The organism is Pseudomonas sp. GD04015 (assembly GCF_029837675.1).
GTDB lineage: Bacteria > Pseudomonadota > Gammaproteobacteria > Pseudomonadales > Pseudomonadaceae > Aquipseudomonas > Aquipseudomonas paralcaligenes.
The window spans coordinates 1-81,506 of the sequence record NZ_JAOEEE010000021.1 but is presented as its reverse complement, the minus strand read 5'-3'; the positions used below and the strand labels follow the sequence as shown (position 1 = coordinate 81,506).

Here is an 81,506-nt window from a genome sequence, read left to right as displayed (position 1 = left end):
CTCTTCGCCCTCCTGGCGCTGCTGGCGTTGCCGGCCTGGGGCGCGCCGCTGCCGAGCTACGAGCTGAGTATCAGCGACGGGCACTTCACGCCCCCCAACCTGACGGTACCGGCGGGCCAGCGCTTCAAGATCGTCGTGCGCAACGTCGGCCAGGGGCCGGTCGAGTTCGAGAGCCTGCCCCTGCGGGTGGAGAAGGTGCTCGGCCCCGGCGTCACCTCGTTCGTCGTGATCCACCCGCTCAAGCCGGGGCGCTACACCTTCTTCGACGAATTCCACCTCGACCTGCCGGGCGGCTACATCGAGGCGCAGTAGGAGCGGACATGGAACAGGCACTTCTGATCGTCTGGCGCGAAAGCATCGAGGCCCTGCTGGTCATCGGGCTGCTCCATGCCTGGCTGAGGCGCCAGCACGACGGGCACCGGCACGTCCACCTGCTGTGGCTGGGCGTGCTCGGCGGCGGCGCCCTGGCGGCGGTGCTGGCGGCCCTGATGATCCTGGCGGGAAACTGGATGAGCGGCCCGGCGGGCGAGTGGTTCCAGGCGGCCATGAGCGCCCTGGCCAGCGTGCTGATCCTGCAGATGGTGATGTGGATGCGGCACAACGGCCGGCAGTTGCGCGGCAGCCTGGAGAGCCGCGCCGAGCATGCCCTGACCCAGGGCCGGCGCAGCGGCCTGATGCTTCTCGCGGCGATCGCCGTGGCCCGCGAGGGCAGCGAGATCGCCATCTTCCTCTACGGCGCCGCCGGCGCGGCCAGCGCCTCGTCGATGCTGCTCGGCGCCGGGCTCGGCGTGCTGCTCGGGGCCCTCAGTTTCGCCCTGCTCCAGGCCGGCAGCCACCTGCTGGACTGGCGGCGCTTCTTCGCCATCAGCGAGCTGCTGATGATCTCGCTGGGCGGCGCCATGCTGATGAACGCCCTCGACCGCGCCACGGGGCAATGGATGGGCATGGACCTGCCCGAACGGTTCTACGGCTGGCTGGGCGACCCGCTCTGGGACAGCTCGGCCTGGCTCGACGATGGCTCGCGCCTGGGCGGCATGATCGCCGGGTTGACCGGCTACCGGGCCATGCCCTCCCTCGTCGCGGTGCTGACCCTGGCCGGCTTCTGGCTGCTCGCCTACCGCTGGCGGCGCGCGCCGCGCCAACCCGCCGAGGAGACACCCCGGAGCGCCGCATGAACGTCGCGCTGAATCGCCGGCTCGCCGCCCTGGGCGACGGCATGCGCCGGCATGCCGGCCTGATCCGCCGGCTGCAATGGGCGGTGGTGCTGGTCTACGCCGCGCTGCTGGTGGTGCCGGCCGCCCTGCCGCTGCCGGATACCCACGCGCGCATCCTGGACAACCTCGCGCTGCTGGCCCAGTTCGTCTTCTGGGGCATCTGGTGGCCCTTCGTGCTGCTCTCGGTGGTGCTGTTCGGCCGCCTGTGGTGCGGCCTGCTGTGTCCCGAAGGCGCGCTCAGCGAGTGGGCCAGCCAGCGCGGCCTGGGGCGCGGCGTGCCACGCTGGATGCGCTGGGCCGGCTGGCCCACGGTCGGTTTCCTGCTGACCACGCTCTACGGCCAGCTGATCAGCGTCTACGACTATGCCCAGGCGGCCCTGCTGATCCTCGGCGGCTCCACCCTCGCGGCGATGCTGGTGGGCTTTCTCTACGGGCGCGGCAAGCGCGTGTGGTGCCGCTACCTGTGCCCGGTCAGCGGCGTGTTCGCCCTGCTGGCGAAGCTGGCGCCGGTGCATTTCCGGGTGGACGAGCAGCGCTGGCGGGCCAATCTGCCGCCGCATCGCCCGCCGCCCAACTGCGCGCCGCTGCTGGATATCCGCCGCATGCAGGGCGCGTCCGCCTGCCATGCCTGCGGCCGTTGCAGCGGGCAGCGCGACGCCGTGCGCCTGATCGCCCGCTCCGGCAGCGCGGAGATCGTCGACCTGGGCGGCGAGGCGGACGGCTGGGAGTCGTGCCTGCTGCTGTACGGGGTGATCGGCCTGGCCATGGGCGCCTTCCAGTGGACGGTCAGCCCCTGGTTCATCGCCCTGAAGCAGGCCATGGCCGAATGGCTGGTCGGGCACGACATCTTCTGGCCGCTGCAGGCCTCGGCCCCCTGGTGGCTACTGACCCACTACCCGTCGAACAACGATGCGTTCACCTGGCTCGACGGCCTGGCGATCTGCCTCTACCTCGCCGCCAGCAGCCTCTTGCTGGGCGGATCGCTGCGGTTCCTGCTCGGGCTCGGTGGGCGCATGGCCGGACAGTCGGCGGCCTTCGCCCGCCACTTGGCGCTGTGCCTGGTGCCGCCCGGCGCCGCGGGGCTGTTCCTCGGCCTGTCCTCCACCACGGTGAAGCTGCTGCGCTACGAAGGCCTGGTCCTGCCCTGGGTGCCCTCCGCGCGAGGCGTCCTGCTGCTGGGCGCTGCCTGCTGGAGCCTGTGGCTGGGCTGGCGCGTCTGCCAGCGGCTGCAGGCGCGGCAACGGCTGGCGCCGATGACCGGCCTGCTGCTGGCCAACGCCCTGCTCGGCTACTGCTGGTGGCTGCAGTTCTGGGGCTGGTGAAGCGATTCGCAGGGCCGTAGGGTGCGCCATGCGCACCAGCGGAGTCAGTGGCCGCGAGCGAAACAGGCTTTCAGATATCGCGCAGCTCGAAGCGAGCGAACAACTGTCGCAGATAAGGCCACAGCTCGGCGGCCCCGGCCGGGGTCGGAGCGTTGCCCAGCGTGGGGTCCAGCATGCGTCCGGGGCGCGCCAGTTGCACGGCGAAGCGCTGCACGCCGACGGCGGCCAGGCGCTCGGCCAGGCGTTGCAGGCGCTGGCAGTCGAACAAGTGCCAGTGCACCGTGGTGCGACACTCGAAGTCCACGCCGCTGGCGATGAGCAGCTCCAGGCTTTCCCAGTTGACCCGCCCGCTGCTGGAGACGCCGGTGATCAGCGCCGCGTCCTCTTCCAGCGCCTTGATATCGAAGCCGACCCAATCGCACAGCGGCAGCACGCGGCGCAGTGCGTTCGGCTTGATGCCGGCGCTGTGCAGGCCGATCTTGAAGCCCAGCTGGCGCACCCGGCGCATGGCAGCCGGCAAGGCAGGCTGCAGGGTGGCCTCGCCGCCGCTGAACACCACTGCCTGGAGCAACCCCTGGCGCTTGCGCAGGAACGCGACGACCTCGTGCCAGGCGACCGCGCCCTCCGCCTGCGCCCTGATCAGCTCCGGGTTGTGGCAGTAGCGACAGCGCCAGGCGCAGCCCTGGCAGAACAGCACGCAGGCGATGTGGTCGGGGTAGTCGATGGTGGTCAGCGGCAACAGCCCGCCAACCTTCAGCGAGAATTCGCGCAGGTGCTCCGACCGGCTGCAGGAGGCATTCATCAGAGACTCCGGAGGAAGCCGCCCGAAAGATCCGGGCGGGGTGGGTAATGCCGTTCACCTGGGCCATGTCCCGATTGGGTGTTGCTGGCGAGTGCCCGTGGGAGCGGCTGGGCGTCCGTGAACGGAACTGGCAGCGAAGATTCGCGGACAAGTCCGCTCCCACAGGGTTCGTTCATGGCCTTCACCCGCTGCAGCGAAAGGACTGTGCGCATCGATCAGCCCTCAGGTGAGCAGCATTGCGGGTGGGATGGCGCTATCGCGGCTCGCTGAAATGCCGGCGCTCGCGATGTTCGGACTGCTTGCCCGGGTTGAAGGCGGATACCGGACGGTGGTAGCCCATCACCCGGGTCCAGACTTCGCAGCGCTGGCGTTGGGCTTCGGGCAGTTGCATGGCTTGTTTCATGGGATGTTGCTCCTTGCGGTGGGTGGACTCTGGTTCAGCCGCAGGCGCCGCAGCACGACTGCTTGTGCAGCAGTGCCTCGTCGCATTTCGGGCAGAACTCGTGTTCGCCTGCCAGGTAGCCGTGCACCGGGCAGATGGAGAAGGTGGGCGTCACGGTCAGGTACGGCAGGCGGAACCGACCGAGCGCCGTGCGCACCAGCTGCTTGCAGGCCTGCGCCGACGAGATGCGCTCGGCCATGTACAGGTGCAGCACGGTACCGCCGGTGTACTTGCACTGCAGCGCGTCCTGCAGCTCCAGCGCCTCGAACGGGTCTTCGGTGAAGCCCACCGGCAGCTGCGAGGAGTTGGTGTAGTAAGGCGCCTCGGGGGTGCCGGCCTGGACGATATCGGGATAGCGCTTCTGGTCTTCCTTGGCGAAGCGGTAGGTGGTGCCCTCGGCCGGCGTCGCCTCCAGGTTGTAGAGGTGGCCGCTGTCCTCCTGGAAGCGCACCAGCCGCTCGCGCACATGGTCCAGCAGTTGCAGCGCCAGGCGCCGGCCGGCCTCGGTGTGCAGGCCTTCGGTGTCGCCCGAGAAGTTGCGCAGCATCTCGTGCAGGCCGTTCACGCCGATGGTGGAGAAGTGGTTGCGCAGGGTGCCCAGGTAGCGCCTGGTGTAGGGATAGAGGCCGGCGTCCATGTGGTGCTGGATCACCTTGCGCTTGACCTCCAGGCTCTCGTAGGCCATCTGCAGCAGTTCGTCCAGGCGCCGCAGCAGGCCGTTCAGGTCCTGCCGGTAGAGGTGGCCGAGGCGCGCGCAGTTGATGGTCACCACGCCCAGCGAGCCGGTCTGCTCGGCCGAGCCGAACAGGCCGTTGCCGCGCTTGAGCAGCTCGCGCACGTCCAGCTGCAGGCGGCAGCACATGGAGCGCACCTGGTTGGGCTGCATGTCCGAGTTGAGGAAGTTCTGGAAGTACGGCAGGCCGTAGCGCGCGGTCATGTCGAACAGGCGCGTGGCGTTGTCGCTGTCCCAGGGGAAGTCGTGGGTGATGTTGTAGGTCGGGATCGGGAAGGTGAACACCCGGCCCATGGCGTCGCCGGCCATCATCACCTCGATGTAGGCACGGTTGATCAGGTCCATCTCCGCCTGCAGTTCGCCGTAGCAGAACGGCATCTCCGCCCCGCCGATCACCGGCACCTGCTCGCGCAGGTCCTCGGGGCAGACCCAGTCGAAGGTCAGGTTGGTGAAGGGCGTCTGGGTGCCCCAGCGCGACGGCACGTTGAGGTTGTAGATGAACTCCTGCAGCGCCTGGCGCACCTGCTCGTAGTCCAGCCGGTCGTTGCGCACGTAGGGCGCCAGGTAGGTGTCGAAGGAGCTGAACGCCTGGGCGCCGGCCCACTCGTTCTGCAGCGTGCCGAGGAAGTTGACCATCTGCCCCAGGGCGCTCGACAGGTGTCTGGGCGGCCCCGCCTCGACCCGTCCCGGGATGCCGTTGAGACCCTCGTGCAGCAGGGTGCGCAGGGACCAGCCGGCGCAGTAGCCGGCGAGCATGTCCAGGTCGTGGATGTGCAGGTCGGCCTCGCGGTGGGCGCGGCCGATCTCCGGGCTGTAGACCTCGTCCAGCCAGTAGTTGGCGGTGACCTTGCCGGAGACGTTGAGGATCAGCCCGCCCAGGGAATAGCCCTGGTTGGCGTTGGCCTGCACGCGCCAGTCCTCGCGGCGCAGGTATTCGTTCATCGACGCGGCCACGTCGACCAGGGTCTTGTGCTCGCGGCGCAGGCGGCCGTGGCGCTCGCGATAGACGATGTAGGCCCTGGCGGTGTCGTAGTAGCCGGCCTCCATCAACACCAGCTCGACCTTGTCCTGCACCTGCTCCACGCCCAGGCTGCGGAATTCCAGCAGCCGGGACAGCACCGCGTCGGCCAGCGCCTTCGCTTCGTAGGACCCGAACTGGCCGGTGGCCTGGCCCGCGGCGGCGATCGCGCGCTCGATCTTGCCGAGGTCGAACGACACCTCGCTGCCGTCGCGCTTGAGCAGCGTGCGGGGCCGGTAAGGCGGTTGCTGCGGATTCATTCACTACCCCCTGAACACATCATCTAGTTATGAATTTATCTTCAACACACAAGATGATGGGAATCTACGCCAGGAGGCGGTGATCAGAAATTGATCACGATCAAGTCGGGAGCGATGGCATCCGTGACCCGCTTCACTTCGTCGCCCTCGCGCATGGACGCGACTGGGTGTCGGGAAACGGTCGAAAAAGGCTATGTGCCCATTGGGCGAAGGCCTGTGATTCGTAGGGTGCGCTGCGCGCACCGATAAATCGGCAACTACGATGCCCGGCTGTTTATCCAGTTGCATGAAAGTTCTGGTTTCGCCCTCCTGGGCGAGTCACTTTCTCTTGTTTGGCCAAGAGAAAGTAACCAAAGAGAAGGCCACCCCGGCATCCGGCCCCGCCTGCGGCGGGGTTCCCTCCCTCCGGTGCTGCTCCGGGGGCACGGCATACACGGGCCATCCATGGCCCGTTATGCCTCTCGCCGCATCCCTGCGGCTCGTCCCCCTGCGCAACACCTCCGCTCGGCCTCCTGACGGGGACTCCAGCTCCGAGTTGCTTGACGGCTTTACCTGCCGCGACCGCGGACTGGGCTCTTGCTTCTATGGCTACGGCTACGTGCAACACATCACGAGAACATAGCCCCAAAAAAGCCACGCCCGCGACAGACGACCCTATCCGCCGGCAAGCGTGGCAACCCGCCTGGCGACCAGGCTGGAGGGAGGAACGGGGATGTCAGCCGCCGGTGGCGTTCATAAAGCGCAGGATCTGCACGTCGCCGACGGCGAATTCATGGCGCAGCGGCTTGCGCGGCAACGCCGCGCGGATGGCCGCCAGCACCGGTTCGTCGTTGCCCGGATGGCGGCGCAGCAGCGCGCGCAGGTCCACCGAATGCTCGTGGCCGAGGCACAGCAGCAGGCGCCCCTCGGTGGTCAGCCGCACGCGGTTGCAGGTGGCGCAGAAGTTGTGGCTGTGCGGCGAGATGAGGCCGATGCGCGTGCTGGGGAAGTCGACCAGGCGCAGGTAGCGCGCCGGCCCGCCGCTCTGTTCGGCGCTGTCGAGCAGGGCGAAACGCTCGCCGATGCGTTCGCGCACCCAGTCGCTGGAGCAGTAGCTCTCGCCGCGCTCGCGGCCGACCTGGCCCAGCGGCATCTCCTCGATGAAGCTGATGTCCAGGCCACGCCGGGCGGCGAATTCGACCAGGTCCAGCACCTCGTCGGCGTTGCGCCCGTGCATCACTACGGTGTTCAGCTTGATGTTGGCGAAGCCGGCCGCCTGCGCCGCCGCGATGCCATCCAGCACCCGGGCCAGCTCGCCGGTACGGGTGATGGCGCGGAAACGCTCGGGACGCAGGCTGTCCAGGCTGATGTTGAGGCGGCGCACGCCGGCCTCGGCCAGGGGCCGTGCCAGTTTGTCCAGCTGCGAGCCGTTGGTGGTCATCACCAGCTCGCGCAGCCCCGGCAGCGCGGCGATGCGCTCGCACAGGCCGACCACGCCGGGGCGCACCAGCGGCTCGCCGCCGGTCAGGCGGATCTTCTTCGTGCCGTGGGCTACGAACAGCCGCGCCACCCGCTCCAGCTCCTCTAGGGTCAGCACCTGCTGGCGCGGCAGGAAGGTCATGTCCTCGGCCATGCAGTAGATGCAGCGGAAGTCGCAGCGGTCGGTGACCGACAGGCGCAGGTAGTCGATGGTGCGACCGAAACCGTCCCGCAGTTGTGCGTCCATCATCATCCCGTCCAGTTCACGTAGCCCGGATTGCATCCGGGCTACTGCAGCAACGGTGAGTCGGCGCCTTCCAGGACGATGCCCTGGATGTCCGCCTCGCCCACCAGGTTCTTCAAGTACTGGGCCACCGCCACCTGCCAGACCCGCTGGTCCAGTTCGGCGCGGATCGCCCCGACCACCGTCTCGAACGGCAGTTGCCGGCCCTCGATGCGCAGGTCCACCTGCACCACGTGGAAGCCGTAGCGGCTCTCCAGCGGTTGCACGGCCAGGCCCAGCGGCAGGCGCAGCAGCTGGCGCTCAAACTCGGGCACGGTCTGGCCCTGGCTGATCTGCCCCAGCGAGCCGCCCTGCTCCTTCGACGGGCAGGCCGAATGGGCCAGCGCCAGCTCGGCGAAGCGCCCGGGTTCGCCACGCAGCTCGGCGATCAGCGCCTCGGCACGCTCCCGTGCCAGGCTGCGTGCCTCGACGTCGTCGGCCGGGCAGCCCAGCAGGATGTGCCGCGCCGCCAGCAGCGGCGCGCTGGCGAAGCGCGCCAGGTTGCGCTCGTAGTAGCGCCGGCAGGTGTCCTCGTCGGCCCGCGGCAGCGGCACTTCGAGTTCGATCAGGGTGCGGGTCAGCGCCTCCTCCTCGCTCTCGCCGCCGGCGGCGCGCACCTGCAGGCCCAGCGCGGCCGCCCGCTGCTGCAGCAGCTCGCGGATCACCAGCGCCTGGCCGGCGAGGAACACCGCCTCGCGGCGGCTCGCCGCCGGGTGGTACTGCAGCTCCTGGGCGATCGCCTCCACCGCGATGGGCAGGCCGTTGACCTTGATCCGCGGCCATTCCTGCTCGCTGCTGGCGATCAGCTCGGGGGCTGGCTCGCCCTCTTCGCTCTCATCGGCCTCCGGCTCGTCGGCGCCGGGCCGCGAGTCGGGCATCACTTCCTGCACCACCGGCGCATTAGCCGGGATTTCCACTCTCGGTTGGCCACCGCTGCAACCGCCACCGTTTCCGTTACCACCGCATCCACAACCCATGATGGGATCTCCTCGATCAGTCGTTGATAAATCCATTGGCTCTTGGGCAGCACTCAGCTATCCCCGGCAACCACCGTGGGAGCGGCCTTGGCCGCGAGTTTTGCCTTCCGCCTACGGGTAATTCCGGGTGAAAAGCTCGCGGACAAGTCCGCTCCCACAAGTCCATTCCCACAGGTCAGCGCCCACATGGACACGTCTGCAGGTCTGGTCTCAGGCCTTCTGCCGCACGATCTGGTAGCGCCGGCCCAGGTACCAGACCGGCGCGCTGACGATGTGCACCAGGCGGGTGAAGGGGAACAGCACGAACAGGCTCAGGCCGAGGAACACGTGCAGCTTGTACACGGCGCCGACCGGCTCGATGGCGGCGGCGGCCTTCATCGGCTGCAGGGTCACGGTGTACTGCGCCCAGTCGGCCAGCATCACCATCACCGAGCCGTCCATGTGGTGGGTGGAGGCGTAGATGGTGCCCAGGCCGAGCAGCAGCTGTACCAGCAGCACCAGCAGCACCAACACGTCCGAACAGCTGGAACTGGCGCGCACCCGCGCGTCGCTCAGGCGCCGGTAGAGCAGCATCAGCAGGCCGATCAGGCACAGGCCGCCGAAGAAACCGCCGGAGACCATCGCCAGCAGCTGCTTGTTTTCGGTGGAGATCGCATGGTGGTAGATCGACGCGGGCGTCAGCAGGCCGACGAAGTGGCCGGCCAGGACGAATAGCACGCCGACGTGGAACAGGTTGCTGGCGATGCGCATGTAGCGGTGCTCGGCCGGCGTGCGGTTGAAGATCTGGCTCGATCCGGCCTTCCAGCTGTACTGCGACAGGTCGAAACGCGCCCAGCTGCCGATCACGCAGACCGCCAGGGCGATGTAGGGATACACGCCGAAGGCGAGTAGATTCAGGTTAGCCATTGCGCACCTCCCGGGCCGGCGCGGCGGCCGGTCCATCCTGCTTGAAATCGATCCAGTGCACCGGCACCGGCACTTCTTCGCGAGCCTTGCCCGGCCGCGCGGCCTGGCTCGGGCAGCGCTCCTGCTGCTCGGCCTTGAGGAAGGCCACGGCCTCCTCCTCCCACAGCTTGTCGAGCGCCTCCAGGCTGTCGTCGCGCGGCTCGCCGGCCACCTGTTCGCGCACCTCGGCCACCGCGCTCGCCGGCTGCTCGCCGGCGATCTGCAGCAGCGCGCGGAAGCACGCCGCATAGGGGCTCTCGCGCTCCTCCAGGCGCGCCGCCAGCAGGGCCAGCAGGTGCGCCACGTCGGCCAGGCCCTCGCGCGCCTCGATCGGCTCGCGGCTGGCCAGGTATTCCAGGTACAGCGGGATGTAGTCGGGCAGCTCGCGCACACCAATGGCGAAGCCCGCCGCCTCGTACTGGGCCATCAGGTCGACCATGGCCTGGCCACGGTCGCGGGATTCGCCATGCACGTGCTCGAACAGCAGCAGCGACAGCGCGCGGCCCCGGTCGAACAGTTCGGTGTAGCGTTCCTGGGCGTCCATCAGCTCTTCCCGGGCCAGCTCGTCGAGCAGGCGCAGCAGCGCGCCCCGCTGGTCGGGGCTGATCTCGCGGGCGCCACCGAGGGCAGCCTCCAGCTCCGCGTGGGCGCCCTGCAGCGCCTCGTCGGGATAGTCCAGCAACAGGGAGATCACCTTGAGAATCCGCATGGTTCAGTCCTCCCAGATCTGCACGGTCTTGAGCACATCGCGGCGATTGGCCTTCTTCGCCCCGAACATGTTGGTGTCCGAGGCGCCGCTGCAGCCGCTACCGAAGCTGAAGCCGCACCCGGAACGCTCGGCGAAGGCATCGCTCATCGCCTCCTCGCGGTGCGCGGAAGGAATGACGAAGCGGTCCTCGTAGTTGGCGATGGCCAGGTAGCGGTACATGTCCTCGCACTGGGCCACCGACAGCCCCACCGATGCCAGGACCTGCAGGTCCTGCACGCCATCGACCTGTTCCGCGCGCTTGTAGGCGCGCATCGCCAGCAGACGCTTGAGCGCCAGCTTGACCGGCTGCTCGTCGCCGGCGGTGAGCAGGTTGGCCAGGTAGCGCACGGGAATGCGTAGGCTGTCGACGTCCGGCAGCACGCCGTCCATGCTCACGGCGCCCTTGGCGGCGGCGTTCTGGATCGGCGACAGCGGCGGCACGTACCAGACCATCGGCAGGGTGCGGTATTCCGGGTGCAGCGGCAGGGCCAGCTGCCAGTCCACCGCCAGCTTGTACACCGGCGACTTCTGCGCGGACTCGATCACCGACATCGGCACGCCGTCGGCCAGCGCCTGTTCGATCACCTTCGGGTCGTTGGGGTCGAGGAAGATTTCCAGCTGTTTCTGGTACAGGTCCTGCTCGCTCGGCGTACTGGCCACCTCGTGGATGCGGTCGGCGTCATACAGCAGTACGCCCAGGTAGCGGATGCGCCCGACGCAGGTTTCCGAGCACACGGTGGGCAGGCCGGCCTCGATGCGCGGGTAGCAGAAGATGCACTTCTCGGATTTGCCGCTCTTCCAGTTGAAGTAGATCTTCTTGTACGGGCAGCCGCTGATGCACATGCGCCAGCCGCGGCATTTTTCCTGGTCGATGAGGACGATGCCGTCCTCCTCGCGCTTGTAGATCGCGCCGCTCGGGCAGGAGGCCGCGCACGCCGGGTTGAGGCAGTGCTCGCACAGGCGCGGCAGGTACATCATGAAGGTGTTCTCGTACTCGCCGTAGATGTCGGCCTGCACCTTGTCGAAGTTCTTGTCCTTGCGCCGCTTGGCGAACTCGGTGCCGAGGATTTCCTCCCAGTTGGGGCCCCATTCGATCTTCTCCATGCGCTTGCCGGAGATGGCCGAGCGTGGCCGCGCCACCGGCTGGTGCTCGCCCAGCGGCGCGGTGTGCAGGTGCTGGTAGTCGAAGTCGAACGGCTCGTAGTAGTCGTCGATGCTCGGCAGGTCGGGGTTGGAGAAGATGTTCGCCAGCACGCGGAACTTGCCGCCGATGCGCGGGTTGATCGAGCCGTCCGGGTTGCGCACCCAGCCGCCCTTCCATTTGTCCTGGTTCTCCCACTCCTTGGGGTAGCCGATGCCGGGCTTGGTCTCGACGTTGTTGAACCAGGCGTATTCCATGCCTTCGCGGCTGGTCCAGACGTTCTTGCAGGTGATCGAGCAGGTGTGGCAACCGATGCACTTGTCCAGGTTCAGCACCATGCCCACTTGTGAACGAATTTTCATGGCAGTAATCCTCAAATGTCCTGCGGCAGCGGTTGCGGCAAGTCGTTGCCATTGGGGCCGTCCAGCCAGTCCACCTTGCTCATTTTTCGCACCACCACGAATTCGTCGCGGTTGCAGCCCACGGTGCCGTAGTAGTTGAAGCCGTAGGCCAGCTGGGCGTAGCCGCCGATCATGTGGGTGGGCTTGAGCACCACGCGGGTCACCGAGTTGTGGTGGCCGCCACGGGTCCCGGTGCTCTCCGCGCCGGGCACGTTCACGATGCGTTCCTGGGCGTGGTACATCATCACCATGCCCTCCTTGACCCGCTGGCTGACCACCGCGCGGGCGGTCAGCGCGCCGTTGGCGTTGAAGCACTCGATCCAGTCGTTGTCCTCGATGCCGACCTTCCTGGCGTCGATCTCGCTCATCCACACGATCGGCCCGCCACGGCTCAGGGTGAGCATGATCAGGTTGTCGGTGTAGGTGCTGTGGATGCCCCACTTCTGGTGCGGGGTGATCCAGTTCAGGCAGATCTCCGGGTTGCCGTTGGGCATCTTGCCCTGCACGTAGCCGGTCGAACGGGTGTTGATCGGCGGCCGGTAGCTCATCAGGCCCTCGCCGAAGGCGAGCATCCAGGGGTGGTCCTGGTAGAACTGCTGGCGGCCGGTCAGGGTGCGCCACGGGATCAGCTCATGGACGTTGGTGTAGCCGGCGTTGTAGCTGACGTGCTCGTCTTCCAGGCCGGACCAGGTCGGGCTGGAGATGATCTTGCGCGGCTGCGCCTGGATGTCGCGGAAGCGGATCGCCTCGTGCTCCTTGGGCAGCGCCAGGTGGCTGTGGTCGCGGCCGGTGAATTCCGACAGCGCGGCCCAGGCCTTCACAGCGACATGGCCGTTGGTTTCCGGCGCCAGGCTGAGGATGACCTCGGCGGCGTCGATGGCCGACTCGATCTTCGGCCGGCCCTGGCTGATGCCCTCCTCGCGCACGGTGTAGTTCAGTTCGCCGAGGAACTCGACCTCGTGCTTGGTGCTCCAGTTGATGCCCTTGCCGCCGTTGCCCAGCGTGTCCAGCAGCGGGCCGAGCGAGGTGAATTTCTTGTAGGTGTTCGGGTAGTCGCGCTCGACCACCGTGATGTTCGGGCAGTTGAGGCCCGGCTGGGGCGTCTGCCCCGCCGTCTTCCAGTCGCTGCCGCCGAACGGCTGCGCCAGCTCGCCGGGGGTGTCGTGCAGCAGCGGCACGGTGACCAGGTCCTTCTCCACGCCCAGGTGCCCTTCGGCCATCTCGGAGAAGGCCTTGGCGATGCCCTTGTAGATTTCCCAGTCGGAGCGCGCTTCCCAGGCCGGGTCGATGGCCGCCGACAGCGGGTGGATGAAGGGGTGCATGTCCGAGGTGTTCATGTCGTCCTTCTCGTACCAGGTGGCGGTCGGCAGGACGATGTCGGAGTACACGCAGGTCGAGGACATGCGGAAGTCGAGGGTGGTGACCAGGTCGAGCTTGCCGATGGCGCCCTCGTCCTGCCATTCGGCTTCCTGCGGCTTGAAGCCGCCACGCTGGCCCAGATCGGGGCTCATCACGCCGTTGCGGGTGCCGAGCAGGTACTTGAGCATGTACTCGTGGCCCTTGCCCGAGCTGCCCAGCAGGTTGGAACGCCAGATGAACATGTTGCGCGGGAAGTTGACCGGGTTGTCCGGCTGCTCGCAGGCGAAGCGCAGCGTGCCTTCGGCCAGCGACCTGACCACGTAGTCCTTCGGCTCCAGCCCCGCCACCGCCGCGTCACGGGTGATCTGCAGCGGGTTGCGGTTGAGCTGCGGCGCGCTCGGCAGCCAGCCGGCGCGCTCGGCGCGGATGTTGTAGTCGAGCATGTGCTCGGGGTACGCGGATTTGTCCGCCAGCGGCGACAGCACCTCGTGGATGCTCATCTTCTCGTGGCGCCACTGCGAGCTGTGGTTGTAGAAGAAGCTGGTGCCGTTCATCTGCCGCGACGGGCGATGCCAGTCGAGGCCGAAGGCCAGCGGCAGCCAGCCACACTGCGGACGCAGCTTCTCCTGGCCGACGTAGTGCGCCCAGCCGCCACCGGTCTGGCCCACGCAACCGCACAACATCAGCATGTTGATCAGGCCGCGGTAGTTCATGTCCATGTGGTACCAGTGGTTCATCGCCGCGCCGACGATGATCATGCTGCGCCCCTTGGTCTTGTCGGCGTTGTCGGCGAACTCGCGGGCGATCTGGATCGCCTTCTCGCGGCTGACGCCGGTGATCTTCTCCTGCCAGGCCGGCGTGCCCGGCACGCGATCGTCGTCATAGTGGCTGGCGACGTTGGCGCCGCCGAGGCCACGGTCGATGCCCAGGTTGGCGGCCATCAGGTCGAATACGCTGGCGACCCTGGCCTGGCTGCCGTCGGCCAGCACCAGGGTGCGCACCGGCACGCGGCGCAGCTGGATTTCCTCGCCCGGCGCATGGGCGAAGTGCTCGTGGGCCTGGCCGCCGAAGTACGGGAAGGCCACCTCGGCGACTTCGCCGCTGTCCAGCTGGCTCAGCTTGAGGTCGACCGCGCGTCCCTCGCCGCCCTCGCGGGCCTCGATGTTCCACTTGCCCTTCTCGCCCCAGCGGTAGCCGATCGAGCCCAGGGGCGAGACCAATTCGCCACCCGCGTCGACGGCGATGGTCTTCCACTCGGGGTTGTTGTCCTGGCCGAGTTCGCCATCCAGGTCGGAGGCCCGCAGGAAGCGGTCGGCGCGGTAGCTGCCGTCCTTCTCGTCGAGCAGCACCAGCATCGGCAGGTCGGTGTAGCGCTTGGCATAGTCGGTGAAGTAGGCGCTGGGGTTCTCCAGGTGGAATTCCTTGAAGATGACGTGGGCGAAGGCCTGCGCCAGCGCCGCGTCGGTACCCTGCTTGGGGTTGAGCCAGAGGTCGGTGAGCTTGGCCACCTCGGCGTAGTCCGGGGTGATGGCCACGGTCTTGGTGCCCTTGTAGCGCACCTCGGTGAAGAAGTGCGCGTCGGGAGTGCGGGTCTGCGGGACGTTGGAACCCCAGGCGATGATGTAGTTGGAGTTGTACCAGTCGGCCGACTCCGGCACGTCGGTCTGCTCGCCCCACACCTGGGGTGACGCGGGAGGCAGGTCGCAGTACCAGTCGTAGAAGCTCAGGCACACCCCGCCGATCAGCGACAGGTAGCGGCTGCCGGCGGCGTAGCTGACCATCGACATGGCCGGGATCGGCGAGAAGCCGACCACCCGGTCGGGCCCGTACTGCTTGACCGTGTAGACGTTGGCCGCGGCGATGATCTCGTTGACCTCGCGCCAGCTGGAGCGGATGAAGCCGCCCATGCCGCGCTTGCTCTTGTAGCTCTGCGCCTTGGCCGGGTCCTCGACGATGCTGGCCCAGGCCTCGACCGGTGCCAGGGTCCGCCGCGCATCGCGCCAGAGTTTCAGCAGGGGCTTGCGCACCTTGGGATATTTCAGGCGGTTGGCGCTGTAGATGTACCAGCTGTAGCTGGCGCCGCGCGGGCAGCCGCGCGGCTCGTGGTTGGGCAGGTCGTTGCGGGTGCGCGGGTAGTCGGTCTGCTGGGTTTCCCAGGTGATCAGGCCGTTCTTCACGTAGATCTTCCAGGAGCACGACCCGGTGCAGTTCACCCCGTGGGTGGAGCGCACGATCTTGTCGTACTGCCAGCGGGCACGGTAGACGTTCTCCCAGTCGCGCGACTCCTTGCGGGTCTCGCCATGACCGTCGGCGAACTCTCCTTGCTTGCGATTGAAGAAGCGCAGCTGGTCGAGTATGTGGCTCATTTTTCTTTCCTCTCAGGCTGAGCGCGGGCGGTTACCCCGCGCTCGTCATTTCTTGGGCGATGGCTGTCTAGCAGGGCGTTTCGGCGCCCTTGCGCGAGTACCACCACCAGGTGGCCAGGATGCAGCTGGCGTAGTAGCCGACGAAGACGTACAGGGCGATCTCCGGCCCGCCGGTGAGGGCGATGGAGCTGCCGAAGCTCTTGGGAATGAAGAAGGCGCCGAAGGCACCGATCGCGGAGCTGAAGCCGAGCACCGCGGCCGACTCCTTGCCGGCCTCGCGCAGCGACTGCTCCTTGACCGCGGCCCCCTTGCCGGCGCTGAGGCGCTCATGCAGGGTGCGGAAGATCACCGGGATCATGCGGAAGGTGGAACCGTTGCCGATGCCGGTGGTGACGAACAGCAGCATGAACATGGCGAGGAAGCCGTAGAAGTTGCCGCCCTGCCCGTTCTGCGGCAGGAAGGCGATGACGCCGAAGACCGCGGCGATCATCACCACGAAGTTCCACAGGGTCACCCGCGCGCCGCCCAGCTTGTCCGCCACCCAGCCGCCCAGCGGGCGCACCAGGGCGCCGACCAGCGGGCCGAGGAAGGCGAACTTGAGCGCGGTGACTTCCGGGAACGAGGTCTTGATCAGCAGCGGGAAGGCCGCGGCGAAGCCGATGAAGGAGCCGAAGGTGGCCAGGTACAGCCAGCACATGAGCCAGTTGTGCTTGCGCTTGAAGATCACCGCCTGCTCGGAGAACGAGGCCTTGGCGCTGGCCAGGTCGTTCATCCCGAACCAGGCCGCCACGGTCACCGCCGCGATCAGCGGCACCCAGATCAGGCCGGCGTTCTGCAGCCACAGCTGGCTGCCATCGGCCAGTTCCTGGGGCTTGCCGCCCACCGCTCCGAACAGGCCGAAGCCGATCACCAGCGGCACCAGGAACTGCATGGCCGAGACGCCCAGGTTGCCCAGCCCGGCGTTCAGGCCCAGCGCGGTGCCCTGCTGGGCCTTGGGGTAGAAGAAGCTGATGTTGGACATCGACGAGGCGAAGTTGCCGCCGCCGAAGCCGCACAGCAGGGCGATGATCACGAACACGCTGTACGAGGTGTCCGGGTCCTGCACCGCGAAGCCCATCCACAGCGACGGGACCAGCAGCGACGCCGTGCTCAGGGCCGTCCAGCGCCGCCCGCCGAACACCGGCACCATGAACGAGTAGAAGATGCGGAACGTCGCTCCAGACAGCCCCGGCAGCGCCGCCAGCCAGAACAGCTGGTCGGTGCTGAAGGCAAAGCCGATGGCGTTCAGGCGCACGATCACCGTGCTCCACACCATCCACACGGCGAACGCCAGGAACAGCGCGGGAATCGAGATCCACAGGTTGCGGGTGGCGATGGCCTTGCCGGTGGAACCCCAGAAGTGCGGGTCCTCGGGGCGCCAGTCCTCGATCACCGGCCCCTGCCGGGGCGGCTGCCCCATGGCCGGATTCTTGGTTGCGGACATGCTCGGTCTCCTCAAGCGTCAGGAAGCGGAATTCATGGGGCCGGTGGAACCCGCCCCCATCACCGGGGTTTTGCGGACTTCGCTGAGGTACATCCAGATCAGGGAGACCCAGACCACGCCGTACATCAGCATGAAGCAGGAGCTGCGCACGCCGGTGAGGTCCACCAGGGCGCCGAACATGATCGGCAGGACGAAGCCGCCCAGGCCGCCGGCCAGCCCGACGATGCCGGACACGGCCCCCATGCGATCGGGAAACTCGTCGGAGATGTACTTGAACACCGAGGCTTTGCCGAAGGCCCAGGCGATGCCCATGACGAACATCAGCGCGGTGAACACCCAGACGTTGAGGCCGACATGGAACGTGCGCGGCCCATCGACGGTATGCACGGTGAAGTCGGTCTGCGGGTAGGACAGGACGAACAGGCAGATCCAGCTCACCCACATCACCCACCAGGTCACGCCGTGCGCGCCCCAGCGGTCGCTCATCCAGCCGCCGATGGCGCGCAGCACGCCGCCCGGCAGGGAGAAGCAGGCGGCCAGCAGCGCCGCGCTCTGCAGGCTGAAGCCGTACTCCTGCACGTAGTACTTGGTCATCCACAGGGCCAGCGCCACGTAGCCGCCGAAGACGATCGAGTAGTACTGGCAGTAGCGCCACACCCGTGGATCACGGAGGGTCTTGAGCTGCTCGGCGAAGGACACGCTGCTGGGCGTGCGGTGGCTCTTGTCGTCGTAGCTGAAGAACCAGAACAGCAGCGCGGTGATGAACATGATCGCCGAATAGATCTTCGGCACCATCTGCCAGCTGGCCGCGGCGATGATCGCCGGGGCGAGGAACTTGGTCAGCGCCGAACCCGCGTTGCCCGCGCCGAAGATGCCCATGGCCAGGCCCTGGCTGGACTTCTCGAACCACTTGGCGACGTAGGCGATACCCACCGAGAAGGAGCCGCCGGCCAGGCCGACGAACAGCCCCAGCACGAGAAACTGCCAATACTCGGTGGCCTCGCCGATCAGGTAGATCGGCAGCACGCAGACCAGCATCAGCACGAAGAACACGATGCGCCCGCCGAAGCGGTCGGTGAGCATGCCCAGCGGCAGGCGGATCAGCGACCCGGTCAGCACCGGGGTGGACGCCAGCAGGCCGAACTGGGTCTCGTTGAGCTGCAGCAGCTCCTTGATGGGCACGCCGAGCACCGCGAACATCATCCACACCATGAAGCAGATGGTGAACGCGGCGGTGCTCATCCCCAGCACCAGCCCCTGTTGCACTTTCCGACTCGCCATGACCGCTCTCCCAAGCGACTCTCATGGCTCGCAGGCTATGCACCGGCCCCCTCCCGCCCTTGATCCAAATCAAGGAAGCCAGGCCGCTCCAACTCCTACCATGGGGCCGGATACCTCCAAAGGGATAGCCTGGAAATACGAAAAATATCCCTTGTAGATCATCGACTTATAACAACAAGCAAGCTCACCCGCCGGGCCTGGACGGGCGCCGGAACTCTTTGGAGGTAGCCGCCATGCTGGACTGGTTGAAAGGCTCCCTGCCCGCTCGCGCCGGTCTGGCCGTCATCCTCATCGCCACCCTCACCTTCTTCAGCGCGTTCAGCGCCGTGCTGATCGCCTGGGTCAGCGAAGACGACGCCGCGGCCATCAACACCGCCGGCTCCCTGCGCATGGCCGTCTACCGTCTCAACTGGCAGCTGGAGGCGAACGCGTCGCCGCAGGCGATAGGCCATCTGCGCGACGACATGCAGCGGCGCCTGGACAGCAGCGCACTCAAGCACATGGTCGACGGCGACCGGCAGAGCCCGGTGGCCCAGGCCTTCGCCAACATCCGCGACCGGTGGCTGGGGCAGCTGCGGCCGGCCCTGGAACGCGGCGACCGGGTCATGTTCCAGCAGCAGTCGGAAATCTTCGTTGGCCAGCTCGAACACTTCGTGCTGTTGCTGCAGAAGCAGAGCGAGAAGCGCCAGGGCTGGCAGCAGAGCATCCAGGGCGCGGCACTGCTGATGACCGTGATCATCCTGCTGGTGGGCATGTTCGAGCTGCAGAGCAGCGTGATCACACCGCTGCAGGAGCTGGTCGGTGCCACCGAGCGCTTCCGCGCCGGCGACCTCAATGCGCGGATCGAGCACAGGTCCAGCGACGAACTGGGGCAGATGGCCGACAGCTTCAATGCCATGGCGGATGCCATCGAGGAATCCCACCTGACCCTGGCCTCGCGGGTGGCCGAGAAGACCCAGCAACTGGCGAAGAGCAATGCCGCGCTGGAACTGCTGTACCAGAGCAGTCGCAGCATCGCCAGCAGCCCGGCGAGCGCCGGCCAGCTCGACGCGCTGATCGACAGCTTCCAGCAGCGCCTGCCCGGCCTGCGCCTGAGCCTGTGCCTGAAGGGCGACATGCGCGAGCCGGTCGAGCACCTGATCGCCCTGCATGGCAGCGCCTCGCGCGACATCTGCTCGCGCAACGAATGCGCCAGCTGCGAGCGGCACGGGGGCAGCGACAGCCTGCTCTACCCGATCAGTTCCCAGGGCAACAACCTCGGCGAGCTGCGCGCCCACTACATCGACCGCCATACGCCGCATCCCTGGGAGCGCGAGCTGATCCAGGCGCTGGCGCACCTGATCGGCACCTCGCTGTCGCTGGAGCGCCAGCGCGAGCAGGACGACCGCCTGCTGCTGCTCGACGAGCGCACCACCATCGCCCGCGAGCTGCACGACTCCCTGGCCCAGGCCCTGTCCTACATGAAGCTGCAGGTGAGCCGCCTGCAGACGCTGATCCGCCGCGGCGAGCAAGGCGAACGCCTGCTGGAGGTCAGCGACGAGCTGCGCGACGGCCTGAACAACGCCTACCGCCAGCTGCGCGAGCTACTCACCACCTTCCGCCTGCAGATCCAGGACGGCGGCATCGAGCAGGCGCTGGACGACACCGCCCGCGAGTTCGCCGAGCGCGGCGGCATCCGGGTGCTGCTGGAAAGCTCGCCGCTGGCCTTCAGCCTGTCGGCCACGGAACAGATACACCTGCTGCAGATCGCCCGCGAGGCGCTCTCCAACTGCGCCCGCCACGCCCAGGCGGAACAGGCCTGGGTGCAGTTGCGGCAATCCGGCGAGGAAGTCGAGCTGCTCGTCGAGGACGACGGCGTCGGCATCACCCCGGGCTTCGACACCCGCCTGCACCACGGCCTGAACATCATGCACGAGCGCGCCCGCAGCCTGGGCGGCAAGCTCTCCATCACCCGTCGCACGCAGCGGGGCACACGCGTGGAACTGCGCTTCTGCCCCGGCTTCCTGCGTCAACCGAGCCACGAGGCCTCGCTATGAACGCCCACACCCTGCTGCTGGTCGACGACCACCCCATGATGCGTCGCGGCATCCGCCAACTGATCGAACTGGAGGGCGACCTGGTGGTGGTCGGCGAAGCGAACAACGGCGCGGAGGCCTGCGAGCAGGTCGCGCGGCTGGCCCCCGACCTGGTGCTGCTGGACAACAACATGCCACAGCTCAACGGCGTGGAGACCCTCAAGCGCCTGCGCGAACAGGGCTTCGCCGGCAAGGTGCTGCTGTTCACCGTGTCCGATGCCGAGAACGACGTGCGCGACGCCATGCGCTTCGGCGCCGACGGCTACCTGCTCAAGGATATGGAGCCGGAACACCTGATCGCCCGCCTGCGCGACGTGCTGCACGGCACCCTGGTGGTCAGCCCGTCCCTGACCACCGTGCTGGCCCAGGCCCTGCGCACGCCGCAGGGCGCCAGCTCGCTGGACCTCACCGACCGCGAGCGCCAGGTGCTGAAGATGATCGCCTCCGGCCTGAGCAACAAGATGATCGGCAACAAGCTCGGCATCACCGAGGGCACGGTGAAGGTCCACGTGAAGAACCTGCTGCACAAGCTCGGCCTGCGCTCGCGGGTGGAGGCCGCCGTGTGGGCCCTGGAGAACCTGCGCTGAGGCTCCAGGTTGTGTGGGAGCGGCCTTGGCCGCGAACCGGGGCGGCACGGTAAAAGCTTCGCGGCCAAGGCCGCTCCCACGGCATGTTTTTCCGCACACGACAGACGTCATGCGTGACACGCCGATCGGCGGTGCGGGGGAAGCGTTGCGGGCGGCCGAGCCTGGTTATACCATTCGTTATAACCAACCCCGGAGGCACCATGAAACTCAAGATCAGCGCCATCGGCAATTCCGCCGGCGTCATCCTGCCCAAGGAAATCCTCGCCCGCCTGCGCCTGGAGAAAGGCGACGAACTGTATGTGCTGGAGACACCGGACGGCATCAAGCTCACCGTGTTCGATCCAACCCTGGCCGAGCAGATGGATGTGGCGGAGCAGATCATGCGCGAAGACCGCCAGGTACTGCACAAGCTGGCCCAGTGAGGATCGCCCGATGATCGTCTGGATCAGCAAGACCCTGGCACTGGCCATCCACGACCGCCAGTTGTCCGAACATGGTGGCGGCAGCGGCGTGCGCGACGAGGCCCTGCTCGACTCCGCCCTGGCGCGTCCGCAGCAGCGCCATGCCTATGGCGAGCCGCCGCCGGACATGGCCGATCTGGCCGCCAGCCTGGCCTACGGCCTGGCGCGCAACCATCCCTTCGTCGATGGCAACAAGCGTACGGCGCATGTTTGCTACCGGGTTTTCCTGCAACTCAACGACTGCACCCTGGTCGCCACCGATGAAGAGAAGTACGCGGCCATGATCGGCCTGGCCGAAGGCTCGCTCGACGAAGCCGAGTTCGCCCGCTGGCTGCGCGAGCGCATCGTCATCGACGTTCCGCCCGGGAAGGTGCAGGAAACGACCGGGCGCTACGACTGAAAGAAGGCTCTGCCACCGTTACGTGCGGGTGGCGCGATCCTGCTTTTGCGGGAACGGCTGGGCGGCATGCCGATTGGCCGCGACATTCGCGGATGAATCCGCTCCCACAAGGTGTGCGACAACGGACGTGGACATAGCCTGCAGGAAGCCCGGCGCCCCCGGAACTTCACTGGTCGTAGAGAAAGGAGCTGTCCAGCTGCGCAGCGCTGTTCACCGTCACCCGCAGGTCCTTCACCAGGCCATCGCTCAGGCCGTAGATCCAGCCGTGCACGGCCAGCCGGTGGCCGCGACGCCAGGCGTTCTGCACGATGGTGGTGTGGCAGACGTTGCGCACCTGGCGCTGCACGTTCAGCTCGCACAGCAGGTCGACCTGCCGTTCCGGGTCCAGCCCTTCGAAGCGCTGCAGGTTCTGGTGGTACAGCGCCTTGAGCGCGCGCAGCCAGTTGTCGATCAGCCCCAGCTCCTCGTGCCCCAGCGCGGCGCGCACGCCGCCGCAGCCGTAGTGGCCGCAGACGATCACCTGGCCTACCTGCAGCACGTCGACGGCGTACTGCAGCACGGACAGGAAGTTCATGTCCGTGGCCACCACCATGTTGGCCACGTTGCGGTGCACGAACAGCTCGCCCGGCATCAGCCCCACCACCTCGTTGGCCGGCACCCGGCTGTCCGAGCAACCTATCCAGAGGAATTCCGGTCGCTGCTGGCGGGCCAGGCGGGCGAAGAAATCCGGATCGCGCGCCCGCAGCGATTCCGCCCAGTAACGGTTGTTGGCCAGCAACTGCTCCACGTCCACGCCCGATCCTCCACGGCATTCGTCCCGTGGCGGAATAGCACGCGGTCCGGCGCGCGGACTTGTCCGGAATCAAGCCCGGCCGGAGGCTCAGGCGGGCACGCCGAGGATCACGCTGGAAGCCTTGAAGATCGCCGTGATCTCCTGGCCCGGCTGCAGGCCGAGCGCCTCACCGCTCTCGTGGGTGATGATCGCCGCCACGGTAGGCCCCGCCGGCAGCTCGATCACCACCTCGGTGCTGACCGCACCCGGCTGCACCCGCGCCACCACACCGCGCAGGCGATTACGGGCCGAGAAGCGCGCGCCCTCGTCGTCGGCAACCAGGATGATCGAGGACGACTTGATCAGCGCGAAGGCCTCGCAGCCCGGCGCCAGCCCCAGCGCCTCGGAGCTGTCGTGGGTGATTACGGCGACGATCTTCACGCCGTCGGCCACCGCCAGCTCCACCTCATCGTTGACGGCGCCGCGCCGGACCTGGGTTACGCTTCCGAAGAACTGATTGCGCGCGCTGCTTTTCATGCTCATCCGCCTGACCAGTAGATAGTCGTCGGCAATGCCTTCGGCCTGCCGTCCCAGTTGCTCCACGAAACGCTGGTGCTCGCGCTCGATCAGGCGGAAGTTCTCCACCAGGCGCACGCCGCGCGGGGTCAGGCGCGTGCCGCCGCCGCCCTTGCCGCCGACCAGGCGCGCCACCAGCGGCTCGCCGGCCAGGTTGTTCATGGTATCGATGGCGTCCCAAGCGGCCTTGTAGCTCATGCCCAGGGACTTGGCCGCCCGGGTGATGGAGCCGCACTCGGCGACCCTGGCCAGCAGCGCCACGCGACCCCGGCCGCCGAAGTTCTCGCCGGCGACCGTCATCCACAGCGAACCGTGCAGCTGGATCGAGTTGTCCTTGTCCATCCCTGCCTCCCGGGCCTCAAACGACAGGCCGCAAGCATACCGGCAAAGCCGCCGCGCTATGCTCCGATTCGGCGAAAAGGAAGCGCTTCCAGCATCCGCCGGCGGCGTTGCGCCGATACAGCAGCGGGAAGTACAGCACCATGAACCAGTCCAGCTCCTCCCGGTGCCTCAACCCGAGGTCCTGCCACAGCTCCCGGTGGCCGAAGCAGGCGGCGGCCAGCGCCCTCGCCAGATAATCGGACAGGTCCTCGGCCAGCTCCCGGTGGCCATGCTCGCGCAGCAGCGCCGCCATCGGCGCGAACTGCAACGGCGCGATGCCGATGCGCACATAGCAGCCCTCCGGCACCATCGGCGCCTGTGCCAGCACGGGAAAGCGGCGGCGCAGCATCGCCCGCTGCTCGGTCTGCGCCAGGCCCAGGGTCCAGGCGAACAGCGGCAGGTCGCCGCCCTGGGCTCCATTCAGCACCGCGCTCACCGCACGGACGGCCGGGCCTTCCATCGCCGGGTTGCGCGCCTGCGCGTTCATGCGGCGACCCTGCCCACGGCGACTTCGACATGACGCGGCGCGATGCGGCCCTCGCCCTGCCCCGACGCCATGCCAGGGTTGCCGGAGAGCAGCAGCCCGCCGCGCCTCGGGCGCCCGATGCCTCTCGCTTTCATCCGCTTGCCTCTCAACCCGTAATAGCAACTTGGATATAACGCTACGCAATGGCGCCCCGGACAGAACTGACCAGAATCAAGAACGGGAAAAATCGCTCCTCGGTTCGAGAGAACTTGATGGGCATCAAGGCCACGGAACGACAGTCGCCTATTGTCGGCGGCACCTCCCCGGCCGCACACCCGATCCGCCGGCATCTGCCTCTTTGGAGGTAGCGCCATGGAGGAATGTGAAGCGCACCGGCACCTCCCTACCATGCAAGGCAAGGAGGTGGCCCATGCTCACCGATTTCTCGACACAGGCGTTTCTGCGCCGGCATCACTTGTTCGATCGGCTGCCGGAGCCCGTATTCCAGGAGGTCTGCTGCCTGGCGATCCATCGGCGGCTGGAGGCGGGTTCGGTGCTCTTCCACCAGGGCGACGTGGCGGACCGCTTCTACCTGCTGCTGCAGGGCCAGGTGACGCTGACCCGGGTGCTGCCCGAGGGCCAGGAGAAGCTGGTGGAGGTGATCGCCCCCGGCCAGAGCTTCACCGAGGCACTGCTGTTCAGCGGCACCCGCCACTACCCGGACACCGCCAGCGCGTTCAAGCAGAGCAGCCTGATCAGCATCGACGGCGCCCACTACCGCCGGGTGCTGGAGGAACAGCCCATGGCCTGCCTGGAGCTGCTGACCAGCCTCAGCATCCGCCTGAACCAGCGCCTCGCCGAGATCGACACCCTGGCCCTGGGCAACGCGAGCCGCCGGGTCGTCCGCTACCTCTGCCAGGAACAGGAGACGGACGGTGGGCAGATCCGCCTGAGCGTGCCGAAACGCCTGATCGCCTCGCAGCTCGGCATCCAGCCGGAGACCTTCTCGCGCATCCTGCACCGCATGATCGACGCGGGCCTGATCGCCATGGAGCGCCGCGTGATCCGGGTTCTCGACCGTCCCAGCCTGGCCAGCTACCAGGAGTAGCGCAGCGCCCCCGAGCAGGAGAGCAACATGTCAGACCCGAAACTGCCCCTCGTGTACTCCTGCTCCGGCTGCTCCAACGTCGCCCAGCTCGCCAACACCCTGGCCGTGCGCCTGGACCGTGCGGGGCTGGCCGAGATGTCCTGCATCGCCGGCGTCGGCGGGCGCGTGGCCTCGCTGGTCAGCAAGGCCAACAGCGGCCGGCCGATCCTGGCCATCGATGGCTGCGTGCTGCAGTGCGTGCGCGGCTGCCTCGGCCAGCACGGCGTGCAGCCCAGCGTCCACCTGATCCTCAGCAAGCAAGGGCTGAAGAAGCGCTATGGCGAGGATTTCGACGGCGAGACGGTCGACGAGGCCTATCTGGAGGTGGTGAAGCTGCTGGATGGTGATGCCATGCGTGGCCGGGAGAGCGACTGAGCACCTCGGAACCTGTTGTGGGAGCGGCCTTGGCCGCGATGCTTCTTTGCTGTTCCATTCGCGGCCAAGGCCGCTCCCACAAGAGCAGCAAGCGTCAGGGCAGCCTCTGCTCTGGGAAGCAGGCTCTCAACCAGCAGCCTGCCTCACCGTCTCGCCCATCTGCCGGAGCAGTTGCCACAGCCTGGGCGGCAGCTGTTCCGGGTCCAGCCCGTCCAGCAGGTTCTTCATCCCCAGCCCCAGGTCCGTGTCGCCCTCGATCACCAGGCGTCGGCGAAAGAACAGGGTGTCCGGGTCCTCCTGGCGGCTGGCCAGCAGCAGGAAATCGCGCCAGTTGCCGCGGATGCAGACATCCGCCGCCGCCCGCTCCTCGACTCGCAGCCGCGCGTCGTCGCAGGTCAGGCACCAGGCCAGACCGAGGTCGGACACCTCCAGGCGCAGCCAGCGCCCCTCCAGCAGGTCGAAGGCGCCCTCCGCCAGCGGCTCGGCGAACAGGCTGGCAGCGACCCGCTCCACCAGTTCGCGCTGCACGGCGAACGGCACGTGCCGCCCCAGCGGCAGCAGCGGTTCGGCGATGCGCAAGGCCAGGTGCGCCAGGCTCATAGCCCTGTCTCCTCGACGCGCAGCATGCCCGGCTGGCCATGCCAGTAGCCGTTGCAGCCGTCCACCGCCAGGGGCGGCATCGAGCCGGCCCTGACCTCGGCGAACGCCTGGACGACCTCCACCATGCCCTCATGGCGCGGGCTCAGGCGCAGCACGTCGATGCCGCTGGCGGCCATCGCCGGATAGTCGGGCAGCAGGTTGCACACCTCGGCGGACATGGTCTGGATGCCGTTCAGGGTGAACAAGGGCTGGCGCTCCTGGCTGTACAGCGGGATGCCTTCGGGGTAGTTCAGGCAGCAGAAGCGGCAGTCGTCCTTCGGCCGGTTCTCGGCCCGCGCGGTGAAGCAACGCGCCGAGTAGGCCAGGGGCAGGTGGCCATAGGCGAACAGCTCCACCTCGGGTCGCGGGCGGCCCAGCAGGTCGAGCTGCTGCAGGCAGTCCTGCAGCAGCCGGCGCGAACACTCCACCGGCGGCACCCAGCGGCGCAGGCCGCATGCGATCAGCTCGTCCAGGGCATGGGCGTTGTACAGGTTGAGCGCCGGCCCGGCCACGAACGGCGTGCGGCGCTCGTGCAGCAGCTGCACGGCGCCCATGTCGTTGGCCTCGACCAGCAGCTCGCCGTTGTCGCACAGGCGCTTCAGGCCGGACAGCTCGGACGCGGCCTCGACCAGGGTCAGGCCGGACAGCACCAGCTCGGCGCGAGTGCATTCGCGCAACTCGCGGGCCAGGCCCAGCCAGTGGTCGAGGGACATGGCCCGGCGCTTGGAGCAAACCGTCTCCCCCAGGTAGATGATGTCCAGCGGCTGCTCGGCCATCTCGGCGTAGAAATCCAGCAGCCTGTCGCGGCCCCAGTAGAACAGCACGGGCCCAAGACTCAATTTCATGACGACCTCACTGCCAGGATCGGTGGTAGGCGCCCAGGGTGGTCTGGCTGCCTTCGGAAAGCCCGTCCAGCGCCTTGCGCCAGTGCTCCTGCACGGCGAACCGCCGGGGCTCGCGGGCGTGGGCGTCCAGCGCCTCGCGCCACACCCGCGTCACCTGCTCCACGTAGGCGGGGCTGCGCTGGCGGCCCTCGATCTTCACCGCGGCGATGCCCATGGCGGCCAGTTCGGGGATCAGGTCCAGGGTATTCAGGCTGGTGGGCTCCTCCAGCGCGTGGAAGCGCTGGTCGTCCACCAGGAAGCGGCCCTTGCACAGGGTCGGGTAGCCGGCGGCCTCCTCTGGGGAATAGCGGTCGATCAGCACCCCGCCCAGGCGCGAACTCAGGCCCCGGGCGTCCTCCTGCCAGCGCACGGCCTTGGCCGGCGAGCACACGCCGCAGAGGTTGGGCGACTCGCCGGTGACGTAGGACGACAGGTGGCAGCGGCCCTCGGCCATGATGCACAGGCTGCCGAAGGCGAACACCTCCAGCGGCAGCGTGCATTTCTCCGCCAGCTGGCGCACCTGGGCCAGCGACAGCACCCGCGGCAGCACGGCCCGGCGCACGTTGTAGCGCTGCTGGTAGAAGGCCAGCGCGGCCGCGTTGGTGGCCGAGCCCTGTACCGACAGGTGCAGGTTCAGGTCGGGATGGCGCCGGCTGGCGTAGGCCAGCACGCCCGGGTCCGCGGCGATCAGGGCGTCGACGCCCAGGTCCGCCGCGCGGTCCACGGCGCGCTGCCAGCGCGCCCAGCCATCGGGCTGGGCGTAGGTGTTGACCGCCACGTACAACTGGCGCCCCGCCCGGCGGATCAGCTGCAGGCCGGTGTCCAGCTGCCGCTCGTCCAGGTTGAGGCCCGCGAAGTGGCGGGCGTTGGTGTCGTCGCGGAAGCCCACGTAGATGGCATCCGCGCCTTGCTGCAGCGCAGCCTTGAGGGCGGGCAGACTGCCCGCCGGACATACCAGGTGCATGGATCGACCTCGGTGTATTCGGTTGCGGCGCCCACTCTCGGGCAGCAGCCCTGTCCGTGCCTTGATTGCAATCAAGCCGCCGCCGCAGAGCGGCGTCTGCTCAACCCAACAGCGTGTCGAGCGCCAGGAAATCCACGGGTTCGCCCTGCGCCAGGGTGCGTCCCGCCTCGACGATCGCCAGCCCCTCGGCCCAGCACAGGCCGGTCAGCATGGCGGAGCCTTGCTTGGCATGGGGCACCACCTCCAGCCCGTTCAGGCCCTCCTCCAGCCGCGCCCGCAGGTACTGGCGCCGGCCATTGGCCGTGGGCCAGTCGAAGCCGGCGGCGATGGGGATGGCGCGCGGCAGCACGTCGCGGCGCCCCTGGGCCTTGAGCAGGAACGGGCGCGCCACCACCAGCGCGGTGAGCAGCGCCGCCACCGGATTGCCGGGCAGGCCGATCCACGGCGTGCCACGCACCCGTCCGAACGCGAACGGCTTGCCGGGCTGGATGGCCAGGCGCCACAGGCTCAGTTCGCCCAGCTCGCGCACCGCCTGCTTGAGATGATCCTCCTCGCCGACCGACACGCCACCGGAGGTCATCAGCACGTCACATTCCGCAGCGGCCTGGCTCAGCGCATCGCGGCTTGCCGCCAGGTCGTCGATCAGCACCCCGCATTCCTCGACCTCCAGGCCCAGGCCGCGCAGCGCGCCCGCCAGGCCGTAGCGATTGGCGTTGTAGATCTGCCCGGGCAGCAGGACCTCGCCCGGCTCGCGCAATTCGTCGCCACTGCTCAGCAGGCCAACCCGCAGGCGCCGGTGCACCACCACCTCGGGCACGCCCAGGCTGGCCAGCAGGCCCAGCTCGGGCGCCCGCAGCCGCTGGCCGGCGGCGAAGATCAGCGCGCCGCGGTCGAACTCCTCGCCGCGCCGGCGCACGTGGGCGCCCGGCCGGCAGGGTTCCAGCCAGACGCCATCGCCCTCGGCCCGGGCCTGCTCCTGGGGCACCACGGCATCGGCGCCGTCCGGCAGCGGCGCGCCGGTGAAGATGCGCACCGCATGGCCGGGTGGCAGGCTCGCCTGCCCCGTGTCCCCCGCCGCGATGCGCCCTGCCAGGGGCAGGCGCCCGCCCAGCTCGGGCAGGTCGCGGGCGCACAGGGCGTAGCCGTCCATGGCGCTGTTGTCCCAGGCCGGCATCGGCCGCAGCGCATGGATCGGCTCGGCCAGGGTCAGGCCCTGCGCCTGCTCCAGCGGCACCCAGGCCGGCGGCGGCGGATTCGGCGCCCGCGCCAGCAGCTCGGCGATGGCCTCGTCGACCGGGCGCAGGCCGCCCTGGTCGCAGCCGCAGCCGTTCATGACCGGCTCCCGCACATGGCCGCCGGCTGGTCGTCCAGGCGCTTCAGGTGGGGCACGAAATTGCAGGGACGGGTGCGGCTGTCCAGCTGCTCGACGAGAATGCCGTCCCAGGCGGTGCGGCACGCCCCCGGCGAGCCGGGCAGGCAGCACACCAGGGTGCCGTTGCTGATCCCGGCCAGGGCGCGCGACTGCACGGTGGAGGTGCCGATCTCAGCCAGGGACAGCTGGCGGAACAGCTCGCCGAAGCCGTCCACCGTCTTGTCCAGCAGCGGTGCCACGGCCTGCGGCGTGTTGTCCCGGGCGGTGAAGCCGGTGCCGCCGGTGAGCAGCACCACCTGCACCAGCGGGTCGGCGATCCAGGCGCACAGCCGGGCGCGAATCAGCCAGATGTCGTCCTGCACCAGCGCCCGCTCGTAGAGGGCGTGCCCCGCCGCTTCCAGCGCCTCGGCCAGGGTCTGCCCGGAGGTGTCCGTGGCCAGCGTGCGCGTATCGCTGATGGTCAGCACCGCGATGCGCAGCGCCTGGAATTCGACGTTCGACAAGTGAGCCATGACCGCAACCTCCCAGATGATCTGGCGGCAGACTGCGCCTGTCGGCCGCCCCCGCCCATTCCCCGATGGAGGTATCACCAGGGTCGGCATGGACCCGGCCTGATCGCCGTCAATCACGGCCTAAGCCCGGATGAGCCTGCGCTCAGCGGCTCCAGCGGCGCGCCGCAGCCTGGTCGGCGGGACGCGCCTCCACCCACTGGCCGCCCTGCCCGTGCGACTCTTTCTTCCAGAACGGCGCCCGCGTCTTCAGCTGGTCCATGATGTAGGCGCAGCCCTCGAACGCGGCCTGCCGGTGGGCGCTGCCGACGCCCACGAAGACGATGGGCTCGGCCGGTGCCAGCGGGCCGAAGCGATGCACGATTTCCACCGCCAGCAGCGACCAGCGCGCGTGGGCCTCGCGCTCGATCGCCAGCAGCGCCTTCTCGGTCATGCCCGGGTAGTGCTCCAGGTACAGCTCGCCGACCGCGCCCTCGTGGTTGAAGTCGCGGACCAGGCCGACGAAGACCACCACCGCCCCGGCCCCGCCGCTGTCCCGCTGCAACGCTTCGAGCAGCCCGGCCGGATCGAAGGCCGGCGCCTGCACGCTGACGGCCACCTCAGCCGCCCGTCACCGGCGGGAAGAAGGCGACCTCGTCGCCGTCGCACAGCGCCTGCTCCAGGCCGCACAGCTCCTGGTTGCGCGCGCACATCAGGTTGCTCGCGGCCAGCTCGACCCAGGCGCCGCCGCGCGCGACCAGCCACTGGCGCAACTGCCCGACGCTGGCCAGCTCCGGCTGCCAGGCGACGCGCTCGCGGTCCAGGCCCAGGCGCTCCCGGTAGCCGGCGAAGTAATAGATGTCGAGCATGCTCCATCCTCTCCGAATCAAGGCGCCAGGCATTCCCGGCACCACCCCTCGGCCACGCGCCGGTAGCGCAGGCGGTCGTGCAGGCGATCGGGGCGCCCCTGCCAGAACTCCATTTCGTGGGGGACCAGCCGGTAGCCGCCCCAGTCGGGTGGACGGGGCGGCTCGGTGTCGAGAAAGCGGTACTTGGCCAGGGCCATGCGCGCCTCCAGCTCGCCGCGGCCGCTGATCACCTGGCTCTGTTCGCTGGCCCAGCAGGCCAGCCGGCTGGCCAGCGGGCGGCTGTTGAAGTAGTCGTCGGCCTCGTCGGCCGTGACTCGCCGCACATCGCCCTCGATGCGCAACTGGCGCTCGCAGGACGGCCAGTGGAAGGTCGCCGCTGCCCGCGGGTTGCCCGCCAGTTCCCGCCCCTTGGCGCTGCCGTGGTGGCTGAAGAACACCAGGCCGCGTTCGTCGCAGCCCTTGAGCAGCACCACCCGGCAATGGGGCTGGCCGCGGGCATCGACCGTGGCCAGGAACATCGCGTTGGCCTCGACCGGCGGCCGCTCGCGCACCATCGCCTCATGCAGCCAGCCCTGCAGCAGTTGCAGCGGCGACTCCGGGGCGTTCCGTTCGAGGGGCGCATCGTGGCCGTATTGCCGGCGCATGCCTCTCAGGTCATCGCTCGTGTGCATGGACGGCTCTCCGCGGGAAGATGCCGGCAGTCTGTGCGGCGCGCCGATGGTCCACCTTGACCAAACTCAAGACGCCCGGAAGTGCCCCGAAGCGCCGCCACTCTTCTCCAGCAGACGCACGGTCTCGATCACCATGCCGCGGTCCACCGCCTTGCACATGTCGTAGAGGGTCAGCGCGGCGATGCTGGCGGCGGTCAGCGCCTCCATCTCCACCCCGGTCTGCCCGGCCAGCTTGCAGCGCGCCTGGATGCGCACGCAGTCGCTGCCCTCGGCCTCCAGCTCGACCTTGATGCCGGTCAGCAGCAGCGGGTGGCACAGCGGGATCAGCTCATGGGTCCGCTTCGCCGCCTGGATGCCGGCGACGCGCGCCACGGCGAACACGTCGCCCTTGGGGTGGCTGCCGTCGGCGATCATCGCCAGGGTGGCAGGCAGCATCCGCACGCGGGCCTCGGCCAGCGCCTCGCGGGTGGTCTCCGCCTTGTCGGTGACATCCACCATGTTGGCGTGGCCCTGGGCATCGAGGTGGGTCAGCATCGTCATCTCCGTCATCAGATAAGGTTGAGCCGGCGCGCCAGCTTGCGCAGGTTGCTCGGGTCGATCTGCAGCGCCCGCGCCGCGGCGGCCCACTTGCCGGCGTTCTGCTCCAGCACGCTCTTGATCAGGTCGCGCTGGTAGCGGTCGACCGCCTGCTGCAGCGACTCCTGCGGCGCCAGCGGCAGCGGCGCGGCGGCCGCCTGGGGCTCGGCCGGCAGCGAGTCCAGCCCCAGCCAGGGAGCCTCGATGCTCAGCAGCGCGGTGCGCGACTCGGCCTGGCTGAGCACCTTCAGCGCGGCGCGGCTGATCACGTGTTCCAGCTCGCGGATGTTGCCCGGCCAGGCGTAGGCCAGCAGCGCGCGCTCGGCATCCGGCGACAGGCGCAGGCAGCGCAGCCCCAGGCGCGCCCGGTTGAGTTCGAGGAAGTGCCCGGCCAGCACCAGCACGTCGCGGCCACGCTCGCGCAGCGGCGGGATGTGCACCGGGTAGACGGACAGGCGATGGTAGAGGTCGGCGCGGAAGCGCCCTTCCCTCACCTCCTCCCACAGGCGCCGGTTGGTCGCGGTGATCACCCGCACGTCGACGTGGCGCGGCTGGTCGGCGCCGAGGCGCTGGATCTCGCCGCCCTGCAGGGCGCGCAGCAGCTTGGCCTGGATCGACAGCGGCAGTTCGCCGATCTCGTCGAGGAACAGGGTGCCGCCGTTGGCCGCCTCGAAGCGCCCGGCGCGGTCCTGGCCGGCGCCGGAGAATGCGCCTTTGATATGGCCGAACAGCTCGCTCTCGGCCAGGGTCTCCGGCAGCGCCGCGCAGTTGACGTAGACCAGCGGCTTGCGCGCCCGCGGCGAGTGGGCGTGCAGCCAGCGGGCGAACAGTTCCTTGCCGACGCCGGTCTCGCCCTGCAGCAGCACCGGCAGGTCGGAGTCGGCCACCACCGCCAGCTCGTCGAGCAACTGGCGCAGCAGCGGGCTCTCGCCGAGGATCGCGCCCTCGGTCTCGTGGCCGCCCTCCACGGTCTCGCGCCGGGCCAGGCGCAGGCTGCGCACCTCGCCTTCCAGGCGGCTGATGCGCAGCGCGGTCTCGATCATCAGCGCCCAGCGCTGCAGGCGGTGGGCCGTGGCGCGGTCGAAGCTGCCGGGGGTCAGCGCGTCGAGGGTGATCGCGCCCCACAGGCGGCCGTCCAGGTACAGGCTCATGCCCATGCAGTCGTGTACCGGCAACGGCTCGTCGGGGCTGTCCTGCAGCAGGCCGTCGTAGGGGTCGGCGAGTTCGCTGTCGGCGGCGAACTGCAGCGGCTCGCGCTGGGCCAGGATCTGCGCCAGACGCGGATGGCGCGCCAGCAGGAAGCTGCGCCCCAGCGCCTCGTGGGCCAGGCCGACTGCCGCCTGGGGTCGCAGGCTCTCGCCATCCAGGCGCAGCAGCACCACCGCGCTGCAGGCGAACTCTTCGCGCAGGCTGACCACCAGCCGCTGCAGGCGGATCGCCGTCGGCAGCTCGCCGTTGAGGTCGGCCAGCAGGGCATTCTGCAGCGGGGTCAAATCTACCATTTCGGGTATCCGTTACCTGATCCGTGACAGGTAAATTAAACCCGCTCGCCGCGCAAACCCTTGATTTGCGTCAACCCGGACGACGGCACGCCGTTTGCGATGGAGGTATCGGACCTAGCCCGATAAGGAGACCCTCCATGGCCGCCCAACTGCTCGACGACACGCTCGGCAACCTGGCCTGCAACCTGCCCGGCGCCACCCGGGTATTCCACGAATTCCACCTGGACTTCTGCTGCGGCGGCGCCAAGAGCCTGCGCCAGGCGGCCCGGGAGCGCGGCATCGACGCCGGCGAAGTGGCGGCCCGCCTGCTCGCCCTCGACCCGCAGGACGCGGGCGAGGAAACCTGGCGCGAGGCCGCGCCGGCGCAGCTGATCGACCATGTGCTGACCCGCTACCACGCCATCCACCGCCAGCAGCTGCCGGAGCTGATCCGCCTGGCCGCGCGGGTGGAGCAGGTGCACGGCCGCCGCGAGGAATGCCCGAACGGCCTCACCGAGCTGCTGATGGAGATGCAGCAGGAACTGGAAAGCCACATGCAGAAGGAGGAGCAGGTGCTGTTCCCGATGATCCTGCGTGGCGCCGGCGCCATGGCCGGCGGGCCGATCTCGGTGATGCGCTTCGAGCACGACCAGCACGGCGAGGCCCTGGAGCGGCTCGCCGAACTCACCGACGACATCCGCGCACCGGCCGGCGCCTGCAACACCTGGCAGGCGCTGTATCGCGGCCTCAACGAACTGCGCGTGGACCTGATGCAGCACATCCACCTGGAGAACAACCTGCTGTTCCCGCGTGCGCTGGGTATGGAGGTGAGCCATGGGTGAGTACCGCAAGCTCTGGTGGACGCTGATCGCCGTGCTCGGCGCCACCTTCTGCCTGCTCGGCTGGTTCGGCCGCGAGGTCTACCGCCAGGCGCCGCCGATTCCCGAGCAGGTGGTGAGCGCGGACGGCGCGGCGCTGTTCGGCGCCGACGACATCCTCGACGGCCAGACCGCCTGGCAGAGCGTCGGCGGCATGCAGCTCGGCTCCATCTGGGGCCACGGCGCCTACCAGGCGCCGGACTGGACGGCCGACTGGCTGCACCGCGAACTGACCGCCTGGCTCGACCTGGCCGCGCAGGACGCCTACGCCAAGCCCTTCGCCGAACTCGACGACGATCTCCAGGCCCTGCTGCGCCAGCGCCTGAGGCGCGAGTATCGCGACAACGATGTGGCAGGCGGCGTGCTGGTCCTGAGCGAGCGCCGCGCGGCCGCCATCCGCCAGACCGCCGACTACTACAACGCGCTGTTCAGCGACGACCCGGCGCTGCAAGCGAGCCGCAAGAGCTTCGCCATGAAGGAGAACACCCTGCCCGACGCCGCCCGGCGCGAGCAGATGAGCCGTTTCTTCTTCTGGACCGCCTGGGCGGCCGCCACCGAGCGCCCGGAATCCACGGCGACCTACACCAACAACTGGCCCCACGAGCCGCTGATCGGCAACGTGCCGACCGCCGAGAATCTGATGTGGTCGATCGCCAGCGTGATCCTGCTGATCGCCGGGGTGGGCTTCCTGGTCTGGGCCTGGGCCTTCCTGCGCGACCATGAGGAGGAAGAGCCGGTCGTACCGCCGCAGGACCCGCTGACCCTGGCCGGCCTCACCCCGTCGCAGAAGGCGCTGGGCAAGTACCTGCTGCTGGTGGTCGGGCTGTTCGGCTTCCAGGTCATGCTCGGCGGCGCCACCGCCCACTACACGGTGGAGGGCCAGGACTTCTACGGCCTCCCGCTGTCGCAGTGGTTCCCCTACTCGCTGCTGCGCACCTGGCACATCCAGAGCGCGCTGTTCTGGATCGCCACCGGCTTCCTCGCCGCCGGCCTGTTCCTGGCGCCGCTGATCAACGGCGGCAAGGACCCGAAATACCAGAAGCTCGGCGTCGACGTGCTGTTCTGGGCGCTGGTGGTCGTGGTGCTCGGCTCCTTCGTCGGCAACTACCTGGCCATCGCCCAGATCATACCGGCCGAGTGGAACTTCTGGCTCGGCCACCAGGGCTACGAATACGTCGACCTCGGCCGCCTGTGGCAGATCGGCAAGTTCCTCGGCATCGTGTTCTGGCTGGTGCTGATGCTGCGCGGCATCCTGCCCGCGTTCGCCAAACCGGGCGACAAGAACCTGCTGGCCCTGCTCTCCGCCTCGGTGATCGCCATCGGCCTGTTCTACGGCGCCGGCCTGGCCTACGGCGAGCGCACCCACCTGTCGGTGATGGAGTACTGGCGCTGGTGGGTGGTGCACCTGTGGGTGGAAGGCTTCTTCGAGGTCTTCGCCACCACCGCGCTGGCCTTCGTCTTCTCCAGCATGGGCCTGGTGTCGCGCCGCGCCGCCACCACCGCCAGCCTGGCGTCGGCCTCGCTGTTCATGCTCGGCGGCGTGCCCGGCACCTTCCACCACCTGTACTTCGCCGGCACCACCACGCCGGTGATGGCGGTGGGCGCCACCTTCAGCGCCCTGGAAGTGGTGCCGCTGGTGGTGCTCGGCTACGAGGCCTGGGAGAACTGGCGCCTCAAGGGCCGCGCGCCCTGGATGGAACGGGTCAAGTGGCCGCTGATGTGCTTCGTCGCCGTGGCCTTCTGGAACATGCTCGGCGCCGGTGTGTTCGGCTTCATGATCAACCCGCCGATCTCGCTGTACTACATCCAGGGACTCAACACCACGCCGGTACACGCCCACGCCGCGCTGTTCGGGGTGTACGGCTTCCTCGCCCTGGGCTTCACCCTGCTGGTGCTGCGCTACATCCGCCCGCAACTGGTGTTCAGCGAGCGCCTGATGAAGGTGGCCTTCTGGTGGCTGAACGGCGGCCTGGTGCTGATGATCGCCACCAGCCTGCTGCCCATCGGCATCATCCAGTTCCACGCCAGTGTCAGCCAGGGCCTGTGGTACGCCCGCAGCGAGGCCTTCATGCAGCAGGACCTGCTACAGACCCTGCGCTGGGTGCGCACCTTCGGCGACGTGGTGTTCATCGTCGGCGCCCTGGCCATGGCCTGGCAGGTGATCAGCGGCTTCTTCTCCCCCACTGCCAGCACCGTGCCGCGGGGCGCGGAAGGAGGTGTCACGACGGTCGGCTGATTATCGAATGACATGTGTTTTGGCTAGGCTCGGCCCGCGTTCGCGGGCCGAGTCATCAAGGCCACTGACTACACTCGGACAGAGGTTTCGCACAGGAGTCGCTCCCATGCAGGCACACAAGCTCATCACCCGGCTCGACACACCCGGCACCACGGCCCTGTGGAAGGTGTTCTGGCTCCACGGCGTACTGGTCAGCCATCTGCTGTTCGGCACCATCCTGCTGCTCTACCAAGCCATCGACAGCACCTCGCTCGCCCTGCTGCTGCTCGGTTTCATCGGCTACACGGCGTGGCTGCTGAACGCCGTCTGGCGCAACGCCGGCAACGTGCGCGAAGCCATCTACGGCGAGATGGCCCGCTTCCTGACCGTGGCCTGGTCGATCAACGCGGTGCTGGTCTCGGCGTTTCTCCTGCTCGCCCACCTGCAGCCGCCGGGCCAAGGCCTGCCCTTCTGAGCGTCACAGCGGCGGCGTGAGGTAGGCCGCGGTATGGCCGCGCCGCTCCGCGCTGGCCTCCAGTTCCCAGCGCGCCAGGCTGCGCAGGTGCACCTCGTCCGGGCCATCGGCGAAACGCAGCGCGCGGCCCTGGGTGTAGAAGTCGGCCAGCGGCGTGTCCGGGCTCAGGCCCATGGCGCCGAACACCTGCATGGCGCGGTCCACCACCCGGCACAGCATGCGCGGCACCTGCGCCTTGATCATGGCGATCTCCCGCCTGGCCGCCCTGGCACCCACCGCGTCCAGCATCCAGGCGGTCTTCAGCACCAGCAGGCGCGCCTGCTCGATGTCCAGGCGCGATTCGCCGATCCAGTCGCCGATGTTGGCGTACTGCCCCAGGTGGCGACCGAACACCCGCCGCTCCTGGCAACGCTCCAGCAACAGCTGCAGGGCCAGCTCGGCCATGCCGATGGCGCGCATGCAGTGGTGCACGCGGCCCGGCCCCAGGCGGGCCTGGGCCATCATGAAGCCCTCCCCCTCGCGCCCGAGCAGGTGATCCAGCGGCACCCGCACGTCGCGCAGGAGGATCTCGGCGTGACCTTCGGGCGACAGGTGGTTGAGCACCGGGATATTGCGCAGCACCTGCACGCCCGGCGTGTCGAACGGCACCAGCAGCATGCTTTGCTGGTGATGGGGTTCGGCGTCGGGCGCCGTCTTGCCCATCACCACCAGCAGGCGGCACTGCGGATGCGCGGCATTGGTGATGAACCACTTGCGCCCGTTCAGCACGTAGTGGTCGCCGTCGCGGTGGATCAGCGTCTGCACGTTGCCGGCGTCCGACGAGGCGACGTCCGGCTCGCTCATGGCGAAGGCCGAGCGTATCTCTCCCTTCAGCAGCGGCCGCAGCCAGCGCCGGCGTTGTTCCGGGCTGGCGAACAGATGCAGCAGCTCCATGTTGCCGGTGTCCGGGGCGCTGCAGTTGAACACCTCGGAGGCCCAGGGCAGCCGCCCCATGATTTCCGCCAGCGGCGCGTATTCCAGGTTGTTCAGACGGGTGCCCGGCTCGTCGGCCGCCAGGGCCGGCAGGAACAGGTTCCACAGCCCCTCGCTGCGCGCCAGGGCCTTGAGGTCGCCCATGAAGGACACTGGCAGGCGCCCCTCGCGGGTCTCGGCCAGCCACTGGCCGTGGCGTGGCACCAGGTGGGTGTCCATGAAGTCCTGCAACTGCTGGCGCAGCGCTTCCACTCGCGGGCTGAAGGCAAAGTCCATCGCATCTTCCTCGGGTCGGGATCGGGAACCCCAGCCTAAGGATGGCGACAGATGCGGCGAAGGATACTGGGCGGCGTGGATGCCCCGGCATCACGCCCTTCGCGAAGGGTGCTCGGCTTGACGCCGGTCATGGCGGCGCCTGCGCCTCACGGGTCGTCGAACGTGCCGATGAAGCGCATGTCGTTGTAGGTCCTGCCCGGCTCGGTCTCGATGAAGGTCGCGTTGCCGTAGTAGCTCAGGGAGTTGCCGCTGACGATGCCCATCGAACGGCACTTCGCGACGATGGCCCGCTCCGTCTCCAGGCTCCGGCAGCCGACCTCCTTGCACAGCTCCTCGATCGGCACCACCACGTTATCGGCCGTGCCGTAGGTGCCGAACATGTCGGTGTCGATGAAGGTGCAGCCGAAGTCGCGGTGGATGCCGCAGTTCGACTCCGGGTCCTCGAGTCCCTCGAAGTACGCGTTGAACTCATCGAAGCTCTTGCTGGTGGTGCCGACCCAGACGGAAATCTTTCCCCGGGTGCCGTCGTCGATCATGCGAATGGCCTGCCTGAGTTAACTGTTGCTGCTGAGCTTAGCGTTCTGTGGGAGCGGACTTGTCCGCGAACGGGGCCGACATCAAGGCTTCGCGGCCAAGGCCGCTCCCACAGGAGCACGACAGTGGTGGAAATCACGCTCTTGCCAGGCAGGCGAAACGAGCAAATCAAGAGCCGCTTTCATCCAAGACCACCAACTCCCGGCGGATAGCCCGAACACACCAGAACCTTCGAAGCATCGGTCTCCGGATAGACCCACAGCTGCCAGTTGGCCAGCAGCCAGCGCGTGCTGATCGCCTGAACCTGCCCCGCCGCCAACGCCTCGCGAGGCAGTTGGCACTCCCGGTGGCCGGCCTTGTATCCCGTGGTGCAGATCAACGAGAACCCACTGTCCGAACCAGCATCCGAGACCAGTATGAAATCGACGACATCCTCGAAAGGATGCCGTGCCGGGAATCGGAAGACGCTGCCTCTCCAGAGGTTCTCATCCTCGTGATCCTGCAGCGGGGTCCAGTCGATCTTCATGGCTTGGTGCCTGGTATCGGGCCAATGGTGTCTCGGTCACCCCGGCTCTCGGTTGCAATGCCTTGCGCATGAAACAAGCGCGCGTCCATTCCCATGCCCTGCGCCTAGACTTCGGCAGACGGCTTGCGCGTCCCGCCGAGCCATATCGCCAGCACAGCCAGGATGACGGCAAGACCGGCGGCGATGGCGGCGGGTTCGAGGCCGAGCAAGGTCCTGCCGATATTGCCGGAGGCAAGGGAGCCACCGTACGAGTCCTCGATGGCGTGGGCGAACAGGGCGCCGCCCATGACGATGATCGTCAGGGCACCGGCGAGCCGGACGTTGCCCTTGACCCAGGCCAGCCACAGGCACAGCGCGCCGATGGCGCAGTTGGTGGTCAGTTGCCAGACCTCGTGCAGCCGCGCATGGGGCGGCCATTCGGGATTGAAGACATGGGAAGCGTTGATTTCCAGCGCCGGAACGACGATGGCGAATATCGCGACCCCGAGTGTGATCAGAACCCTGGCAAGCATGACTCCCTCCCCATGATGACCGCTCCAGGGACTGCGGCAGCGGGCAATACCTTTCCAGAGAAGGCGCGCGGCGCTGCAAATCCCTCGGCCGGCGACGCCGGCGTGGCCGGGAGGTTAGCCCGAAGCCGGCGTGCCTTCGGGTCGGCGCTGCTAGAAGCGGTAGTCAATCCCCACGCTCAGGCTGCGGCCGTTGCCGCTGAGGAAGGTGGGCTGGCTGGCGTCGGCGCGGTTGCGGATCACGTAGCTGCTGGCGTAGACCTCGTCGGTCAGGTTGTCGCCCTGCAGGTACAGCGACAGCCCCTCGCTCGCCTTGTAGCTCGCCTTCAGGCCCCACAGCGCGTAGCTGTCCTGGTAGTTGCCGCGCGTGTTGGCGTGGTCGGTCGGGGTGTCCTGGGGCAGCCAGCGCAGGTTGGGGCCGACGCTCCAAGGGCCGCGCCGGTAGAGCAGCTCGGCCGCCAGCAGCTGGCGCGGCACGCCGGCGATCCGGTTGCCGGCGAACTCGCCGCCGCGGAAGCGGAAGTCGCTGAAGGTCCAGGCCAGGCGGTAGGCCAGGTCGCCGCCGAGGCTGGCGGCGGTCGGCAGCAGGCCCTTGAGCCCGGCCTCCACGCCGCGATGGCGGGTGCGCGAAGCGTAGTTGTAGGTGCCGACCTTGACGCCCAGGCTGTCGCTGGTGGAGATCAGCTCGTCCTCCACGTCGCTGTGGTACAGGGACAGGCTCCACTCGTTCGCGCCGACCCGGCCCTGGCCGCCGATCTCGTAGGTGGTGGCGCGCTGCACGTCGAGTTCGACCAGCTGCGCCGTGGCCAGCGCCGGGGCGATCGGCGGGACCTGGCCGGTGACGATCTCCCAGAAGGTCGGCGCCTCGTGGCTGCGGCTGACGTTGGCGTACCAGCGCTGGTTGTCGGCGGGCGTCCAGTTCAGGCCGATCTTCGGCGTGGCGTAGTTCCAGCCCTGGTCCAGGCTGGCGCCACCATCGCGCGAGCGGGCGTCGCGGCTGACGTCGCTCCACTTCACCTCGGTCACCAGGGTCCAGTCGTCGGCCAGGCGCCAGTCCAGGCCGACCAGCAGGTCCAGGTTGCGCGCCTCCAGGTCGAAGTCGCCGAAGCGCTGCAGGCGCCGACCGTCCTCGCCGCTGTTGGCGTACAGCTCGCGAGCCGTGTCGCTGTAGGACCAGCCGGCGCCGAGGCGATAGCCGAACAGGCGCTGCTCGCCTTCGAGGCTCCACTGGGCGCCGAGCGTGTCGCTGTCGGTCTGGGTATGGCTGAGCGGGTCGGTGAAGTCGTCCACCGTGTTCTGCCCATAGACGCCGAAGCTCTGCTGCCAACCCTCGCCCTTCCACAGGGTGCGGTTGGCGATGCGCAGTTGCTGGGTGTCGCGGTGCGGGTCGCGCCGGTAGATGTTGAGCATGCGGTCCTGCGGGGTGCTGCCGTCGCCCAGCACGCTGCGCGGCTCGTCCTCCAGGCGCGCCTTGGTGATGACGTTGGGGATCTCGAAGGTGAGGTCGCTCCAGGACAGGTAGCTGCGGTTCTCCACGCCGTTGCCCAGGTCCAGGCCGAAGTTGCTCTGCACCAGGGTGCGGTGCGAGGCGGAGTGGTGGCGGTAGCCGTCGTACTCGTCCTGGCTGACGCTGACCCGCGCATCGTGCCCGCCCGCCGCCAGGCCGGCGGCGGCCTGCAGGGCGTAGCGGCCGAAGCTGCCGCCTTCGACGCGCAGGCGGCCGGCCTCGTCGGCGCCGGTCAGCGAGCCGAACTCCAGTTCGCCGCCCAGGGTGGTGGCGCCGGGGCTGCCGGCGTTGGCGCCGCGCCGGGCGCCGATCCAGGCAGCGTTGCGTGGCTCCAGCAGGCCGATGACGAAGGAGCCGTCGGCCTCGTTGAGCGGCAGGCCGTCCTGCAGCAACAGCACGCCGCGGTTGACCGGGTTGCTCTGGATGCCCGAGCCGCGGATGTTCAGGCGCGGCTGGTCGGTGCCGCCGAAGAAGTCCTGGATGACCAGGCCCGGCTGGTAGTCCAGCGCATCGCGCAGGGTCGCCAGGCGCGTCTCGCCCTGCGGCTCGGCCAGGTTGGTGCCGCCCGGCACGCGGGCCAGTCGCTCGCGCGCGGCCTCCACGGACTGGCTGGCCGGCGCCTGGCGCTGGCCGCTGATCCGCAGCGGCTCCAGCTCCACGTTGTCGGCGGCCGCGACGGCCAGGGGCAGCGCGCTCAGGATCGCCAGGGGCAGGAGTTTCGGGGTGAAGGATCGACTCATGACACAACTCCGTCAGAACAGGAAATCGGCTCACCAGCTCAGGTAGAACATGCCCTTGGCCAGCAGCACGATGCCGACCATGTGGGTGAACACGCTCAGGTGGATGCGGCGGAAATAGGTGGAATTCATGCGCCCGCTGAACAGCAGGTACATGGCGGTGAAGAAGTGCCCGAGCACGCTCAGGGCGAGGGTGATCTTCAGCGTCAGCAGGGTGCCGAAGGAGGTCGCCAGCGGGTCGGCCAGCAGCGGCAGGTAGCGCACCCAGACCATGCCCAGGCCGGCGCTGAACAGCACCAGCAGCACCCAGGGCATCAGACGCCGCGCACGCTTGCCGATGCCCTGCTCCACCTCGCGCATCACCGCGGGCGGCACGTGCTTGCGCACGCCTTCAAGGATCAGCACCTCGAAGAACACTGTGCCGATGAAGATCAGCGCGGCGAACAGGTGCAGGGTCAGCAGGATGGGATAGCTCATGGCTGCGGTGCCTCCAGGGTCATCAGGGTCTGGTGGAGCGCGCTGGCCACCTTGTCCGGCGTGCGTCCGGCGGGGTCGAACTCGCGCAGCGCGCCGCCGCTGAGCAGCACGAAGCGGTCGACCAGGCCCACCAGCTCGGCGGGATGGTGGCTGACGCACAGCAGGGCCGCGCCGGAGGTATCGAGCCAGTCGCGGCAGAGTTCGCACAGGGTCTTGCGCAGGGCGGGGTCCAGCGCGCTGAAGGGTTCGTCGAGCAGCAGCAGGTCCGGCTCCACCGCCAGCGCCCGGGCCAGCGCCACGCGCTGCGCCATGCCGCCCGAGAGCTGGTTGGGCCAGGCCCGGGCCTGCTCGCCCAGGCCGACGCGCGCCAGCCACTCGGCGGCCAGGCGCCGCGCCGTCGCCGGGTCGCGGCCGGCCGCACGCAGGGGGATCTCCAGGTTCTCGGCGACCCGGCACCAGGGCAGCAGGCGCGGTTCCTGGAAGGCCAGCACGGCGTGGCGGAAGCTGTTGCCCAGGGTGCCGCGCCGGGCCTTGAGGGTGCCGGCGGCCAGCCGCAGCAGGCTGCTCTTGCCGGCGCCGCTCGGGCCGAGAATGCCAACCCGCTCGCCGGCCCGCACGCGGAAGTCGACGCCGTTCAGCACCGGGCGGCCGCCAAGGCGCAGGTCGATGGCGTGCCAGTCAAGCATGGGCGGGTTCCTGCCAGCGCCCCATGCGCCGTTGCAGCGGCTGCAACAAGACGAACTCCAGGACTGCCACCAGCAGCAGGATCAGCAGGGTCCAGGCGTACAGACCGGCGCTATCGAAGGTGCTGCGCGCGTTGGCCAGGGCGAAGCCGGCGCCGCTCTCGGCGCCCAGCACCTCGGCCATCACCACCAGGCGCACGCCACCGCAGGTGGCGATCAGCAGGGCCGCGCCAAGCGGCGCCGCCAGGGCGGGCACATAGAGATGACGCAGTTTCTGCCACGGCCCGAAGCGGTAGACCCGGGCCATCTCCAGCAGGCCGCGGTCCACCATCAGCATGCCCTTGACCGTGTTCACGTACATGCCGGGCGCCAGCATCAGCACGCTGATGAACACCACCATCGCCGAGCCCAGGCCGAACCAGAGCATGGCCAGCACGACCACCACCACCGGCGGCGTGGCCATCAGCAGCCAGCGCAGCGGCTCCAGCAGGCCGCGCAGGCGCGCATCCAGCCCGGCCAGCAGGCCCAGGCAGAAACCGAGCAGGCAGCCCAGGCCGACGCCCAGGCCGATACGCAGCAGGCTGGCGCCAGCGTGCAGGCGGAAATCGGCCTCGAACGGCAGCCGCCACATGGCGTCCAGCGTCTGCAGCGGCGTCGCCATCAGCAACGGACCGAGGCGCATCGCCAGCAACTGCCAGCCGAGCAGGATCAGCGCGCCGCCGAGCAGCGCCCAGCGCCGGGAGGTGGGTCGGATATCGTTCATCGTCACGGCCCGTAGAAGCCGGCGGCCGGCATCGCACCGCCGATGGCCTGGGGATGGCGCTCGGCGATCAGCCGGTAGAGCGCCTCCAGTGGCCCGCGGGCCTCGCTGGCGGTGCGGCTTTCCAGGCGGGTGACGCGGATGGACTGCTCGATGGCCGCGACCGGCAGGTGCGGCAGGTGGCGGTGGACCAGCTCCGCGCACTCGCGGGCCTGGGCGCTGCACCAGCGCGCGGACTCGCCATAGGCGTCGACCACGGCGCGGGCCAGCTCGCGCCGGTCGGCCACCCGCGCGCTGGCCATCAGCCCGGCCTGGGGCAGTTCGGGCTGCGCGGGGAAGGATTGCTTCCAGGCGCTTTCCAGGCTCTGCACGCGGAACAGCGGCGCGCCCTTCTGCTGCTGGTTGCGCCACAGCAGCAGCGACACGGCGGGCTCCACCAGCAGCGCGTGGTCGGCGCGGCCGGCCAGCAACAGCGCCTGGGCGTCCTGGCCGTCGCGCACCGGGCGCAGGGTCAGGTCGCGCCCCGCCTGCAGGCCGTGGCTGAGCAGCAGTTCGTCGACCAGGATCGCCGGCAGGTCGCGCTGGAACGGCAGCGCCAGTTCCTTGCCCGTCAGGTCGGCGAAGCCCTGCACCGCCGGGTCGCGGCTGACCAGCCAGATGATGCCCCACACCGACACGTTGAGCAGGCGCACCGGCTGGCCGCGCCCGGCCATCAGCGCCGGCAGGTTGACCGGTGCCGCGCTGTAGTCGATCTCGTCGTTGGCCAGCAGCACACGCAGCTGGTCCGGGTTCTGCCACAGGCGGAACTCGACCCGCTGCGCATGCGCCTCCAGCGCCCCGCTCTCGACCATGTGCAGCAGCGGGAAGCTGACCACTGCGGCAGGACCGGCCAGGCGCAGGACCTCTTCCTTCGCGGCCACGACGGGCGCGAGCGAGGCGGCACAGCCGGCCAGCCACAGGGAGACGAGCAGCCGGGCGGCACGTCGATTGAATGATTCGCGAATAAGTCTTATCTTCATTCGCGCATCATCACCGCCGGCACGCCAGCTACCAATGACAAATGTTAAGTCCCGGGCAGATTGCGGCGAATGCCGCCAGCTGCTGTCGTCAGTTCCCCTGTTCGCCGATCTGCCCGCCGAGCTGATGGCGGCCCTCACCGCCTCGGCCACCTGCCTGCGGGCCGAAGCCGGCGAGCTGTTGTTCCGCGAGGGCGAGGCAGCCGAGCACTTCCTGCTGGTGCGCCAGGGCTGCGTGGAGATGATGCGTTTCACCAGCGAGGGCGAGGAGCGGGTCTTCCACCTGTTCCGCGACGGCCAGCTGATCGCCGAGGCCGCCATGTTCATGCCCCACGGCCGCTACCCGATGAACGCCCGCGCCCAGTGCGACAGCGCCTTCTACCGCCTGAGCCGAGCGGCGCTGCGCAAAGCCTGCGAGAGCCACCCGCCGCTGGCCATGCGCATGCTGGAAAGCCTCAGCCTGCGCCTGTATCGCCAGGTCAACGAAGTGGACTGGCTGACCGCCAGCTCGGCGTCCCAGCGCCTGGCCGCCTACCTGCTCGGCCTGCACCGGCGCCAGGGCGACAACCTCAGCCTGCCGATCAGCCAGCGCCAGCTCGCCACCCACCTGGGCATCCGCCCGGAATCGCTCAGCCGGCTGCTGTCCGACTGGCAGCAGGCCGGCCGGGTGCGCGGCCGCCTGCGCCAGTGGGTGCTGTGCGACCTGCCCTACCTGCAGCAGTTGGCGAGCGCCGCCACCCGCACCTTCTGAGCGGCTACCAGCTCAGCACGAACATCGCCTTGGCCAGGAACAGGATGCCGAGCATCTGCACCAGCACGCTGAGGTGGATCAATCGCGAGCGGGCCGGGGTCATGCGCCCGGTGCGCATCAGGAAGACCACGCCGAGGAAGTGACCAAGGATGCTCAGGGCCAGGCAGATCTTCAGGGTCAGCAGGGTGCCGAAGCTGCTGGCGAAGGGCTGCGCCAGCGCGCTCCGGTAGTGCCAGGCCAACCCCAGGCCGGCACCGTACAGCGCCAGCACCACCCAGTGCATGACCTGGCGGGCGCGCTGGCCCAGGGCCTTGGACAGCTGCTCGCGCGGCGCGGGCTCCAGGGTGCGGGCGGCGCGGCTGAGGATCATCACCTCGAAGAACACGCCGCCGATGAAGCAGGCGGCCGCCGCCAGGTGAGTGAATTTCAGCAGCAGGTACAGCATGTTCTCTCCTCGGCGCCCCCGGCGTGCGATGCCTATGTCGCAGCCATGATGCGGCCGGGCGGGATCGGCGCCATGACGGAGGTCAACGGAAGGGAAAGGTCATGTCTCGATAACGTGCAGGCGGCGCAATCCTGCGTGTGCGCGGCGGCGATCCGGTTTCATCCGAGAATTTCGCGGCCAAGGCCGCTCCCACGGGAGGCTATGCGGACTTCATCGCCCGCACTTCGTCCACGCCGCGGTTGGCCAGCTGGTCGGCCTTCTCGTTGCCGGGGTGGCCGGTGTGGCCACGCACCCAGCGCCACTCGACCTGGTGGCGGTTGACCTGCTCGTCCAGCGCCTGCCACAGGTCGGCGTTCTTCACCGGCTCCTTGGTGGAGGTCTTCCATCCGCGCTTCTTCCAGTTAGGCATCCACTCCTGAATGCCCTTCATCACGTACTGCGAGTCGGTGACCAGGCGCACCCGGCAGGGCCGGGTCAGGGCGATCAGCGCGCAGATCGCCGCCATCAGCTCCATGCGGTTGTTGGTGGTGTTGGGCTCGCCGCCCCACAGCTCCTTCTCCGCACCCTTGTAGATCAGCAGCGCGCCCCAGCCACCGGGACCGGGATTGCCCTTGCAGGCGCCATCGGTGTAGATCTCGACTATTTCTTCGCTCATCGAATGCTCTGCAGGTCTGTTGGCGTTTCAACGCGCAACTGGAAGGGCCGTGACAAGCGCCAACCGGCCCTATTCCTCGGAATCGCACCGGCTCACCTTGGCCACGGGCATCGGCACCAGCTTGCCCATGCTGGCGCGCTGCGGCGGGCGCAGCGGCCGCAGGCCGACCACCAGCTTGCGTGCCACCAGCAGGTAGAACCCTGCGCCAGGCGCGTGCATGCGCGCGCCCCAGCGCTCCAGTCCGGCCAGCCGCGCCTGCCAGGCCGGCGCGGAAAGCGGCGGACGATAGCACCCGAAGCGGCGTTTCTCCAGCGCGAAGCCCAGCAGGCTGAGCCAGTCCGCCAGGCGGCTGGGCGAGATGCAGCGGGCCTGGCGGAAGCCGTCGCGGGCGAAGTAGTGGCGCAGCCCCCAGGTACTCCAGGGATTGACCCCGGTGATCAGCAGGTGGCCGCCGGGGCGCACGCTGCGCGCCGCCTCGCGCAGCAGGCCGTGGGGCGAGAGGCAGAAGTCCAGCCCGTGCTGCAGCACCACCACGTCGGCGGCGTGCTCGCCCAATGGCCAGGCCTGCTCCTCACAGGCGATGTGCACGCCGGCCAGCGGCGCGCCCAGGCGGACGTTGCAGCGGATCTGCGGCGCGCTGGGCGGCTCGGCCTCGGCCGGGCCATAGTGCACCAGATAGCCGCCGAAATAGCGCGCCAGCTCCTCGTCCAGCGCCTGCCGCTCCTCCATCAGCAGCAGCTCGCCGTGGGGCGAGGCCAGCCACTCGCGGGCAGCGCGGGTCAGTTGCAGCCAGTCGGCATCGGCCTGGGCGAAGGGTTCGCTCATCGCAGCCTCCATGAACGAGCAGGACGTAGGTAACGATCTCGCAAGCCAGAGATGAACGATGGAGAACGTGGCCGAGGAAGCAGAGTTTACGAGTGCTAAATGAGCACTCCGAGGACGCTTTCTCCATCGTTTAGCCGACGCACAGCAGATCGTGGCGGGTTGTTGCGCTTAAGATGCGCCATTGTTCCCCAAATGGCGACCCCGAACATGTACCGGATCGATGCCCTTCCCGCCTTCAGCGACAACTACATCTGGCTGCTGCAGGACGCCACCACCCGCCGCTGCGCCGTGGTCGACCCGGGTGATGCCCAGCCGGTGCTGGACTGGCTGGCCGCCCACCCGGACTGGCGGCTCGACGACATCCTTGTCACCCACCACCACCCCGACCACGTGGGCGGGGTGGCCCGGCTCAAGGACGCCACCGGCGCCCGCGTATCCGGCCCCGCGCGGGAGAACATCCCGGCCCGCGAAGTGGCGCTCGACGACGGCGCGCGGATCGAGGTGCTCGGCCGCGACTTCGTCGTCCACGCGGTGCCCGGCCATACCCTGGGCCATATCGCCTACCACCAGGCCCAGGAAGGCTGGCTGTTCTCCGGCGACACCCTGTTCGCCGCCGGCTGCGGCCGGCTGTTCGAGGGCACGCCGCAGCAGATGAATGCGTCGCTGCAGTGCCTGGCCGCCCTGCCGGACGCCACCCGCGTCTACTGCGCCCACGAATACACCCTGAGCAACCTGCACTTCGCCCGCGCCGCGGAGCCGGACAATACGGCCGTCGCGCAACGCTTCGAGGAGGTCAGCGCCTGGCGCGCGGCCGGGCGGATCAGCCTGCCGTCGACCATCGGCCTGGAGAAGGCGACCAACCCCTTCCTGCGCTGCGGCGAAACATCCATTAAAGAAAAAATCGACGAGCGGGACGGCGCCCGGCAGCGTACGGAAGACGAGGTCTTCGCTGCGCTGCGCGGCTGGAAGGACCAGTTCAAGGTGGCCTAGCGACCCGTCGGCGGGCTGGTGAAAACTTGACCACCCTGGGGGCCGTTTCTAGAATCCCTCCACTTTTTTGGGCCGACAGATACTAGATAACAATGTTTTTATTACCTTTCGGAACCCTTGATTCAACGGAACTGACGCGACGGGCAAGGGCTCTGGCGGTAATGGCATGCATGGGCCTGGCAGGCTGCCAGAGCACGGCCCCGGTCGAGCAGAGCCGCGATACCGACCCCGCCGTGACCCTGCAGCAGGAGCCGCAATGGCTCGCCGAAGCGGTCGAGCCGGAGCTGCCCAAGGACATCTGGGACCGGATGCGCGACGGCTTCGGGCTGCAGGACGAGATCGGCATCAACCCGCGCATCGAGAACCAGCGCCTGTGGTTCGTCAGCAACCCCTCCTTCCTGGAAAACGCCAGCACCCGCGGCAGCCTCTATATCCACTACGTGGTCGAGCGCCTGGAAGAACGCAAGATGCCGATGGAGCTGGCCCTGCTCCCGGTGATCGAGAGCGCCTACAACCCCTACGCCTACTCGCGCAGCCACGCGGTCGGCCTGTGGCAGTTCATCCCCTCCACCGGCCGCCACTTCAACCTGCGCCAGACCAACTGGTACGACGGCCGCCGCGACATCACCGCCTCGACCAACGCGGCGCTGAGCTACCTCACCCGCCTGCACGACATGTTCAACGGCGACTGGCTGCTGGCGCTGGCCGCCTACAACGCCGGCGAGGGCACCGTGAGCCGGGCCATCGAGCGTAACCAGAAGCTCGGCCTGCCGACCGACTACTGGAACCTGCCGCTGCCCAAGGAAACCCAGGACTACGTGCCCAAGCTGCTGGCCCTGTCGCAGATCGTCATGTCGCCGGAGGCCTACGGCGTCGCCCTCAGCCCCATCGCCAACGAGCCCTACTTCCAGCAGGTGGCGAGCAAGCCGGGGCTGGACCTGGCGCGGCTGGCGGCCATGGTCGACATGGAAGAGGACGAGCTGGAGAGCCTCAACCCGGCCTTCAAGAAAGGCATCACCATGGACGGCCCACAGCACCTGCTGGTGCCCATCGACAAGGCCGAGCAGTTCAACGCCAGCCTCTCGCTGATGAAACCCCAGGAACTGGTGCAGTGGCAGGAATACCGGGTGCGCGCGGGCGACAACCTGCACAGCATCGCCAACCGCCACCACCTGACGGTGAACGCCCTGAAGGACGTCAACAAGCTGAGCGGCAACAACCTGCGGGTCGGCCAGGTCCTCACTATCCCGTCCGCGGGCGGGCGCGAGCCGGTGCGGGCACTGCACGAGCAGGTGGCCAAGGCGCCGCCGCCCGCCAGCCACCCGCAGCGCTACAAGGTGAAGCGCGGCGACAACCTCTGGCAGATCGCCAACGCCCACGGCGTCTCGCTCAAGGACCTGCAGCGCTGGAACGGCCTGAACGCCGGCAGCAAGCTGAGCCTCGGCCAGATGCTCGACATCCGCGGCGGCTCGGGCGGCACCGGCAACTCGGTGGCCGCCGGCGGCAGCAAGGCGCGGCAAAACGTGACCTACTATCAGGTCAAGAGCGGCGACTCCATGTACCTGATCGCCCAGCGCTTCAAGGTCAACGTTGAGCACATCCAGCGCTGGAACCCGCGCAGCGACAGCCGCGCGCTCAAGCCGGGACAGACCCTCACGCTGTATCTCGACTGACAACAAGGCCGCCCGAGGGCTAATTGCCTTCAGTTAAGGCATTTTCCATGGTCGGCGAGCGCCATTGCCCCCTGTGGGAGCGGACTTGTCCGCGAACGAGGCTGGCAACAAAGTATCGCGGCCAATCGGAATGCCGCCCAGCCGCACCCACAAGAGCAGAATTGCGCCACCAACACGTAAGCGGGTACATAGCCTTTTCGTGGGCTGCATACCTGTTACGCGCTGCAGTGCAATCTTCTGGATTCCCGCCTGCGCGGGAATGACGGTTCTCGGAGGGGCTCCACTCCCACCGCGTCATCTCCGCGCAGGCGGGAGCAGCTGTATCGCTGAACAGCGCTTGCGCTGGCCCGAAGGAATAATCCAGGCGCAGGCAGCTGCAGTGTTCGGCTAGAGGTCTTGGCCACGCGGGGACATAGCCCTGTCGTCAGCGCTTGCCCAGCGCCTCCAGGCAACGCACGGTCAGCTGGGCGAAGCGCTGGAAGGCGACGAACTGCTCGTGTTTCAGCGCCCGCCCGGAAACCCGGCAGTCCGCGTACAGCACGCCGATCTCGCGGCTGCCGGCCAGCAGCGGCGCGATGAAGAACATGCCCTGCCCCAGCTGCTGGCGCATCGGCAGGGTCACCAGCTCGGCCAGGTTGTAGCTGGCCGGCACCCCCATCCACAGCGCCTCGCGGTTGCGCAGCACATAGCTGAAGATGTGCGGCTGCTCGATCTGGGACGCCGGCAGCTGGAAGTCGCTCAGCCAGCGCTCGGTGCCCTCGCCTATCGCCCGCTTCACCCGGAAACGGGTCTGGCCGTCGGCCAGCACCGCCAGCATCACCCGCTCCAGCCCGGCGCCCCGGTGCAGGCCCTTGAGCAGAGTGTCGAGAATCATGCCGACGTCGGCCTTGCTGCTGACCATCATGCCCAAGTCCTGCAGCGCCTGTTGCAGCACCAGTTGGTCGGGCTGCAGCAGGCGCGCCTTGCGCTCCTGCTGCTGGAGGCGGATCTGCTCCGGATCGGTATCGGGAATCAGCCGGCACAGCTGGCCGGCACCGAAGGTGGTGGCCACCTCCACGGTCTCCCGGGCGCTTTCCAGCACCTGCCGCAGCGCGTCCTCGGGGCTGACGCCGGTGAACTCGGCCACCTGCTGCACCAGTTGCTCCATCTCCGGCGAGTCCCAGCCCTCCAGCGCCGCTTCGCTGATCTTCACGCCCAGACCGATGGCGCGCACCGCCGGATCGTGCTGGTTGCCACCGCCATGGGCGAAAGCGGCCAGTTCGCCCAGGTTCCAGCTCCGCACCAGGCCCTGGGTCAACTGGCGGAAGCTGGTGCCGAGCACCTCCCGCACGGCCTCGTCCGGGTCCATGCCGGGCCGCTCCAGGGCGACGGCCAGCTCATCGGCCTGAGCGCCGCCGCTGGCCCAGAACGCCAGTTCGCCCACCGTGTGCAGCAGCGCGGCGATGAACACCTCCTCCTCGCTGCGGCTTAGCACGTAGCCGGCGATGTTGCGCGCCTGCACCGCGGCGTGGAAAGAGCGCGCCAGGAGCATCTGCAACTGCTCGCGTGGCGCCTTCGCCAGCAGGCTGTCGATCAGGCACACCGACATGCCGATCAGGCGCACGTTGTCGAAGCCGATCAGCACGATGGCCCGGGAGATGGTGCGGATGCTTTCCTGGGAGGGGTTGTAGTAGGCGCTGTTACCGACCCGCAGCACCTTGGAGGTCAGCGAAGCGTCGCGCAGCAACACGTCGGCCAGTTGCTGCACTGAGGCCCGGTCGGCCTGGGACAGGCGATGCAGGTCCTGCACCACGGCGGCGAGCGCAGGCAGTTCCGCCTGGTTCAATCTGTCGATCCATGCCTGTAACCCGATACTGCGTTCCGCCAAGACAGCGACCTCGTTTCATCTCGTTCAAGTGTAGGCAAAATGATGGCACAAGCCGCATGGAAGGTGCTCTTTTTCCAGCGGATACAAGCTGTTACTGTACCGGCAAACAATCGGTCGGCATGCCCGTGCAAATCGGCGATCATCCGCCGCCAACCGCAGCGAAAAACCAGCACCCTGCCTCTATATGCCGCCAGAAGCCCAATGGACCGGACTCCGCACCCGATGCGTCTCCTGCTCTCGCTGATCCTTGGCCTGGCCATGAGCTTCCCCGCCCTGGCGACCCTTAGCGAGAGCCATGGCTACGCCCAGTTCGGCATGCTCAAGTACCCGGCGAGCTTCACCCACTTCGACTGGGTCGACCCCGCTGCGCCCAAGGGCGGCACGCTGCGGATCATGGCCTATGGCACCTTCGACACCCTCAATCCCTACAGTTTCAAGGGCAGCAGTCCGTCGGCGGCGCCCAACTTCCTGCAATACGGGGTCAGCGAGTTCAACGAGCCGCTGATGGTGGGCACCGGCCCCTACGACCCCTCGGGCGACGAGCCGGCCTCCAGCTACGGCCTGATCGCCAAGAGCGTGGAATACAACGAGGACCGCAGCTGGGTGGTGTTCAACCTGCGCAAGGAAGCCCGCTTCCACGACGGCCAGCCGATCACCGCCTACGACGTGGCCTTCTCCTACCGCACCCTGGTCAGGGACGGTCATCCGCAGTACCGCACCAACCTGCAGGAAGTCAAACGGGTCGACATCCTCAGCCGCCACCGCATCCGCTTCGTGTTCAAGCGCGCCGGCAACCCGCTGCTGATCCTGCGCCTGGGCGAACTGCCGGTGCTGGCCCAGCACTACTGGAAGAAGCGCGACTTCAAGGCCACCAGCTTCGACGTGCCGCTGGGCAGCGGGCCCTACCGCATCGTCCAGGTGGACCCCGGGCGGCGCCTGGTGTTCGAGCGGGTCAAGGACTGGTGGGGGGCGAAGCTGGCGGTCAACCGCGGCAAGTACAACTTCGACCGGGTCGAGGTGGAGTTCTACCGTGACAGCAACGTGGCCTTCGAGGCGTTCAAGGCCGGCGAATTCGACTTCTACATCGAGCACCAGGCGAAGAACTGGGCCAACGGCTACCGCTTCCCGGCCATCGCCCGCGGCGACGTGATCCGCGCCGAGATTCCGCACCAGATCCCCACCCAGACCCAGGCGCTGTTCATGAACAGCCGCCGCGACATCTTCGCCCAGCGCAAGGTGCGCGAGGCGCTGGGCCTGATGTTCGACTTCGAGTGGACCAACCGCGCCCTGTTCAACAGCGCCTACAAGCGCAGCACCAGCTACTACCCGAACAGCGAGTTCTCCGCCACCGGCAAGCCGGAGGGCGGCGAATGGCTGGTGCTCTCGCCCTACCGCAAGCAGCTGCCGGCCAAGTTGTTCACCGAGCCCTTCGCTCTGCCCGCCACCGACGGCCGCGGCATCCCGCGGGAAACCCTGCGCCGCGCCCTGGGCCTGCTCGCCGAGGCGGGCTGGAAACCTTCCGGCCAGCGCCTGGTCAACGCCAAGGGCCAGCCCCTGCGCTTCGAGATACTGCTGGTCAACCCCAACCTGGAACGCATCCTCCAGCCCTACACCGAGAACCTCGCCAGCATCGGCATCCGCGCCAGCCTGCGTACCGTGGACCGGGCCCAGTACAAGCAGCGCCTCGACCAGTTCGACTACGACATGATCCTCATGACCCTGCCGCAGAATCTCAGCCCCGGCCTGGAGCAGTGGCAGTACTTCCACTCCAGCCAGGCCGGCGTCAAGGGCAGCAGGAACTACGCGGGCGTGCGCCACCCGGTGGTCGACGCCCTGCTCGACAAGCTGCTCGCCGCCCAGACCCGCGAAGAACAGGTCTCGGCCGCCCGCGCGCTGGACCGGGTCCTGCTCTGGCAGCACTACAGCATTCCCAACTGGTACATCAATCACCATCGTCTGGCGTACCGCAACCGGTTCGCCTTCGTCACCACCCCGCCCTACACCCTCGGGCTGCGGGCCTGGTGGCTGAAGCCCACGGAGACCGTTCGATGAGCCCCACCCTGCGCACCCTCGGCGCCGCCGCCCTGCTGGTCCTGGCCGGCGCCGCCCAGGCCGAACCCAGGCACGCCCTCACCCTGTACGGCGAGCCGCCGAAGTACCCGGCGGACTTCAAGCACTTCGACTACGTCAACCCGGAGGCGCCCAAGGGCGGCCTGCTGCGGCAGCGCGGGATCGGTGGTTTCGACAGCTTTAACCCCTACATTCCCAAGGGCAACCCGGTGGACGTGGAACCGCTGATCTACGACAGCCTCACCTACCACTCGCCGGACGAACCCTTCACCGAGTACGGCCTGCTGGCCGAGAAGATCGACAAGGCTGAGGACAACAGCTACGTCCGCTTCCTCCTCAACCCCAAGGCGCGCTTCCACGACGGCCAGCCGGTGACCGCCGAGGACGTCATCTTCACCTTCAATACCCTGGTCGAGAAAGGCGACCCCATGTACCGCCACTACTACGCGGACGTGGACAAGGTAGTGGCCGAGGACCGGCTGACCGTGCGCTTCGACTTCAAGCACAAGGACAACCGCGAGCTGCCGCTGATCCTCGGCCAGATCCACGTGCTGCCCAAGCACTGGTGGGCCGACCGGGACTTCTCCAGAGGCGGCCTGGAGCCGCCGCTGGGCAGCGGCCCCTACCGCATCGGCAAGGTCTCGCCGGGCAGCCGCGTGGAGTTCGAGCGGGTCAAGGACTGGTGGGGCCAGGACCTGCCGGTGAGCCGCGGCCTGTACAACTTCGACCGCATCCGCGTCGACTACTACCGCGACACCCAGGTGGCCCTGGAGGGCTTCAAGGCCGGCCAGTTCGACGTCAACCTGGAATACTCGGCCAAGGACTGGAACACCGGCTACGACTCCCCTGCCCTGCGCGCCGGCCGCTTCGTGATGGCGGCCATCCCCAACCACAACCCCGCCGGCATGCAGGGCTACGTGTTCAACCTGCGCCGGCCGATGTTCCAGGATCGCCGCGTGCGCGAGGCCATCGCCCAGCTGTTCGACTTCGAGTGGGCCAGCAAGCAACTGTTCTACGGCGCCTACAAGCGCACCGGCAGCTACTTCGCCAACTCCGAGATGGCGGCCACCGGCCTGCCCGACGAGGCCGAACTGAAAATTCTGGAGCCGCTGCGCGACAAGCTGCCGCCGGAAGTATTCACCCAGGAGTTCAAGCCGCCGGTCAGCGACGGCAGCGGCATCATCCGCGAACAGAGCCGGCGCGCCTTCCAACTGCTCACCGAGGCCGGCTACCGCATCGAGGACGACAAGATGATCGGCCCGGACGGCAAGCAGCTGGCCTTCGAGTTCATCAACTTCCAGCCCAACCTGGAGCGGGTGATCCTGCCGTTCAAGCGCAACCTGGCGGAACTGGGCATCGACCTGCAGATCCGCCGGGTCGACACCTCCCAGTACATCAACCGCCTGCGCTCGCGGGACTTCGACATGACCTCGGCGATCTGGCCCCAGTCCAACTCGCCGGGCAACGAACAGCGCGAATTCTGGCACTCCGCCAGCGCCGACAACCCCGGCAGCCGCAACCTGATGGGCCTGCGCGACCCGGCCATCGACCAGCTGGTGGACGGCCTGATCCGCGCCGACTCGCGGCAGGCGCTGATCAGCCACGCCCGCGCGCTGGATCGCGCCCTGCTCTGGGGCCACTATGTGGTGCCCAACTACTATGTGGACACCTGGCGCGTGGCCTACTGGAAGCGCTTCGGTCGCCCGGCGGTGACCCCGCTCTACGACTACGGCCTGATGACCTGGTGGGAAGAGGCACCGGCGGCCCCGCCACGCAGCAAGCCCGCCAAGACCACCGAGCAGGAAGCCCCTTGATGCTGGCCTATATCGTCCGCCGCCTGCTGCTGATCATCCCCACCCTGCTCGGCATCCTGCTGATCAACTTCATCATCGTCCAGGCGGCGCCGGGCGGCCCGGTGGAGCAGATGATCGCCAAGCTGGAAGGCTTCGACGCCGCCTCGGGCGGCGCCACCGGCCGCGTTTCCGGCGGCGGCGGCGAGGTCGCGGTGGCCGGCTCCAACTACCGTGGCGCCCAGGGCCTCGACCCCGAGCTGATCGCCGAGATCGAGAAAATGTACGGCTTCGACAAGTCGGCTCCCGAGCGCTTCTGGCTGATGATCAAGAGCTACGCGCAACTGGACTTCGGCGAGAGCTTCTTCCGCGATGCCACGGTGATCGACCTGATCCTGGAAAAGATGCCCGTGTCCATTTCCCTGGGCCTGTGGAGCACGCTGATCACCTACCTCGTCTCCATCCCCCTGGGCATCGCCAAGGCCACCCGCCACGGCAGCGCCTTCGACGTCTGGACCAGTTCGGCGATCATCGTCGGCTACGCCATCCCCTCGTTCCTGTTCGCCATCCTGCTGATCGTGCTGTTCGCCGGCGGCAGCTACTGGGACTGGTTCCCCTTGCGCGGGCTGACCTCCGGCAACTTCGACGAACTTAGCCTGGGCGGCAAGATCCTCGACTACTTCTGGCACCTGGCCCTGCCGGTGACGGCCCTGGTGATCGGCAACTTCGCCACCCTCACCCTGCTGACCAAGAACAGCTTCCTCGACGAGATCGGCAAGCAGTACGTGGTCACCGCCCGCGCCAAGGGCCTGACCGACCGGCGCGTGCTCTACGGCCACGTGTTCCGCAACGCCATGCTGATCGTGGTCGCCGGCTTCCCGGCCGCCTTCCTCGGTATCTTCTTCGCAGGCTCGATGCTGATCGAGGTGATCTTCTCCCTCGACGGCCTCGGCCTGCTGGGCTTCGAGTCCATCGTCAACCGCGACTACCCGGTGGTGTTCGGCACCCTGTTCATCTTTTCCCTGTTCGGCCTGCTGGCCAAGCTGGTGAGCGACCTGATGTACACGCTGATCGATCCACGCATCGACTTCGAAAGCCGGGAGAACTGATCGATGAAGCTCTCTCCCCTCAATCGACGCCGCTTCGCCCTGTTCAAGGCCCACAAGCGCGGCTGGTGGTCGCTCTGGCTGTTCCTCGTCCTGTTCGTGCTCAGCCTGGGCGCGGAGCTGATTGCCAACGACAAGCCGCTGGCCGTGCGCTACGACGGCGAGTGGTACTTCCCGGTGCTCAAGCGCTACCCGGAGACCGCCTTCGGCGGCGAGTTCCCGCTACAGGCCAACTACAAGAGCCCCTACATCCAGGAACTGATCGCGGCGAAGGACGGCTGGATGGTCTGGCCGCCGATCCCGTTCAGCTACTCCAGCATCAACTACGAGCTGCAGGTGCCGGCCCCCGCGCCGCCCTCGGCGCAGAACTGGCTGGGCACCGACGACCAGGGCCGCGACGTGCTCGCGCGGGTGATCTACGGCTTCCGCGTGTCGGTGCTGTTCGCCCTGGCGCTGACCCTGGCCAGCGCGCTCATCGGCGTGCTGGCCGGCGCCCTGCAGGGCTACTACGGCGGCTGGGTAGACCTGGCCGGACAGCGCTTCCTGGAAGTCTGGTCGGGCCTGCCGGTGCTCTACCTGCTGATCATCCTGGCCAGCTTCGTGCAGCCCAACTTCTGGTGGCTGCTGGGCATCATGCTGCTGTTCTCGTGGATGAGCCTGGTCGACGTGGTGCGCGCCGAGTTCCTTCGCGGCCGCAACCTGGAATACGTGCGCGCGGCCCGCGCGCTGGGCATGGGCAACGGCGGCATCATGTTCCACCACATCCTGCCCAACGCCATGGTCTCGACCATGACCTTCATGCCCTTCATCCTCACCGGCGCCATCGGCACCCTGACCTCGCTGGACTTCCTCGGCTTCGGCCTGCCGGCCGGCGAACCCTCGCTGGGCGAGCTGGTGGCCCAGGGCAAGGCCAACCTGCAGGCGCCGTGGCTCGGCATCAGCGCGTTCGCCGTGCTGGCCCTGATGCTCAGCCTGCTGGTGTTCATCGGCGAAGCCGCCCGCGATGCCTTCGACCCGAGGAAATGAGATGACCGATCCGAACAACCTCATCGAAGTGCGCGACCTGGCCGTCGAGTTCGTATCCGGCGACAAGGCCCAGCGGGTGATCGAAGGCGTCAGCTTCGACATCCGCCGCGGCGAGACCCTGGCCCTGGTCGGCGAGAGCGGCTCCGGCAAGTCGGTCACCGCCCACTCCATCCTGCGCCTGCTGCCCTACCCGCTGGCCCGCCACCCGGCCGGCAGCATCCGCTACGGCGAGCAGGACCTGCTCAAGCTGCCGCCGGAGAAGCTGCGCGGCATCCGCGGCAACCACATCGCCATGGTGTTCCAGGAACCGATGACCTCGCTCAACCCGCTGCACAGCATCGGCAAGCAGATCGGCGAAATCCTCGCCTGGCACAAGGGCCTGAGCGGCGAGCCGGCGCGCGCGCGGATCATCGAACTGCTGGAACTGGTCGGCATCCCCGAACCGGCCAAGCGCCTCAAGGCCTACCCCCACGAACTGTCCGGCGGCCAGCGCCAGCGGGTGATGATCGCCATGGCCCTGGCCAACGAGCCGGAGCTGCTGATCGCCGACGAACCGACCACGGCGCTGGACGTCACCGTGCAGCTGAAGATCCTCGACCTGCTCAAGGACCTGCAGGCGCGCCTGGGCATGTCCATGCTGCTGATCACCCACGATCTCAACCTGGTGCGAAGAATCGCCCACCGCGTATGTGTCATGCAGCGCGGTCGCATCGTCGAACAGGCGTCGTGTGACGAATTGTTCCGCACTCCGCAGCATCCCTATACCCGGGAACTGCTCGGCGCCGAGCCCAGCGGCGAACCGGCGGCCAACCCCGCGGGCGCGCCGCTGCTGGAAGTGGACGACCTGCGCGTGTGGTTCCCGATCAAGAAGGGCGTGCTGCGGCGCACGGTCGACCATGTGAAGGCGGTGGACGGAATCGACTTCAGCCTGCCCCAGGGCCAGACCCTGGGCATCGTCGGCGAGAGCGGTTCCGGCAAATCCACCCTCGGCATGGCGATCCTGCGGCTGCTCGGCAGCCAGGGCGCCATCCGCTTCCAGGGCCAGGCGCTGGACGGGCTGTCGCAGAAGGCCGTGAGGCCCCTGCGGCGGCAGATGCAGGTGGTCTTCCAGGACCCCTTCGGCAGTCTCAGCCCACGCATGAGCGTGGGCCAGATCGTCGGCGAGGGCCTGCGCATCCATGGCATGGGCAGCGAAGAGGAGCAGGAACAGGCCGTCATCGACGCGCTCAAGGAGGTGGGACTGGACCCGGATACCCGGCACCGCTACCCCCATGAGTTTTCCGGCGGGCAACGGCAGCGGATCGCCATTGCCCGGGCACTGGTGCTGAAGCCGGCGCTGATCCTGCTGGACGAGCCCACCTCGGCGCTCGACCGCACGGTGCAGCGCCAGGTGGTGGAACTCCTGCGCTCGCTGCAGGCCAAGTACAACCTGACGTACCTGTTCATCAGCCACGACCTGGCGGTGGTCAGGGCCCTGAGCCACCAATTGATGGTGGTGAAACAAGGCAAGGTGGTTGAACAGGGGCCGGCCGAGCAGGTGTTCGCCACGCCGCAGCACCCCTATACCCGGCAGTTGCTGGAAGCCGCGTTCATGGCTCCGACGACCGCCGACTCACTGAAAGAGGAATAACGCACATGGGTTTTCTCGCCGGTAAGCGCGTACTGATCGTTGGCGTGGCCAGCAAACTGTCCATCGCCTCGGGCATCGCCGCCGCCATGCACCGCGAGGGCGCCGAGCTCGCCTTCACCTACCAGAACGACAAGCTCAAGGGCCGCGTCGAAGAGTTCGCCGCCGGCTGGGGCTCCAACCCCGAGCTGTGCTTCCCCTGCGACGTCGCCAGCGACGAGGAGATCGCCAAGGTCTTCGAGGCACTGGGCAAGAAATGGGACGGCCTGGACTGCATCGTCCACTCCGTCGGCTTCGCCCCGGGCGACCAGTTGGACGGCGACTTCACCGAAGTCACCACCCGCGACGGCTTCAGGATCGCCCACGACATCAGCGCCTACAGCCTGGTGGCCCTGGCCAAGGCCGGCCGCGAGCTGATGCAGGGCCGCAACGGCAGCATCCTCACCCTCTCCTACCTGGGCGCCGAGCGCACCATGCCCAACTACAACGTGATGGGCATGGCCAAGGCCAGCCTGGAGGCCGGCGTGCGTTACCTGGCCGGCAGCCTCGGCCCGGAAGGCACCCGTGTCAACGCCATCTCCGCCGGCCCGATCCGCACCCTGGCGGCCAGCGGCATCAAGAGCTTCCGCAAGATGCTCGCCGCCAACGAGAAACAGACCCCGCTACGCCGCAACGTGACCATCGAGGAAGTCGGCAACGCCGGCGCCTTCCTCTGCTCCGACCTGGCCTCGGGCATCAGCGGCGAAATCCTCTACGTCGACGGCGGCTTCAACACCACCGCCATGGGCGCCATCGAGGAGTGATCTCCGGCTCGGAGACGAAACTCGCCGTGACGAAACTCGCCGAATAGCGCAAAGAAGCACGCCGCGACTCCAAGTCGCGGCGTGCTTTCTGTTTCAGCCAGGCAAAACATGAAAAAACCGATACCAGGCGACTGGTATCGGTTTCTTGGTGCCGCTCAGCGAATCGAGCTAGGCCATCAGTAACACCAGATGTCCATCGGCGGTACCGCGTTGCAGGTATTGGCGGCGCAGCTACCGCCACCATTACCGCTGTTCAGCTCGATGCCTTCGTCGATGCTGGAGTTCACCGGCCCCACCTTGATCTGCAGATTGGCCGGCAGATTGTCGATGCAGTAGTTGCCATCGAGGTCGCTGAGCGCGGAAGTGCCCAGCGGCGTCGAGTTGGAGACATCCCGGGCGAACAGCTGCACGTCTTCTCGACGGTTCGACAGGTCGCACTGGTAGACGAAACCGCTCACGCAGGCGGGAGCGCTATTGGAGCCGCCCGGCTGCAGGTTCACTGTGGCACAGGGCGAGCCCGCGGCCGGCGCGGTCACCGTCTGGGAGGGGTAGCCCGCGGCGTAGATCACAGCCTGGGCCAGCTCCATCACGCTCAGCTGGAACGCGCCCTGGGCATCGCTCTGCGTGTGGGAGCCCGAGCTGGCGAAGACGGTCACGCCCGAAACCGGTTGGCCAGAGCCGTCCAGAACGGTGCCACTCACACAAGCCAGTCCGGCCGGCAGCACGAGGTCTGCCACCACAACCGCACTGCCGTTCGCACACAGGCTGCCTGCGGCGCCGGCCTGCACCTGCTGTGTGGGCGAGTTCAAGCTGATGCCCTGGATAACGCGATTGGCCCGCAGAGCACTGACAGAATCGGCTTTCACCTTCTGGCAGTAGTAGCCGTTGGCATCGGTCAGTACCGGATTGGTGCTGCCGTTATAGTCCACGCCCAGGGAAGACACGCTGGCACCGGCGACCGGCTGGCCGATCTGGTCGACCACCCGCCCTCTGACTTCGGCGAGGGTGATCACCTGATCGCTGTTCCACCAGGAAAAATGCGCAACGGTGGCGAACACGGCCAGTCGATTGGGCTGCGACGTGGAAGCAGCCACCTGGCCGGTGCCCTCCTCCTGCCAGAGCCCGCTGGCGGTATCGAAATGCCACATCGGGGTGACATCGCCTTCCTGCAGGCGGGTGTTCGCCGGCAGCAGCAGCTCGATGTCGGCGGTGCTTCCCGGCTTCAGGTTCACCTTGTTGGAGCCCTGGTACAGGCTGAAGTCCGCCATGCTGAAAGACTCCAGCGTCTCCAGGCGGCCATCGGCGGTACGCGCACCGAATTCACCCGGAGCACCGTTGATCGCGGCGGTCGAGACGTCGACCGGCGTGATCACCACCTCCACCGACTGGCCGGCGTTGCCGGTCAGGCTGTCCGGGCTGAAGCTGACCTTGAAACCGGCCTCGGCCAGCGTACCGCCCAGAACCGGGTCGAACGATTGCACCGCGCCACGCTTGAGCAGGGTCTTGTTGATGGTGGCCTCGCGCAGCAGCTTGTACTCGTAGCGCGGAAGCCATTTCCCGGTCGGCACCTTCTGCACCAGGCTCACGGTTCCCTGGGTCGAGGTGAAGCCCTCCTTCTCGAAGCTCAGGAAGAGGGTCTGGGTCGGCACGATGCCCTGGAGCGTGAACAGGCCACCCGGATTGGTAATGGCCTTCTGGCCGCGCTTGAGGATGATGCCCTCGCGCACCTGCACGGTCACCCCTTCGAGAGGGCGACCGTCGACGTCGAAGACCTGGCCGGAAATGGTGGATTTGCCCTGCAGCGGCAGGGTTGCCTGGGCGGGTGAGCTGAAAAGGCCGGCCGTGCCGAGCACGACCAGCAGGAGTCGACACCACTGCTTGAACATCTTTTCGTCCTTGAAAGGTTGTGGGGCGGCGACTATATCAACCCAAAATCGTCAAGCAATTGACCAATCATCCATTGATAGTCAATTTTTGAGCACCAGCTCTCAGCTCATGCAAAAAGGCGGCGAGCGCGTCTCAGTCGTTGCGCTTGGGCGACAGCAGCTCGACCTTGTAGCCGTCCGGGTCTTCGACGAAGGCCAGGATGCTGGTGCCGTGCTTCATCGGGCCCGGCTCGCGGGTGATCTTGCCGCCGCGGGAGCGGATGTCCTCGCAGGCCTTGTAGACGTCTTCGACTTCCAGAGCGATGTGGCCGTAGGCGGTGCCCAGTTCGTACTGGTCCACGCCCCAGTTGTAGGTCAGCTCGATCACGCTGTTCTCGGCCTCGTTGCCGTAGCCGACGAAGGCCAGGGTGAACTGGCCGTCCGGGTACTCCTTGCGGCGCAGCAGGGTCATGCCCAGCACCTCGGTGTAGAAGGCGATGGAACGGTCCATGTCGCCCACGCGCAGCATGGTATGCAGCAGTCTCATCGTTTTTTCCTCATCGTTGCCCGTGTGCGGGCTTATAAAAACAGAACCCCGGCTCGTGGCCGGGGTTCGTCTGGCTCGGTGCGTTCAGCTTATCAGAACAGCTTGCGGCCCTTGCCGGCGGCGATGCGCATGCGCAGGGCGTTGAGCTTGATGAAGCCCGCCGCGTCCGCCTGGTTGTAGGCGCCGCCATCTTCCTCGAAGGTCGCGATGTTGGCGTCGAACAGCGAGTCGTCGGACTTGCGGCCGACCACGATGACATTGCCCTTGTACAGCTTCAGGCGCACCACGCCGTTCACATCGGCCTGGGAGGCGTCGATCATCTGCTGCAGCATCAGACGCTCCGGGCTCCACCAGTAGCCGGTGTAGATCAGGCTGGCGTACTTGGGCATCAGCTCGTCTTTCAGGTGAGCCACTTCGCGGTCCAGGGTGATCGACTCGATGGCGCGGTGGGCCTTGAGCATGATGGTGCCGCCGGGGGTCTCGTAGCAGCCGCGGGACTTCATGCCGACGTAGCGGTTCTCGACGATGTCGAGACGTCCGATGCCGTTGGCACCGCCGAGGCGGTTGAGTTCGGTGAGCACCTGCGCTGGGGTCAGCTCCTTGCCGTCGATGGCGACGATGTCGCCCTTGCGGTAGGTCAGCTCGATGTAGGTCGGGGTGTCCGGGGCGTTCTCCGGGGAGACGCTCCACTTCCACATGTCTTCTTCGTGCTCGGTCCAGGTGTCTTCCAGCACGCCGCCCTCGTAGGAGATGTGCAGCAGGTTGGCGTCCATCGAGTACGGCGACTTCTTCTTGCCGTGGCGCTCGATCGGGATGCCGTGCTTCTCGGCGTAGTCCATCAGCTTCTCGCGGGACAGCAGGTCCCACTCGCGCCAGGGGGCAATCACCTTGACGCCCGGCTTCAGCGCGTAGGCGCCCAGCTCGAAGCGCACCTGGTCGTTGCCCTTGCCGGTGGCGCCGTGGGAGATGGCGTCGGCGCCGGTCTCGTTGGCGATCTCGATCAGGCGCTTGGCGATCAGCGGACGGGCGATGGAAGTACCCAGCAGGTACTCGCCCTCATAGACGGTGTTGGCGCGGAACATCGGGTAGACGAAGTCGCGGACGAATTCTTCGCGCAGGTCGTCGATGTAGATTTCCTTGACGCCCATGGCCTGGGCCTTGGCGCGGGCCGGCTCGACCTCCTCGCCCTGGCCGAGGTCGGCGGTGAAGGTCACCACTTCGCAGTTATAGGTGTCTTGCAGCCACTTGAGGATCACCGAGGTGTCCAGGCCACCGGAATAGGCCAGAACTACCTTTTTGACGTCCGCCATGCCAATCAACTCCAGGGGGTTGTACGGAAAACCGGGGATTCTACCGGCCGTGCGGAATGATTTACAGGGGCGCGACAGACACTAGCGACAAAGCGACAGATTTATTTGCCCAGGCGACTTTAGGATGCGGAGGACGGACCCGACGTTCCGGCGGCGGGCGCCGGTTCCACCGGGGCGGGAGCGGCCGGCGACTGGGCCTCGGGGGCCGGCTCGACCACCGGCTCGCGGGACAGGGTCATGGTCACCCGGCGGTTCTTCGCCCGGTTGGCCGCGCTATTGTTCTTCACCAGGGGGTAACGCTCGCCGTGGAAGCGGACGATGATCTGCTCGGCCGGGACGCCGTGGGCCCGTAGGTACTCTTCCACCGCTACCGCGCGGCGGCGCGAGGCATCGCGATTGGTCAAGCGGTTGCCGGAGTTGTCGGCATGGCCGTCGAGCTGGATGCGGTTGACGCTTGGGTCGGCCTTCATGAAATCCAGGATGATGTCGAGCTTGGCCTGGGCCAGGGGCTCAAGCGTGGTGCCACCGGGAAAGCCGAGCTGGGTCTGGCGGATCTGGTCGAAGTTGACCGGCAGCAGGCCGACCGTGCACTTGAGGTAGTCGTTGTAGGCCTGGTTGAACTTGACCGGCAGCAACCGCACTTCCAGGCTGTCGCCGCCCTGCAGGGTGCGGTGGCGCACCAGAGGGCTACGCCCTTCCATCAATCCGGTGAGCAGGCGCCCTGCCTGCTCCTGGCTGCTGTTGAACGGCACCTCGCCGCTGCCGACGCTCAGCGTACCGAGGTTGATGTCCCCCCTGCCCGGCTGCCACGGCGCGGCGGCGGCCAGCAGCGTCGCCGAGCCGGCGCCCATCCAGCGCTCGCGGGCCTTGAGGCGGAACGTCGCCTGCTCGCCGGCGCGGCGGACGAACTCGCCACTGCCGAAATCGGCGATCGGCTGGCTCAAACGGCATTCGAACTGATCGCCCTCGACCTGCCACTCCACTTTCTCCATGCGCGTCTGGAACGTGATGGCCGCGGCCGGCATGCACCAGGGCAGGCTGGCAAACAGGCTGAGCAGGAGGAGGCTGGGCTGGCGCAAGATCGGCTCCGTGGGGAGATACGGCTTTCATAGCCCGTATCGGCAGCGGCGCCGGAAACTTGATAGGTCGTGGAAGCCGCAAAACTGGTAGCATTCGCCCACGTTTTACCTGCCGGGAATCCCCATGTCCGACCGCATTACCCTGCTGCGCCCAGACGACTGGCACATCCATCTGCGCGATGGTGCCGTCCTGCAGCACACCGTCCGCGATGTCGCGCGGACCTTCGCCCGCGCCATCATCATGCCCAACCTGGTGCCGCCGGTGCGCAACGCCGCCGAGGCCGATGCCTATCGCGGGCGCATCCTGGCCGCCCGCCCGGCCGGCAGCCGCTTCGAACCGCTGATGGTGCTCTACCTCACCGACAAGACTTCCGCCGAAGACGTGCGCGCCGCCAAGGCCAGCGGCTTCGTACATGCCGCCAAGCTCTATCCGGCCGGCGCCACCACCAACTCCGATTCCGGCGTCACCAGCATCGACAACATCTTCCCGGTGCTGGAAGCCATGGCCGAGGTCGACCTGCCGCTACTGGTACATGGCGAAGTGACCCGCGCCGACGTGGACGTGTTCGACCGCGAGAAGCGCTTCATCGACGAGCATCTGGTCCGGGTGGTCGAGCGCTTCCCGACGCTGAAGGTGGTGTTCGAGCACATCACCACCGGCGACGCGGCGCAGTTCGTCAAGAGCGCGCCGGCCAACGTCGGCGCCACCATCACCGCACATCACCTGCTGTACAACCGCAACCACATGCTGGTCGGCGGCATCCGTCCGCACTTCTATTGCCTGCCGATCCTCAAGCGCAACACCCACCAGGAAGCCCTGCTGGACGCTGCCACCAGCGGCAACCCGAAGTTCTTCCTCGGCACCGACTCGGCACCGCATGCCCAGCACGCCAAGGAAGCCGCCTGCGGCTGCGCCGGCTGCTACACCGCGCACGCCGCCATCGAGCTGTATGCCGAGGCCTTCGAGCAGCGCAGTGCACTGGACAAGCTGGAAGGTTTCGCCAGTCTGCATGGCCCGGATTTCTACGGCCTGCCGCGCAACACCGACCGCATTACCCTGGTACGCGAGGAATGGACCGGCCCGAGCGAACTGCCGCTGGGCGAGAACCGGGTGATTCCGCTGCGCGCCGGCGAGAAGCTGCAATGGCGCCTGCTGGAGGACCAAGCGTGAGCGAAGACAATTTCGACGACGAACTCGACGGCAGCCTGCCGTCCGGCCCGCGCCACCCGATGGCCGCACGCTTCCGCGGCTACCTGCCGGTGGTGGTGGACGTGGAGACCGGCGGTTTCAACGCCGCCACCGACGCGCTGCTGGAGATCGCCGCCACCACCGTCGCCATGGACGAAGGCGGCTTCCTCTACCCGGACCACACCCATTTCTTCCGCATCGAGCCCTTCGAGGGCGCCAACATCGAGGCGGCGGCGCTGGAGTTCACCGGCATCAAGCTCGATCACCCTCTGCGCATGGCGGTGAGCGAGGAACATGCGCTGACCGAGATATTCCGGGGCCTGCGCAAGTCGATCAAGGCCAACGGCTGCAAACGCGCCATCCTGGTCGGCCACAACAGCAGCTTCGACCTCGGCTTCCTCAACGCCGCCGTAGCCCGCTGCGACCTCAAGCGCAACCCCTTCCACCCTTTCTCCAGCTTCGACACGGCCACCCTGGCCGGCCTCGCCTACGGCCAGACCGTACTGGCCAAGGCCTGCCAGGCCGCCGGCATCGAGTTCGACGGCAAGGAAGCGCATTCCGCGCGCTACGACACCGAGAAGACCGCCGAGCTGTTCTGCGGCATCGTCAACCGCTGGAAGGAAATGGGCGGCTGGGACGAGTTCGACCACTAGCCCCAGCCTCACCATCCGCCCATAGAAAACGCCGCAGCCATGCGGCGTTTTTTTGACTGAAACAGGCCGACGTCTTCGGAAACACACTCAGACAGGAAGATATTCCGTCACGCTTTGACAAGCATTCTCATTAACATTAATATCCGTCGCATCGAACCTGTTTCATGAGCCTGCCATGTACGTTTGCCTCTGCCAGGGCGTCACCGACGGCCAAATCCGCGAAGCCATCTACGAAGGTTGCTGCAGCTACCGCGAAGTCCGCGAGAGCCTCGGCGTGGGCACCCAGTGCGGCAAGTGCGCCTGCCTGGCCAAGCAGGTGGTACGCGACACGCTGGGCGAGGTGCAGAGCAGCACCCTGGCGTACTCGGCCAGCTTCGTCGCCGCCTGAGCAATTTCCCGAATACGAAAAAGCCGGACCTTGAGTCCGGCTTTTTTATGCGCGCCAGCCTGAGCGATCAGGAGTGCGGCACGCCGCTGTGGAAGCGGAACTCCTGATCCGGCGACTCGATCAGCTCGCGCTCGGCCTCGCGCATCCGCTCGACCACCCGCTCCACATCCGCTTCCTCGCCGTACTGGTAGGCCAGCTTCAGGTAGCCCTGGAAGTGCCGCGATTCGGACTTGAGCAGGCCGCCGTAGAACTTGCCCAGTTCCTCGTCCAGATGCGGCACCAGTGCCTCGAAGCGCTCGCAGCTGCGCGCCTCAATGAAGGCACCGACCACCAGGGTGTCGACCAGCTTCTGCGGTTCGTGGTTGCGCACCAGCTTGCGCAGGCCCGAGGCATAGCGCGCGGCCGAAACCGGCCGCGGCTCGATGCGTCGCTTCTTCATGATGCGTAACACCTGTTCGTGGTGCACCAGCTCCTCGCGGGCCAGGCGCGACATGAAGTTGACCAGATCGAGCGCCTGGCTGTACTTGGCGATCAGTGCCATCGCCGTGGACGCCGCCTTGAACTCGTTGTTCTTGTGGTCGATCAGCAGGGTCTCCTGATCGGCCAGCGCCGCCTGCACCCAGGCATCCGGCGTGGGACAGGCGAGGAATTGATGGATTTCGGGCAGGTTCACAGGCGACGGGTCCAGGGGATCGGTGTTGGCAGGGACGGCGGGGCGGGCCATTATACGGATCGGGGTGCGCGGGGCCAGCCGGGCAGTGATACAGGTCAACGCCGCCACCACCGCCCACCTCTATAGTGGGCAGCATTCCAAGACTCATTGCACAGGGAAACGCTCATGCAAGCCATACGCAGCATTCTGGTGGTGATGAACCCGCAACATCCGGAGGAGCTGGCGCTCAAGCGCGCCAAGCTGATCGCTGGTGTGACCCAGTCGCATCTCCACCTGCTGGTCTGCGACAAGAAGGGCGACCACAGCGCCTATCTCGCCGAGCACCTGGCGACCCTGCAGCAGGAAGGCTATAGCGTCACCACCCAGCAGGCCTGGCACGAAGGCTACTACCAGACCATCATCGCGGCCCAGCAGGTCGAGGGTTGCGGCCTGGTGATCAAGCAGCACGTACCCGACAACCCGCTGAAGAAGGCGCTGATCACCCCCGAGGACTGGAAGCTGCTGCGCTACTGCCCGAGCCCGGTGCTGATGGTCAAGACCGACCGCCCCTGGACCGGCGGCATCATCCTCGCCGCGGTGGACGTGGGCAACGGCGACGCCGAGCACCGCACCCTGCACTCCGGCATCATCAGCAACGGCTACGACATCGCCAAGCTGGCCAATGGCACCCTGCACGTGATCAGTGCGCACCCCTCCCCCATGCTGTCCGCCGCCGACCCGACCTTCCAGCTGCGGGAAACCATCGAGGCGCGCTACCGTGCCCAGTGCAAGGCCTTCCAGGAGGAGTACGACATCAGCGACGACCGCCTGCACCTCGAGGAAGGCCCGGCCGACGTGCTGATCCCGCACACCGCCAGCAAGCTCGGCGCAGTGGTGACGATCATCGGCACCGTGGCCCGCACCGGCCTCTCCGGCGCGCTGATCGGCAACACCGCCGAGGTGGTGCTCGACGCGCTGGAAAGCGACGTACTGGTCGGCAAGCCCGACGACATGATCGCGCACCTGGAAGACCTGGTGGCCCAGCGCTGACGGCCAACCCGCCTTCCACCCGGTAGAAAGCCAAATCCGACGCCCGAATCTTCGGGCGTCGGATTTTTCGTTTCCGCGTCAGCCGGGCGTCAGGGGATGCACACGCCCTGCTTGTCGCTCTGCGCCAGGTCCATCAGCTCCCGGTTGGCCACCGCGTACATGGCGTAGTCGGTGCCGGTGGCGGCGCGCAGCTCGGCCAGCATGGCCAGCCAGCGCTGTACCAGGGTCCGGTGCTGCTCCAGCCAGTAGCCGACCCGCTCCTCGATGTCCTTGGGACCGTCGGCCATCTGCAGCACGGCGATGGTGATGGCCCGCTGCTGCCAGTCCAGATCGTCGCGGAACGCCTCGCGGGCCAGCGCCTGCCAGTTGTTCTCCACCGGCAGGTTGGTGATCTGCTGCAGGTACCAGGACAGCTCCAGCGCCCCGCCCACGGCGAAGTAGGCGGTGGCCACCTCGCTGGCGTCCTGGCCGGTGACGTCGGCCGCCTCGATGATCGGCAGCAGCGTATAGAGGTGGGTGGTGCCGGCCACCACGCGGGCCAGCTCCTCCGGCGCACCGGCCTCGACGAAGCCCTGGTAGCGCGCCAGCCACTGCTCGCGTGCCGGGCCTTCGAGCAGCTCGTCCAGGCGCCCGGCCAGTTCGGCCACGCGCGGCGCGAAGTGGCCGACATCGCGGGCGGCGTCCAGGTCCTCGCGGCGGCTGCGCAGGAACCAGCGGGTGGCGCGGCGCCCCAGGCGCATCAGTTCGTCCATCAGCGACAGCTGCAGCTCGGCCGGCACCTTGTAGTCCAGCGCCTCGATCTGCTGCCACCAGTGCGGCAGGCGGAACACGTCACGGACGATGACGTAGGCGCCGGCGACGTTGGCCGCGCTCATGCCGGTGGACTCCTTCAGGCGCTGCACGAAGGTGATGCCCATGTGGTTGACCAGGTCGTTGGCGATCTGGGTGCTGACGATTTCGCGCTTGAGGCGGTGGCGGCGCATGGCCTCGCCGAACTTCTGGGTCAGGCGCGCCGGGAAGGCGGTCTCCATCTCGCGCGCCAGGTAGTCGTCGTCCGGTACCAGGGACTTGAGCAGCGCCTCCTTGAGGTCAATCTTGCTGTAGGAAATCAGCACCGACAGCTCCGGCCGGGTCAGGCCGCGGCCGTTGGCGGCGCGCTCGTTGAGTTCGTCGTCGGAGGGCAGGAATTCCAGCGCCCGGTCCAGCTTGCCGGCTGCTTCCAGCGCTGCCATCAGGCGCTTGTACTCGGCCAGCCGCTCGCGGGCGCGGCGCTCGGCCAGGGACAGGGCCTGGGTCTGCTTGTAGTTGTTACCGAGCACCAGCTTGCCGACGTCGTCGGTCATGTCGGCCAGCAGCTTGTTGCGCTGCTTGCCGGTCATGTCACCGGCAGCGACGATCTCGCCGAGCAGGATCTTGATGTTGACCTCGTGGTCGGAGCAGTCCACGCCGCCGGCGTTGTCGATGAAGTCGGTGTTGCTGGCACCGCCGTTGAGGCCGTATTCGACGCGGCCGAGCTGGGTCATGCCCAGGTTGCCGCCCTCGCCCACCACCTTGGCGCGCAGTTCGTTGCCGTTGACCCGCAGGCCGTCGTTGGCCTTGTCGCCAACGTCGGCGTGGGTCTCCTTGCTCGATTTCACGTAGGTGCCGATGCCGCCGTTCCAGATCAGGTCCACCGGTGCCTTGAGCAGCGCGTTGATCAGTTCGGTGGGCGCCAGCTTGTCGGCGGCGATGTCGAAGCGCTCCTTCATCTGCGGGGAGATGGCGATGCTCTTCGCGCTGCGCAGGAAGATGCCGCCGCCCTCGGAGATCAACTTGGCGTCGTAGTCGGCCCAGGACGAGCGCGGCAGGGCGAACAGGCGCTGGCGCTCGACGAAACTGCGGGCCGCGTCCGGGTTGGGGTCGACGAAGATGTGCATATGGTTGAAGGCGGCGACCATCTGCAGCTTGTCCGACAGCAGCAGGCCGTTGCCGAACACGTCGCCGGCCATGTCGCCGATGCCGATCACCGTGGTCAGGTCCTGCTGCACGTCGACGCCACGCTCGCGGAAGTGGCGCTGCACCGAGACCCAGCCACCCTTGGCGGTGATGCCCATGCCCTTGTGGTCGTAGCCCGCCGAGCCGCCGGAGGCGAAGGCGTCGCCGAGCCAGAAGCCGTAGTCCTGGGCGATGCCGTTAGCGATGTCGGAGAAGGTCGCGGTGCCCTTGTCCGCCGCCACCACCAGGTAGGGGTCGTCCGGGTCGTGGCGCACCACGGCTTCCGGTGGCACCACCTTGCCTTCCCTGAGGTTGTCGGTCACGTCCAGCAGGCCGCTGATGAAGATGCGGTAGCAGGCGATGCCCTCGGCCTGGATATCGTCGCGCGAGCCACCGACCGGCAAGCGTCGGGGGATGAAGCCGCCCTTGGCGCCCATCGGCACGATCACCGCGTTCTTCACCTGCTGCGCCTTGACCAGGCCCAGCACCTCGGTACGGAAGTCCTCCTCGCGGTCGGACCAGCGCAGGCCGCCGCGCGCCACGTCGCCGAAGCGCAGGTGCACGCCCTCGACCCGCGGGCTGTAGACGAATATCTCGAACTTGGGCACCGGCCGCGGGATTTCCGGGATCAGCCGCGGGCTGAGCTTGAAGCTGAAGTAGTGCTTGGGCTGTCCGTCGGCGCCCGGCTGGTAGAAGTTGGTGCGCAGGGTGGCCTTGATCAGGTCCAGGTAGCGCCGCAGGATGCGGTCCTCGTTGAGCACGGCGACGTTGTCCAGCGCGGCCAGGATGGCCTGCTCCAGCTTCTGCTGCTTGTCTTCCAGGTCCTCGGCGGACAGCTTGCGCGCCAGGTAGAAGCGGGTCTTGAACAGACGCACCAACTCCTTGGCGATGTCGGCGTGGTTGACCAGGGTCGCCGCGATGTAGCCGAGGTCGAAGCCCAGGCGGATCTGCTTGAGGTAGCGGGCGTAGGCACGCAGCAGCGCCACATCGCGCCAGGGCATTGAAGCGGTCAGCACCAGGCGGTTGAAGCCGTCGTTCTCCGCCAGGCCCTCGACGATCCGCACGAAGGCTTCCTGCAGGGTCTCATTGAGCTCCTGGATGTCGACGTTCACGCCGCCCGCGGTGGTGAAGGCGAAGTCGTGAATCCAGAACTCGCGGCCGTCGGCGCGGCGCAACCGGTAGGGGAACTCACCCAGCACGCGCAGGCCGAGGTTCTCCAGGATCGGCAACACGTCGGACAGCGGCAGCGGCGTGTCGGCGTGGTACAGCTTGCAGTGCAGCTCCTGGTCGCTCTGGGTCAGCGGCTGGTAGAAGCTCATCACCAGCGGGCGCTTGTCGGACAGGCTGAGCAGGTGCTGCATGTCCACCACCGCCGAGTGCGGGGCGAAGCGCTCGGTGTAGCCGGCCGGGAAGCCTTTCGGGAAGTCGGCCAGCACGCTGGTGCCCTGGGCCTCGCCGAAGCTCTCGACGACCAAGCTGGCGTAGTCGTCCTTCCAGGAACGGCAGGCCTGGATAACTTCCTTCTCCAGGCGCACCGGGTCGATCTGCACGCGGTTCTTCGGGTCCACCTTGAGGATGAACTGCACGCGCGCCAGCACGGACTCGGAGAAATAGGTCCAGAACTCGCAGTCGCTGGCCTGCAGGCGGTCCATGAGAATCTGCTGGATCTTCAGGCGCGTCTCGGTGGAGTACACGTCGCGCGGCACGTAGGCCAGGCAGTAGGCGAAGCGGCCGTAGGGGTCGCGGCGCAGGAACAGGCGCAGCTTGTTGCGCTCCTGGATCTGCACGATGGCGATGGCGGTGTTGAACAGCTCGTCCACCGGGGTCTGGAACAGATCGTCGCGCGGCAGGACCTCCAGCACCTGCTCCAGCTCCTTGCCCAAGTGGGCCTGGCGGTCGAAGCCGGAACGCTCGGCGATCTCGTCCACCTTGCGGCGGATGTAGGGAATGCGGCTGACGCTCTGGGAGTAGACCGAGGAGGTGTAGAGGCCCATGAAGCGGCACTCCTTGATCACCTTGCCCTTGGCGTCCAGCTCGCGGATGGAGACGAAGTCCGGATAGGCCGGCCGGTGCACGCGGCTCGGCGTGGCGGCCTTGGCGAAGGACAGCAGCACCGGCTGGCGCAGGTAGTCGACCGCTTCCTCCTCGATGTGCGCGTCCTCCTTGGTCAGGCCCGGGCGCAGGCGCTTGGACAGGCCCAGCAGGGACGCCGGGTCGTACACCAAATGACCACCGTCCTGCTCCTCGACCACGGTGAACTCCTCGTAGCCGAGGAAGGTGAAATGGTTGTCTAGCAGCCAGCCGAGGAAGGTCTTCACCTCGGCCAGTTCGGCGGGCTCGACCTTGAGCCTGGCCTTGTCCAGCCAGGCCAGCAGTTGCTCGGCCCTGGCCTTCATCGGGCCGAAGTCGGCCACCGCCAGGCGAACTTCCTCCAGCACCTCCTGGATCGCCTTCTCCAGCGCGCGCAGCTCGTTGGCGCTGGCGCAGCGGTCGATCTCCAGGTACATCAGCGCCTCGTGCTGCACGTCCTTGCCGGCGCTGCCCTTGGCCAGGATCTCCTGCAGCTCGCCGCTCTTCTTGCGCTTCACGCTGAACACGCTGTTCTGCAGGGTGTGGATGCTGTAGCCGCGGCGATTCAGCTCCATGCGCACCGAGTCGACCAGGAACGGCAGGTCCGCATGCAACACCTCCACCGCCGTGTGGGTCGACTGCCAGCCGTGCTTCTCGTAGTCCGGGTTGTATACCCGCACCACCGGCTTGGCGGGGTCGAAGCGCTCCAGCAGGCGCCAGGACGACAGGGTGCTGCCGGCCAGGTCGCCGAGGCGGCGCTGGGTCAGCTCGTCGAGGGAGACGATGCCGAAGAACTGCTCGGCGAACAGGGCCACTTGTGGCAGCGCCTTGTCGCTGACGTGCTGCGCCAGGGCCGCTTGCAGTTGGTGCTGGAAGTCGGCTTTGCTGGCCGCGGTGAAGAACGCCATGGTAATGCTCCACTGGACTTGTTGTTGGTTGTGCGCGCACCGGCGCCGGGGTTCCAAGCAGTCTAGGCGAAAGACTGGACTCGACAGGCGCATGGCGACCACAAGGTCACGCATAGCCTAGCGACAGCCCCACCGCGCTGGATTGCGGCGGCGCGACATATTCGTTCATCGCCTCGCAGGCGGCACGGACCGGAACAGATGCCATCCCGGGGCCGAGGCAGAGGGTCCGCGCCGAACCGGAACTGTTCGGCAGAGCGCGCCCGGAAACATGCAAGCCCCCGCTCCGATGCAGTAGAGTGAGCACCCCGTTGGGGTGAGTTCGGCTACCCGTCAGTCCCTTTTCAGGAAGATTCTCGATGGAACATCGTGAGGCGCTTGTCGCGCTGCGGCAATTTCTCGCCACCCAGATCCTCGGCCAGGACAAGCTCGTCGAGCGCCTGCTGATCGCCCTGCTCGCCGACGGCCACCTGCTGGTGGAAGGCGCTCCCGGCCTGGCCAAGACCAAGGCCATCAAGGAACTGGCCGAAGGCGTCGAGGCCGAGTTCCATCGCATCCAGTTCACCCCGGACCTGCTGCCGGCCGACATCACCGGCACCGAGATCTACCGCCCGGAAACCGGCAGCTTCGTGTTCCAGCAGGGGCCGATCTTCCACAACCTGGTGCTCGCCGACGAGATCAACCGCGCCCCGGCCAAGGTGCAGTCGGCCCTGCTCGAGGCCATGGCCGAGCGCCAGGTCAGCGTGGGCCGCAGCACCTACGACCTGTCGCCGCTGTTCCTGGTGATGGCGACCCAGAACCCCATCGAGCAGGAAGGCACCTATCCCCTGCCCGAGGCCCAGCTCGACCGCTTCCTGATGCACGTGAAGATCGGCTTCCCGGACGCCGGCGTGGAGCGCAAGATCCTCGCCCAGGCGCGTGGCGAGGCGCTGCACGGCGAGGCCAAGCCGGAGCACCGTGTCAGCCAGCAGGCGATCTTCGCCGCCCGCCAGGAAATCCTCGGCCTGTACATGGCCGACGCGGTGGAGGAATACCTGGTCCAGCTGGTGATGGCCACCCGCACCCCGGCCAAGCACGATGCCGAGCTGGCCGAGTGGATCGCCTACGGCGCCAGCCCGCGCGGCACCATCGCCCTGGATCGCTGCGCCCGCGCCCATGCCTGGCTGGCCGGGCGCGACTTCGTCAGCCCCGAGGACATCCAGGCCATGCTGTTCGACGTGCTGCGCCACCGCATCATTCTGTCGTTCGAGGCGGAGGCCGCCGGCATCGACCAGGACCGCGTGGTGCAGCGTGTCCTCGACGTGGTGGCGGTGGCCTGAATGCAGCCGCGAGCCGCACGCGCCCCGCTCCCGGACTTCATCCGGGCCGCACGCTAGACCATGCACATCCAGCCGACCCCGCCGGGCATCCGCGTCAGCCTCGCCGAGCTGATCGAGATGCGCCATCGCGTGCGCGAGGTGCAGCTGTTCTCCACCCCGGCCCGGCGCAGCCCACTGATCGGCCTGCACCACTCCAAGCTGCGCGGGCGCGGCGTGGACTTCGACCAGGTGCGCGTCTATCAGGCCGGCGACGACGTGCGCACCATCGACTGGCGCGTCACCGCGCGCACCCAGGAGCCGCACACCAAGCTGTTCCACGAGGAGCGCGAGCGGCCGATCTTCATCATGGTCGAACAGAGCCGGAGACTGTTCTTCGGCTCCGCGCTGCAGTTCAAGTCGGTGCTCGCCGCCCAGGCCGCCAGCCTGTTCGGCTGGGCGGCGCTGGCCCACAACGACCGCATCGGCGGCCTGGTGTTCGGTGACGCCGAGCACCATGAGATCAAGCCGCGGCGCAGCAAGCAGAGCCTGCTGCAACTGCTCAACCGCCTGACCCGCGCCAACCAGGCCCTGCACCCGGAGGCCACCGGCGAGCGCGACAGCTTCGGCCTCGCCCTGCGCCGCGCGCGGGAGGTGCTACGTCCGGGCAGCCTGGTGATCATTCTGTGCGACGAACGCGCCCTGAACGACGCCGCCGAGCAGCAGCTCGGCCTGCTGGCGCGGCACACCGACCTTGTACTGCTGCCGGTGTCCGACCCGCTCGACCACGAACTGCCCAACGCCGGCCTGCTGCGCTTCGTCGAGCGCGGCGCCCTGCTCGAACTGGACACCCGTGGCGACGACCTGCGCCAGGCCTACGCCGCCCAGGCGGAGCAGCGCCAGGCGCGCTGGCAAAGGCTGGCGCAGAAGCTCGCCGTGCCCCTGCTGGCCCTGAGCACCACCCGCGACCCGGTGGACCAGCTACGCGAACACCTGACCGGCCACCAGGCGGGCAAGCGCGCATGAACCCGCTCGACCAGCTGCTGCCAACCATCGCCCCGCCGCCGGTGTCATGGTGGCCGCTGGCGCCCGGCTGGTGGGCGCTGATGGTGCTGCTGCCGCTGCTGCTCTGGGGCCTGTGGTACCTGCGCCGCTACCTGCCGCAACGCCAGCGGACGCTGCCACAGGAACAGCCGCTCGACCCGCTGCGCCAGGCCGCCCTGGCCGAGCTGGCCAGGCTGCCCCGCCCCTACGACGGCCAGCACGCGGGCCCCTGGCTGCAGCAGCTCAACGCCCTGCTCAAGCGCCTGGCTCGCGCCCACTACCCGGCGGACAACAGCCACGTGCTGAGCGGCCGCGCCTGGCTGGCCTTCCTCGACAATCGCTGCCCGGCCGCCGGCCTGACCCGCTGGATGGTGCTGGTGGAGGGCACCTATCGCGGCCATTGCAGCCTCGACGACAAGGCCATCAACGGTCTCAACCAGGCCGTCGACACCTGGATTCGCAAGCATGTTTGAGTTCGCCTGGCCCTGGATCTTCCTGCTCGCGCCGCTGCCGTGGCTGCTGCGCGCCCTGCTGCCACCGGCGGACAGCGGCGAGGCCGCGCTCAGGGTCAGCTTCCTCGGCGAGCTGGAAGGGCTCAGCGGCCGCCGCGCCCGCGCCAATCTGCCGGCCTGGCGCCAGCAGGCGCCGTTCGTGCTGCTGTGGCTGCTGCTGGTCGCCGCCGCCGCCCGTCCCGAGTGGGTGGGCGAGCCGCTGCCGCTGCCGGCGAGCGGCCGCGACCTGCTGCTGGCGGTGGATGTCTCCGGCTCCATGGAACATGCGGACATGCAGTGGGACGGCGAGGAAATCTCCCGCCTGACCCTGGTGAAGAAGCTGTTCGGCGACTTCATCGAGGACCGCCGCGGCGACCGCATCGGCCTGATCCTGTTCGGCAGCCGCGCCTACCTGCAGTCGCCGCTGACCTTCGACCGGCGCACCGTGCGTACCTGGCTGGACGAGGCGCTGGTCAACATCGCCGGGCCACAGACCGCCCTCGGCGACGCCATCGGCCTGGCCGTCAAGCGCCTGCGCCAGCGTCCGGCCGACAGCCGTGTGCTGGTGCTGATCACCGACGGCGCCAACAACGGCGGCGAGATCGAACCCCGCACCGCCGCCCGCCTGGCCGCCGAGCAACGGGTCAAGATCTACACCATCGGCATCGGCGCGGACCCGCGCCAGAGCGGGGTCATCGGCATGCTAGGGCTGAACCCGGGCGTCGACCTGGACGAAGCGACCCTGATCGACATCGCCGAGCAGACCGGCGGCACCTACTTCCGCGCCCGCACCAGCGAAGAACTGCGGAACATCGAGGCCGCCCTGGACAAGCTGGAGCCCGCCGCCCAGCTGCCCACCCGCGCCCGCCCGGCCCTGGCGCTGTACGCCTGGCCGCTGGGCGCGGCGCTGCTGATCAGCCTGCTGCTGGTGGTCCGCGACCTGTGGCCGCACCACTGGCAGAAGCTGGCCTCGCGCTTCGGCAGGGCCGCCTGATGGACATGCTCTGGCCGCACTGGCTGCGCCCGTTCTGGCTGCTGCTCCTGCCGCTGCTCGGCTGGCTGCTCTGGCAACTGTGGCACCGCGAGCGGCGCAGCGGGCGCTGGCAACTGCTGCTGCCGCCCGCGTTCCAGGCCGTGCTGCTGTCCGGCGGCCGCGCGCGCAGCAACCGCCTGCCATGGATCGCCCTCGGCCTGGCCTGGCTGCTGGGCCTGCTGGCCCTGCTCGGCCCCAGCTGGCAGCGGGTGGAACAGGCCAGCCAGAAGCGCGCCGACCCGCTGGTGGTGCTGCTCGAACTGACCCCCGCGATGCTCGCCGAAGACACCCCGCCGAGCCGGCTGGAACAGGCCCGGCGCAAACTGCTCGACCTGCTCCGGGCGCGCGACGACGCGCAGACCGCGATCATCGTCTACGCCGGCAGCGCCCATACCCTGGTGCCACTGTCCGACGACCTGGCCACCGCGCGCAACCTGCTGGAAGCGGTCAAGCCGTCGATCATGCCCGAGCCGGGACGACGCGCCGATCTGGCCGTGGACAAGGCCGTGGACCTGCTGGAACAGGGCGCCCAGGGTCGCGGCCGGCTGCTGCTGATCGGCAGCGAGCTGAGCCCGGAGGAGCGTGACGGCATCCGCCAGGCGCTCGGCAGCCGTGGCGAGCGCCTGGCCATCCTCGGCATCGGCACCGCCGAAGGCGCGCCGATCCGCGGCGCCGACGGCAGCTTCCTCAAGGGTCCCGACGGCGCCATCCTGGTGCCGCGAATGAACGGCGCCAGCCTGCGCCGCTTCGCCGACAACCTGGGCGGCCAGTACCGCAAGCTGCGCCTGGACGACGAAGACCTGGCCAGCCTCGGCCTGCTCGAAGGCCCGCAGACCCTGCGCGAGGGCGCCGAACCGACGCTGCTGCAGGCCTGGGCCGACCAGGGCCACTGGTTCCTCCTGCCGCTGCTGCTGATCGCCGCCTGCGCCGGCCGCCGCGGCTGGCTGTTCTGCCTGCCGCTGCTGCTGTGTGTGCTGCCACAACCGGGCTACGCGCTGGGCTGGGACGACCTCTGGCTGCGCCCGGACCAGCAGGGCCAGCGCCTGCTGCAGGCGCAGCAGCCCAAGGCGGCGGCGGAACGTTTCGCGGATCGCCAGTGGCAGGGCGAGGCCCTGTACCAGGCCGGCGACTACGCCGGCGCGGCCGAGCGCTTCGCCCAGTCCGACAGCGCCATCGCCCACTACAACCGGGGCAACGCCCTGGCCAAGGGCAACGAACTGGAAGCGGCGCTGGACGCCTACGACCAGGCGCTGGAGCGCCAGCCGGACCTGCAGCAGGCGCAACAGAACCGGGCGCTGGTGGAACAGCTGCTGCGCCAGCAGAAGGAACAGCAGCAGTCCCAGCCGCAGGACCAGGGCGAACAGTCGCAGGAACCCCAGGAGCAACAGGGCGGCCAGCCAAAGCCCGCCGAAGACAAGGCACCGTCCGACCGGCAACCGGGCTCCGCCGCCGACCCGCAGCAACAGCAGCAGCCCGCGGAGCAACCTCAGCCGCAGGACGCCGATGCCGGGCAATCCCGGGAACAGTCGGAACAGAACGGCCGGCAAGCGGCGGAAGGCCCGCAGAACAAGGAACAGGAGCCATCCGAGGATGGCCAGGCCGCCAGCGCCCAGCCGCTGGATGGCGAGCAGCGCGACGCGCTGGAACAATGGCTGCGGCAGATTCCGGACGACCCGGGCGAACTGCTGCGGCGCAAATTCCTCTACGAACAACAGCAGCGCCAGGAACAGTCCCGATGAAACGCCTGCTTTGCACCCTCCTCCTCTGCCTGCTGGGCCTGAACCAGGCCTGGGCCGCCGGGTTTTCCGCCACGGTCGACCGGGCGCGCCTGAACGAAGGAGAGACCGTCGACCTGATCCTGGAGTCGGAGGACGCCACCCAGTTCGGCATGCCCGACCTGACGCCCCTCAAGCAGCTGTTCGAGGTGGTCAGCACCCGCCAGGAGAACCGCCTCTCCACCCTGGCCGGCAAGACCCGCTCCAGCACCCGCTGGATCGTCACCCTGCTGCCCCAGCAGACCGGCTATGTGGTGGTACCGCCGCTCAAGCTGGGCGACGCCGAGAGCCAGCCGATCACCCTGCAGGTGGTCGAGGACGACACCGGCGGCAACGGCAAGCTCGCGCCCATCTTCATCGACACCAGCCTGGACCAGGAAAGCGTCTACGTGCAGGCCCAGGTGATCCTGACCCTGCGCATCTACCACTCGGTCTCGCTGTACGACGACAGCAGCCTGACCCCGCTGAAGATCGCCGACGCCCGCGTGGAGCAGCTGGGCGAACCGCGCACCTTCGAGACCGACGTCAACGGCGTGCGCCACGGGGTGATCGAGCTGCGCTACGCGATCTTCCCCCAGCAGAGCGGCGAGCTGACCATCCCCTCCCAGGTGTTCAGCGCCACGCCCGCCGTCCGCGACCGCGACTACAACCCCTTCGGCCCGCGCCCGGGACGGCTGACCCGGGTCAAGTCGCCGCAGATCCCGGTCACCGTGAAGCCGCGTCCGGCTTCCTGGCCCGCCGATGCGCCCTGGCTGCCGGCCCGCTCGCTCAACCTCACCGAGGCCTGGAACCCGGCGCCGGACAAACCCAGCGTGGGCGACTCGCTGACCCGCAGCATCATGCTGCGCGCCGAAGGCCTCTCCAGCGCCCAGCTGCCGCCGCTGCCGGCGCCGGACAGCCCCGGCCTGCGCCGCTATCCGGACCAGCCGCAACTGCGCAACGAGACCAGCGCCAACGGCCTGATCGGCAGCCGCGAGGAAAGCGCCGCCCTGGTGCCCGGCCAGGGCGGCAGCGTCACCCTGCCGGAAGTGCGCCTGCTGTGGTGGAACACCGAGAAGGACAGCCTGGAAACCGCCAGCCTGCCGGCCCGCACCCTGGAAGTGGCGAGCAACCCCAGCCTGGAGGTGGAAGCCCCGGTGGGCGGCCAACCCGCGCTCAACGGCGAACCGGCCGCACCACTGTGGCCCTGGCAGCTGGCCTGCCTGCTGCTCGCCCTGACCACCGCGCTGGGCTTCGGCCTGTGGTGGCACGCGCGCCGGCAGCCGGCCATCCTGCCGACCGCCCAGACCGGGCCGAGCCCGCGCACCCTGCTCGATGACCTCAGGCGCGCCTGCCAGGCCAACGATCCCCAGGCCACGCGCCAGGCCCTGGACGCCTGGGCCCGCCAGCAGCCGGAAACCCTCGCCGACATGGCCGCCCGCTTCGAGCCGCTGTCCGAGGCACTGGACGGCCTCAACGGCGCGCTGTACAGCGAGACCGGCCACCAGTGGCAGGGCGAGAACCTGTGGAAGGCGATCCGCCGCCTGCCGCCCCACGAAGCCAACGCCAGCCCCCAGGAAACCAGCCCCCTGCCACC

Annotated in this window: 73 protein-coding genes and 1 pseudogene; 31 read left to right on the top strand and 43 right to left on the bottom strand. The window is 68.1% G+C overall.

The annotated features are described in order from the left end of the window. The first annotated feature begins 12 nt into the window (after window positions 1-12). The 3 genes from N7640_RS17295 to N7640_RS17285 are packed head-to-tail and all read left to right on the top strand — an operon-like array spanning window position 13 to window position 2,536. Complete coding sequence (locus tag N7640_RS17295) at window positions 13-312, top strand: cupredoxin domain-containing protein (RefSeq protein ID WP_279906214.1); 300 nt, start codon at window positions 13-15, stop codon at window positions 310-312. An 8-nt stretch (window positions 313-320) separates the two neighbouring features. Beyond that, a complete protein-coding gene (locus N7640_RS17290; RefSeq protein ID WP_279902327.1) occupies window positions 321-1,175 on the top strand; it encodes an FTR1 family protein in 855 nt (284 codons plus the stop codon). Further along, on the top strand, window positions 1,172-2,536 hold the full coding sequence (locus tag N7640_RS17285) for a 4Fe-4S binding protein (protein ID WP_279902326.1): 1,365 nt from the start codon (window positions 1,172-1,174) through the stop codon (window positions 2,534-2,536). Before N7640_RS17290 ends, N7640_RS17285 begins: the two co-directional genes overlap by 4 nt. Before the next feature lie 70 nt (window positions 2,537-2,606). Here the strand turns inward: N7640_RS17285 and N7640_RS17280 are convergent, their stop codons facing one another. From N7640_RS17280 to N7640_RS17230, 11 genes are all read right to left on the bottom strand, one after another. Continuing rightward, window positions 2,607-3,338: an anaerobic ribonucleoside-triphosphate reductase activating protein gene (locus N7640_RS17280; RefSeq protein WP_279902325.1), complete on the bottom strand. Its 732-nt coding sequence runs from the start codon at window positions 3,336-3,338 to the stop codon at window positions 2,607-2,609. A gap of 253 nt (window positions 3,339-3,591) precedes the next feature. Then, window positions 3,592-3,741, bottom strand: coding sequence for an anaerobic ribonucleoside-triphosphate reductase (gene nrdD / locus N7640_RS17275; protein ID WP_220815095.1), 150 nt, complete (start codon window positions 3,739-3,741; stop codon window positions 3,592-3,594). Between the two features lie 34 nt (window positions 3,742-3,775). Next, window positions 3,776-5,791, bottom strand: a complete 2,016-nt coding sequence (locus N7640_RS17270) for a ribonucleoside triphosphate reductase (RefSeq protein WP_279902324.1) — start codon at window positions 5,789-5,791, stop codon at window positions 3,776-3,778. Between the two features lie 715 nt (window positions 5,792-6,506). Continuing rightward, window positions 6,507-7,496 carry a GTP 3',8-cyclase MoaA gene (moaA, locus tag N7640_RS17265; RefSeq protein WP_279902578.1) on the bottom strand — a complete coding sequence of 330 codons (990 nt, stop codon included), beginning with the start codon at window positions 7,494-7,496 and terminating at the stop codon, window positions 6,507-6,509. Between the two features lie 41 nt (window positions 7,497-7,537). Further along, complete coding sequence (locus N7640_RS17260; protein WP_279902323.1) at window positions 7,538-8,509, bottom strand: peptidylprolyl isomerase; 972 nt, start codon at window positions 8,507-8,509, stop codon at window positions 7,538-7,540. Window positions 8,510-8,719: 210 nt separating this feature from the next. Next, the gene (narI, locus tag N7640_RS17255; RefSeq protein ID WP_279902322.1) at window positions 8,720-9,415 is read right to left on the bottom strand and encodes a respiratory nitrate reductase subunit gamma; all 696 of its coding nucleotides are present in this window, start codon (window positions 9,413-9,415) and stop codon (window positions 8,720-8,722) included. Next, window positions 9,408-10,163 carry a nitrate reductase molybdenum cofactor assembly chaperone gene (gene narJ / locus N7640_RS17250; RefSeq protein WP_279902321.1) on the bottom strand — a complete coding sequence of 252 codons (756 nt, stop codon included), beginning with the start codon at window positions 10,161-10,163 and terminating at the stop codon, window positions 9,408-9,410. Before narJ ends, narI begins: the two co-directional genes overlap by 8 nt. 3 nt (window positions 10,164-10,166) lie before the next feature. Continuing rightward, window positions 10,167-11,705 carry a nitrate reductase subunit beta gene (gene narH / locus N7640_RS17245; protein WP_279902320.1) on the bottom strand — a complete coding sequence of 513 codons (1,539 nt, stop codon included), beginning with the start codon at window positions 11,703-11,705 and terminating at the stop codon, window positions 10,167-10,169. A gap of 11 nt (window positions 11,706-11,716) precedes the next feature. Further along, window positions 11,717-15,469, bottom strand: a complete 3,753-nt coding sequence (locus N7640_RS17240; RefSeq protein ID WP_279902319.1) for a nitrate reductase subunit alpha — start codon at window positions 15,467-15,469, stop codon at window positions 11,717-11,719. A gap of 67 nt (window positions 15,470-15,536) precedes the next feature. Continuing rightward, window positions 15,537-16,952: a NarK family nitrate/nitrite MFS transporter gene (locus N7640_RS17235; RefSeq protein ID WP_279902318.1), complete on the bottom strand. Its 1,416-nt coding sequence runs from the start codon at window positions 16,950-16,952 to the stop codon at window positions 15,537-15,539. 18 nt (window positions 16,953-16,970) lie between these two features. Next, the gene (locus N7640_RS17230; RefSeq protein WP_279902317.1) at window positions 16,971-18,233 is read right to left on the bottom strand and encodes a NarK/NasA family nitrate transporter; all 1,263 of its coding nucleotides are present in this window, start codon (window positions 18,231-18,233) and stop codon (window positions 16,971-16,973) included. 233 nt (window positions 18,234-18,466) lie between these two features. Between N7640_RS17230 and N7640_RS17225 the strand changes: the two genes are divergently transcribed. The 4 genes from N7640_RS17225 (at window position 18,467) to N7640_RS17210 (ending at window position 21,756) form a co-directional block, all read left to right on the top strand. Continuing rightward, a complete protein-coding gene (locus N7640_RS17225) occupies window positions 18,467-20,269 on the top strand; it encodes a HAMP domain-containing protein (RefSeq protein WP_279902316.1) in 1,803 nt (600 codons plus the stop codon). Next, on the top strand, window positions 20,266-20,895 hold the full coding sequence (gene narL, locus N7640_RS17220) for a two-component system response regulator NarL (RefSeq protein WP_220815778.1): 630 nt from the start codon (window positions 20,266-20,268) through the stop codon (window positions 20,893-20,895). Before N7640_RS17225 ends, narL begins: the two co-directional genes overlap by 4 nt. Window positions 20,896-21,095: 200 nt before the next feature. Next, window positions 21,096-21,317: an AbrB/MazE/SpoVT family DNA-binding domain-containing protein gene (locus N7640_RS17215; protein WP_220815777.1), complete on the top strand. Its 222-nt coding sequence runs from the start codon at window positions 21,096-21,098 to the stop codon at window positions 21,315-21,317. A 10-nt stretch (window positions 21,318-21,327) separates the two neighbouring features. After that, entirely contained in the window at window positions 21,328-21,756 is a 429-nt protein-coding gene (locus tag N7640_RS17210; protein ID WP_279906075.1) for a type II toxin-antitoxin system death-on-curing family toxin, read from the top strand. Between the two features lie 166 nt (window positions 21,757-21,922). Here the strand turns inward: N7640_RS17210 and can are convergent, their stop codons facing one another. From can to N7640_RS17195, 3 genes are all read right to left on the bottom strand, one after another. Next, complete coding sequence (can, locus tag N7640_RS17205; protein ID WP_279906074.1) at window positions 21,923-22,549, bottom strand: carbonate dehydratase; 627 nt, start codon at window positions 22,547-22,549, stop codon at window positions 21,923-21,925. An 87-nt stretch (window positions 22,550-22,636) separates the two neighbouring features. Then, complete coding sequence (locus N7640_RS17200; protein ID WP_279906073.1) at window positions 22,637-23,446, bottom strand: TOBE domain-containing protein; 810 nt, start codon at window positions 23,444-23,446, stop codon at window positions 22,637-22,639. Window positions 23,447-23,462: 16 nt separating this feature from the next. Beyond that, window positions 23,463-23,972, bottom strand: a complete 510-nt coding sequence (locus N7640_RS17195; protein WP_279906072.1) for a nitrogen fixation protein NifQ — start codon at window positions 23,970-23,972, stop codon at window positions 23,463-23,465. A 409-nt stretch (window positions 23,973-24,381) separates the two neighbouring features. On the opposite strand from N7640_RS17195, the gene N7640_RS17190 reads away from it, so the two are divergent. Beyond that, window positions 24,382-25,059 (top strand): Crp/Fnr family transcriptional regulator, encoded by a 678-nt coding sequence (locus tag N7640_RS17190; RefSeq protein WP_279906071.1) that lies wholly within the window; start codon window positions 24,382-24,384, stop codon window positions 25,057-25,059. A gap of 27 nt (window positions 25,060-25,086) precedes the next feature. Beyond that, a complete protein-coding gene (locus N7640_RS17185; RefSeq protein ID WP_220815770.1) occupies window positions 25,087-25,473 on the top strand; it encodes a putative zinc-binding protein in 387 nt (128 codons plus the stop codon). Window positions 25,474-25,599: 126 nt separating this feature from the next. On the opposite strand, the gene N7640_RS17180 is transcribed toward N7640_RS17185, so the two are convergent. The 10 genes from N7640_RS17180 to norR all read right to left on the bottom strand — a co-directional run bounded on the left by N7640_RS17180 (window position 25,600) and on the right by norR (window position 33,438). After that, the gene (locus N7640_RS17180) at window positions 25,600-26,073 is read right to left on the bottom strand and encodes an SCP2 sterol-binding domain-containing protein (protein ID WP_279901982.1); all 474 of its coding nucleotides are present in this window, start codon (window positions 26,071-26,073) and stop codon (window positions 25,600-25,602) included. Beyond that, entirely contained in the window at window positions 26,070-26,957 is an 888-nt protein-coding gene (locus N7640_RS17175) for a U32 family peptidase (protein ID WP_279901983.1), read from the bottom strand. The genes N7640_RS17180 and N7640_RS17175 overlap by 4 nt, the downstream gene beginning before the upstream one ends. A 7-nt stretch (window positions 26,958-26,964) precedes the next feature. Beyond that, window positions 26,965-27,960: a U32 family peptidase gene (locus N7640_RS17170; RefSeq protein ID WP_279901984.1), complete on the bottom strand. Its 996-nt coding sequence runs from the start codon at window positions 27,958-27,960 to the stop codon at window positions 26,965-26,967. 100 nt (window positions 27,961-28,060) lie between these two features. Beyond that, window positions 28,061-29,293, bottom strand: coding sequence for a gephyrin-like molybdotransferase Glp (gene glp, locus N7640_RS17165; protein WP_279901985.1), 1,233 nt, complete (start codon window positions 29,291-29,293; stop codon window positions 28,061-28,063). Further along, window positions 29,290-29,844, bottom strand: coding sequence for a molybdenum cofactor biosynthesis protein B (moaB, locus tag N7640_RS17160; RefSeq protein ID WP_279901986.1), 555 nt, complete (start codon window positions 29,842-29,844; stop codon window positions 29,290-29,292). The genes glp and moaB overlap by 4 nt, the downstream gene beginning before the upstream one ends. Window positions 29,845-29,986: 142 nt before the next feature. Next, window positions 29,987-30,439 carry a molybdenum cofactor biosynthesis protein MoaE gene (locus tag N7640_RS17155; protein WP_279901987.1) on the bottom strand — a complete coding sequence of 151 codons (453 nt, stop codon included), beginning with the start codon at window positions 30,437-30,439 and terminating at the stop codon, window positions 29,987-29,989. Between the two features lies 1 nt (window position 30,440). Then, entirely contained in the window at window positions 30,441-30,689 is a 249-nt protein-coding gene (locus N7640_RS17150) for a MoaD/ThiS family protein (RefSeq protein WP_279901988.1), read from the bottom strand. Between the two features lie 17 nt (window positions 30,690-30,706). Then, window positions 30,707-31,360: a pyridoxamine 5'-phosphate oxidase gene (gene pdxH, locus N7640_RS17145; RefSeq protein WP_279901989.1), complete on the bottom strand. Its 654-nt coding sequence runs from the start codon at window positions 31,358-31,360 to the stop codon at window positions 30,707-30,709. A gap of 66 nt (window positions 31,361-31,426) precedes the next feature. Then, a complete protein-coding gene (gene moaC, locus N7640_RS17140) occupies window positions 31,427-31,894 on the bottom strand; it encodes a cyclic pyranopterin monophosphate synthase MoaC (RefSeq protein WP_279901990.1) in 468 nt (155 codons plus the stop codon). Between the two features lie 14 nt (window positions 31,895-31,908). After that, window positions 31,909-33,438, bottom strand: coding sequence for a nitric oxide reductase transcriptional regulator NorR (gene norR / locus N7640_RS17135; protein ID WP_220815761.1), 1,530 nt, complete (start codon window positions 33,436-33,438; stop codon window positions 31,909-31,911). A 137-nt stretch (window positions 33,439-33,575) separates the two neighbouring features. Here norR and ytfE point away from each other — a divergent pair, with 137 nt between their 5' ends. From ytfE to N7640_RS17120, 3 genes are all read left to right on the top strand, one after another. Next, on the top strand, window positions 33,576-34,259 hold the full coding sequence (gene ytfE / locus N7640_RS17130) for an iron-sulfur cluster repair protein YtfE (protein ID WP_279901991.1): 684 nt from the start codon (window positions 33,576-33,578) through the stop codon (window positions 34,257-34,259). Continuing rightward, complete coding sequence (locus N7640_RS17125) at window positions 34,252-36,531, top strand: nitric-oxide reductase large subunit (protein ID WP_279901992.1); 2,280 nt, start codon at window positions 34,252-34,254, stop codon at window positions 36,529-36,531. The genes ytfE and N7640_RS17125 overlap by 8 nt, the downstream gene beginning before the upstream one ends. 106 nt (window positions 36,532-36,637) lie before the next feature. Continuing rightward, entirely contained in the window at window positions 36,638-36,985 is a 348-nt protein-coding gene (locus N7640_RS17120; RefSeq protein WP_279901993.1) for a hypothetical protein, read from the top strand. A gap of 3 nt (window positions 36,986-36,988) precedes the next feature. On the opposite strand, the gene N7640_RS17115 is transcribed toward N7640_RS17120, so the two are convergent. From N7640_RS17115 to N7640_RS17075, 9 genes are all read right to left on the bottom strand, one after another. Further along, window positions 36,989-38,233, bottom strand: coding sequence for an acyl-CoA dehydrogenase family protein (locus N7640_RS17115; RefSeq protein ID WP_279901994.1), 1,245 nt, complete (start codon window positions 38,231-38,233; stop codon window positions 36,989-36,991). A gap of 146 nt (window positions 38,234-38,379) precedes the next feature. Further along, the gene (locus N7640_RS17110; protein ID WP_279901995.1) at window positions 38,380-38,769 is read right to left on the bottom strand and encodes an immunity 22 family protein; all 390 of its coding nucleotides are present in this window, start codon (window positions 38,767-38,769) and stop codon (window positions 38,380-38,382) included. A gap of 179 nt (window positions 38,770-38,948) precedes the next feature. Further along, window positions 38,949-39,293, bottom strand: a complete 345-nt coding sequence (imm45, locus tag N7640_RS17105) for an Imm45 family immunity protein (RefSeq protein WP_279901996.1) — start codon at window positions 39,291-39,293, stop codon at window positions 38,949-38,951. A gap of 104 nt (window positions 39,294-39,397) precedes the next feature. Beyond that, window positions 39,398-39,805 (bottom strand): hypothetical protein, encoded by a 408-nt coding sequence (locus N7640_RS17100; RefSeq protein ID WP_279901997.1) that lies wholly within the window; start codon window positions 39,803-39,805, stop codon window positions 39,398-39,400. Between the two features lie 150 nt (window positions 39,806-39,955). Continuing rightward, complete coding sequence (locus tag N7640_RS17095; RefSeq protein ID WP_279901999.1) at window positions 39,956-42,049, bottom strand: TonB-dependent receptor; 2,094 nt, start codon at window positions 42,047-42,049, stop codon at window positions 39,956-39,958. Between the two features lie 30 nt (window positions 42,050-42,079). Continuing rightward, window positions 42,080-42,523: a hypothetical protein gene (locus tag N7640_RS17090; protein ID WP_220815752.1), complete on the bottom strand. Its 444-nt coding sequence runs from the start codon at window positions 42,521-42,523 to the stop codon at window positions 42,080-42,082. Beyond that, entirely contained in the window at window positions 42,520-43,209 is a 690-nt protein-coding gene (locus N7640_RS17085) for an ATP-binding cassette domain-containing protein (protein ID WP_279902001.1), read from the bottom strand. The genes N7640_RS17090 and N7640_RS17085 overlap by 4 nt, the downstream gene beginning before the upstream one ends. Next, entirely contained in the window at window positions 43,202-43,969 is a 768-nt protein-coding gene (locus tag N7640_RS17080) for an ABC transporter permease subunit (protein WP_279902003.1), read from the bottom strand. The genes N7640_RS17085 and N7640_RS17080 overlap by 8 nt, the downstream gene beginning before the upstream one ends. Window positions 43,970-43,971: 2 nt before the next feature. Further along, entirely contained in the window at window positions 43,972-44,985 is a 1,014-nt protein-coding gene (locus N7640_RS17075; RefSeq protein ID WP_279902004.1) for an ABC transporter substrate-binding protein, read from the bottom strand. A 34-nt stretch (window positions 44,986-45,019) separates the two neighbouring features. Here N7640_RS17075 and N7640_RS17070 point away from each other — a divergent pair, with 34 nt between their 5' ends. Then, complete coding sequence (locus N7640_RS17070; protein ID WP_279902005.1) at window positions 45,020-45,733, top strand: Crp/Fnr family transcriptional regulator; 714 nt, start codon at window positions 45,020-45,022, stop codon at window positions 45,731-45,733. A gap of 4 nt (window positions 45,734-45,737) precedes the next feature. On the opposite strand, the gene N7640_RS17065 is transcribed toward N7640_RS17070, so the two are convergent. From N7640_RS17065 to N7640_RS17055, 3 genes are all read right to left on the bottom strand, one after another. Next, window positions 45,738-46,178, bottom strand: a complete 441-nt coding sequence (locus tag N7640_RS17065) for a hypothetical protein (protein WP_220815748.1) — start codon at window positions 46,176-46,178, stop codon at window positions 45,738-45,740. A gap of 199 nt (window positions 46,179-46,377) precedes the next feature. Next, on the bottom strand, window positions 46,378-46,833 hold the full coding sequence (rnhA, locus tag N7640_RS17060) for a ribonuclease HI (RefSeq protein WP_220815747.1): 456 nt from the start codon (window positions 46,831-46,833) through the stop codon (window positions 46,378-46,380). A 69-nt stretch (window positions 46,834-46,902) separates the two neighbouring features. Then, a complete protein-coding gene (locus N7640_RS17055) occupies window positions 46,903-47,658 on the bottom strand; it encodes a methyltransferase domain-containing protein (protein WP_279902006.1) in 756 nt (251 codons plus the stop codon). A 207-nt stretch (window positions 47,659-47,865) separates the two neighbouring features. On the opposite strand from N7640_RS17055, the gene gloB reads away from it, so the two are divergent. Then, window positions 47,866-48,648, top strand: a complete 783-nt coding sequence (gene gloB / locus N7640_RS17050) for a hydroxyacylglutathione hydrolase (RefSeq protein ID WP_279902007.1) — start codon at window positions 47,866-47,868, stop codon at window positions 48,646-48,648. A 92-nt stretch (window positions 48,649-48,740) separates the two neighbouring features. Next, complete coding sequence (locus N7640_RS17045) at window positions 48,741-50,321, top strand: lytic transglycosylase domain-containing protein (protein WP_279902008.1); 1,581 nt, start codon at window positions 48,741-48,743, stop codon at window positions 50,319-50,321. Window positions 50,322-50,745: 424 nt separating this feature from the next. On the opposite strand, the gene N7640_RS17040 is transcribed toward N7640_RS17045, so the two are convergent. Next, complete coding sequence (locus N7640_RS17040) at window positions 50,746-52,188, bottom strand: HDOD domain-containing protein (protein WP_279902009.1); 1,443 nt, start codon at window positions 52,186-52,188, stop codon at window positions 50,746-50,748. 222 nt (window positions 52,189-52,410) lie between these two features. Between N7640_RS17040 and N7640_RS17035 the strand changes: the two genes are divergently transcribed. From N7640_RS17035 to fabI, 6 genes are read left to right on the top strand one after another with little or no spacing between them, the layout of a single operon-like run. Then, window positions 52,411-54,240, top strand: a complete 1,830-nt coding sequence (locus N7640_RS17035) for an extracellular solute-binding protein (protein ID WP_279902010.1) — start codon at window positions 52,411-52,413, stop codon at window positions 54,238-54,240. Beyond that, the gene (locus N7640_RS17030; protein WP_279902011.1) at window positions 54,237-56,072 is read left to right on the top strand and encodes an extracellular solute-binding protein; all 1,836 of its coding nucleotides are present in this window, start codon (window positions 54,237-54,239) and stop codon (window positions 56,070-56,072) included. Before N7640_RS17035 ends, N7640_RS17030 begins: the two co-directional genes overlap by 4 nt. Continuing rightward, window positions 56,072-57,157 (top strand): microcin C ABC transporter permease YejB, encoded by a 1,086-nt coding sequence (locus tag N7640_RS17025; RefSeq protein WP_220815740.1) that lies wholly within the window; start codon window positions 56,072-56,074, stop codon window positions 57,155-57,157. The genes N7640_RS17030 and N7640_RS17025 overlap by 1 nt, the downstream gene beginning before the upstream one ends. A 3-nt stretch (window positions 57,158-57,160) precedes the next feature. Next, a complete protein-coding gene (locus N7640_RS17020; RefSeq protein ID WP_279902012.1) occupies window positions 57,161-58,180 on the top strand; it encodes an ABC transporter permease in 1,020 nt (339 codons plus the stop codon). Between the two features lies 1 nt (window position 58,181). After that, window positions 58,182-59,810, top strand: a complete 1,629-nt coding sequence (locus N7640_RS17015) for an ABC transporter ATP-binding protein (protein ID WP_279902013.1) — start codon at window positions 58,182-58,184, stop codon at window positions 59,808-59,810. Window positions 59,811-59,815: 5 nt separating this feature from the next. Continuing rightward, window positions 59,816-60,610: an enoyl-ACP reductase FabI gene (gene fabI, locus N7640_RS17010; protein WP_279902015.1), complete on the top strand. Its 795-nt coding sequence runs from the start codon at window positions 59,816-59,818 to the stop codon at window positions 60,608-60,610. Between the two features lie 176 nt (window positions 60,611-60,786). Here fabI and N7640_RS17005 read toward each other — a convergent pair whose 3' ends face one another. The 4 genes from N7640_RS17005 to N7640_RS16990 all read right to left on the bottom strand — a co-directional run bounded on the left by N7640_RS17005 (window position 60,787) and on the right by N7640_RS16990 (window position 65,357). Further along, on the bottom strand, window positions 60,787-62,496 hold the full coding sequence (locus N7640_RS17005; protein ID WP_279902016.1) for a carboxypeptidase-like regulatory domain-containing protein: 1,710 nt from the start codon (window positions 62,494-62,496) through the stop codon (window positions 60,787-60,789). Window positions 62,497-62,629: 133 nt separating this feature from the next. Further along, a complete protein-coding gene (gene gloA, locus N7640_RS17000; RefSeq protein WP_279902017.1) occupies window positions 62,630-63,022 on the bottom strand; it encodes a lactoylglutathione lyase in 393 nt (130 codons plus the stop codon). Window positions 63,023-63,114: 92 nt separating this feature from the next. Then, entirely contained in the window at window positions 63,115-64,332 is a 1,218-nt protein-coding gene (locus N7640_RS16995) for an argininosuccinate synthase (protein ID WP_220815734.1), read from the bottom strand. Window positions 64,333-64,451: 119 nt separating this feature from the next. Beyond that, a complete protein-coding gene (locus tag N7640_RS16990) occupies window positions 64,452-65,357 on the bottom strand; it encodes an OmpA family protein (protein ID WP_279902305.1) in 906 nt (301 codons plus the stop codon). Window positions 65,358-65,535: 178 nt separating this feature from the next. Here N7640_RS16990 and pyrC point away from each other — a divergent pair, with 178 nt between their 5' ends. The 3 genes from pyrC to N7640_RS16975 all read left to right on the top strand — a co-directional run bounded on the left by pyrC (window position 65,536) and on the right by N7640_RS16975 (window position 67,641). Continuing rightward, window positions 65,536-66,582: a dihydroorotase gene (gene pyrC / locus N7640_RS16985; protein ID WP_279902018.1), complete on the top strand. Its 1,047-nt coding sequence runs from the start codon at window positions 65,536-65,538 to the stop codon at window positions 66,580-66,582. After that, on the top strand, window positions 66,579-67,253 hold the full coding sequence (gene rnt / locus N7640_RS16980) for a ribonuclease T (protein WP_220815732.1): 675 nt from the start codon (window positions 66,579-66,581) through the stop codon (window positions 67,251-67,253). The genes pyrC and rnt overlap by 4 nt, the downstream gene beginning before the upstream one ends. A 175-nt stretch (window positions 67,254-67,428) precedes the next feature. Continuing rightward, the gene (locus N7640_RS16975; RefSeq protein WP_220815731.1) at window positions 67,429-67,641 is read left to right on the top strand and encodes a bacterioferritin-associated ferredoxin; all 213 of its coding nucleotides are present in this window, start codon (window positions 67,429-67,431) and stop codon (window positions 67,639-67,641) included. Between the two features lie 67 nt (window positions 67,642-67,708). Here N7640_RS16975 and miaE read toward each other — a convergent pair whose 3' ends face one another. After that, entirely contained in the window at window positions 67,709-68,314 is a 606-nt protein-coding gene (miaE, locus tag N7640_RS16970) for a tRNA isopentenyl-2-thiomethyl-A-37 hydroxylase MiaE (protein ID WP_279902019.1), read from the bottom strand. Window positions 68,315-68,479: 165 nt separating this feature from the next. Here miaE and N7640_RS16965 point away from each other — a divergent pair, with 165 nt between their 5' ends. After that, the gene (locus N7640_RS16965; protein WP_279902020.1) at window positions 68,480-69,343 is read left to right on the top strand and encodes a universal stress protein; all 864 of its coding nucleotides are present in this window, start codon (window positions 68,480-68,482) and stop codon (window positions 69,341-69,343) included. Window positions 69,344-69,432: 89 nt separating this feature from the next. Here the strand turns inward: N7640_RS16965 and N7640_RS16960 are convergent, their stop codons facing one another. Further along, a complete protein-coding gene (locus N7640_RS16960) occupies window positions 69,433-74,295 on the bottom strand; it encodes an NAD-glutamate dehydrogenase (RefSeq protein WP_279902021.1) in 4,863 nt (1,620 codons plus the stop codon). A gap of 356 nt (window positions 74,296-74,651) precedes the next feature. Between N7640_RS16960 and N7640_RS16955 the strand changes: the two genes are divergently transcribed. From N7640_RS16955 to N7640_RS16930, 6 genes and pseudogenes are all read left to right on the top strand, one after another. Next, window positions 74,652-75,611 carry a MoxR family ATPase gene (locus tag N7640_RS16955; RefSeq protein WP_220815727.1) on the top strand — a complete coding sequence of 320 codons (960 nt, stop codon included), beginning with the start codon at window positions 74,652-74,654 and terminating at the stop codon, window positions 75,609-75,611. A 60-nt stretch (window positions 75,612-75,671) separates the two neighbouring features. Further along, window positions 75,672-76,613, top strand: coding sequence for a DUF58 domain-containing protein (locus tag N7640_RS16950; protein WP_220815726.1), 942 nt, complete (start codon window positions 75,672-75,674; stop codon window positions 76,611-76,613). Then, window positions 76,610-77,104, top strand: a complete 495-nt coding sequence (locus tag N7640_RS16945; protein WP_279902022.1) for a DUF4381 domain-containing protein — start codon at window positions 76,610-76,612, stop codon at window positions 77,102-77,104. The genes N7640_RS16950 and N7640_RS16945 overlap by 4 nt, the downstream gene beginning before the upstream one ends. After that, window positions 77,097-78,108 (top strand): annotated as a pseudogene (locus N7640_RS16940) (VWA domain-containing protein); the annotation flags it as partial. The gene N7640_RS16945 and the pseudogene N7640_RS16940, both read left to right, overlap by 8 nt. A gap of 7 nt (window positions 78,109-78,115) precedes the next feature. Next, complete coding sequence (locus tag N7640_RS16935; RefSeq protein WP_279902023.1) at window positions 78,116-79,894, top strand: VWA domain-containing protein; 1,779 nt, start codon at window positions 78,116-78,118, stop codon at window positions 79,892-79,894. Beyond that, a partial coding sequence (locus N7640_RS16930) for a BatD family protein (RefSeq protein WP_279906213.1) occupies window positions 79,891-81,506 on the top strand: 1,616 nt, incomplete at its 3' end. The genes N7640_RS16935 and N7640_RS16930, both read left to right, overlap by 4 nt.

Excerpts from the sequence above, each read along its gene's own strand:
- N7640_RS16955 (WP_220815727.1), top strand. The coding sequence starts at position 74,652 with ATGGAACATCGTGAGGCGCTTGTCGCGCTGCGGCAATTTCTCGCCACC.
- N7640_RS17100 (WP_279901997.1), bottom strand. The coding sequence starts at position 39,805 with ATGCTTGCCAGGGTTCTGATCACACTCGGGGTCGCGATATTCGCCATC.
- N7640_RS17080 (WP_279902003.1), bottom strand. The coding sequence starts at position 43,969 with ATGAACGATATCCGACCCACCTCCCGGCGCTGGGCGCTGCTCGGCGGC.
- N7640_RS17190 (WP_279906071.1), top strand. The coding sequence starts at position 24,382 with ATGCTCACCGATTTCTCGACACAGGCGTTTCTGCGCCGGCATCACTTG.
- N7640_RS17005 (WP_279902016.1), bottom strand. The coding sequence starts at position 62,496 with ATGTTCAAGCAGTGGTGTCGACTCCTGCTGGTCGTGCTCGGCACGGCC.
- glp (WP_279901985.1), bottom strand. The coding sequence starts at position 29,293 with ATGAACGGCTGCGGCTGCGACCAGGGCGGCCTGCGCCCGGTCGACGAG.
- moaB (WP_279901986.1), bottom strand. The coding sequence starts at position 29,844 with ATGGCTCACTTGTCGAACGTCGAATTCCAGGCGCTGCGCATCGCGGTG.
- narL (WP_220815778.1), top strand. The coding sequence starts at position 20,266 with ATGAACGCCCACACCCTGCTGCTGGTCGACGACCACCCCATGATGCGT.
- N7640_RS17230 (WP_279902317.1), bottom strand. The coding sequence starts at position 18,233 with ATGGCGAGTCGGAAAGTGCAACAGGGGCTGGTGCTGGGGATGAGCACC.
- N7640_RS17070 (WP_279902005.1), top strand. The coding sequence starts at position 45,020 with ATGACAAATGTTAAGTCCCGGGCAGATTGCGGCGAATGCCGCCAGCTG.
- gloB (WP_279902007.1), top strand. The coding sequence starts at position 47,866 with ATGTACCGGATCGATGCCCTTCCCGCCTTCAGCGACAACTACATCTGG.
- N7640_RS17055 (WP_279902006.1), bottom strand. The coding sequence starts at position 47,658 with ATGAGCGAACCCTTCGCCCAGGCCGATGCCGACTGGCTGCAACTGACC.
- moaA (WP_279902578.1), bottom strand. The coding sequence starts at position 7,496 with ATGGACGCACAACTGCGGGACGGTTTCGGTCGCACCATCGACTACCTG.
- N7640_RS17090 (WP_220815752.1), bottom strand. The coding sequence starts at position 42,523 with ATGAGCTATCCCATCCTGCTGACCCTGCACCTGTTCGCCGCGCTGATC.
- narH (WP_279902320.1), bottom strand. The coding sequence starts at position 11,705 with ATGAAAATTCGTTCACAAGTGGGCATGGTGCTGAACCTGGACAAGTGC.
- N7640_RS17085 (WP_279902001.1), bottom strand. The coding sequence starts at position 43,209 with ATGCTTGACTGGCACGCCATCGACCTGCGCCTTGGCGGCCGCCCGGTG.
- N7640_RS16950 (WP_220815726.1), top strand. The coding sequence starts at position 75,672 with ATGCACATCCAGCCGACCCCGCCGGGCATCCGCGTCAGCCTCGCCGAG.
- gloA (WP_279902017.1), bottom strand. The coding sequence starts at position 63,022 with ATGAGACTGCTGCATACCATGCTGCGCGTGGGCGACATGGACCGTTCC.
- N7640_RS16995 (WP_220815734.1), bottom strand. The coding sequence starts at position 64,332 with ATGGCGGACGTCAAAAAGGTAGTTCTGGCCTATTCCGGTGGCCTGGAC.
- N7640_RS17270 (WP_279902324.1), bottom strand. The coding sequence starts at position 5,791 with ATGAATCCGCAGCAACCGCCTTACCGGCCCCGCACGCTGCTCAAGCGC.
- N7640_RS17035 (WP_279902010.1), top strand. The coding sequence starts at position 52,411 with ATGCGTCTCCTGCTCTCGCTGATCCTTGGCCTGGCCATGAGCTTCCCC.
- N7640_RS17280 (WP_279902325.1), bottom strand. The coding sequence starts at position 3,338 with ATGAATGCCTCCTGCAGCCGGTCGGAGCACCTGCGCGAATTCTCGCTG.
- N7640_RS17125 (WP_279901992.1), top strand. The coding sequence starts at position 34,252 with ATGGGTGAGTACCGCAAGCTCTGGTGGACGCTGATCGCCGTGCTCGGC.
- N7640_RS17025 (WP_220815740.1), top strand. The coding sequence starts at position 56,072 with ATGCTGGCCTATATCGTCCGCCGCCTGCTGCTGATCATCCCCACCCTG.
- N7640_RS16935 (WP_279902023.1), top strand. The coding sequence starts at position 78,116 with ATGGACATGCTCTGGCCGCACTGGCTGCGCCCGTTCTGGCTGCTGCTC.
- fabI (WP_279902015.1), top strand. The coding sequence starts at position 59,816 with ATGGGTTTTCTCGCCGGTAAGCGCGTACTGATCGTTGGCGTGGCCAGC.
- N7640_RS17170 (WP_279901984.1), bottom strand. The coding sequence starts at position 27,960 with ATGCACCTGGTATGTCCGGCGGGCAGTCTGCCCGCCCTCAAGGCTGCG.
- imm45 (WP_279901996.1), bottom strand. The coding sequence starts at position 39,293 with ATGAAGATCGACTGGACCCCGCTGCAGGATCACGAGGATGAGAACCTC.
- N7640_RS17185 (WP_220815770.1), top strand. The coding sequence starts at position 25,087 with ATGTCAGACCCGAAACTGCCCCTCGTGTACTCCTGCTCCGGCTGCTCC.
- N7640_RS17235 (WP_279902318.1), bottom strand. The coding sequence starts at position 16,952 with ATGTCCGCAACCAAGAATCCGGCCATGGGGCAGCCGCCCCGGCAGGGG.
- N7640_RS16960 (WP_279902021.1), bottom strand. The coding sequence starts at position 74,295 with ATGGCGTTCTTCACCGCGGCCAGCAAAGCCGACTTCCAGCACCAACTG.
- narI (WP_279902322.1), bottom strand. The coding sequence starts at position 9,415 with ATGGCTAACCTGAATCTACTCGCCTTCGGCGTGTATCCCTACATCGCC.
- ytfE (WP_279901991.1), top strand. The coding sequence starts at position 33,576 with ATGGCCGCCCAACTGCTCGACGACACGCTCGGCAACCTGGCCTGCAAC.
- nrdD (WP_220815095.1), bottom strand. The coding sequence starts at position 3,741 with ATGAAACAAGCCATGCAACTGCCCGAAGCCCAACGCCAGCGCTGCGAA.
- rnhA (WP_220815747.1), bottom strand. The coding sequence starts at position 46,833 with ATGAGCGAAGAAATAGTCGAGATCTACACCGATGGCGCCTGCAAGGGC.
- N7640_RS17095 (WP_279901999.1), bottom strand. The coding sequence starts at position 42,049 with ATGAGTCGATCCTTCACCCCGAAACTCCTGCCCCTGGCGATCCTGAGC.
- N7640_RS17020 (WP_279902012.1), top strand. The coding sequence starts at position 57,161 with ATGAAGCTCTCTCCCCTCAATCGACGCCGCTTCGCCCTGTTCAAGGCC.
- norR (WP_220815761.1), bottom strand. The coding sequence starts at position 33,438 with ATGGTAGATTTGACCCCGCTGCAGAATGCCCTGCTGGCCGACCTCAAC.
- N7640_RS17240 (WP_279902319.1), bottom strand. The coding sequence starts at position 15,469 with ATGAGCCACATACTCGACCAGCTGCGCTTCTTCAATCGCAAGCAAGGA.
- N7640_RS17065 (WP_220815748.1), bottom strand. The coding sequence starts at position 46,178 with ATGCTGTACCTGCTGCTGAAATTCACTCACCTGGCGGCGGCCGCCTGC.
- pdxH (WP_279901989.1), bottom strand. The coding sequence starts at position 31,360 with ATGCACACGAGCGATGACCTGAGAGGCATGCGCCGGCAATACGGCCAC.
- N7640_RS16965 (WP_279902020.1), top strand. The coding sequence starts at position 68,480 with ATGCAAGCCATACGCAGCATTCTGGTGGTGATGAACCCGCAACATCCG.
- N7640_RS17030 (WP_279902011.1), top strand. The coding sequence starts at position 54,237 with ATGAGCCCCACCCTGCGCACCCTCGGCGCCGCCGCCCTGCTGGTCCTG.
- N7640_RS17215 (WP_220815777.1), top strand. The coding sequence starts at position 21,096 with ATGAAACTCAAGATCAGCGCCATCGGCAATTCCGCCGGCGTCATCCTG.
- pyrC (WP_279902018.1), top strand. The coding sequence starts at position 65,536 with ATGTCCGACCGCATTACCCTGCTGCGCCCAGACGACTGGCACATCCAT.
- N7640_RS17195 (WP_279906072.1), bottom strand. The coding sequence starts at position 23,972 with ATGAACGCGCAGGCGCGCAACCCGGCGATGGAAGGCCCGGCCGTCCGT.
- N7640_RS17120 (WP_279901993.1), top strand. The coding sequence starts at position 36,638 with ATGCAGGCACACAAGCTCATCACCCGGCTCGACACACCCGGCACCACG.
- narJ (WP_279902321.1), bottom strand. The coding sequence starts at position 10,163 with ATGCGGATTCTCAAGGTGATCTCCCTGTTGCTGGACTATCCCGACGAG.
- N7640_RS17015 (WP_279902013.1), top strand. The coding sequence starts at position 58,182 with ATGACCGATCCGAACAACCTCATCGAAGTGCGCGACCTGGCCGTCGAG.
- N7640_RS17290 (WP_279902327.1), top strand. The coding sequence starts at position 321 with ATGGAACAGGCACTTCTGATCGTCTGGCGCGAAAGCATCGAGGCCCTG.
- N7640_RS17175 (WP_279901983.1), bottom strand. The coding sequence starts at position 26,957 with ATGAAATTGAGTCTTGGGCCCGTGCTGTTCTACTGGGGCCGCGACAGG.
- N7640_RS17045 (WP_279902008.1), top strand. The coding sequence starts at position 48,741 with ATGTTTTTATTACCTTTCGGAACCCTTGATTCAACGGAACTGACGCGA.
- N7640_RS17075 (WP_279902004.1), bottom strand. The coding sequence starts at position 44,985 with ATGAAGATAAGACTTATTCGCGAATCATTCAATCGACGTGCCGCCCGG.
- moaC (WP_279901990.1), bottom strand. The coding sequence starts at position 31,894 with ATGCTGACCCACCTCGATGCCCAGGGCCACGCCAACATGGTGGATGTC.
- N7640_RS17210 (WP_279906075.1), top strand. The coding sequence starts at position 21,328 with ATGATCGTCTGGATCAGCAAGACCCTGGCACTGGCCATCCACGACCGC.
- N7640_RS16945 (WP_279902022.1), top strand. The coding sequence starts at position 76,610 with ATGAACCCGCTCGACCAGCTGCTGCCAACCATCGCCCCGCCGCCGGTG.
- N7640_RS17150 (WP_279901988.1), bottom strand. The coding sequence starts at position 30,689 with ATGCTCGACATCTATTACTTCGCCGGCTACCGGGAGCGCCTGGGCCTG.
- N7640_RS17180 (WP_279901982.1), bottom strand. The coding sequence starts at position 26,073 with ATGAGCCTGGCGCACCTGGCCTTGCGCATCGCCGAACCGCTGCTGCCG.
- N7640_RS17225 (WP_279902316.1), top strand. The coding sequence starts at position 18,467 with ATGCTGGACTGGTTGAAAGGCTCCCTGCCCGCTCGCGCCGGTCTGGCC.
- N7640_RS17285 (WP_279902326.1), top strand. The coding sequence starts at position 1,172 with ATGAACGTCGCGCTGAATCGCCGGCTCGCCGCCCTGGGCGACGGCATG.
- N7640_RS17260 (WP_279902323.1), bottom strand. The coding sequence starts at position 8,509 with ATGGGTTGTGGATGCGGTGGTAACGGAAACGGTGGCGGTTGCAGCGGT.
- N7640_RS16990 (WP_279902305.1), bottom strand. The coding sequence starts at position 65,357 with ATGCCGGCCGCGGCCATCACGTTCCAGACGCGCATGGAGAAAGTGGAG.
- N7640_RS17110 (WP_279901995.1), bottom strand. The coding sequence starts at position 38,769 with ATGATCGACGACGGCACCCGGGGAAAGATTTCCGTCTGGGTCGGCACC.
- N7640_RS16975 (WP_220815731.1), top strand. The coding sequence starts at position 67,429 with ATGTACGTTTGCCTCTGCCAGGGCGTCACCGACGGCCAAATCCGCGAA.
- N7640_RS17200 (WP_279906073.1), bottom strand. The coding sequence starts at position 23,446 with ATGGACAAGGACAACTCGATCCAGCTGCACGGTTCGCTGTGGATGACG.
- N7640_RS17115 (WP_279901994.1), bottom strand. The coding sequence starts at position 38,233 with ATGGACTTTGCCTTCAGCCCGCGAGTGGAAGCGCTGCGCCAGCAGTTG.